Source organism: Phyllobacterium sp. OV277, from assembly GCF_900104355.1.
GTDB lineage: Bacteria > Pseudomonadota > Alphaproteobacteria > Rhizobiales > Rhizobiaceae > Phyllobacterium.
Window position 1 is genome coordinate 973,664 of the sequence record NZ_FNIY01000001.1, and the last position, 115,343, is coordinate 1,089,006.

At 55.7% G+C, this 115,343-nt stretch carries 110 protein-coding genes, 1 tRNA gene and 1 riboswitch (2 of these 112 running past the window's edge); of the genes, 50 read left to right on the forward strand and 61 right to left on the reverse strand.

Annotated elements, in window-relative coordinates; translation table 11 throughout:
• From leuA to putA, 6 genes are all read right to left on the reverse strand, one after another.
• Positions 1-397: the start of a 2-isopropylmalate synthase gene (gene leuA, locus BLU05_RS04785; protein ID WP_091878035.1), read on the reverse strand. Its footprint begins 1,304 nt before the window's first position; the window shows 397 of its 1,701 coding nt (coding positions 1-397); its start codon is at positions 395-397; its stop codon lies beyond the left edge, outside the window.
• 299 nt (positions 398-696) lie between these two features.
• On the reverse strand, positions 697-1,644 hold the full coding sequence (locus BLU05_RS04790) for an alpha/beta hydrolase (RefSeq protein WP_244518147.1): 948 nt from the start codon (positions 1,642-1,644) through the stop codon (positions 697-699).
• Positions 1,645-1,951: 307 nt separating this feature from the next.
• The gene (locus tag BLU05_RS04795) at positions 1,952-2,860 is read right to left on the reverse strand and encodes a cation diffusion facilitator family transporter (protein ID WP_091878036.1); all 909 of its coding nucleotides are present in this window, start codon (positions 2,858-2,860) and stop codon (positions 1,952-1,954) included.
• Positions 2,860-5,043, reverse strand: a complete 2,184-nt coding sequence (locus tag BLU05_RS04800; RefSeq protein WP_175540531.1) for an anthranilate synthase — start codon at positions 5,041-5,043, stop codon at positions 2,860-2,862. Before BLU05_RS04800 ends, BLU05_RS04795 begins: the two co-directional genes overlap by 1 nt.
• A gap of 239 nt (positions 5,044-5,282) precedes the next feature.
• Positions 5,283-6,962, reverse strand: coding sequence for a formate--tetrahydrofolate ligase (locus BLU05_RS04805; RefSeq protein WP_091878038.1), 1,680 nt, complete (start codon positions 6,960-6,962; stop codon positions 5,283-5,285).
• A 109-nt stretch (positions 6,963-7,071) separates the two neighbouring features.
• Entirely contained in the window at positions 7,072-10,164 is a 3,093-nt protein-coding gene (putA, locus tag BLU05_RS04810) for a bifunctional proline dehydrogenase/L-glutamate gamma-semialdehyde dehydrogenase PutA (RefSeq protein ID WP_091878039.1), read from the reverse strand.
• Positions 10,165-10,274: 110 nt separating this feature from the next.
• Here putA and BLU05_RS04815 point away from each other — a divergent pair, with 110 nt between their 5' ends.
• Positions 10,275-10,736, forward strand: coding sequence for an Lrp/AsnC ligand binding domain-containing protein (locus BLU05_RS04815; protein WP_091878040.1), 462 nt, complete (start codon positions 10,275-10,277; stop codon positions 10,734-10,736).
• 373 nt (positions 10,737-11,109) lie between these two features.
• On the opposite strand, the gene BLU05_RS04820 is transcribed toward BLU05_RS04815, so the two are convergent.
• The 6 genes from BLU05_RS04820 to BLU05_RS04845 form a co-directional block, all read right to left on the reverse strand.
• Positions 11,110-12,234 (reverse strand): DUF2333 family protein, encoded by a 1,125-nt coding sequence (locus BLU05_RS04820; RefSeq protein WP_091878041.1) that lies wholly within the window; start codon positions 12,232-12,234, stop codon positions 11,110-11,112.
• Between the two features lie 12 nt (positions 12,235-12,246).
• Entirely contained in the window at positions 12,247-13,533 is a 1,287-nt protein-coding gene (locus BLU05_RS04825; RefSeq protein ID WP_091878042.1) for a DUF6638 family protein, read from the reverse strand.
• A complete protein-coding gene (locus BLU05_RS04830; RefSeq protein ID WP_091878043.1) occupies positions 13,533-15,443 on the reverse strand; it encodes an ATP-binding protein in 1,911 nt (636 codons plus the stop codon). The genes BLU05_RS04825 and BLU05_RS04830 overlap by 1 nt, the downstream gene beginning before the upstream one ends.
• A gap of 12 nt (positions 15,444-15,455) precedes the next feature.
• Positions 15,456-16,607 carry a hypothetical protein gene (locus tag BLU05_RS04835; protein WP_091878044.1) on the reverse strand — a complete coding sequence of 384 codons (1,152 nt, stop codon included), beginning with the start codon at positions 16,605-16,607 and terminating at the stop codon, positions 15,456-15,458.
• A 3-nt stretch (positions 16,608-16,610) separates the two neighbouring features.
• The gene (locus BLU05_RS04840) at positions 16,611-17,699 is read right to left on the reverse strand and encodes a hypothetical protein (RefSeq protein WP_091878045.1); all 1,089 of its coding nucleotides are present in this window, start codon (positions 17,697-17,699) and stop codon (positions 16,611-16,613) included.
• A 122-nt stretch (positions 17,700-17,821) separates the two neighbouring features.
• Positions 17,822-18,412: a thymidine kinase gene (locus BLU05_RS04845; RefSeq protein WP_091878046.1), complete on the reverse strand. Its 591-nt coding sequence runs from the start codon at positions 18,410-18,412 to the stop codon at positions 17,822-17,824.
• Between the two features lie 190 nt (positions 18,413-18,602).
• Here BLU05_RS04845 and BLU05_RS04850 point away from each other — a divergent pair, with 190 nt between their 5' ends.
• The 3 genes from BLU05_RS04850 (at position 18,603) to choV (ending at position 21,506) form a co-directional block, all read left to right on the forward strand.
• Positions 18,603-19,544 (forward strand): choline ABC transporter substrate-binding protein, encoded by a 942-nt coding sequence (locus BLU05_RS04850; protein ID WP_091878047.1) that lies wholly within the window; start codon positions 18,603-18,605, stop codon positions 19,542-19,544.
• 79 nt (positions 19,545-19,623) lie between these two features.
• Positions 19,624-20,466, forward strand: a complete 843-nt coding sequence (gene choW / locus BLU05_RS04855) for a choline ABC transporter permease subunit (RefSeq protein WP_091878048.1) — start codon at positions 19,624-19,626, stop codon at positions 20,464-20,466.
• Positions 20,463-21,506: a choline ABC transporter ATP-binding protein gene (choV, locus tag BLU05_RS04860; RefSeq protein WP_091878049.1), complete on the forward strand. Its 1,044-nt coding sequence runs from the start codon at positions 20,463-20,465 to the stop codon at positions 21,504-21,506. Before choW ends, choV begins: the two co-directional genes overlap by 4 nt.
• 21 nt (positions 21,507-21,527) lie before the next feature.
• Here choV and BLU05_RS04865 read toward each other — a convergent pair whose 3' ends face one another.
• The 6 genes from BLU05_RS04865 to BLU05_RS04890 form a co-directional block, all read right to left on the reverse strand.
• Positions 21,528-21,797, reverse strand: coding sequence for a hypothetical protein (locus BLU05_RS04865; RefSeq protein WP_091878050.1), 270 nt, complete (start codon positions 21,795-21,797; stop codon positions 21,528-21,530).
• A 185-nt stretch (positions 21,798-21,982) separates the two neighbouring features.
• Positions 21,983-22,816, reverse strand: a complete 834-nt coding sequence (locus BLU05_RS04870) for an ABC transporter ATP-binding protein (RefSeq protein ID WP_091878051.1) — start codon at positions 22,814-22,816, stop codon at positions 21,983-21,985.
• A complete protein-coding gene (locus BLU05_RS04875) occupies positions 22,813-23,667 on the reverse strand; it encodes an ABC transporter ATP-binding protein (RefSeq protein ID WP_091878052.1) in 855 nt (284 codons plus the stop codon). The genes BLU05_RS04870 and BLU05_RS04875 overlap by 4 nt, the downstream gene beginning before the upstream one ends.
• A gap of 4 nt (positions 23,668-23,671) precedes the next feature.
• The gene (locus BLU05_RS04880; RefSeq protein ID WP_091878053.1) at positions 23,672-24,532 is read right to left on the reverse strand and encodes an ABC transporter permease subunit; all 861 of its coding nucleotides are present in this window, start codon (positions 24,530-24,532) and stop codon (positions 23,672-23,674) included.
• Positions 24,533-24,595: 63 nt separating this feature from the next.
• Positions 24,596-25,603: an ABC transporter permease subunit gene (locus BLU05_RS04885; RefSeq protein ID WP_091878054.1), complete on the reverse strand. Its 1,008-nt coding sequence runs from the start codon at positions 25,601-25,603 to the stop codon at positions 24,596-24,598.
• A gap of 52 nt (positions 25,604-25,655) precedes the next feature.
• Positions 25,656-27,260, reverse strand: coding sequence for an ABC transporter substrate-binding protein (locus BLU05_RS04890; protein WP_091878055.1), 1,605 nt, complete (start codon positions 27,258-27,260; stop codon positions 25,656-25,658).
• 333 nt (positions 27,261-27,593) lie between these two features.
• Here BLU05_RS04890 and BLU05_RS04900 point away from each other — a divergent pair, with 333 nt between their 5' ends.
• From BLU05_RS04900 to BLU05_RS04920, 5 genes are all read left to right on the forward strand, one after another.
• A complete protein-coding gene (locus tag BLU05_RS04900) occupies positions 27,594-28,355 on the forward strand; it encodes a 3-hydroxyacyl-CoA dehydrogenase (RefSeq protein WP_091878057.1) in 762 nt (253 codons plus the stop codon).
• A gap of 183 nt (positions 28,356-28,538) precedes the next feature.
• Complete coding sequence (locus BLU05_RS04905; protein WP_091878058.1) at positions 28,539-29,732, forward strand: hypothetical protein; 1,194 nt, start codon at positions 28,539-28,541, stop codon at positions 29,730-29,732.
• On the forward strand, positions 29,729-30,319 hold the full coding sequence (locus BLU05_RS04910) for a protein-S-isoprenylcysteine O-methyltransferase (RefSeq protein WP_091878059.1): 591 nt from the start codon (positions 29,729-29,731) through the stop codon (positions 30,317-30,319). Before BLU05_RS04905 ends, BLU05_RS04910 begins: the two co-directional genes overlap by 4 nt.
• 56 nt (positions 30,320-30,375) lie before the next feature.
• Positions 30,376-31,056, forward strand: coding sequence for a hypothetical protein (locus BLU05_RS04915; protein ID WP_139210398.1), 681 nt, complete (start codon positions 30,376-30,378; stop codon positions 31,054-31,056).
• A 186-nt stretch (positions 31,057-31,242) separates the two neighbouring features.
• A complete protein-coding gene (locus tag BLU05_RS04920; protein WP_175540515.1) occupies positions 31,243-31,632 on the forward strand; it encodes a DUF930 domain-containing protein in 390 nt (129 codons plus the stop codon).
• Between the two features lie 48 nt (positions 31,633-31,680).
• Here BLU05_RS04920 and BLU05_RS04925 read toward each other — a convergent pair whose 3' ends face one another.
• Complete coding sequence (locus BLU05_RS04925; RefSeq protein ID WP_091878061.1) at positions 31,681-32,619, reverse strand: cell wall hydrolase; 939 nt, start codon at positions 32,617-32,619, stop codon at positions 31,681-31,683.
• A 240-nt stretch (positions 32,620-32,859) separates the two neighbouring features.
• On the opposite strand from BLU05_RS04925, the gene BLU05_RS04930 reads away from it, so the two are divergent.
• The 3 genes from BLU05_RS04930 (at position 32,860) to BLU05_RS04940 (ending at position 34,754) form a co-directional block, all read left to right on the forward strand.
• Positions 32,860-33,051, forward strand: a complete 192-nt coding sequence (locus BLU05_RS04930) for a hypothetical protein (protein ID WP_139210400.1) — start codon at positions 32,860-32,862, stop codon at positions 33,049-33,051.
• A gap of 83 nt (positions 33,052-33,134) precedes the next feature.
• Positions 33,135-33,914, forward strand: coding sequence for a HugZ family pyridoxamine 5'-phosphate oxidase (locus BLU05_RS04935; protein WP_091878063.1), 780 nt, complete (start codon positions 33,135-33,137; stop codon positions 33,912-33,914).
• A 3-nt stretch (positions 33,915-33,917) separates the two neighbouring features.
• The gene (locus BLU05_RS04940) at positions 33,918-34,754 is read left to right on the forward strand and encodes a TrmH family RNA methyltransferase (protein ID WP_091878064.1); all 837 of its coding nucleotides are present in this window, start codon (positions 33,918-33,920) and stop codon (positions 34,752-34,754) included.
• Here the strand turns inward: BLU05_RS04940 and BLU05_RS04945 are convergent.
• Together BLU05_RS04945 and BLU05_RS04950 are read right to left on the reverse strand one after the other, a co-directional pair.
• Positions 34,725-35,786: a coiled-coil domain-containing protein gene (locus tag BLU05_RS04945; RefSeq protein WP_091878065.1), complete on the reverse strand. Its 1,062-nt coding sequence runs from the start codon at positions 35,784-35,786 to the stop codon at positions 34,725-34,727. The genes BLU05_RS04940 and BLU05_RS04945 overlap by 30 nt on opposite strands.
• 111 nt (positions 35,787-35,897) lie before the next feature.
• On the reverse strand, positions 35,898-36,428 hold the full coding sequence (locus tag BLU05_RS04950) for a DUF1134 domain-containing protein (RefSeq protein ID WP_244518192.1): 531 nt from the start codon (positions 36,426-36,428) through the stop codon (positions 35,898-35,900).
• A gap of 372 nt (positions 36,429-36,800) precedes the next feature.
• On the opposite strand from BLU05_RS04950, the gene BLU05_RS04955 reads away from it, so the two are divergent.
• Both BLU05_RS04955 and BLU05_RS04960 read left to right on the forward strand, forming a co-directional pair.
• Positions 36,801-37,430, forward strand: coding sequence for a histidine phosphotransferase ChpT (locus tag BLU05_RS04955; protein WP_091878067.1), 630 nt, complete (start codon positions 36,801-36,803; stop codon positions 37,428-37,430).
• A gap of 108 nt (positions 37,431-37,538) precedes the next feature.
• A complete protein-coding gene (locus tag BLU05_RS04960) occupies positions 37,539-37,892 on the forward strand; it encodes a response regulator (protein ID WP_244518149.1) in 354 nt (117 codons plus the stop codon).
• On the opposite strand, the gene BLU05_RS04965 is transcribed toward BLU05_RS04960, so the two are convergent.
• Positions 37,879-38,745 (reverse strand): LysR family transcriptional regulator, encoded by an 867-nt coding sequence (locus tag BLU05_RS04965; RefSeq protein ID WP_091878069.1) that lies wholly within the window; start codon positions 38,743-38,745, stop codon positions 37,879-37,881. The two genes, BLU05_RS04960 and BLU05_RS04965, sit on opposite strands and share 14 nt — an antisense overlap.
• Positions 38,746-38,837: 92 nt before the next feature.
• Between BLU05_RS04965 and BLU05_RS04970 the strand changes: the two genes are divergently transcribed.
• Positions 38,838-39,803: a quinone oxidoreductase family protein gene (locus BLU05_RS04970; protein WP_091878070.1), complete on the forward strand. Its 966-nt coding sequence runs from the start codon at positions 38,838-38,840 to the stop codon at positions 39,801-39,803.
• A gap of 16 nt (positions 39,804-39,819) precedes the next feature.
• On the opposite strand, the gene BLU05_RS04975 is transcribed toward BLU05_RS04970, so the two are convergent.
• The gene (locus BLU05_RS04975; protein WP_091878071.1) at positions 39,820-41,094 is read right to left on the reverse strand and encodes an MFS transporter; all 1,275 of its coding nucleotides are present in this window, start codon (positions 41,092-41,094) and stop codon (positions 39,820-39,822) included.
• 196 nt (positions 41,095-41,290) lie between these two features.
• On the opposite strand from BLU05_RS04975, the gene BLU05_RS04980 reads away from it, so the two are divergent.
• The 3 genes from BLU05_RS04980 (at position 41,291) to BLU05_RS04990 (ending at position 43,597) form a co-directional block, all read left to right on the forward strand.
• On the forward strand, positions 41,291-42,508 hold the full coding sequence (locus BLU05_RS04980) for an aminotransferase-like domain-containing protein (protein ID WP_244518152.1): 1,218 nt from the start codon (positions 41,291-41,293) through the stop codon (positions 42,506-42,508).
• A 15-nt stretch (positions 42,509-42,523) separates the two neighbouring features.
• Positions 42,524-42,886, forward strand: a complete 363-nt coding sequence (locus BLU05_RS04985) for a VOC family protein (RefSeq protein ID WP_091878073.1) — start codon at positions 42,524-42,526, stop codon at positions 42,884-42,886.
• A 132-nt stretch (positions 42,887-43,018) separates the two neighbouring features.
• On the forward strand, positions 43,019-43,597 hold the full coding sequence (locus BLU05_RS04990; RefSeq protein WP_091878074.1) for a tyrosine phosphatase family protein: 579 nt from the start codon (positions 43,019-43,021) through the stop codon (positions 43,595-43,597).
• A gap of 80 nt (positions 43,598-43,677) precedes the next feature.
• Here BLU05_RS04990 and ctrA read toward each other — a convergent pair whose 3' ends face one another.
• Positions 43,678-44,379 carry a response regulator transcription factor CtrA gene (gene ctrA / locus BLU05_RS04995; RefSeq protein ID WP_091878075.1) on the reverse strand — a complete coding sequence of 234 codons (702 nt, stop codon included), beginning with the start codon at positions 44,377-44,379 and terminating at the stop codon, positions 43,678-43,680.
• 470 nt (positions 44,380-44,849) lie between these two features.
• On the opposite strand from ctrA, the gene BLU05_RS05000 reads away from it, so the two are divergent.
• Complete coding sequence (locus BLU05_RS05000; protein WP_091878076.1) at positions 44,850-45,236, forward strand: flagellar export protein FliJ; 387 nt, start codon at positions 44,850-44,852, stop codon at positions 45,234-45,236.
• A gap of 24 nt (positions 45,237-45,260) precedes the next feature.
• Here BLU05_RS05000 and BLU05_RS05005 read toward each other — a convergent pair whose 3' ends face one another.
• On the reverse strand, positions 45,261-45,557 hold the full coding sequence (locus BLU05_RS05005; RefSeq protein ID WP_091878077.1) for a GNAT family N-acetyltransferase: 297 nt from the start codon (positions 45,555-45,557) through the stop codon (positions 45,261-45,263).
• Between the two features lie 80 nt (positions 45,558-45,637).
• Here BLU05_RS05005 and BLU05_RS05010 point away from each other — a divergent pair, with 80 nt between their 5' ends.
• The gene (locus BLU05_RS05010) at positions 45,638-46,108 is read left to right on the forward strand and encodes a paraquat-inducible protein A (protein ID WP_091878078.1); all 471 of its coding nucleotides are present in this window, start codon (positions 45,638-45,640) and stop codon (positions 46,106-46,108) included.
• Between the two features lie 64 nt (positions 46,109-46,172).
• Here the strand turns inward: BLU05_RS05010 and BLU05_RS05015 are convergent, their stop codons facing one another.
• Positions 46,173-46,448, reverse strand: coding sequence for a CtrA inhibitor SciP (locus tag BLU05_RS05015; RefSeq protein WP_091878079.1), 276 nt, complete (start codon positions 46,446-46,448; stop codon positions 46,173-46,175).
• Between the two features lie 304 nt (positions 46,449-46,752).
• Between BLU05_RS05015 and mnmA the strand changes: the two genes are divergently transcribed.
• Positions 46,753-47,943 carry a tRNA 2-thiouridine(34) synthase MnmA gene (gene mnmA, locus BLU05_RS05020; RefSeq protein WP_175540516.1) on the forward strand — a complete coding sequence of 397 codons (1,191 nt, stop codon included), beginning with the start codon at positions 46,753-46,755 and terminating at the stop codon, positions 47,941-47,943.
• Positions 47,944-48,140: 197 nt separating this feature from the next.
• Here the strand turns inward: mnmA and BLU05_RS05025 are convergent, their stop codons facing one another.
• Entirely contained in the window at positions 48,141-49,268 is a 1,128-nt protein-coding gene (locus BLU05_RS05025) for a DegT/DnrJ/EryC1/StrS family aminotransferase (protein WP_091878529.1), read from the reverse strand.
• A gap of 364 nt (positions 49,269-49,632) precedes the next feature.
• Positions 49,633-50,595 (reverse strand): Gfo/Idh/MocA family protein, encoded by a 963-nt coding sequence (locus tag BLU05_RS05030; protein WP_091878530.1) that lies wholly within the window; start codon positions 50,593-50,595, stop codon positions 49,633-49,635.
• A gap of 187 nt (positions 50,596-50,782) precedes the next feature.
• On the opposite strand from BLU05_RS05030, the gene BLU05_RS05035 reads away from it, so the two are divergent.
• Positions 50,783-50,859 (forward strand) — tRNA-Met (locus tag BLU05_RS05035).
• A gap of 91 nt (positions 50,860-50,950) precedes the next feature.
• On the opposite strand, the gene BLU05_RS05040 is transcribed toward BLU05_RS05035, so the two are convergent.
• Complete coding sequence (locus tag BLU05_RS05040; protein ID WP_091878080.1) at positions 50,951-51,442, reverse strand: GNAT family N-acetyltransferase; 492 nt, start codon at positions 51,440-51,442, stop codon at positions 50,951-50,953.
• Between the two features lie 214 nt (positions 51,443-51,656).
• Between BLU05_RS05040 and BLU05_RS05045 the strand changes: the two genes are divergently transcribed.
• Positions 51,657-52,421 (forward strand): glycosyltransferase family 25 protein, encoded by a 765-nt coding sequence (locus BLU05_RS05045; protein WP_091878081.1) that lies wholly within the window; start codon positions 51,657-51,659, stop codon positions 52,419-52,421.
• A 224-nt stretch (positions 52,422-52,645) separates the two neighbouring features.
• The gene (locus BLU05_RS05050; protein WP_091878082.1) at positions 52,646-53,410 is read left to right on the forward strand and encodes a right-handed parallel beta-helix repeat-containing protein; all 765 of its coding nucleotides are present in this window, start codon (positions 52,646-52,648) and stop codon (positions 53,408-53,410) included.
• A gap of 51 nt (positions 53,411-53,461) precedes the next feature.
• Here the strand turns inward: BLU05_RS05050 and BLU05_RS05055 are convergent, their stop codons facing one another.
• From BLU05_RS05055 to BLU05_RS05070, 4 genes are all read right to left on the reverse strand, one after another.
• On the reverse strand, positions 53,462-54,547 hold the full coding sequence (locus tag BLU05_RS05055; protein WP_091878083.1) for an alcohol dehydrogenase family protein: 1,086 nt from the start codon (positions 54,545-54,547) through the stop codon (positions 53,462-53,464).
• A 10-nt stretch (positions 54,548-54,557) separates the two neighbouring features.
• On the reverse strand, positions 54,558-55,937 hold the full coding sequence (locus BLU05_RS05060; RefSeq protein WP_091878532.1) for an aspartate aminotransferase family protein: 1,380 nt from the start codon (positions 55,935-55,937) through the stop codon (positions 54,558-54,560).
• A gap of 22 nt (positions 55,938-55,959) precedes the next feature.
• Entirely contained in the window at positions 55,960-57,453 is a 1,494-nt protein-coding gene (locus BLU05_RS05065; RefSeq protein WP_091878084.1) for an NAD-dependent succinate-semialdehyde dehydrogenase, read from the reverse strand.
• A 127-nt stretch (positions 57,454-57,580) separates the two neighbouring features.
• Positions 57,581-58,072 (reverse strand): Lrp/AsnC family transcriptional regulator, encoded by a 492-nt coding sequence (locus BLU05_RS05070; protein WP_091878085.1) that lies wholly within the window; start codon positions 58,070-58,072, stop codon positions 57,581-57,583.
• Between the two features lie 85 nt (positions 58,073-58,157).
• Between BLU05_RS05070 and BLU05_RS05075 the strand changes: the two genes are divergently transcribed.
• The 10 genes from BLU05_RS05075 to doeB all read left to right on the forward strand — a co-directional run bounded on the left by BLU05_RS05075 (position 58,158) and on the right by doeB (position 67,773).
• Positions 58,158-59,543: a MocR-like ectoine utilization transcription factor EhuR gene (locus tag BLU05_RS05075; RefSeq protein ID WP_091878086.1), complete on the forward strand. Its 1,386-nt coding sequence runs from the start codon at positions 58,158-58,160 to the stop codon at positions 59,541-59,543.
• Positions 59,544-59,667: 124 nt separating this feature from the next.
• Entirely contained in the window at positions 59,668-60,489 is an 822-nt protein-coding gene (gene ehuA, locus BLU05_RS05080; protein WP_091878087.1) for an ectoine/hydroxyectoine ABC transporter ATP-binding protein EhuA, read from the forward strand.
• 50 nt (positions 60,490-60,539) lie between these two features.
• Positions 60,540-61,385 carry an ectoine/hydroxyectoine ABC transporter substrate-binding protein EhuB gene (ehuB, locus tag BLU05_RS05085; RefSeq protein WP_091878088.1) on the forward strand — a complete coding sequence of 282 codons (846 nt, stop codon included), beginning with the start codon at positions 60,540-60,542 and terminating at the stop codon, positions 61,383-61,385.
• Between the two features lie 77 nt (positions 61,386-61,462).
• Positions 61,463-62,122 carry an ectoine/hydroxyectoine ABC transporter permease subunit EhuC gene (ehuC, locus tag BLU05_RS05090; RefSeq protein WP_091878089.1) on the forward strand — a complete coding sequence of 220 codons (660 nt, stop codon included), beginning with the start codon at positions 61,463-61,465 and terminating at the stop codon, positions 62,120-62,122.
• A 1-nt stretch (position 62,123) separates the two neighbouring features.
• Positions 62,124-62,786, forward strand: a complete 663-nt coding sequence (gene ehuD, locus BLU05_RS05095) for an ectoine/hydroxyectoine ABC transporter permease subunit EhuD (protein ID WP_091878090.1) — start codon at positions 62,124-62,126, stop codon at positions 62,784-62,786.
• A gap of 1 nt (position 62,787) precedes the next feature.
• A complete protein-coding gene (gene eutA, locus BLU05_RS05100) occupies positions 62,788-63,567 on the forward strand; it encodes an ectoine utilization protein EutA (RefSeq protein ID WP_091878091.1) in 780 nt (259 codons plus the stop codon).
• Between the two features lie 6 nt (positions 63,568-63,573).
• A complete protein-coding gene (gene eutB, locus BLU05_RS05105) occupies positions 63,574-64,575 on the forward strand; it encodes a hydroxyectoine utilization dehydratase EutB (RefSeq protein WP_091878092.1) in 1,002 nt (333 codons plus the stop codon).
• A complete protein-coding gene (gene eutC, locus BLU05_RS05110) occupies positions 64,563-65,555 on the forward strand; it encodes an ectoine utilization protein EutC (protein ID WP_091878093.1) in 993 nt (330 codons plus the stop codon). The genes eutB and eutC overlap by 13 nt, the downstream gene beginning before the upstream one ends.
• 23 nt (positions 65,556-65,578) lie before the next feature.
• Entirely contained in the window at positions 65,579-66,760 is a 1,182-nt protein-coding gene (gene doeA / locus BLU05_RS05115; protein WP_091878533.1) for an ectoine hydrolase DoeA, read from the forward strand.
• 5 nt (positions 66,761-66,765) lie between these two features.
• Entirely contained in the window at positions 66,766-67,773 is a 1,008-nt protein-coding gene (gene doeB, locus BLU05_RS05120) for a N(2)-acetyl-L-2,4-diaminobutanoate deacetylase DoeB (protein WP_091878094.1), read from the forward strand.
• A gap of 3 nt (positions 67,774-67,776) precedes the next feature.
• Here the strand turns inward: doeB and BLU05_RS05125 are convergent, their stop codons facing one another.
• A complete protein-coding gene (locus BLU05_RS05125; protein WP_091878095.1) occupies positions 67,777-68,661 on the reverse strand; it encodes a LysR family transcriptional regulator in 885 nt (294 codons plus the stop codon).
• 227 nt (positions 68,662-68,888) lie between these two features.
• Between BLU05_RS05125 and BLU05_RS05130 the strand changes: the two genes are divergently transcribed.
• A complete protein-coding gene (locus tag BLU05_RS05130; protein ID WP_091878096.1) occupies positions 68,889-70,427 on the forward strand; it encodes an MFS transporter in 1,539 nt (512 codons plus the stop codon).
• A 36-nt stretch (positions 70,428-70,463) separates the two neighbouring features.
• Here BLU05_RS05130 and BLU05_RS05135 read toward each other — a convergent pair whose 3' ends face one another.
• A complete protein-coding gene (locus tag BLU05_RS05135) occupies positions 70,464-72,083 on the reverse strand; it encodes a GMC family oxidoreductase (RefSeq protein ID WP_091878097.1) in 1,620 nt (539 codons plus the stop codon).
• Positions 72,084-72,224: 141 nt separating this feature from the next.
• Here BLU05_RS05135 and BLU05_RS05140 point away from each other — a divergent pair, with 141 nt between their 5' ends.
• The 5 genes from BLU05_RS05140 (at position 72,225) to BLU05_RS05160 (ending at position 77,973) form a co-directional block, all read left to right on the forward strand.
• A complete protein-coding gene (locus BLU05_RS05140; RefSeq protein WP_091878098.1) occupies positions 72,225-72,794 on the forward strand; it encodes a cytochrome b in 570 nt (189 codons plus the stop codon).
• A 304-nt stretch (positions 72,795-73,098) separates the two neighbouring features.
• Complete coding sequence (locus BLU05_RS05145) at positions 73,099-74,214, forward strand: OmpP1/FadL family transporter (RefSeq protein WP_244518154.1); 1,116 nt, start codon at positions 73,099-73,101, stop codon at positions 74,212-74,214.
• Positions 74,215-74,304: 90 nt separating this feature from the next.
• Positions 74,305-75,495, forward strand: coding sequence for an MFS transporter (locus BLU05_RS05150; protein ID WP_091878099.1), 1,191 nt, complete (start codon positions 74,305-74,307; stop codon positions 75,493-75,495).
• 19 nt (positions 75,496-75,514) lie between these two features.
• Positions 75,515-76,807 (forward strand): D-arabinono-1,4-lactone oxidase, encoded by a 1,293-nt coding sequence (locus tag BLU05_RS05155; protein ID WP_091878100.1) that lies wholly within the window; start codon positions 75,515-75,517, stop codon positions 76,805-76,807.
• A 38-nt stretch (positions 76,808-76,845) separates the two neighbouring features.
• Entirely contained in the window at positions 76,846-77,973 is a 1,128-nt protein-coding gene (locus BLU05_RS05160) for an alanine racemase (RefSeq protein ID WP_091878101.1), read from the forward strand.
• Here BLU05_RS05160 and BLU05_RS05165 read toward each other — a convergent pair.
• Complete coding sequence (locus BLU05_RS05165; protein WP_348271752.1) at positions 77,970-79,460, reverse strand: coniferyl aldehyde dehydrogenase; 1,491 nt, start codon at positions 79,458-79,460, stop codon at positions 77,970-77,972. The genes BLU05_RS05160 and BLU05_RS05165 overlap by 4 nt on opposite strands.
• Positions 79,461-79,614: 154 nt before the next feature.
• On the opposite strand from BLU05_RS05165, the gene BLU05_RS05170 reads away from it, so the two are divergent.
• Positions 79,615-80,697, forward strand: a complete 1,083-nt coding sequence (locus BLU05_RS05170; protein WP_091878102.1) for an AraC family transcriptional regulator — start codon at positions 79,615-79,617, stop codon at positions 80,695-80,697.
• 129 nt (positions 80,698-80,826) lie between these two features.
• Positions 80,827-81,213, forward strand: a complete 387-nt coding sequence (locus tag BLU05_RS05175) for a RidA family protein (protein ID WP_091878103.1) — start codon at positions 80,827-80,829, stop codon at positions 81,211-81,213.
• Between the two features lies 1 nt (position 81,214).
• On the opposite strand, the gene BLU05_RS05180 is transcribed toward BLU05_RS05175, so the two are convergent.
• From BLU05_RS05180 to BLU05_RS05195, 4 genes are all read right to left on the reverse strand, one after another.
• Positions 81,215-81,988 (reverse strand): molybdopterin-binding protein, encoded by a 774-nt coding sequence (locus BLU05_RS05180; RefSeq protein WP_091878104.1) that lies wholly within the window; start codon positions 81,986-81,988, stop codon positions 81,215-81,217.
• Positions 81,985-82,845, reverse strand: coding sequence for a cytochrome b/b6 domain-containing protein (locus BLU05_RS05185; protein WP_091878105.1), 861 nt, complete (start codon positions 82,843-82,845; stop codon positions 81,985-81,987). Before BLU05_RS05185 ends, BLU05_RS05180 begins: the two co-directional genes overlap by 4 nt.
• A gap of 72 nt (positions 82,846-82,917) precedes the next feature.
• The gene (locus BLU05_RS05190) at positions 82,918-83,238 is read right to left on the reverse strand and encodes a pentapeptide MXKDX repeat protein (RefSeq protein WP_091878106.1); all 321 of its coding nucleotides are present in this window, start codon (positions 83,236-83,238) and stop codon (positions 82,918-82,920) included.
• Positions 83,239-83,383: 145 nt separating this feature from the next.
• The gene (locus BLU05_RS05195; protein ID WP_091878107.1) at positions 83,384-84,097 is read right to left on the reverse strand and encodes a DUF1223 domain-containing protein; all 714 of its coding nucleotides are present in this window, start codon (positions 84,095-84,097) and stop codon (positions 83,384-83,386) included.
• Between the two features lie 207 nt (positions 84,098-84,304).
• Between BLU05_RS05195 and BLU05_RS05200 the strand changes: the two genes are divergently transcribed.
• Both BLU05_RS05200 and BLU05_RS05205 read left to right on the forward strand, forming a co-directional pair.
• A complete protein-coding gene (locus BLU05_RS05200; protein WP_091878108.1) occupies positions 84,305-84,862 on the forward strand; it encodes a sigma-70 family RNA polymerase sigma factor in 558 nt (185 codons plus the stop codon).
• Entirely contained in the window at positions 84,849-85,490 is a 642-nt protein-coding gene (locus BLU05_RS05205) for an NrsF family protein (protein ID WP_091878109.1), read from the forward strand. Before BLU05_RS05200 ends, BLU05_RS05205 begins: the two co-directional genes overlap by 14 nt.
• A 216-nt stretch (positions 85,491-85,706) precedes the next feature.
• Here the strand turns inward: BLU05_RS05205 and iolB are convergent, their stop codons facing one another.
• The 6 genes from iolB to BLU05_RS05235 all read right to left on the reverse strand — a co-directional run bounded on the left by iolB (position 85,707) and on the right by BLU05_RS05235 (position 92,782).
• Entirely contained in the window at positions 85,707-86,507 is an 801-nt protein-coding gene (gene iolB, locus BLU05_RS05210; protein ID WP_091878110.1) for a 5-deoxy-glucuronate isomerase, read from the reverse strand.
• 3 nt (positions 86,508-86,510) lie between these two features.
• Entirely contained in the window at positions 86,511-86,732 is a 222-nt protein-coding gene (locus tag BLU05_RS05215) for a hypothetical protein (RefSeq protein WP_091878111.1), read from the reverse strand.
• Complete coding sequence (gene iolE, locus BLU05_RS05220; RefSeq protein ID WP_091878112.1) at positions 86,729-87,613, reverse strand: myo-inosose-2 dehydratase; 885 nt, start codon at positions 87,611-87,613, stop codon at positions 86,729-86,731. Before iolE ends, BLU05_RS05215 begins: the two co-directional genes overlap by 4 nt.
• 180 nt (positions 87,614-87,793) lie before the next feature.
• Entirely contained in the window at positions 87,794-89,644 is a 1,851-nt protein-coding gene (iolD, locus tag BLU05_RS05225) for a 3D-(3,5/4)-trihydroxycyclohexane-1,2-dione acylhydrolase (decyclizing) (protein ID WP_091878113.1), read from the reverse strand.
• Positions 89,645-89,675: 31 nt separating this feature from the next.
• Entirely contained in the window at positions 89,676-91,607 is a 1,932-nt protein-coding gene (gene iolC / locus BLU05_RS05230; RefSeq protein ID WP_091878114.1) for a bifunctional 5-dehydro-2-deoxygluconokinase/5-dehydro-2-deoxyphosphogluconate aldolase, read from the reverse strand.
• Positions 91,608-91,939: 332 nt separating this feature from the next.
• Complete coding sequence (locus BLU05_RS05235; RefSeq protein ID WP_091878115.1) at positions 91,940-92,782, reverse strand: MurR/RpiR family transcriptional regulator; 843 nt, start codon at positions 92,780-92,782, stop codon at positions 91,940-91,942.
• A gap of 159 nt (positions 92,783-92,941) precedes the next feature.
• Here BLU05_RS05235 and BLU05_RS05240 point away from each other — a divergent pair, with 159 nt between their 5' ends.
• Positions 92,942-94,075, forward strand: coding sequence for a Gfo/Idh/MocA family protein (locus BLU05_RS05240; protein WP_091878116.1), 1,134 nt, complete (start codon positions 92,942-92,944; stop codon positions 94,073-94,075).
• A 226-nt stretch (positions 94,076-94,301) separates the two neighbouring features.
• Here BLU05_RS05240 and iolG read toward each other — a convergent pair whose 3' ends face one another.
• The 6 genes from iolG to BLU05_RS05270 all read right to left on the reverse strand — a co-directional run bounded on the left by iolG (position 94,302) and on the right by BLU05_RS05270 (position 101,627).
• Positions 94,302-95,291, reverse strand: a complete 990-nt coding sequence (gene iolG / locus BLU05_RS05245; RefSeq protein ID WP_091878117.1) for an inositol 2-dehydrogenase — start codon at positions 95,289-95,291, stop codon at positions 94,302-94,304.
• Positions 95,292-95,590: 299 nt separating this feature from the next.
• Entirely contained in the window at positions 95,591-96,616 is a 1,026-nt protein-coding gene (locus BLU05_RS05250; RefSeq protein WP_091878118.1) for an ABC transporter permease, read from the reverse strand.
• A gap of 28 nt (positions 96,617-96,644) precedes the next feature.
• Positions 96,645-98,186 (reverse strand): sugar ABC transporter ATP-binding protein, encoded by a 1,542-nt coding sequence (locus tag BLU05_RS05255; protein ID WP_091878119.1) that lies wholly within the window; start codon positions 98,184-98,186, stop codon positions 96,645-96,647.
• 76 nt (positions 98,187-98,262) lie between these two features.
• Positions 98,263-99,192 (reverse strand): sugar ABC transporter substrate-binding protein, encoded by a 930-nt coding sequence (locus BLU05_RS05260; protein WP_091878120.1) that lies wholly within the window; start codon positions 99,190-99,192, stop codon positions 98,263-98,265.
• Positions 99,193-99,644: 452 nt separating this feature from the next.
• Positions 99,645-100,472, reverse strand: a complete 828-nt coding sequence (locus BLU05_RS05265; RefSeq protein WP_091878121.1) for a TIM barrel protein — start codon at positions 100,470-100,472, stop codon at positions 99,645-99,647.
• 123 nt (positions 100,473-100,595) lie between these two features.
• Positions 100,596-101,627, reverse strand: a complete 1,032-nt coding sequence (locus BLU05_RS05270; RefSeq protein ID WP_091878122.1) for a LacI family DNA-binding transcriptional regulator — start codon at positions 101,625-101,627, stop codon at positions 100,596-100,598.
• Positions 101,628-101,792: 165 nt separating this feature from the next.
• On the opposite strand from BLU05_RS05270, the gene BLU05_RS05275 reads away from it, so the two are divergent.
• The 5 genes from BLU05_RS05275 (at position 101,793) to purU (ending at position 106,234) form a co-directional block, all read left to right on the forward strand.
• Positions 101,793-102,887, forward strand: a complete 1,095-nt coding sequence (locus BLU05_RS05275) for a fatty acid desaturase family protein (RefSeq protein WP_091878123.1) — start codon at positions 101,793-101,795, stop codon at positions 102,885-102,887.
• A 71-nt stretch (positions 102,888-102,958) separates the two neighbouring features.
• Positions 102,959-103,276, forward strand: coding sequence for a MocE family 2Fe-2S type ferredoxin (locus BLU05_RS05280; protein WP_091878124.1), 318 nt, complete (start codon positions 102,959-102,961; stop codon positions 103,274-103,276).
• Entirely contained in the window at positions 103,273-104,523 is a 1,251-nt protein-coding gene (locus tag BLU05_RS05285) for an NAD(P)/FAD-dependent oxidoreductase (RefSeq protein WP_244518158.1), read from the forward strand. The genes BLU05_RS05280 and BLU05_RS05285 overlap by 4 nt, the downstream gene beginning before the upstream one ends.
• Before the next feature lie 12 nt (positions 104,524-104,535).
• The gene (locus tag BLU05_RS05290) at positions 104,536-105,333 is read left to right on the forward strand and encodes a 3-methyl-2-oxobutanoate hydroxymethyltransferase (protein WP_091878125.1); all 798 of its coding nucleotides are present in this window, start codon (positions 104,536-104,538) and stop codon (positions 105,331-105,333) included.
• A 4-nt stretch (positions 105,334-105,337) separates the two neighbouring features.
• Positions 105,338-106,234, forward strand: coding sequence for a formyltetrahydrofolate deformylase (gene purU / locus BLU05_RS05295; RefSeq protein ID WP_091878126.1), 897 nt, complete (start codon positions 105,338-105,340; stop codon positions 106,232-106,234).
• Between the two features lie 388 nt (positions 106,235-106,622).
• Here the strand turns inward: purU and BLU05_RS05305 are convergent, their stop codons facing one another.
• From BLU05_RS05305 to BLU05_RS05345, 9 genes are all read right to left on the reverse strand, one after another.
• On the reverse strand, positions 106,623-107,522 hold the full coding sequence (locus tag BLU05_RS05305; RefSeq protein WP_091878128.1) for a LysR family transcriptional regulator: 900 nt from the start codon (positions 107,520-107,522) through the stop codon (positions 106,623-106,625).
• 57 nt (positions 107,523-107,579) lie between these two features.
• Entirely contained in the window at positions 107,580-108,671 is a 1,092-nt protein-coding gene (locus BLU05_RS05310; protein ID WP_175540518.1) for an FAD-binding oxidoreductase, read from the reverse strand.
• A gap of 8 nt (positions 108,672-108,679) precedes the next feature.
• A complete protein-coding gene (locus tag BLU05_RS05315) occupies positions 108,680-109,924 on the reverse strand; it encodes an aromatic ring-hydroxylating oxygenase subunit alpha (protein WP_091878129.1) in 1,245 nt (414 codons plus the stop codon).
• A gap of 123 nt (positions 109,925-110,047) precedes the next feature.
• Positions 110,048-110,249: riboswitch (cobalamin riboswitch) on the reverse strand.
• 112 nt (positions 110,250-110,361) lie between these two features.
• On the reverse strand, positions 110,362-111,072 hold the full coding sequence (locus tag BLU05_RS05320) for a DUF1868 domain-containing protein (RefSeq protein WP_091878130.1): 711 nt from the start codon (positions 111,070-111,072) through the stop codon (positions 110,362-110,364).
• Positions 111,073-111,181: 109 nt separating this feature from the next.
• A complete protein-coding gene (locus tag BLU05_RS05325) occupies positions 111,182-112,459 on the reverse strand; it encodes an L-fuconate dehydratase (RefSeq protein ID WP_091878131.1) in 1,278 nt (425 codons plus the stop codon).
• Positions 112,460-112,498: 39 nt separating this feature from the next.
• Positions 112,499-113,344, reverse strand: coding sequence for a fumarylacetoacetate hydrolase family protein (locus BLU05_RS05330; protein WP_091878132.1), 846 nt, complete (start codon positions 113,342-113,344; stop codon positions 112,499-112,501).
• A 20-nt stretch (positions 113,345-113,364) separates the two neighbouring features.
• A complete protein-coding gene (locus BLU05_RS05335; protein ID WP_091878133.1) occupies positions 113,365-114,099 on the reverse strand; it encodes an SDR family oxidoreductase in 735 nt (244 codons plus the stop codon).
• Between the two features lie 33 nt (positions 114,100-114,132).
• Entirely contained in the window at positions 114,133-114,588 is a 456-nt protein-coding gene (locus tag BLU05_RS05340; RefSeq protein WP_091878134.1) for a MaoC family dehydratase, read from the reverse strand.
• On the reverse strand, positions 114,589-115,343 hold the 3' portion of the coding sequence (locus BLU05_RS05345) for a Gfo/Idh/MocA family protein (RefSeq protein WP_091878136.1). The gene runs 337 nt beyond the window's last position; 755 of the gene's 1,092 nt are visible here — the last part of the coding sequence; its start codon lies off the right edge, out of view; it ends in the stop codon at positions 114,589-114,591.

Below are 115,343 nucleotides of genomic sequence, written 5' to 3' on the forward strand. Positions count from 1 at the left end.
GCTGGGTCGCGCCTTGCAATGATTCGAAAGTGCGCGTGATCAGTTCAGGACGGCACTGCACCAACACCTGCAGGGATACATCATCGGCAACATTGCCTTGCTCGATGCACCAGCGGGCAAAATCAAAATCCGTCTGCGACGCCGATGGAAAGCCGATCTCGATTTCCTTGAAACCCATATCGAGCAACAGGGCGAACATCCGCACCTTGCGGTCATGGCCCATCGGGTCGATCAAGGCCTGATTGCCATCACGCAAATCGACGGAGCACCAGATCGGCGCTTTCTCGATTCGCTTGGACGGCCACTGGCGGTCTTTCAGATCAACGATTGGATAAGGTTCGTACTTTTTATGGGCGTCGGGCATACCCACAATGCGGGGAGTGGTCATATCGGTCATTTGCTTCTCGTTTCCGGCCGTCTGCGCAACTCTGGCGCACGTGCAGCACTTTTTTCAAGCGTTGGAATGGTCTTGTAAAGGGGTAAGGAGCAAAAAGCCTGGCGGCACTTTCGACCGCCGGACGCTCCTCTCAACGAGCCCGGCGATCGCCGATAAGGTCGAGAAGTAGCGGAAGGAGATAGGCGCGGCTGGTCAAACCCGCAAAAGCGGACTTGGCAAAAGACGACTGATGTGTCTGGCGCGTTTTCATGGGCCAGACAATTAAACGACTGTCTGGCCGGATGCAAGGGGCTGTTTTGTTAGTTCTTCTTCAGTTGAGCCGTTGTCCCCGAAAGCCACTCGCTGACGACCTTCACGTCATCACTGCCAAGACCGTGATCTGATTTGATCGACCGTGCTTCAACGAGAGCACCATGCGAGCGCAGCAAAGTCTCCAGCGCCGGAGCAAATGGAGCATAGGTCTGGTCGGAAACACCTGATACCGTGAGAACCCGCGCACCGGCGAGATTGGCATCGGTGTTCTCGGTCAGCACAGGCATGGAGCGCAAAAGCACCGCCTGCTTGACCATATCAGGGTAGAGCATCATCACAGCTCCAACGAGATTGGCTCCGTTGGAATAGCCGAGATATGTCGTGCGCTTCAGATCAATCTTGTACTTGTCCGTTGCCTGTTTCAAAAACCCGGCAAAGGCCTTTGCTTCGACGTGAATATCCTTCTGGTCAAAACTGACAGGTGTCAGGCGACGATACCAGCGGCTGGTCCCGTCCTGAACGATGCGGCCACGAACAGCGAGCAACAGGGCGTTTGGCGCAATCTTTGTGGCCAGCGAGACAAGGCTCGTTTCATCCTGCCCCGAACCGTGCAGAAGAACCATCGTATCGCCATTCGGGTCTTCTGGACGGTAAATGCGATATTTGAATGCGAGATCGTCACGCAGCGTATTTTCGCCTTGTGGAAGAATTTCGCCTTTGACTGCCTTTTTCAAAATGCCTGCACTGCCCGTTGTTGCAACAATATTGATCGGCTTCGCCTTCTCGGGCGCCGCCATCGCAGCCTGCGGCTTCTGCGCACAGACGTCAGTGTTATTTTTACCCATGGCACCAAATGGATCAACCGTATTTGACAGGTCCTGCGCCTTGGCCGCGACGGGCTTGTCGCAATCAATGATGCTCCGCGCGCTTGCCGGATAAACAGCTGCGATCAAAGAAAGTCCTGTTATTGCTGCATAAATATACGGTTTACCCATAAGTTAATCCTGACAGTTAAAGGTTAACTAACTTTGTAAACAGCCGCGGTTGTCCGCTCGGCGCTGCCATGCGTTCTTGGCGCTCATTTCCTTTGGGAATTGATGCTTGCCGCCAAATTTCCTGTCCCCTGACCCCACGCCCCCGGCGTTGCATCATCAATGGAGAATTGCATTGCTGCGCGACCATGTCGTTCAGCAGCTCCCCTATGTCAACATAATTGTAACGAAATCATGACGAGATGAAACATTGCGTGACAAATGTTGCAGCCGCGCATCGATTTCCCCAAATTTTAGTGATGGACTAGTCTCAAGCAAAAGGAACAGCAGCCGTGCCGATCGGTAGTTTTGCCTCATCTTCCGGCTCGACATGGATGACGACACTTGAGTCGGGAATCTGAGCCATCAGCGCATTTTCCATCCGGTCGCAAATAACATGCGCATCACCAACGCTCATGCTGGCGTGAACAACCAGATGAAACTCGATAAAGGTCACACGGCCCGCAATCCGGGTCTTGAGGTCATGCACTTCAAGCGCACCATCTGCATTCGCCGAGATAATGTCACGGATGCGCATGGTTTCTTCGGTCGGCACACCGACATCCATCAGACCCTGCACCGATGATCCGATCACGTTCCAGCCCTGCCAGAGAATGTTAAGGGCAACGATGACGGCAAGCAGGGGATCAAGGATTGTCCAGCCTGTTATGACAGCACCGACAAGGCCGATGAAGACGCCGATAGACGTGACTACATCCGTCATGATGTGTTTGCCGTCTGCGAGCAGCGCCGGTGATTTATATTTGCGTCCCCGGCTGATCAGCAATGTGGCCCAGAAGGCATTAACGAGAGAAGCTGCACCGTTGATAGCCAGACCCAGCCATGGCTGATCCAGAACCCTCGGCGCTTCCCAGGCAGACCAGACTTCCCGCAGGATCAAAAGCGCTGCCACAACGATCAGCACGCCCTCGAGCACCGCCGAAAAATACTCGGCCTTGTGGTGCCCGAAAGGGTGATTCTGGTCGGCTGGCTTATGACTGACACGAATAGCCCACCACGCGGCGAGCGCCGCCACCACATTCACAATCGATTCCAGCGCATCCGAATAGAGCGCGACGGAACCCGTGACGTGATAGGCGGCATATTTCAATGCCAGCACACCGATGCCGATAAAAATCGACCAGAATGCCAGTCGCTGGACGATTTTCTCACCTTCCATCAGGCAGCTCGTTCCTTGGCTTTGCGCGGCAGATGCGCCACGACATTCTCGATCATGCGCATACCCGCATTGTGTCCGAGGGTCATAATCGATTCCGGATGGAATTGCACCGCCGCAATCGGTTCACTCTTGTGCTCGAACGCCATGATGACACCGTCTTCCGTTTCTGCCGTCACGATAAACTCATCCGGCAACCGGACCGGATCGGCAAAAATCGAATGATAACGGCCAACCGTGACTTCCTTCGGCAGGCCGGAAAAAATCTTGCCCTGCTTTGTAATGCGGATACGTGACGGTTTTCCATGCATGGGAACATGCAACTGCCGGAGTGACCCGCCGTAAGCTTCCGCGAGGGCCTGCAAACCGAGACAGACGCCAAAAATCGGCAGATCGCGCTTACGTGCTTTCTTGATTGTCGCCTTGCAGTCGAAATCCTCTGGCGTACCGGGCCCCGGCGAAAGCACGACCAGATCAGGCTTCAATCGATCAAAGACTTCCTCAGGCACAGGCGTGCGAACCGTTGTCACAGTAGCACCGGTCTGGCGGAAATAATTGGCCAGCGTATGCACGAACGAATCCTCATGATCGACAAGCAGGATCGACAGTCCCTCGCCGACCCGGGCAACCGCCCGTTCTTCCGGCAGGACATTGCTCTTGTGCGCATCACGCACCGCCGCAATCATCGCGGAAGCCTTGAGTTCGGTCTCTGCCTCTTCCTCTTCGGGAATAGAATCGAACAGCAGCGTTGCACCGGCGCGAACCTGCGCTATACCATCCTTGATACGGATGGTGCGCAGTGTCAGACCTGTATTCATATCGCCATTGAAATTGACCATGCCAATAGCGCCGCCGTACCACGCACGCGGACTACGCTCGTTCTCTTCAATAAAGCGCATGGCCCAGAGTTTTGGCGCGCCAGTCACCGTCACAGCCCATGCATGGGAGAGGAAACCGTCAAAGGCGTCCATATCCTCGCGCAGACGGCCTTCAATGTGGTCGACCGTATGAATGAGGCGCGAATACATTTCGATCTGGCGACGGCCAATCACGCGCACCGAGCCCGGCTCGCACACGCGGCTCTTATCGTTACGATCGACGTCCGAGCACATGGTCAGCTCGGACTCATCCTTCTTCGAGTTAAGCAGTTTGATGATCTGCTCGGAGTCGGCGATGGCATCCTCACCGCGCTTGATGGTGCCTGATATCGGGCATGTCTCAATACGGCGGCCAACCACGCGCACGAACATTTCAGGCGACGCGCCGACCAGATATTCATTGTCGCCAAGATTGATGTAGAACGAATAGGGCGACGGGTTGATGGCTTTCAGACGACGCGAGATGACCGAGGGCTTGGTCTCGCAGCGCTCATAAAATGTCTGGCCCGGCACCACTTCAAAGAGATCGCCGCGCTTGAAGCTTTCCTTGGCCTTCTTCACCAGTTCCGCATAAACACCGGGATTGTGATCACCGCGTCCGGGAATCTTGTCCGTCGGCTTGAACGCCTTGGCTTCCGTCTCACGCGACAGGCCTTCGGTGGAAGCACCTTCAAACGCATATTCATAGCGGTCGAGCCATGCCTTGGCCGCGTGGTGGTCAACAACAAGAATTTCATCCGGGAGATAGAGCACTATATCGCGCTGATCATCCGGCCGCTTCAGCTTGTACTGGATCGGATCGAACTGGAATGCGAGGTCATAACCAAACGCGCCATAAAGACCCAGATTGGCGTCCTCTTCCGTGAAGAACAGGGCGACGATGCCGCGCAACACTGTAAATACGGAGGGAATACGCGAGCGCTCTTCTTCGGTGAACGGGCGGCTTGGCAAGGCAATTTCGAGTTCGAGCTTGGTTGCGCTCACGGAGCTGACCGAAACTTCGGCAAGCGTTAAAACCGTCTTGTGGATCGGCTTCAGCAACACTTCGCCGCGCTTATTCAACGCCTCGATGGTCATGTGCCGACCATTGGAGGTGATGGCAACCGGTGGATCGATGATGGCGGTATCCCAGCGCGTATAACGGCCCGGATACTCGTAGTTGGAGGAGAAAACCGCGCCGCGTCGTTCATCCAGTGCATCGACATAGCTGTCGATGGCGCTGGCATAGGCCGTCGCAATACGTGACCGGGAAATCGTAACACCACCTGCGGTGTCGAATATTTCCACATCGCCCTCAATTCTATGCATCATCATTTCCACTCCGTTGCATTTGGCCTTGGGGGTTTTGCAGGCGGTCAAACAAAAAGGCCGCCCGGAAAACCCGTTGCGGCCCTGATCCCTTTACGTGCGTGCAAAAGGCTTGTGTGGCCGCTTTCAGCGAGCCCACCACCAACCATTTGAAATAATAACGCACGTGTTCATGGCGGTGATTGTTAGCGTCACGCGGCGGCGCTTGCAACAGCAAAAATCGCGGCCGCGAAAATCGTTCAGAACAGCCCTTCGATCAAACCCTCATCGTTGAGGTGAATGCGCTCGGCCGACGGTGACTTCGGCAGGCCCGGCATGGTCATGATCTCACCGCAGATCGCAACGACGAAACCAGCACCCGCCGACAGTCTGACCTCGCGCACATGCACCACATGATTGACAGGTGCGCCGCGCAAATGCGGATCGGTCGAGAACGAATATTGCGTTTTCGCCATGCAGACAGGCAGATGGCCATAGCCCGCCGCTTCCCACTGCCGAAGCTGCTCACGCACGCTGGCATCAGCATCGGCTTCGGCACCGCGATAGATTCGCTTGACGACCGTTTCTATCTTGTCGAACAGCGAGAGTTCATCCTCGTAAAGCGGTGAAAATTGCGCCGAACCGCTTTCGGCCAGAGACACCACCTTATGCGCCAATTCTTCAATACCGGCTGATCCCTGCGCCCAGTGCTTGCATAAAATGGCTTCCGCACCGTGGGCTGCCACGAAATTCCTGATCGTTTCGATCTCGGCATCTGTATCGGCACTGAAATGATTGATCGCGACGACAACGGGTACACCGAACTGCCGAACATTTTCCATATGGCGACCAAGATTGGCGCAACCAGCCTTTACAGCCGCTGTGTTCTCAAGACCGAGATCATCCTTGGCGACACCGCCATGCATTTTCATCGCGCGAACGGTGGCAACGATAACGGCAGCAGCCGGTTTCAACCCAGCCTTGCGGCATTTGATATTGAAGAATTTTTCCGCTCCAAGGTCTGCACCAAAGCCCGCTTCCGTCACCACATAATCCGCAAGCTTGAGCGCAGTGGTGGTAGCGACAACAGAATTACAGCCATGGGCAATATTGGCGAAGGGTCCACCGTGAACAAAGGCAGGGTTGTTTTCCAGCGTCTGCACCAGATTGGGCTGCATGGCATCTTTCAGGAGAACCGCCATCGCCTTGTCGGCTTTGAGGTCCCGCGCGTAGACGGCGGTTTTGTCGAAACGATAACCGATAATGATATTACCCAGCCGCTGCTCCAGATCGTGCAGATCGGTCGCAAGACAAAGGATCGCCATTACTTCCGAAGCCACGGTGATGTCAAAACCAGACTCGCGCGGAAAACCATTGGCCACGCCGCCAAGTGACGAGGCAATGTCGCGCAGCGCGCGGTCATTCATGTCCATCACCCGCCGCCATGTTACACGGCGCGTATCGAGGTTGAGTTCATTGCCCCAATAGACGTGGTTATCGATCATGGCCGCGAGCAGATTGTGGGCCGAGGTGATGGCGTGAAAATCGCCGGTAAAATGCAGGTTGATGTCTTCCATCGGAATAACCTGCGCGTAGCCGCCACCCGCAGCGCCGCCCTTGATGCCAAAACAGGGACCGAGCGAAGCCTCGCGAATACAGACAATCGCCTTCTTGCCGATGCGGTTAAGACCATCCCCAAGCCCCACCGTGGTTGTCGTCTTGCCTTCGCCTGCAGGTGTCGGGCTGACAGCCGTCACCAGGATGAGCTTGCCGTTCTTGGCATCCTGCTTCGAACGAATGAACTCTGCCGAGAGCTTTGCCTTGTCGTGGCCATAGGGAACGAGGTGTTGGGGATCAATGCCGATCTTCGCGCCAATCTCGAAAACCGGCTTTTTGTTTGCGGCGCGGGCGATCTCAATATCTGATTTGATGGCGGCCATCGGCATTGCTCCCTGTTTTGAATACGCCAAATAGCATCGCAGAAACGAAATGGGGATAGTGAGCAGCTCACTATCCCCAATTGCACGTTTATTTTTGCGGTTTTGCCGCTTATTCACCCATGGCGATGAGGCTGGCATTACCACCGGCAGCAGCTGTGTTGACCGACACCACCTGTTCCAGCGCAAAACGCGAGAGGTAAGACGGTCCGCCGGCTTTGGGGCCTGTGCCTGAAAGGCCCGAACCGCCAAACGGCTGTGTCCCGACAACCGCACCAATCGTGTTGCGGTTGACGTAGACATTGCCCGTATCGAGCCGGTCGATAACTTTGGCCACCGTCGCTTCAATCCGCGTATGCAGACCGAACGTCAGGCCGTAACCTGTTGAGGCAATCTGATCGAGTACCTTGTCGAGATCCTTGGCCTTCCAGCGCACCACGTGCAGAACCGGACCAAACACTTCCTTTTCCAGCGCTTCCGCATGGTTGAGCTCAACAATATGCGGCGCGAAGAACAGGCCCTCATCCGGCGCAGCACCGGCATAGCGCACCTTCTGGCTCTTACGCATCGCGGTGATATGCGCCGAGAGCATATCGCGCTGCGCCTGATCGATGATCGGGCCAACATCAGTGGATGCCAATGACGGATCGCCAAGGGTCAACTCGCGTGCCGCACCCTCGATCATCTCAAGCATATTGTCGGCGATATCTTCCTGCAGATAGAGGATACGCAGCGCCGAGCAACGCTGACCAGCCGAACGGAAGGCTGACATGACGACATCATCGGCAACCTGTTCCGACAAGGCGGTTGCATCGACGATCATGCCATTGAGACCACCGGTTTCAGCAATCAGCGGAACGATCGGGCCTTTCTTTGCCGCAAGAGTCCGGTTGATAGCCCAAGCCGTATCGGTCGAGCCGGTAAAGGCAACGCCCGCAATATCCGCATGGGATGTAAGCGCCGCACCGACAGAGCCGTCACCCGGAACATAGAGCAGGGCATCCTTTGGAACACCCGCTTCATGCAGAATCCGGATTGCCTCATAGGCGATGAGCGGTGTCTGTTCGGCCGGCTTGGCCACCACAGTATTTCCGGCGGCAAGCGCTGCTGTCACTTGTCCCAGGAAAATCGCCAGCGGGAAATTCCATGGGCTGATGCAGACAAATGCCCCGCGTCCACGATGACGCAGTTTGTTGTCTTCACCTGTTGGTCCGGGCATGACCTTGTCAGCGGCAAACTGGCGGCGCGCTTCGGCCGCATAGTAGCGGCAGAAATCCACAGCTTCGCGGATTTCGGCAATGCCGTCATCCAGTGTCTTGCCCGCTTCACGGGAAAGAAGGTCCATCAGCAGGTTACGATTGCTTTCCAGAAGGTCAGCTGCTTTTTCAAGCGCCTTGGCGCGGGTTTCAACCGGGACGCGCGACCATGCGGTAAAACCCTTCTTGGCAAAAACAACAGCTTTTGCGGCTTCATCGGCTGTAGCAAAAACAACTGTACCGACAGTGGAACCATTGACCGGAGAAATCACATTCTGGGCTTTGCCTGACACTTTCACGCCATCGATCAGCGGCACAGCATTAACAGTGCGGGATGCCTTGGCAATTCCACTCAAGAGTCCCGCCAGTTCCTTGCGGTCACCAAGTTCCACGCCAGCCGAATTGGCGCGCTTGCCGTAGATTTTGGCAGGCAACGGGATGTGCGGATGGCGATAACCCTTGCCATCATTGAGCTTTTCCGCCGGGCGCACCAGCAAGTCAGCAATCGGCACATTGCTGTCGCCAACCACTGAAACGAAAGACGAATTGGCACCGTTTTCGAGAAGGCGGCGCACGAGATAGGCCAGAAGATCGCGATAACCACCGACAGGCGCATAGATGCGGCAGGCGATTTTCTCATCCTTTTCCGTAATCTGTTTGTAGAGGCTCTCGCCCATGCCATGCAGGCGCTGGAATTCAAAACCCGTTTTGTCGTCACCGGCCATTTCCAATATCATCGCAACGGTGAGCGCGTTATGCGTGGCAAATTGCGGGAATATGCGTGGGCGTGCATCGAGCATTCGTTTGGCGCAGGCCATGTAAGATGCATCGGTTGCAGGCTTGCGGGTAAAGACTGGATAATCCGGCAGGCCACGTTCCTGCGTGCGTTTTACTTCCGTATCCCAGTAAGCGCCCTTGACCAGCCGCACCATCATCTTGCGGTTATGGCGCGCGGCCAGCCGGTCGATATGCTCGATCACGTCAAGCGCTCGTTTCTGATAAGACTGAATGGCAAGACCAAAACCGTCCCAGCCATCAAGCGACGGATCGGCAAAAACCCGGTCGATCACATCCAGCGACAGCTCCAGACGATCCGCTTCTTCGGCATCAACCGTGAAGTTGAGATCATAGGATTTGGCTTTCTGCGCCAGCGCCAGAAGATCAGGCACCAGTTCAGCCATAACCTGATCATGATGGGTGGCGAGATAACGCGGGTGCAGAGCCGACAGCTTGACCGAAATGCCCATACGATCCGGCAGCTTCTTGTTGCCCGTGGCGCGGCCAATCGCATCGATAGCATCGGAATAGGACTTGAAGTACCCACGCGCATCCTTGCGCGTGCGGGCGCCCTCGCCCAGCATATCGAAGGAATGGCGATAACCCTTGGCTTCGTTCGACGCGGCGCGCTTCAACGCATCCTTAATGGTTTCACCAAGAACAAAGTGATGCCCGAGATAACGCATGGCCTGCTTGGTGGCCGTGCGCACTGTGGGAAGGCCGATGCGCTTGACCAGTGAGGAAATTACGCCTTCCGGGGTCTCACCGGGCTTGATTACTTTGGCGGAAAGGCCCAACGCCCAGGCGGATGCCGATACAAACCATGTATCGCCGCTTGGCTCGTGTTCCGACCATTTACCTTGCTTGAGCTTGTCCTCAATCAGCTTGTCCTGCGTTGCCGCATCCGGCACACGCAACAGCGCTTCGGCAAGCACCATCAGCGCCAGACCTTCGCGGGTGGAAAGCCCGTATTCACGCAGGAAATCCTCGACGCCGCCGATACCACTGGCTTCCTTGCGAATCGTGGCGATATATTTGCTGGCGCGCGCATCAATACGGCGGTTGACCTCTTCCGGAAGCGCGATGGTTTGCAGCAAAGATGCAACCAATTGCTGATCATCGACAGCATATGGCGCAGTAAAATCGTTTGAAGACGGCAATGGTCTGGTCATCAGGCTTCCCCTTATTGATTTTTCCCATATAATCTATTCCACTTGGTTCTTCTCACCAATGAAAGCTGACAAATCAGCGTAAAAAACTAAAAATACGGGGTGTTTTAGAGATGAAAAATTTGGACAGCCTTGACCGGCGCATTTTGCGCGAGCTGCAGAAGGACGGACGGCTCTCCAACACCGAATTATCCGAGCGTATCAGCCTTTCCCAAACGGCGACGACCGAACGGGTCAAGCGCCTGACAAGGGATGGCTATGTTCTTGGCTACACCGCCAGACTGTCGCCGAAAAAGCTCGACCGCGCAATGCTGGTCTTTGTCGAAATCAAGCTCGACCGCACCACGCCGGATGTTTTCGCCACCTTTGCGGCAGCGACACGGCGCAACCCCGATGTTCTGGAATGTCATATGGTCGCCGGTGGATTTGACTATCTCATCAAGGCACGCGTAGCAGACATGGAACACTACCGCCGGTTTCTCTCCGACGCCCTGCTCTCACTGCCGGGTGTTCGCGAAACACACACCTATGCGGTGATGGAAGAAGTTAAGGAAACAACACACCTTCCGGTCTGAACAAGACGCAAGCCACAAGGCGTGCCGCCAGCGATCCACAACCGGACACGTATCCTGATACAACTTCCCGTTCGTTGCAGAACCGGCTCATACACATCATCAATGGAAGAGTTAAGAGCTATAGCAGCGACACCGGGCCAGCGGTGTATCGGAGAAGATCGGCTACTCCGACTGCGGCAACAGCCTTGCTGTTAACCTTGGAGGTGTCGCGATGCGATTTTTTAAATTGCTGAGCATCACCCTGGAAATGAAAAAGATCCGGAGTCACTGGCAATTGACCATCCGGATCCATTTCAGATAACCAGGAAAGAGGGCGGGCGAAAGCTCGCCCTTACTCCGAGACAAACTATAGCATTTTATCCAATCAAGTCCACTATTGTTGCAGCACCTGCTTGATATCGATCAGGTTGGAACGCACACGCAGAATATAAAAACCCATGGTTGTCAAATGGTTGGGCAACAACCAACCGCCCTCGCTGCCATTGGCGATAATCCACGGCCGGATGTTGAGCGCTGAACGCAACTGTCCGTCCATGCCATCCCACAGCGGTGTCAGATGCTTTTCCTGCAGGACCTGCTTGAAATCAACCTGCGCCGCATTCATCAGGCCGTAATAGGCATAAAGCTGGCCATAAGCGAACCAGAACCGGTCATCGGCACGGGTATCGAACCAGCCATAATTGTTGTTCTCGGAGCGATCCTTCAAGATAGCCGAAGTTGCACCGATATCATTGGCGATACGGTCAATGAACTGGATGAGATTGTCGGCACGCGCGTCAAACACGGCATTGCAGGTTTCAAGCTTCGAATTGAAAGTTCTGAGGTCCTTGACTGCCGAACGGTAATAGCTGGGTGTCGGTGTCTTGGGTCCAAACGGACTAAGACCGAAATACCAGGAATCCTCGGTAAACTGCAGATTGCCACGTGCCTTCTGCAGATCGCCGTCAATCTGCGATGTCCCGCGGACACGGCCAAGCGTGTCGACAAGTTCAACTGCGGTACGCCGGACGGCGGAATTAATACCACGCTGGAAGGCGGCCTTGTTATCGAGGAATGGCGTATCATCCCACGACATGCCGAAGAAACCCATCTTGAACAGCAGCATGGACGATATCCAGGCATTCTGGTTCACGTTGAAGTCGGTAAGATCAGCCGTCACCTCGACAACAGCAGACCGGGCGCAGGTCTTGGGTGCCGTTTCAGCCGCTTGAGCGGGCACCGGTTCACCCGCCGCCACTTCGCGCTTTTCAAAATTATAGGCCGCGACGTAATCCGGGTTAAAATTGGTCCAGACCTGAGTGACCCAGAAGAAATAGCCATACAGCCCTATCCAGAGGATCACCAATGCGCCAACAACTGTCTTCAATATCCAGCCGCGCTGCGTGTACCAGCTTCCCAGCCACATGAACGGCCATAGGACGATACCGACCGCATAACCGATGCCGCGTCCGATCAGGTAAAAAATCCGGCTGAAGAAATTAATCACGGGGTCGAGCATTGTGCATCCTTGTTAGGAGGTGAGACCGTAGAGCCGTTTGCGCAGCCCTTCCTTGTCCTTCAAATAGGTTGTTTTGAGTATATCGACAACGTGTTCCTGATAGGTGGGGCTCCATTTGGTGTAATCGGCATAGAACCCCTGCTTGTTGAAGACATAGCGCGAGAGAAAATCCCACGGCACAAAATCGCTGATCAACTGATTGACCAGCCAGGCATCGGAGTGGCGCGGCAATGCCCGCACAACCAGAAAGCGGCGCGCCGGATCAATCTCGGACAGATTGATTTGTCCGGTCTGGGCGATTTCGCGTTTGACCGCATTCAGGAAAGGCCATGTCCCGTCATGATTGATCAGGCTCGCATTGGCGTGAATCCACGTCTGCAACCAGATGCGGTCGATGCCAGTCAGATTGCGCTCTGGCTCAAGTGTCTGGATGAGATGGCGAATGATCATCTCGCCGCGGTTTTCCAGATAGCCTGACTGTTCGACCCACGAGCCACGCGGCAATTCGATACGGCCCGTCGAGGATAGAAACTGGAAGACCTGATCGGCGTCCTTGATGGAGATGTAATTCACCTGCCAGGGGCGTGAGCGCCGAAAGCCCGGCGCAGCTGGATCGCCGATGACCGTGGTCGTATTGTCATCGACAAAGATGTAGATGCCGCCGAAATGGCTGGTCCAGAAGGCCTTGTGGCGAAAGATTACCTTGTCAGGCACCAGCGAATTCTCGCGGATATCACCGGTAACCTTGGCAAGCTCCACCATACGGTTCAGAACATCATTATCGCGCCATGTGTTCGGTTCATTCTGTAGCCGGTCCACCAGCAGGCGCAATTCAGCCGCCTGCCCCATGACATTCTCAGCCGAAAGCACGCGGAATTCGACCTGATTGATCGACAGCAGATCTTCAATATCATTGACAACAGAGACGCTATCTTCGATCTCGCCATAGATCACATCCTTGATCGTCAAGGCATTGATCGCTCGCGCATTGCTGTTGAAGAATTCGTACATCAACTGCGATGTATTGGAGAACTGCGTGTGGACCACCGGCAAGGTGGCCTGGTCAGGCGTGAGAATGATAAATCGCCTGTTAACGCCATTGGGATCAAGATAAGACGCATCTTTCAGCTCGGTGGCAATCTCTGGGGAGAAACCGGTCCGATCGATCTCGAAGGTCTTCAGGTTCGTTGCCTTGAACCCGAACGCCGTCAGCGCGCGGTTGTAGCGCTCGATCAAATGCGGCTGATCAACAGTCAGAAGACGCCCGTAAATCAGCTCGTTTTCGTAGAGAAGGTCCATCAGGCGTCCCACTGCCCCTTGGCTTTCAAGTCTTCCACTTGCTTGATTGCCCGTTCGCGCAGACGCGCATCGCGGACAATCTTCTCAACAGCGGCATCGTCTGACTTATCGGCATAGCGGAATTCCGAATCCGCATAGCGGTTGGTTTCCTGCAGCACCATTTCCATCGTGAAAGGCTTGCGCAACTCTTCGACCATCGCCTTCTTCTCATCATAAGGCTTATGCATGAAGCTTTCGGGTTTTTCGAACCATTCATCCGGCAGCTCTATATCCATCGCCCGCATCTTGATGGCATCCGTGACGTTCTTGATGGCGCGGCCGGTAAAACGAGGCTCGCGCTCCTTGATCATGTGCAGATAGGTACCGATATCAGCGAGTGTTTCCGGCTCACCATTTTCGGCAATGAAGCGCTCATAGACAAGCTTCAACCCATCTTCCTGCGGCTTCGACAATTGATCATAGGCGGTTTCAACGGCCCGCTCGATCTGCTGATCCTCGAACAGCTTGTGCTCGCCAAGCGGAATCTTGTGGTTCTTGCCTGCGAGCAATGCGAAAATATCGATATAATCGTTGCGCGTCTGCGGGCCATCAACCAGCCAGCGGGCACCGGCGCGCTGGCGCAGCGCGTCATCGACATTTTCAGGATAGTTGGAAAACATGCCGAAAGAACAATTGCCGCGCACCACGGTCGAGGCCCCGGCAAAGGCTTCCATCAGCACGCCGGTGATTTCCTGCTGTCCGGCGGAGGCTCGGTCGTCGGATCGCCGCGCTGCTACCTGATCAATATCATCGATGGTGCCGAAGCCGATGATGCGCGGATTGAGCACGTTATTGACGAACTGACGGCAGTTCTGTCCGGATTTGCCCTGATAGGATGAAATCTGGTCGACACCGAAATTCTCATAGTGGAAGGCATAGCCTGCCACCTGACAATAATCATTGACGAGACCGGCAATCATCTGGATCAGCGTCGTCTTGCCAGTGCCCGGCGCGCCATCGCCAATGAAGGTGAACAGAAACCCGCCCAGTTCCACAAAAGGATTGAGCTGCCGGTCAAAATCATAGGCCATCAGCATTTTGGACAGCTTCAGGGCCTGATATTTGGCAATGTGGTTGCCGACGACTTCTTCGGGTTTGCGGAAGGTCATAACAAGCGGCGCGCGTTTCTTGCCCGGCGCTACATCAAAACCATCAAGCGTGAAATCATCGCTGTCGAGCCGCAGATGTGTGTCTTCGAAACTGCCCAAGCCATCAAAACGGCCCTTGCGTTGCAGCAGCCCTTCGATGGCCGCAGCGGCATAGGCTTTTGCCCGTGCCAGCATGGTCTGTTCGTCGGCAGCCCCGGCAATCGCCCGATCAAGTCCGCCAATGACGGATTTCAGCGCATCCTGCGCCGTATCGAAATTAAACTCCGGTGCTTTGATATCATTGGTGGCCTGCGTATCCGCTTCGATCAATTGTGACAGATAGGCGGCAAGCGCAAAGGCCGATACATAGGCGGCGGCCGACAGCAGCTTCTTGAAATGCGCAGCCTCTTCCCCTTGCAGCGGGGCGGAGGCATTGCGTGCCATCAGGTTCTCGAGGTCGCTCTGACGTGCGAAAACATCGGCCACCGCAAGCGCAACAGCAACGCCGCGGCGGGCGCGAAAGAGCAGTGTGTGCTGGGCAATGGACAGCATCTGATCATCCGGGCGCACGGCCTGAATTGTCTTGGTCAGATCCACTTCGCGCGTGGAACGCAAACCTCCGGTTGAAACCGTCGACACGAACCGGCGCCCCGTGCCGGCAATTTCTGTCCCGGATTTGGCATCGCCTGTTTCAAGCACGACAAAGCGTGTCACCATGGCCTGCGCCACCGGCAGATGCTTGGTGATGTCCTTCTCGTCAATGGTGGTCAAACCGACATCCATGATCGTACTCCCCTAAATGTCGCTGATGACCTGCCCATTGGACAGGATATGGGTTTTGAACCCGCTGAAAATACGGGTCGCCTCACCCGAAGCATAAAGCGCCTGATAGGCTTCATGCGGCACAAGCGCGTGCTGCTCATAGCTGCTGACACCCTGCCGCGCCGCTTCGAGATCATCCGTATTGATATAGAATTCCTCACGTGAAGGCTCCGAGGACCAGAGGCCACGCTTTCCCGGCCGCTCAGCCTTGGAGAAAACTTCCTGCATGGTCCAGGTCAGAAGCCAGGCATCTTCAGGCTTGCGCACGCGTTCAAGCACGTCCGCCACCTTCTGATTATGCTCGGTGATACCAGTTGTGTAGAACGGGCCGAGCACCACACGCCGCAATTGCTTGGGGTGAAGTTCAGGAAAATCAGTATCGAGACTTGTCGCGATGGTTATTGGCGACAGTGAATAGGCCGAATTCTTGGCGGCGAAATCATCAAAACGGCGCGCCAGCTCCGGATTGAGCAACCCGCCAACCGGCAATGGAATCCTGACCTTTGGATTGAGCTTGCCATCCTCGCCAACGAGGGTCTTCACGAGATCATCAGACGAGTCCTCGATGATTGCCATATAAATCAGCGGCAGGTTGGACGCGCCGTCAAACGCCCCCCAATGCACCACGTAGAGCGGTCGCATGGTTTTTGGATTGACCGAAACACGAATGGTAACCGGGAGGATGAAGGGAGAAAACACCTCGCCCTGCTCAACGGTTTCCAGATAAATCCGCTCAGCCATGGATTTTTGCAGGTCACGCGGGAATTCACGATGCCGCAGAATGAAATCCGCCATCTCGCTGCGCAAAGCCGTCGCAGGCGGAATGGCAGCAAGCCGGGCTTTCGTGTCCTTCTTGTCGTTTTCCAGTTCCAGCACGTTCTGGAAAACCGGAAAACCGCTTTCCGCACGCGAAATCTGAAACCGGTCGGTGAAGCCGATCCGGTTCCGCCAGCATTCAAAGGAGGCCTCCAGCCGCCGCAGATATTCCGATACGGTCTGTGCAACGAGATCGTGCTTATAGAGCGGCGACTGCTGGTTATTCAGAAATATATCCAGCCCGTCCAGTGCAGCACGTATCGCACCGAAATAGCGTTCGGCGGCTGTCAGGTCAGCATTCTCGGTCATGCATTAGCTCTGCACGTAATCAGCAGCGTTATGCTTCTTCAGGACTTCCGAGAACCGGCGTGAGAACGCATCATCGGCCAGCTTCTTGCGGCGCTGGATATCCTGCGTGCTGACCATGTTCTTCTCATGCATTTCGAGAAGGTCGCCAATATGCTTCTGTGCAGCAGCACCAACACCGGCCATGGTTTCTTCCGCTGCCGTATCGACCCGGCTGCCAAGTGTGTTGATCTTGTGCGCAACATCCTGCTGTGCCGCAGTTTTCAACGAATCTTCCAGCGCCTTGTAAAGCACGATGCGCTGTTCCGTATCGATGGAGAGCTTGTTGATCAGTGTGCTCTGCGCCGCGATCTGGTTGTTGAGCGAGTCGACAAAAGTCTGGAACATGGACGTGTAACGTTCCAGTGTCTGGCTTTCGGCCAAAAGCTCCTGCTCCTTCGCCTGACGCTCATTATACTCGGTTGCGAGTTTCGAGCGCTCACCTTCCAGTCCAGCACGGGTGCCCTGATCAGTGGAGGCGGCAATGCGGTTTTCGATGTCGAGCAACAACGGATTGAGTTCTTCAATACGCTTCTGTGTGGCTTCGAGCGATGCGACTGTCGTCTTGCGACGTTCGATCACATTGGCAAGGCTGGCTTCCGAGGTTTTGTACCGCGCATCGAGAACAGTCTTCTGTTCCTTCAGGATACCGACAATACGATCAGACTTGGAAAGCAGTTCCTGCAGATTGCCAGCCAGCGACATGTTGCGCACGCGGTCCGTGCGCAGGCGCTGCATCTTGTCTTTGGAGAAAACGCCAACCAGCTTTTCCCAGCCGGAATAGCTTTTCATGCTTTCAAATTCGGAACCGAAAACATTGGTCGCATCTTCAAGCCCAATGATCAGGTCGGCAATATTGCCTTCCATCACCTTCTGTTGACGCAAGACATCGTCAATCCGGGCATTTTCGATATCGAAATCGGGATTGCCAATCTTGGCGTCCGCCTTGGCGAATTTGTCGAGAACGACGCTGGACTGGTCAATTTTCGTCCGCATCTCATTGACCATGTTGCGGGTCTTTTCGATCTCGGTATCAAAACTCTGCAAACTCGCCATTCGTGTCTCCCCTGAATGCCCAGAACAAATTTATGTGTTATCTGCCGTCTGAATATAGACACGGCATTTAACGAAAAAAAGCCTGTAGAAAAATGACAGGCAATATTAAGCTGAAATATCGCTTAGTGGTCCGAAGTGATCCGCCCGGTTTCCTCTTCCCAATGCTTGCGGCAGAGCGAAACATAAACGGATTTCTCGATGGAGACCTGATCGCCCTCGACAATCGCCTTCCCCGCCGCGTCGTGGCGGACGACCATCGTCGCTTTCGAACCGCAATGACAGATGGTCCTGATTTCGCGCAACGTATCGGCAATCGCCAGAAGTTCTGCCGAACCCGGAAAAAGCTTGCCCTGAAAGTCAGTGCGCAAGCCGAAGCACATGACAGGCAGATGCAGCCGGTCGGCAACACGGGCCAGTTGCCAGACCTGTTCTCTGGTGAGGAACTGGGCTTCGTCGACAAAAACACAGCTCAAAGGGTTTTCCCCGTGTGCTGCGGCAATACGCGCGAAAAGATTGTCTTCATCACGATAGAGCTCGGCAGCAGCGGTGACGCCAAGACGCGAAGAAATCACGCCGACGCCGTTTTCCGCATAGTGCGCAGCCGTGAACATCATCGTTCGCATGCCGCGTTCCTGATAATTGTAGGACGCCTGCAACAGCAGGGTGGACTTGCCGGCGTTCATCGTCGAGTAGCTGAAATAGAGTTTTGCCATATCCGGGTTTAATCAGACTTGCGCCTGCGCTTGAAGCCTCTTGCCCGATGAAGGCGTAACTTTTACCGGAATATCAACAACTGTCGCGAATTGACCGGATTTATGCGCGGCTATGCTTGAACCCCTTCGAAATTGGTGATTGGTTCATGCTCTTAACAGCCGGTAGAAAACCGGAGAGGGAGAACAATCGATGAAAATGTTGACCAAACTCACTGTTTCACTGGCTCTCACACTCGCTGCGGGCACCGCTTTTGCCGCCGAGCCCGAGAGTTGCAAGTCCGTTCGATTCGCTGACGTCGGCTGGACAGACATTACCTCCACCACCGCAGCGGCAAGCGCCGTGCTCAAGGGATTGGGCTATTCCACGGATACAAAAGTCCTCTCAGTTCCGGTGACCTACGCTTCGCTTGGCAAGAAGGACATTGATGTATTTCTCGGCAATTGGACACCCAGCATGGCGGCGGACCTTAAGCCCTATCTGGACAACAAGACCGTCGAAGATCTCGGCCCCAACCTGACTGGCGCAAAGTACACTCTGGCCGTACCACAGTACCTCTATGATAAGGGCCTGAAAGACTTCAAGGATATCGTCAAATTCAAGGATGATCTTGGCGGCAAGATTTACGGCATCGAGCCGGGTAATGATGGTAATCGCTTGATCCTCGACATGATTTCCAAGGACGCCTTTGGTCTCAAGAGCTTTGAAGTTGCTGAATCATCCGAGCAGGGAATGCTTGCGCAGGTGGCCAAGCAGTCGAAAACCAAGGGGCCGATCGTTTTCCTTGGCTGGGCGCCTCACCCGATGAACACCAATTTCAAAATCCAGTATCTCTCCGGTGGTGATGATTTTTTTGGACCTGATTTTGGCGGCGCGACTGTTCACACCAATGTTCGCTCCGGCTACATGACCGAGTGCCCGAATGTTGGCAAACTTCTGACCAATCTCAAATTCGACCTGAAAATGGAAAATGAGATCATGGGCAAGATTCTTGACGATGGCGAAGATGGTCCGAAGGCGGCTTCCGAATGGCTGAAAGCCAATCCTGCTGTTCTCGATACCTGGCTTGCTGGTGTTACGACAGTTGACGGTAAAGACGGTCTGCCAGCTGTCAAAAAATCTCTCGGTCTCTAAGACCTGCCAATCATACCGTCCGGCGCATCCGCCGGGCGGTTCTTTCGCTTGATGCTGCAACCGACAGAGGAATTTTCGCTTGGACTGGCTAACACAAGACAAGATTCCGGTAGGCAAGACGGCAAAAGCCGTCGTCGACTGGCTCACGAACAATTTCGCCGGGTTTTTCGATGGGCTCGCCTATGTCATGCAGTCGTTCATCGACGGGCTCATGTTCGTTCTGAAATATCCGCATCCGCTGATCATGGTCGCCATTTTTTCCGCGATCGCCTATGCACTCAGGCGCTCGATTGCCGTGACACTGCTCACACTGTTCGGCTTTCTCTTCATTCTCAATCAGGGCTACTGGAAGGAAACGATGGAGACCCTGACGCTGGTTCTCTCCTCCTGCATCCTGTGTATGGGCATCGGTGTGCCCGTTGGCATCATTGCGGCGCATAGGCCGAAATTCTATTCGGCCATCCGCCCCGTGCTTGATCTCATGCAGACGCTGCCAACCTTCGTCTATCTGATTCCGGCTATTGTCTTCTTCGGTATCGGCATGGTGCCCGGCCTGATCGCAACGGCAATCTTTGTTCTCCCCGCCCCGATCCGGCTGACGCATCTTGGCGTTTCCTCGACACCTCAACATCTGGTCGAGGCAGGCGAGGCCTTTGGCGCGTCATCAAGCCAGCTTCTTTGGAAGATCGAGCTTCCCTACGCCATGCCGCAGATTCTGGCCGGCCTGACGCAGACCATCATGCTGTCGCTTTCCATGGTGGTTATTGCGGCGCTTGTTGGTGCTGATGGCCTCGGCGTTCCCGTTGTTCGCGCGCTCAACTCCGTCAATACGGCGCTGGGTTTTGAAGCGGGCCTTGTCATCGTGGTCGTCGCCATCGTGCTCGACCGTATTTTCCGTCCCGGCAAGGAGCCAGGTGAATGACCGCGATCACACTCGAAAACGTTTGCATCATTTTCGGCAAAAAGACCGAGGGCGCGCTGTCACTGGCCGATCAGGGCAAAAGCCGCTCGGATATTCAGGCGGAAACCGGCCATGTGCTTGGTGTCCACAATTGCTCGATCACCATTGCCGAAGGTGAAATCCTCGTATTGATGGGCCTGTCAGGCTCGGGAAAATCCACGCTTCTGCGCGCCATCAATCGCCTTAATCCGATTTCGCGCGGTTCGGTCGTCGTGCATCACGGCGGACGCTCGGTCGATGTCGGCAAGGCCGACAAGAACACACTGCGCGATCTGCGCAAACACCTTGTTTCCATGGTGTTCCAGCAGTTCGGTTTGCTGCCCTGGCGCACGGTGGAAGAGAATGTCGGTTTCGGCCTCGAACTGTCAGGTGTTTCCAAGGAAGAGCGTGCGGAAGCGGTCGAACAGCAACTGGCTCTCGTCAATCTCAAGGACTGGGCCAAGCGCAAGGTCGGTGAACTCTCCGGCGGCATGCAACAGCGCGTTGGCCTCGCTCGTGCCTTCGCGACAGGCGCACCGATCCTGCTCATGGATGAGCCCTTCTCGGCGCTTGATCCGCTCATTCGTACCCGCCTTCAGGATGAACTATTGAGTCTGCAGGAACGGCTGAAGAAAACCATTGTCTTCGTCAGTCACGATCTCGATGAAGCCATGAAGATCGGCAACCGCATTGCCATCATGGAAGGCGGGCGCATCATCCAGTGCGGTACGGCGCAGGACATCCTGCTCAATCCTGCCAATGAGTATGTTGCGGATTTCGTTTCCAACATGAACCCGCTCGGTGTGCTCCGAGCCGAAGACATCATGGTTCCGCTCGACCGCAGCAGGCCCGCCAACCGTCCCTTCGCAGCAACGGCACGGCGGGATACCCCGGTGCGTCAGGTCATGCAGGCGGTATCAAAGAATGGCGGCGATGTTGGCATTGTCGAGAATGGTTCCATCCTCGGCATGATATCCGCCGATGATATTGTGCGGGGACTGCTCAAACACCAGCGAAATTAGGCCAACACCGCGGCACACCAGTTATTTATCGTCGCTGTCTTCATCCTCATCATCGCCGGCCTTGTTGGCTGGTTGCCACGCGTGCGGCGTCACCTTCTTCTGCGTGTTTGAATCGGTGAATATCCACCAGCCGGCGTCAGTCTCGTCCCACTGACCGCCGGTCGCCTTCAGGCGATCAAGCGAACGGTATTGCGCGAGGGATTCGTTTTCCTGTCCGTCTTCATCTTTCCAGAAGACCTGAACCTTGCTGCCGTCTTTCGGGGCAGTTGCGATTGGCTGACGTCCGGTCATGATACCTTCCTCCCTGCAAATCTGTTGTGCGTGATTTGTGGTCCGTGGTTCGACAAGCTCACCATGAGGGAGAGGGGTGATGCAACGCTAATCGCAAAGATTGCAAAATTAGCCCCCCCTCACCCTGAGCCTGTCGAAGGGCGAACCAGAAACCCACGCAACGCACAATTCTGCCACCAGCAAAATCAGGCAGCTGCTTTTTTCTTCTCCAACCGCGCCCGGATACTGGCGACATCAGACTTTGGCGTGGCGGCAAACAGTGTCTTGGTATAGCTGTGCTGCGGGTTTGAGAACACTTCCTCGCGCGTGCCGTACTCAACCACTTCACCATAATACATCACCATCACCTCATCGGCGATGTAGCGCACCACAGACAGGTCATGGCTGATGAACACATAGGTCAGGTTGAACTCGTCCTGCAGATCCGCCAGCAGGTTGAGCACCTGCGCCTGAACCGAAAGATCAAGCGCCGAAACCGGCTCGTCCAGTACCAGCAGGCTTGGGCTCATCATCAGAGCCCTGGCAATGGCAATACGCTGGCGCTGACCACCGGAGAACATATGCGGATAGCGGTTGTAGTGCTCGGGACCAAGCCCGACCTTGACCAGCATCTGCATGGCAAGCTCGCGCCGTTCAGCAGTGGTCTTGTTGGTGTTGAGCAACAGCGGCTCACCCAGGACTTCACCGATCTTCTGGCGCGGGTTGAGCGATCCATAGGGATTCTGGAAAATGATCTGCACCTTGCGGCGCATTTCCGGTGTTACCCGGTCCTTGGCGATGTTGATGGGCTTGCCATCAATCAGCAATTCGCCTTCAGACTGCGGATCAATCAGCGTCAGAATGCGGCCAAGCGTCGACTTACCGCAACCGCTCTCACCGACAATAGCAAGGGTCTTGCCCTTTTCCAGCGTAAAGCTGACGCCCTTAACCGCACGCACGGTCTTGGGCTTGCCGAACAGGCCCCCACCGACATGATAGTCGCGGACAATATTGCGCCCTTCAAGAACGATCTCGCTCATGATGCTGCTCCTGCATTGGCGGCTTCGTTCTTCATAAAGTCTGCAACGGTTGACAGGCGGTCGCCCGTCGCGTTTTCCGGCAAGGCAGACAGAAGGGCACGCGTGTAAGGACTCTTGGGTGATTCAAACAGAGAGAGCACATCAGCCTCCTCCATTTTGCGCCCCTTGTACTGAACGATCACGCGATCAGCGGTTTCAGCAACAACGCCCATGTCGTGGGTGATCATGATCAGACCCATGCCGTGCTTGGCTTGCAGGCTGACCAGCAGGTCGAGAATCTGCTTCTGGATCGTCACGTCAAGCGCTGTGGTCGGCTCGTCGGCAATCAGCAACTTTGGATTGCAGGCAATCGCAATGGCGATCATGACGCGTTGGCATTGACCACCAGACATCTGGTGCGGGAACGAATTCAGCCGTTCCTCCGGCGTGGGAATACCAACCTGCTGCAACAGCTCGATGGCACGCTTGCGCCGGGCCTTGCCATCCATTTTCATATGGAAACGCAAAACTTCTTCCAGCTGGAAACCAACCGTAAAGCATGGATTGAGGCTTGCCATCGGCTCCTGAAAAATCATCGCCACGTCGCGGCCAACGATTTCCCGGCGTTGTTTGGTGCTCATGGTCAGCATGTCATGACCGTTGAAAGCCATTTTGTCAGCGGTCACAGTTGCGGTCTTCGGCAACAGGCCCATGACGGCAAGCATGGCCACTGATTTACCCGAGCCGGATTCGCCAACAATGGCCAATACTTCGCGAGCTTCGACGTGAAGGTCGATCCCCTGCACCGCCATGAACTGGCCGGAACTCGTGTCGAACCCAACCGAAAGATTCTTGATTTCAAGCAGAGCCATGATCTTAGCTCCTCTTCAGTTTGGGATCGAGGGCGTCGCGCAAACCGTCACCAACGAGGTTGATTGCAAGCACAGTAATCAGGATTGCGAGACCGGGGAATGTAACAACCCACCAGGCGCGCAGGATGAATTCGCGTGCTTCCGCCAACATCGTACCCCATTCTGGTGTGGGCGGTTGTGCGCCCATGCCAAGAAAGCCAAGCGCAGCCGCTTCAAGAATGGCATTGGAGAAGGACAGTGTTCCCTGCACGATCAACGGTGCCAGACAGTTCGGCAGGATCGTCTTGAACATCAGGCGTATATGACCAGCACCGGCAAGCTTTGCGGCGACTACATATTCGCGGTTCTTTTCGCTCATCACGGCAGCACGCGTAAGGCGCGCAAAGTGTGGTTGCAGAACCAGCGCAATGGCAATCATCGCGTTAAACAATCCCGGTCCAAGAATTGCCACCAGCACGAGTGCCAGAAGCAGCGGCGGGAAAGCGAGAATGATGTCCATGATGCGCATGATCAGCGCATCAACCCAGCCACGGAAATAGCCGGCAAGCACGCCAAGGATCACGCCCGTGACCATGGAAAGCGTTACGACGATCAGACCGATGAACAACGAGAAGCGCGCGCCATAAATCAGACGTGACAGCAGATCGCGGCCAACGGCGTCTGTACCCAGCAGAAATGTCGAATTACCGCCTTCCTGCCATGCGGGTGGTGTCAGCAGCGATTCGCGAAACTGTTCATATGGCGCATGCGGAGCGATGAACGGCCCGAGGATTGCGACAAGTACCAGAAAAATCAGAGTGACAAGCCCGATAACAGCGCCCTTGTTAACGCTGAAATAGAACCAGAATTCCGTGAACTGGCTCATGCGGCCCGATGAAGGGGCGGCGGTGAGCGTTACGGGAGGGGAAACTTCGTTAGTCACGGTTCCTCACTTTACGCGGATACGCGGGTTGACGACCGCATAGAGCAGATCGACAATCAAATTGACGGTCATGACGATGAGCGCGACCAGCATAAGGCCACCCTGAACGACGACGTAATCACGCTTGGCGATCGCATCGATCATCCATTTGCCGATGCCTGGCCAGGAGAAGATCGTCTCGGTCAGGATGGCACCGGCCATGAGCAGACCCATTTGCAGACCAATCGTCGTGATGACGGGGATCATGGCGTTACGCAGCGCATGAATGCCGATGACACGCTTCGGGGCAAGGCCCTTGGCGCGCGCTGTACGCACATAATCCTCACCCAGCACTTCCAGCATGGCAGAACGTGTCTGGCGGGCGATAACCGCAAGCGGAATCGTCCCAAGCACGATCGTCGGCAGGATAAGGTGCGAGAATGCCGACTTGAATGCGCCCTTCGGCCCCGAAATCAGGCTGTCGATCAGCATAAAGCCAGTTGTCGGCTTGAAGAAATAGACCAGATCCATCCGGCCCGAAACTGGCGTCCAGTGCAGAATACCCGCGAACAGGATAATGAGCAGAATACCCCACCAGAAAATCGGCATGGAATAACCAACCAGTGCAATACCCATGCTGAGCTGGTCGAAGATCGAACCACGCTTGACGGCGGCAAAGATGCCAGCGGGAATGCCGATGATGACGGCAAACAGCATGGCGCAGATGCTCAGTTCAAGCGTTGCCGGAAAGAGTGATAGAAAGTCGGCCAGGACCGCGCGTTTGCTGGCGATCGACGTGCCGAAGTCCCCGTGAAAGATATTCCACAGAAACGAGAAATATTGCTCCCAGATCGGTCTGTTGAAGCCAAACTGCTCCATCAGCATCTGGTGGCGCTCTGGCGTCATGCCGCGTTCGCCTGCAAGCGCAATGATGGGATCGCCGGGAAGCAGGCGGATGAAGATAAAGGCCACAAAGCTGATACCAATAAATGTCGGGATCAGCAGCAGCACTCGTGAAGCGATATATCGGAACATGGTAACCTAATAAAAAGCGGTACCGGCCGAAGCCGGTACCGCGAGGAGTGATTTACTCGGTGATGTCAACATCGGCGAAGTTGTGAACGCCGAACGCGCTTTGCACGTAACCGGTCACATTCTTCGTCGTAACATCGGTTACCAACGAGTGCGCCAAGGTAGCCCATGGTGCTTCACGCTTGAAGATAACCTGAGCCTGTTCGTAAAGCTTGGTGCGTTCAGCCTGATCGGCAGTCACAGCAGCCTTGTCGATGAGCGCGGTGAACTCCTTGTTGCACCATGCGGTACGGTTGGCCTGACCAACAGCCTGGCACGAAAGCAACACGGCCAGGAAGTTGTCCGGATCACCATTGTCACCGGTCCAACCGAGAATGACGGCACCGTCATGCTTTGGATCGGACGCGCGCTTCAGGTATTCCTGCCAATCGTAGCTGACGATTTCGACCTTCACACCAACCTTGGCAAAATCGGACTGCAGAAGTTCTGCGGTACGACGGCCATTTGGCATGTAAGGGCGTGCAACCGGCATTGCCCAGATCTTCATCGACAGATTCTTGACGCCAGCCTTTTCGAGAGCCTTCTTGGCCGCTTCAGGATTGTATTCGTCATCCTTGATGGCCTTGTCATAGGACCACATTGTCGGCGGGATCGGATTAACAGCCGGTGTGCCCTGACCGAGATAGACAGCGTCTACAATAGCCTTCTTGTCGATGGCCATGTTGAGCGCCTTGCGCACTTCCGGCTTGTCGAAGGGTGCCTGTGTCGTGTTGTAACCAAGGTAAGCAATATTCAGGCCCGGCTTCTGAATGACCTTCAGATTGGCATCGGCCTTGAGGCCAGCCACATCAGCCGGATCAGGATAGATCGTAATATTGCATTCCCCGGCCTTGATCTTCTGCACGCGCACGGCAGCATCCGTGGTTACAGCAAAAATCAGGTTGTCGACCTTTACCTTGCCCTTGAAATAGCCCGGGTTGGCTTCGTAGCGGATGGCTGTGTTCAGCTGATAATCAACGAACTGGAACGGTCCGGTACCAACAGGCTGCTCATTGAACTTCTGCGGTGTACCGTCAGCCTGTAGCTTGTCGGCATATTCCTTCGATACGATCGAGGAAAAATCCATCGCAAGACCTGCAAGCATAGGGGCGCTTGGCTTGTTCAGCGAAATCTTGACAGTCAGGTCATCGACCTTCTTGACTTCCTTGATCAGCTTGGGGAAGTCCATGCTTTCAAAATATTCGTAGGTGGCGCCATCAACATATTTGGCCCACTTGCTGCCTTCCTTCTGACGCTCGAACGAGAAAACGACGTCATCAGCATTCATATCGCGGGTTGGCGTGAAAAAGCTGGTTGTCTGGAACTTGACGCCCGGACGAAGTTTGAATGTGTATTCAAGACCATCATCGGAAATCGTCCAGCTCGCTGCCAGGCTTGGCTCGACTTCGGATGTACCCAGCTTGAATTCAACGAGCTTGTTGAAGACAGCCTGCCCGGTCGCATCAAGCGTTTCACCGCCGGTATAAAGTGCTGGGTCGAAACCGCCGGGAGCAGCTTCAGAGCAGAACACGAGATTTTTCGCCGAGGCTCCACCTGCCATCAGCCCACCCGTCAACATTGCAAGCGCTGTCGCCGCAAGGAATTTCTTGTAGGTCTTCATTTTTCCACCTTCAGAGGTTTTTTGTGTTGCCGGCCCCCTTGCCCGCAACCGAGGTTGCATGGAAGCCTTTGCAATGTCGCAATGCAAGCAGATTTATTCGCAGTCAACCTTCCAGCGGGCGAAGAATTGAAGATTCTGGGGAAATTTTTTAACAAAGCCACAAAAATAGCGAAATTCACTAAATGTGGCGGCCTGAACTTTTGTTATGCATTGTTTATAAATCAACATATTCTTGCATCGCGGGTGCTGTTCCCTTGCTTGTCGAGCAAATATCGGCTGGATCAAGTCCCAAACTCGTGCCAGAAGACTTGAAAACCAGCGAGGAGACGCATTGTGAATATTCAGGGCCAAACAGCGATTGTAACGGGCGGCGGGTCCGGCCTGGGAGCAGCCACGGCGCGCGCACTGGCGGAAAAAGGCGCGAAAGTTGCACTTTTTGACATTAATCTTGATGCAGCGCAAAAAGTGGCCAGCGAAATTGGTGGCTTGGCAGTCGCCTGCAATGTCTCCAGCGCCGACCACGCGCAGCGAGCTGTCACCGATGTCGCAGACAAGCTGGGCACGACGCGAATCCTCGTTAATTGCGCCGGTATCGCCAATGCCGGACGGATTGTTGGCCGTGATGGTCCGCATGATCTTGAGCTTTACCGCCGTGTCATCGAAGTCAATCTCATTGGCTCGTTCAACATGCTTCGGCTCGTCAGCGATGCAGCCTCCAAACTCGATGCGCTTGAAACGGGCGAACGCGGTGTCATTATTTCAACAGCATCAGTTGCCGCCTTTGACGGCCAGATTGGTCAGGCGGCCTATGCCTCGTCAAAAGCCGGTATCGCAGGCCTGACATTGCCGGCAGCGCGCGAACTCGCCCGCTTCGGTATCCGGGTCATGTCGATAGCACCCGGAATCTTTGGAACACCTATGCTTTTGGCCATGCCGCAGGACGTTCAGGAATCGCTGGCAGCCTCCATTCCCTTCCCTTCCCGTCTTGGCAAACCCGAGGAATATGCAGCGCTGGCACTGCATATCATTGAAAACCCCATGCTCAACGGCGAAACGATTCGTCTTGACGGCGCCATCCGTATGGCGCCTAAATAAGACAGATTAAGCAGGTTCAAGCGAAAAACGGGATACACCTCAGGGTTGTGATGCGACCAAAAGTCCGTGCAACCCTTTGGTATTGGCCACGTTCTGTTAACGTCGGTCATCTAAATTCCTTTTTAGCGAGCGAATGCTGAGGGCGCTGACAACACCGCAATTCAGAACCTGGAAAGGTGGCAGATGTCCGTTATCAATCGTCTGGTCGTTTTGTTGCCGGGCTTTGAACATATGCCGGTAGAGGCCCATCATCGGCGCTTCCTGCGGGAAGCAACCAAGACAGCGCCTGTCTATGACATGGCGCTGCGCGAAGACGGTGCGCTGAAAATTTCGTCCGCGGAAGATACTGTCAGCGTGGGTGAATTTCGGTTGCAAACGGCGGGCCCCAACTGGTCTGCACAGACCGATTTCGTGCTTTATGGACTGGGTGACATCAATCTTTTCTATGCATCCAGAAATCCCATTGCCCGGATCTTGAGCGGGATCATTGCGCTGATCGATTTCATCATCACAGGCACATTCTTCCGCTTCATTGCGACGAGCTGGCGTTACGCGCTGTTCTTCCTCTATCCACTCGTCATCATGGGTGCCATCCTTGGTCTTGCTTTCGGTGCCGGGGGCATTGCCTGGCAGTTTTCCCGTGAGGCGATGGTACCAATGGCGGTTTCGGTGATCATGGCGCTGGCATTGCTGGTGCTTGCAGCCCGCAGAATGCATTTTCTGCTGCTCATGGATGACTGGACATTTGCGCGCGATATGGCGCGCAACCGGCGACCGGACATTACGGCGAAGCTGCGATATGTGATTGCCGACGCGGCAAACCGTATCAGCCGCGCGCCTGCCACAACCGAAGTCGTGGTCGCTGCCCACAGTATGGGCGCCATCTGTGCCCTGCAGATTCTTGATAAAGCCCTGCAAAAGAATAGTTCACGGCGTTATGGCTTGCTCACGGTTGGTTCAAGTCTTCTCAAGATCGCCTTGCACCCGGCAGCAGACGCTTTGCGCTCCAGTGTTGAAAAGGTTGCCCGCAGCCGCACACTTTGGGTTGATGCGCAGTCACTGACAGATCCTATGAATTTCTATAAATCGAATCCGGTACGAGACCTGAATATATCAGATGCGGAATCCCCCGTTCTGGTAAGAGTCCGCTTCCGCAATCAACTTTGCGATGAAACCTACAAAGCCATCAAACATAATTTCTTTCGTGTACACCGGCAGTTTGTCTACGGCGTCGAGAAGCGCTCGGCCTATTCCTGGCATGCAATACTCTGTGGACCTGAGTGCTTTTCGGATATCGCAACAAGCGGCGGTCTGGCGTGCGAGTGTACTGCGCACGTCGCCTCGTCCATCAAAATACCTGAAACTGCCGCCGTATGATTTCGCTTGTCGTTGCCGGAAAGGCCCTGTGGGTCGTTTTTATAGTGACCTGGTATCTGCTGCGCCGCCCGTTTGACCGGCGCGCGCAACGGGCCAAACTGACGGTTGATCGCAGAAAGGGTGCAGATACCGTTCGGCTGGCGGTGTCTCTCATTGGTCTTGGCATCATACCCGCATTCTATGTAGCGACAGGACAACCAAGATTTGCGTCTTACGCCCCAAATCCTGCACTCCTAGCCCTTGGTATTCTGGCCGGTATTGCCGCTTTGATCCTGTTTCGCCTGACGCACAAGGCACTCGGTCAGATGTGGTCCGTGTCGCTGCAATTGAAACAGGACCACAAGCTCATCACCACGGGCATCTACCAACGTTTGCGGCACCCGATGTATTCGGCCTTCTGGCTGATGGCATTGACCCAGGCCCTGCTTTTGCCCAATTATATTGCCGGTCTTTCCGGTCTCGCGGGGTTCGGCTTCCTGTTCTTCCTGAGAATAGGAGCGGAGGAGCGAATGATGGAGGAAGCCTTCGGGGAAGAGTATCGTCAGTACCGTGCCAGAACCTGGCGCGTGCTGCCATTCGTCTATTGAAAGCCGGGCCATTTCGATGGTCTGGTCATCACAGGATTGAAAAGAGAATCGCCTTGGTGAACATTGCCTCAACCAGTTCCGCGCCGTTCAAGGTGCTGCTTGCATCGGTCTTTGCGACATCCCTCGCTGCCTGCCAGTCCGCCCCATCATCCGATGTGTCCGTTAGCCCGTCTGCTTATACGGCCGAAATACCAGAATTGACCTGCGCCGCCCACGGCAGCGTCAAAGGCGCCGCGGCGAAATTGACAGCCAACCGCACCAGACCGGGTGATCCGGCCTATATGGAATTTCGTCAGCGTCTGTCGCCGGGCATTCCAAGCGGCCACATGTATGTGGTCTTCGGCAGGCTTGATGCCAAAGGCAATCCTGTGACCCGCCAATATAATGGCCTCTTTCCCAAAGGCAGCTTGCTTGGCCTTTATGGCGGCGCCATCATTCCCATGCCGTCCGAACTGAAACCGAGCTATTCCGATTGCAATTTCACCACCGGCGCCGCCTATCGCGTTTCCCTGACAGAGGCCCAGTACCAGCGTCTTCTCAGCAAGGTACGCGCCAATCTGGCCAACCCGCCGCTGTGGACCATGTTTGGTTTCAACTGCAACAACTACGCCGCCTCTTTGGGCTCTGTTGCTGGTCTTGTCGAACCATCCAACCGTGCCCTGCCGTCATTTGCCTATATCTACGCTTACATCGAAGCGAACGGCGACAAGAAACCACCGGCGAAAAAGCCGGTGTGACCCGACATCACAACCAGTTTACCGCTGTGGATTATCCAGCCGGCTTCCATAATTTGGTCCCAATCCGGGAGACATCTGACGGCGTTTTGGACTATGGTGCGAATGGTCCCGCATGAAGGCAAGCCGTCCATTGATCCCGACAAATTATACGATCCTTCTGCCCGAAATTCAGAGAGCCCGGCGTAAATGAAATCACTTATAGCCATGCTTTTGTTGACGATCGCAATGACCGGTTCATCCAAGGCCATGGATTCAAAGGAAGCGGAAGAACTGGAAGGATTGAGCCCGGAAACGCGGCTGGAGCAGCGGTGTGACCTTGAGGCAATGGAGCGCATTCACCACGATCCGGTCAAGCTCGTACCCGATGAACTCGTCGCCTACGCCTTTAAGGACCCCAAGGTGACCGGTGATAAAATCCAGTCCACCGGCGCTGCGTTTCGCAGCAAGGGCGAGTGGTACCACCTTTCCTACACATGCACGACGTCACCGGATCACATGACCATCCTGACGTTTCAATATGCAATTGGACAGATGGTTCCACACGACGAATGGTCACAGCACTTCCTCGTACCATAACCACATGCCAATGAGCGCCGCTCTCGCGGCGCCAGATCGTTCATTGCCTTAATTGGCCGGAGCCGGCCGGTCCTGAGCGAGCAGCATCTGGCCGATAGCATCAACCGATTTGCTCTTGGGAGCTTCGAAAGCAAGCACTGCCGGCTCTGCAGCCTGTGGCATAGCAGTTGGCTTGGCCGAGGCTGGTGCAGTGAAGACCATCGCCGGTGCGGGCGGATCAACCGGCACCGCAATATTGGCAAATGCCAGCTGCTGCGGCGCAGCAGCAGGTGCAGTCTGGGCCTGAGCCACCGCAAAAGGCTGGTTTGTCACGCGCCCGGACGTTGTGGTCGTCATCGTCGGCTGCGCACTGGCAACCATGATGTTGTTGACCGATGCCGGGTTGGTATTTCTCATACTGGCGATATAGGCATTGGCAATGGCAACGCTTGCAACCTTGCTACCCAAGTCAGGTGTATTGTAACGGTCCCGCTTCTCGTAAAAGGCATTACCACCGGCAACAACCGTGTAGTGCATGTTCCGGTAAGGGAAGCGCAGTCCAGCCGTATGGAAGAACATAGCTTCCTTGACCTTGGGATGACGCTGGCCCTTGAGCACTGCGTCTGCTGCCTGCTGTACATCAGGAAGTGCTGCCGACTGCATAGGCCGGGAAAGAACACCGGGAGCAAACTGCCCCTTTTCGCCAACGACGCCGCAAATCGTATTCGCATATTTGCCGGAATCGAGACGATTCATAACCACAGTCCCCACCGCGAGCAAACCATCCTGGCTCGAGCGGTTGGACTCAAAGAACATCGCCCGCTCAAGACATTCCTTGTCCTTCGGGGTATAGGCGTAGCTTTTGGAAACGGTTGTATTGTTGCTTGCCAGATTTGCCTTCACCTTACCGGCGTGCTGGGCAGTCTGCGTAGAGCACCCACTTACGAGGCCAATGGCGGCTATAACACCCACAATCCCGGGGGTTTTCCACTTCCTTGCGCCGATCACGAAGCAATTCTCATCGCTGTTTTTCCTGCTGGTGAAGTTGGTCACAGATTGATGTCATTTAGGGCCAAACAATGGCAAAGAGAGTTAACGTGTAATCACTTTCTATCATCTATTTGAAATCATGGCGTTATTTTATTCACAAAAGAAGCAAAAAATTTCTAATAATGGCAAAATTAAGAATTTGTTTACCGTATTTATAGTATGATTTTCGCAGTTGATCCCGGCTTGAGAGGCAGAATCATGCCAAGCTATTCCGCAAGATATGACACGCGTGAAGCATTGATGGAAGCGCTCGTGGAACTGATGGCGCTCGACATTCCTGTTGAAGAATTTGCCCCGGTTTTGTGTACGATTGGCCCTGTCGATCTCGATCTGCTCGCCGATTGCATCCATGATGCCGGCATTAACGACACCAGATCAATCGCTGCTTAACACCTTATCGTCCTTTCGCTGAAATCGCTTGTCCTGTACCGGCCGAGCAACTATCTCTCGCTCAACATAATGAGGGATAGGCCGTGACCGACAAGAAGGATGTATTACGCGAGACCGACGCAGAAGCTGTCCGATTGGCAAAGACACTGGTCCGCAAGGCACGTTACGCTGTCATAGCGACACTTGATCCTGCGACCGGCAGTCCCATTGCCACCCGTGTCGGCCTTTCCACGGATCATGACGGCACGCCTGTTATTCTTGTCTCGGCCCTTTCCGCACACACGCCTGCCCTGATCGCTGACCCGCGTTGTTCGCTGCTGATCGGAGAGGTTGGCAAGGGTGACCCGCTGGCCCATCCACGCATAACCGTGTTTGCCAAGGCACGAGAAATTGCCCGTGAAGGCGCTGAACATGCCCGTATCGAATGGCGCTATCTCGCGCACCAGCCCAAGGCCAAGCTTTATGCCGGGCTTGGCGATTTCCGCTTTTTCCGTCTTGAGCCGACAGGTGCGAGCCTCAACGGCGGGTTTGGTAGGGCTTACCAGTTAACTGCTGATGACCTGCTCAGCCTCAATCCAGTCAATGAAGAATTGGCGGCAGCGGAGAAAAATGCAGCCGAACATATGAATGATGACCACGCGCAGGCTATAGCGCTCTATGCGCGGTTTTACGCCAAGGCACCTGATGGAAGCTGGCGGATAACCGGCATCGACGCGGAGGGTTTTGATATTGCCGATGGTGATGATGTGCAGCGTATCTGGTTTTCCACGCCGCTCGGCTCAGCCAAGGATATGCATATGAGCCTCGTGCGCATGGCTGGCGAGGCGCGGGCAGGCTTGGGCACTGCTGGCGAAACGGCCTGAAACATGGCATCGGATGACCAGATCTGGCTCGACCATCGCACCATTCGCATCGATGATCCAGAAGATGCGCGGCTTGTGCCCTATCGCGATGTTCGCGAGCGCGATCTGGTTGGCCGGGAAGGCCGCTTCATCGCGGAAGGTAAGGTTGTACTCAATGTATTGCTTGCGAACGCTGCTTTCGCCGTAGAGTCGCTTCTGGTCCTGGAAAACCGGCTTGCAGGGCTGTTAGAGCAAATCTGTCTCTGCCCGGATGACGTTCCTGTCTATTGCGTGTCGCGCCATGTCATGGATGCGATTGCCGGTTTTCCCATGCATCGCGGTATCCTCGCAGTTGGGCGGCGCAGTACGCCCTGCTCTACCAGTCAATTGATTGATGCTCTCCCCGAAAAATCACTTGCCGTGGTGCTTTGCGGCATATCCAACCACGACAATATGGGTTCGATCTTTCGCAATGCCGCTGCGTTCGAGGCTGACTGCATTCTGATGGATAAAACCAGCTGTGACCCGCTTTACCGCAAGGCAATCCGCGTCTCCGTAGGTGCAGCGCTCAAAGTGCCATTCGCCCGCGAAGGTTCAATTGAGGAAATTGTCGGCAAGCTGCAACGAGCCGGTTTTGATATCTATGCGTTGAGTCCCTCAGGCACCGAAACCATCTACACGGCACAACCCGGAGCGCGCACGGCCCTGCTGCTCGGAACCGAGGGAGAGGGTCTGCCAAAAGCATTGATGCAAAAGCTGCGGACTGTCAGAATTCCCATGTCGCAGGAATTTGACAGTTTGAATGTCGCAACAGCGTCAGGCATTGCCCTGTCACGATTTAGCCGATTCTCCGCCGCCTGATTCAATGGCCGATGCTGCCTTTTGCAGCGCGCGGATACGATCGGCCAGACTGACAATGACCTCGCCATTGTCGTCATAGGCCACTGCCGCATCTTTCCCCGTGCCATCAAGCAGTTTGTTCACCGGGGACGCTGGTCCCTCGAGCCGGGCAACCATCGCGACGACCTGCGATGCAAGTGTGTTCATTTCCTCGCGCAGCCGTTTGCTTTCCTCGGCCTGCACCAGCGCCTGCTTGCCACGAGGCGTTTCCGTGGCAGCAATGCCCTGTTTACGGCCTTCAGCAATCACGTTGCGCAACCGCTCATTAAGCCGTCCAACTTCTTTTTCCCGCCGCAAAAGCTTGGCCTCACTGTCTGAAAGCTGTGTCACAAGGGTTGTCGCCTGTGTCTGGGCATCGCTACCACCCTTTTTTTCCTGTTCGAATGAATGCTGCAAGGCTTTGATCTCGGTCTCCAGCTTGCGCTTCTGCTCCTCGGCATCGCGTCGGCCCTGACGCGCTTCCTTCAACTCATCCGAAAGATTCTCGATGCGCGTGCCCTGCGCTGCAACATCGATCTGCAAGCTGTCAGCCTTCGTTGCCGTGCTGGTCAAACGCCTGTTTAAAAGCTCCAGCTCCGCCGAACGTTGTTCGAGGGTCTGTGCTGTATTGCTCAGGTCTTTCCCCGTCTTTTCCAGCGTCTGCCCCCGTTCGGCAAGCGTAGCCTGCAACTCGGCAATTGTGGTGTCACGCGCAGAAACATCACTGGAAAGTGTGCGAATCTGCCGTTCCTTGTCACTGAATTCGGCCAATTGTTTCGCAGACTTTTCCTTCACGCCCGCAAGGGTCATTTCGAGCTTGCGTTCACTGACCGCGTGTTCGGCACGCAAGCCATCGCGCTGGGCCTGTATTTCATTGAGCGTCAGCGGCGTTTCGGCCTCGACACGCCTGCGCGTAAGCAGCATCGCGCGGCGCCAGACAGGCGGTGCAAAAATCAGCGCCAGCAGCACGGCGCTCAAAAATCCAAGAGCAAAATAAAGCGCGGTCTGGATCACGATAAAAGTCCTATTGGTAGCTCAATCTGGCACAATGACAGTCTGGCATCAAACGGCAAAGACGCGGGAACAGTTTCCGCGTCTTTGCTATAGGTTAGCAGTATGGAGGGATCAAAACGGATTCCAGGTTGGTGACTGGGTGATCTTGAGATAGCCGACATTCACACCAAGCCGCGCGCCAACGCCTGTGCGGATCGGCACGAGCAGGACCTGATTGCGCTTGAGCACGTTGAAGCCAACGCCAGCGAAGAGATAGGCCGAACCGGCCACACCGACAAAACGGCCATAGAGGTTCTGTACATCGTCAAGATTGTAGACGAGCATCATGACACGGGAGCCTTGGCCACCAAAATCCCATCCGATGGATGGTCCCTGCCAGAATGTTTTGTGATCGCCCGCATTCTTTGTGTAGAGCGAGCCTTCGCCATAGGTGAGACCGCCGATGATGGCGCCCGAACCTTCTTCACCGAGGATGTACCCGTTCGGCAAACCATAGCTCTGGAAAATCTTCTCGACAGCGGACGCTAGTCCCCCGGAGGTCGATCCAAAGAACCTCTGCCCCGAATTGACGATCTCGTTCATCGAGTACTGGTCCTGAGCAGCACTGGCCATTCGCGGCTGTGCGACAACCAGCGACACCATCGTCAGGATCAGAAGAAAAAAACGGTTCATAGACAAGAATAGAGACGCCATCATAATTCCTTTTGGCTGTTCGCTTCTTTGTCCGACGCCAGTTGCGAATCTTGTGTTCGCTTTATAATTGAAGCACCATTTAAGGGTCTAAACCTTGTATAAAAGTTTATGAATCGATCTTGGCATTTCAATGGCTTGCCTGGGACGAGAAAAAGATAGCGATTTCAGCAGCTACCGGCATTTTCGACGTCGTTCTTGCCCATGCGGACTGAGCTATGTATCCAAATGCAGCAGCAATCAGAGTGATTCGCATGAACATCTGATTCGGCTTGAGCCCAATGTGCAGACCAAACCGCTAGCCAATCTTCAGGAGACTCTCTTATGACATTGCCCGTAATTCTTTCGGCAACGGACCTCGGAGCCCTGCTGAGCAGCCGTATCTGCCATGACATCATTTCGCCAGTCGGCGCGATCAACAACGGTCTGGAGCTTCTGGAAGAAGGTGGCGCTGACGAAGACGCCATGAACCTTATCAAGTCGAGTGCGCGCAGCGCCTCCGCCCGGCTTCAGTTTGCCCGCATTGCTTTCGGTGCGGCGGGTTCCGCGGGCGTTCAGATTGACACCGGCGATGCCCAGAACGTTGCCAATGAATATATGAAGGGCGAGAAGGCCGAATTCACCTGGACTGGCAATCGTGTCCTGCTGCCGAAGAACAAGGTAAAACTGCTTCTCAACCTCGTTCTGATCGCCAATGCGGCCCTGCCGCGTGGCGGCACGTTGAATGTGGCACTGGAAACACCGGAGACCGAACCGCGCTTTGTTCTGACCTCGCGTGGCCCGATGCTGCGCGTCCCACCAAAATTCCTCGAATTGCACAGCGGCAAGACCCCGGAAGAGCCTATCGATGCCCATGCCGTCCAGCCTTATTACACCCTGCTTCTGGCGCAGGAAGCGGGCATGACGATTTCCATCCACGCCACCCCCGAAGAGATCATCTTTTCCGCCGTTTAAAAATTTACCATTCGCCTTGGGCATTTCTTCACGGAGTGCCTGTTACTCTCCCCTGACGCGGCTGCAATCTCGCAGCAATTCCGGGGGGAGTTCGCATTGTTACGGTGCATGATTGTCGATGGGGCACCGGTTGTCCGCAAAGTTGCAACGCGCCTGCTCGCCAGCGACACTGTCGTCGTGACAACTGCCGACACGGGCTTCCAGACGGTTTCCGCCTGCAGCGTGGAAATGCCTGACATTATCATTCTGGATTGCGCCCTGCCGGATATGCCATCTGTTGATATTATCACCCAGATCCGCGCACTTCCCGGTGGCACAGCGGCCAGGATTTATCTCTGCCTTGCTGAAATCGATGTCACGAGGATCATGCGGGCAAAGCGGGCTGGAGCGGCTGGCTATCTCCTGAAACCATTCAACCGGGAATCCATTTCCGGAATTCTCCCCGCAGCTACGGTGCTTTAATCGGGCATTCCCTGCCAATAATATCGGCAAGGAACGTCATAACCGTACGCATGGCCGGTGAACGGCTGACATCCGGATAGGCAGTCAACCATATATCGCGGACAGGCGGCGGTTCCTGTACATCCAGCTTGACCAGCATCGGATCATTGTCGCCCATGAAACAAGGAAGCGCCGCCGCCCCCAAGCCTGCACGGGCCGCCTCCTGCTGGCCGAAGAGATCACTGGCCTGAAAGATAATCGGACGACCCGCAAGGATCGCACGTAACCACACCTGTTGGGTCAGGTGATCGAGTGTTGAATCATATGCAATGAAAGCCAGCGTTTCGGGTGGCAGGGCCGCCTGTTCGCGGGTGGCATAGAGTGCGAAGTGGAGGGCACCGATCCGCCGGATCAGCAGGTCCTGTTCCGTTGGCCTCGTCATACGCACAGCCACATCCGCCTCGCTGCGATCAAGCGCAGCATTATGCGACGCACCCGCCAGCGCCAGGGTTATATCGGGGTGCTCGCGATGAAACTCCACCACATGCGGCGCAATCAGTCTTGCCGCAACTGCGGGCGGTGCGCTGATGCGCACCGTTGCTGTCGCCGATTCGGTCAGGCCACGCGCACGCCTGTTGATGGCTTGGGACAGGCGCGCCATTTCTTCTGCAAGCTCAGCAAGCGCGCTTCCTTCCGCTGTAAGCGGCGAGCGGCGTGGCAGACGATCCACGAGACGCAACGAAAGTGATTGCTCCAGCGCTGCCACACGGCGTCCGACCGTCGCATGATCAACGCCAAGTTCACGCGCGGCAGCCGACAAGGAACCTGTCCGCGCCAGAACGGAAAAATAATGCAAATCCTGCCAATCAAACATAGGTGCATTATTGCACAGATAGAGGGATAAAACACAGAATTTCCACACATAGTCTGATGTGGTCGAATGCCTCCATTCCAAAGGAGAACATTATGTCATTGATTGTGGAAATGAGCGGCCATGGCGGCCCTGAAGTGTTGCATACACGCGATATCAAGGTCGCTGACCCCGGTCCAAACGAGGTTCGCATCCGCCAGACAGCCATTGGCGTCAATTTTGTCGATATTTACTTCCGCACGGGGCTCTATTCACCACCGAGCCTGCCCGCGGTGCTTGGGTTTGAAGGCGCAGGCACTATTGATGCCGTGGGAGACGATGTCACCGACCTTAAACCCGGCGATCGCGTCGGCTATACCGGCATGCCGCTGGGTGGTTACGCGGAAGTGCGGCTGCTCCCACAATCACGCCTGATCAAACTGCCGGATGCCGTTTCGGATCGCGTCGCCGCAAGCACGTTCCTGCGCGGTTTAACCGCCTATATGCTTTTGCATGAGGTCCGTGCGATCAAACGGGGCGAGTGGATACTGGTCCACGCGGCCGCGGGCGGCGTTGGCCAATTGGTTGCCCGCTGGGCAAAACGTCTTGGCGTCAATGTGATTGGCACGGTTGGCTCGGAAGGCAAGGTTGCACTGGCAAAAGCAGCCGGTGCAGATGAAGTCCTGTTTCATAAATCACCCGATTGGGCCGAGCGCGTTCGCCAGATTGCTGACGGTAAAGGTGTACACCTTGCCATTGATGGCATCGGTGGCTCCACCTTCACCCAGACACTGAAGACAATTCGTCCTTTCGGAATTCTCGGATCAATCGGACAGCCCGCGGGCCCAATTCCTCCAATACGCATCGAAGATTTGGGCAATATCGCCGTAATGCGCCCCAGTATCATTGCTTCCGTCAACGACCCGGAATTCTATCAGCGTGCCTCCAAGTCCCTTTTATCGGTCCTGCAGGATGGTCTGGAGAGTTCCATTGGCGCCGAATACGCGCTTCACGACGCGGCAAAAGCCCAAGCCGACCTTGAAGCTGGCAAAACAACGGGAAGTGTGATTCTCACCATCTGAATTTGATGCGCAATCGCTACAGAGCCGTCACCCCCCTGCGAAAAACGGTCATTGTGACGATCATATTTACCACCACGATAGCCATCAACAGCAACAGTGTCATGTCGATACCGTGACTGCGAATAATGCCGCCGGCTATATAGGGAAAGCCAAAGGCGCCAATGAAATAGCCGATCGTGAACACTTGCGATGCGACGGGAATCGAGAGCCCTCTTTCATCCGCAAGGTTCACGATCATGGCGTTGAGTGTTGAATAGGTTAGGCCGTATCCGACCGCAAACAGCAGTGTGGCCATAATATAGAGCGTCATGCTTTTCTCATTCACGGCTAGCAGGACAAGCGCCGACAGAGTGAGTGCGAACATTGTAAATACCAGCTTTCCCAACGGCAATTTGCCAATGTGTGATGCAATCGAAAAGCGCAACGCCACCGTCGTTGCCGTAAATGTCAGAAAAAACGTCCCAGAACTAAGATTTCGCGATTCTGCATAGAGCGTTTGAAACGTCGAAAGACCGGAAAAAACGCAAGCAGATAGTCCGATCATAATGACGGGAAAGACCGTCCTTGCACCTACGATGCCCGATGCAAGCGGGATTGTGAGAGCAACCGCTGCCATCGGCAACTGATCGATCGTTTTCAATGCACGCCGCGCCCACACCATCAAGCCAGCGGCTATCAGACAGAACAACCCGTAGCAGACGTAAATCATTGCGGGCGAGCCGAGCCCCCGAACGAGCAGATGTCCCAGCGGAGCAGAAAGTCCGATACCCAGCATTTGCGAGCCGGATAGTAACGTCAAGGCTTCAATCCGACCGGCGGGCTTCAGGCAATGGATAAGCTGTATCGGTGCCAAAATGTAAAAGACAGACCAGCCAAGTCCCAGCAGCAAGCCTCCCGCATAAGCGATGCCAATGCCAAGAATTCCCAAACCTGCAAAGCAAGCCATAGCGCATGCCATCATCACGGCGGAGCAGATGATCAAAGGCAGGATGCCTATGCGTTCGGCGAACCGGCCCGCGCCAACGCAACCTGCCAAGGTGGCAATGGTACCAATACTGATGATATTTCCCGCCTCGGCAGCATTTCGGCCAGCTGCGCGCAACACGTCGACCAGCAAAAAACTGGAGCCGTAGGCGATGGCCAATATCATTGCACCAATGAGGAACGGAACGAACGCGCCAGCCGGCATTCTGTCCGCAAGAGAACCAATGGGCATTTCAGGACTGGCTTCTATCTCCGGGAGAAAAAGCGTTTCCGTATTGTGATGAGTATCGTTATCATATGTTTTCATGAAAAGAGATAACAGCCTTCATATCGTTACTCAAGCTTTACGTGATCTGATTGCATCTTCCGCGCCCGGCTCTCAATTGCCATCGGTACGTGAGTTGATAGAAAAATTCCGAGTCAGCCCTGCCACGGTGCAAAATGCCTTTGCCCGATTAACCGGTGAGGGTCTGATTGATCCAAGACCAGGACAGGGAACGTTCGTGCGCCAACGTCCGTTGAATGTCGCGACACCGGACCTTTCCTGGCAGGCAGTAGCGCTCGGTGCCGCACGCGACACAAGCGAATCGATGCAGGACCTGCTGGCGTTGCCGTCCCCCCGCAGCATGCCGCTAAGCATGGGTTATCTGCCCCCTGACCTGCAGGCGACCGAGCTTCTTTCAACCGCTTTGAAACAGGTCGCCAAACAACCTGCGCTTTGGGATCGCCTGCCATTGGAAGGCATGGAGCCGCTCAGAAGCTGGTTCGCGCGTGAAATAGGTCAGGGAAATATATTTACCCCGCATGAGGTCATCATCTGTCCCGGTGGGCAAGCAGCCATAGCAAGTACCTTACGTGCATTGCTTGCACCGGGCAGCACCCTGCTTGTCGAAGCGCCCACCTATATTGGCGTTATCTCGGCTGCACGGGCTGCAGGCATAACGCTCGTGCCCGTACCGACGGATGGAGATGGCGTCCGGCCCGATTTGCTGGAGGCCACATTGCGCGAAACCGGCGCGCGCGTGTTTTACTGCCAACCGACCTTTGCCAATCCGTCCGGCACGCTACTTTCGCAAAAGCGCCGCAACGACGTGCTCGGAGTGATCTCCGATGCGAGAGCATTTCTGATCGAGGATGACTGGGCACGCGACCTGTATCTTGGAACTCCACCTCCAGCGCCGCTTGCCGCGCAAGATTCGGATGGCCACGTCATTTACATCCGCTCTCTGGCAAAATCCGCTGCTCCCGGCCTACGCATAGCGGCGATTATGGCGCGGGGTGCGGCATTGGCACGATTGCGGGCAACACGCGGTGGAGAAGATTTTTTTGTTTCAGGACCATTACAGGCGGTGGCATTGAACATCGTCACATCTTCGGGTTGGAAACGACATCTGAACAATGCGCGCAATGCACTGACTGAGAGGCGCGATACACTGATGGCCGCGCTTCGCAGTGAGTTGGGGCATGATATACGCATAAACGCACCCCAAGGCGGCATGCATTTATGGGTGCAACTGGAAGATCATGTGTCCGACGTCGCTATCGCCTCGGACCTCGCACGCCAAGGCGTTCTGGTCAGCCCGGGTAAGGTATGGTTCCCAGCTGATCCCCCCGGTTCTTATCTCAGGCTGACATTCGCAGCTGCACCGTCCATATTGCGCGAGGGCGCGCGGATCATTGCGACCACATTAAAACAAAAGAGCGGCCCACAAAGCGGCTGATTACGAGAGACAACAATGGCAATAACCGGAATCGATCACATTCAGCTGGCTATGCCTGAGGGCGAAGAACAGGCTGCCCGCGCGTTCTATGACGGCCTTCTCGGCATTCCTGAAGTCGCCAAGCCCGCGGCGCTCGCCGGCAGAGGCGGATGCTGGTTCGAAATCGGCAGCGTTCGCATTCATCTGGGCATCGAACAGAATTTTTCGCCTGCAAAGAAAGCGCATCCGGCCCTTTTGACTGATGATCTGTTTGCGCTGGCCCGCACTCTGGAGACGGCGGGTTATGCCGTCACAGAAGACCAGCCACTGGAGAAATACGACAGGCGCTTCGTCAATGACCCTTTCGGCAACCGCATCGAACTGATGCAGCTCAAATGAAACAATGATAACAGCCGTTGACGATCAAACGTCGTAAATATGTCGGAAAGCCTCTGATAATCTTTGCTATCGCCCCGGAACGCTTTCACAATGCGATTGGCCCCACAAACCCATCAGGATGATCGATTCCCCATGAAACCTCTGTCCATCTCGACGCTTACCATTTGCGGCATTGACGAATTGCCAGACCAAAGCAGCCGCACCGTCACCCACGTTCTTTCGATTCTCGATCCGAACTGGCCGGAACTGGAAGCATTTCAGGCATACGGCACCCATCACCGCACGACACTGAATTTTCACGACATCATCAATGCGGAGGAAGGCAAGATATTGCCTGAGCCTGAGCACGTGTCTGAAATCCTGAAGTTCGGCAAAAGCCTTGCCGAATCAAAGGTTGAAGGCGCTGAAGGACACCTGCTGATCCATTGTCACATGGGCATATCCCGTTCGACGGCCGCCATGCTCTCGCTGCTTGCCCAGACCTATCCGGATGAGCCCGAAACCCGTCTGTTCGAGCGTCTGCGCGAGATACGCCCGCAAGCCTGGCCAAATTCCCTGATGATACAATATGCGGATGATCTTCTTGACCGGAAAGGCAAGCTCGTTGATGAGCTGCGTCGCCATTACAGCTGGCAGATCAAGCGCGAGCCGAACTATCTTGAATGGATGGCCCGTATTGGCCGCAGCCGCGAAATTGAAATGGCCGCCTGATCCAAATCAAACTTTTCCGCCCGAATGCAAAAGGCTCCGTCAATGACGGAGCCTTTTGATTTGAGCACCTGAAATATCGATCAGGCGATTTCGCGCATATCCGACGCATCCGGCTCACGCAGCACATAGCCACGGCCCCAGACGGTCTCGATATAATTGATACCGCCTGATGCATTGTCGAGCTTCTTGCGCAGTTTGCAGATGAAAACGTCGATGATCTTGAGTTCCGGCTCATCCATACCGCCATAAAGGTGGTTGAGGAACATTTCCTTGGTAAGCGTCGTGCCCTTGCGGAGCGAAAGCAGCTCCAGCATCTGGTATTCCTTGCCTGTCAGGTGAACGCGCTGGCCAGTGACTTCAACAGTCTTGGCATCGAGGTTCACGATCAGGTCGCCAGTGGTGATAACAGACTGTGCATGGCCCTTCGAGCGGCGAACGATTGCATGAATGCGTGCAACCAGTTCGTCCTTATGGAAAGGCTTGGTCATGTAGTCATCAGCGCCAAAACCAAGGCCGCGCACCTTATCCTCGATACCGGCCATGCCAGAGAGGATGAGGATAGGCGTCTTCACCTTGGAGAGACGCAGGGTCCTCAGGACTTCATAACCGGACATATCCGGCAGGTTGAGGTCGAGGAGGATGATATCATAGTCGTAGAGCTTGCCGAGATCGACACCCTCTTCGCCCAGATCCGTCGTATAAACATTGAAGCTTTCCGACTTGAGCATCAATTCGATGCTCTGGGCCGTCGCACTATCGTCTTCGATTAAAAGAACCCGCATATCATTCCCCTTTTCCCGCCGCTGAAATGGGTTGCCCAAGAAACCTCGATCAGGGCAATCCCGAAGTCAGGTCGCGAAACAAGCCGTTTCCATAACGTTAAGATTGCCACCGAATGGTTAACAAAATCTAATTCCGCTTTGCAAGTGTCTTTGACTCATAAGTTAAAAATCTTAGACACTGCATTGATTCATAAGGTGAGTCACCCGGTCAAAAACCATCAGCCAAAGCTTCAGGTTCTGCGCCTAAGCGATTCATTCGACTCAATAAATTTTTTGCCAGACACAACTGACATCGGTTTACCGAGCTTTAAGTCTTAAGGCGTATGATTAATGCTGAACGTAAAGGAAAGGTTACCAGACGCGGCAACCTTTAAGTTTTTGTTTCATTTTCCCGAAGTGATTCGGGTGAAACGCCAGCCGGATGACTCCTGTTTGAGGGTCTGTGTACCGGCTTTGTGGGGGTACAGAGTATGAAGTCGCATGAAGGTTTGGTTCGATTGAAACTGTTTCAGGTCAAGGAAAAGCGCCGTCAACTCGGCCAGCTTGATCTCATGATGGGTGAATTCGAACGCATGGCTGCCGAATTGGACGCGCAGATTATGTCCGAGGAAAAAAAGGCGGGCATTACCGACACGTCGCATTTTGCCTACCCGACATTCGCCAAGGCTGCACGCCAGCGCCGTGACAATCTTTTTGATTCGATCCGTGATTTGAAGACTCAGAAAGACGATGCCGAGGCAGCGCTCTCCGAATCAGAAGCCGAATTGGCAAAAGCCGAGGCGCTGGAACAGCGCGACGGCAAGGTTCGCGACATGGATGAAATGCCTGTTGCCGACAAACGCGCCATGATCGGCTGAATTTAAAAAGAGGCAGCCGCCTCTTTAGTTCTGCTGCACCACATCCGCCCAATCCTTATGACGAAGGGATTGGGCGCGCATGAACGGGCATAGGGGAATGATCTTCCATCCCCCTGCCCTTGCGTCTTCCACCGCATGCAGCGCCAGTGCTTGCCCTACGCCCTGACCGCGCAGTTCATCCGGCACACCCGTATGATCGACAATGATCAACTCGGGATTCACCCGCGAAAACGTCATTTCCGCCTCATGCCCCGAAACGACGGCCGCATAGCGCCCGCCCTTCGCCGTTTCTTCTTTGGTGATGGTGATATCATTTGCCATTGAACTTCTCCTTGACGCCGAAAGTGCCTTGCCGTCATTCATGACCCGTTAGATCAGCTTTTAAGGCTAAGCGGAACACCATGGCAGCGACGAGATTATTGATTCCCCTGTTTCTTTTCATCGCGACTTTCTCGCTGGCATTGGGTCTCACCATGCCGTTGATGAATGTCAGCAAGCTCTATTTTTTTGATGAGAACCCGTCTTTGGTCGGACTCATTGCGGCTTTATGGACCGGCGGCGATTGGCTTCTGGCCGTTATCGTCGCGCTTTTTTCGGTGATTCTTCCGATTGGCAAATTGGCGGTCGCGCAATTGGCTGCTGCGCACGAACCAATCGCCGCGCGGCTTCTGCATCGCTGGATCGGCATCCTGTCAAAATGGTCGATGCTGGATGTCTTGCTTGTGGCACTGGTGATTTTTGCCGCCAAGACCAGCGGACTTGCGACAGCAATTGCTCAGCCGGGCCTTTGGTTTTTCGCAGCCTCAGCCATTCTTTCCGCCATCGCCACGCATTTCATCGTGCAGCAGGAAAAAGCAGACGCCCAATCGTGAGGGCCAAAAACGGAAAAGGCTGGTCTCAACGACCAGCCTAAGCCTAACTCAAAGGCGACATCATCTAATGACGATATTGCTGTATCCGGGTCGTTCTTAATCCAGCCAGGCCATGATCAGAGATCGAGGACTGCCAGGACAGGAACTCTTCCACCGTCAAAGTATAGCGATGGCAAGCCTCCTCAAGACTAAGAAGACCACCGCGAACAGCGGCAACCACCTCAGCCTTGCGGCGAATAACCCAACGCCGCGTGTTTGCGGGTGGAAGATCGGCGATGGTCAGCGGGCTGCCATCCGGGCCGATTACGTATTTTACTCTCGGTCGAACAAGATCGGTCATTGTACTCTCTACACTAAACTTCAAGACCTATCGCACCTGACATTACATGCAGGGCTTTAATAATTGCCTAAACCTTCGGTCATTCTCTGGTAACTTCTGTAAATTCCTGAAGATTATTCAAAACCCAGATTTTGCGGGCTTTCACGGCTGCTATCCGCCGTTGCCATCACGACACGTCCCTCACCTTTGCGTGAGAAAAATGCGTCGCACACCACTTCCTGTTGGCAAGATCGAGTCAATTGACCTATATAGGGGCCTTGAATATCCCTGCGCCGTTATGCCGCTGCAAGAACCGGATCTGCTTATGACACTGAATAATCTCGATCTGCCGGGCAAGCCGGAAGACACCCGTATCGTCGTCGCCATGTCTGGCGGCGTGGATTCTTCTGTTGTGGCGGGCATTCTCAAACGTCAGGGTTATGATGTCGTTGGCGTTACCTTGCAGCTCTATGATCACGGCGCATCGAGCCATCGTGCCGGCTCCTGTTGCGCCGGTCAGGACATTGAAGATGCACGCCGTGTGTCCGAGCGTCTTGGCATTCCGCATTATGTTCTGGATTATGAAGCGCGTTTCCGCGAAGCCGTGATCGATCCCTTTGCCAACAGCTATGTCAGCGGCGAAACACCGATTCCGTGTGTATCCTGCAATCAGACCGTCAAATTTGCGGATCTGTTGCAGACCGCGCGCGATCTTGGCGCCGATGCGCTGGCGACCGGTCATTATATCCGCAGTCAGGCCAATGGCGCGCACCGTTCCCTGTACCGCCCTGTCGATTCGGACAAGGACCAGAGCTACTTCCTGTTTGCCACCACGCAGGAGCAGATCGACTATCTGCGCTTCCCGCTCGGCGGCCTGACCAAGCCGGAAACCCGCGCCATTGCCGAGGAACTTGGCCTGACAGTCGCCAACAAGCAGGACAGTCAGGACATCTGCTTTGTGCCGCAGGGCAAATATTCAGACATTATTTCGAAGCTGAAGCCTGAAGCTGCCAATCCCGGTGATATCGTCCACATCGATGGCCGTGTCCTTGGCCGCCATGAAGGCATCGTTCATTATACGATTGGCCAGCGCCGCGGTATCGGCGTTGCCACAGGCGATCCGCTCTATGTGGTGCATCTTGATGCCGCTAATGCGCGTGTTGTTGTCGGCCCGCGCGAAGCGCTGGAAACCCGCAAAGTCTTCCTGCGCAATGTCAATTGGCTTGGTGATGATGCGCTTTCCGGCATTCCGGAAGGCGGCGTTGAGGTTTATGCCAAGGTCCGCTCCACCCGCCCGCCACGCCCGGCGGTTCTGCATCACCGCGATGGCGAGACATGGGTGGAACTGATTGATGGTGAAAGCGGTATCGCGCCCGGTCAGGCCTGTGTGCTTTATTCTGATGACAGCAATACCGCCCGCGTTTACGGCGGCGGCTTCATCGGCCGCTCAGAACGCGCCCCGCAGGCGGAAGCCATGCTCAAGCGCCTCGCACAGCAGGGTCAGGCTGTCGCCTGACCTCTAGCTATTTTATTTACGCTGCAATTTGGTGGTTCGTGGTTCGACAAGCTCACCATGAGGGGCTTGGGTGGATACAACGCTAATCGCAAGCGTTGCGGATCACTAAGGTTGCAGAACTTGCCCCCCTACATCACCCCTCTCCCTCATGGTGAGCTTGTCGAACCACGCACCAATCCCATCGAGCTTAAAAACGCTTATGCAGCGTTTTTCTGCTGGAATTCACGAATAGTCCCGATAATCCGGTCCTGATCCGCTTCACTCAGATAAGCATGCATTGGCAGGCACAGGATATTCTTCGGCAGGGTTTCCGACACAGCCAAACCACCCGGCGCTTGCATGTAATGCGCATAGGCCTCCTGCAGATGCAGCGGCTTCACATAATAAATGACCGACGGAATGCCATTGGCCTGCAAATGGGCCTTCAGCGCATCACGGTTGGCAGTCTCGATCGCATACTGCGCCCAGGCAGAGCGTGAACCCTCAGGCATATACGCAACCTTGACCACATCCTTCAGACCATTGGCATAGCGCTTGGCAACAACCTGCCGCGCTTCCATCTCATCTTCGAGAATAGCCAGCTTTTCGATGAGGATCGCCGCCTGAATCGTATCAAGGCGCGAATTCATGCCGACACGCACATTGTCATACTGCGTCTCGCCCTTGCCGTGGAACAGGATGGAACGCAGCAAATCAGCCAGTGCCCCATCATTGGTGAACATGGCACCACCATCACCATAGCAGCCCAAAGGCTTGGCCGGGTAGAAGCTGGTCGCGCCGACATGGCCGAATGCGCCGCACATGGCATTGTCGCGCTTGCCACCGACAGACTGCGCCGCATCTTCAATTACAAACAGACCGTATTTGTCAGCAATCGCCGAGACTGACGTATAGTTGGCGGCAAGACCGAACAGATCAACAGGAATGATGGCCTTCGGCTGCAGACGGCCTTCGGCAAGCACGGCCTTGATGGCGGCTTCAAGCTGCTCGACATTGATATTGTACGTATCAGCATCCACATCGATGAATACAGGCTCGGCACCAACAAGCGCTACAACTTCCGCCGTGGCAGCAAAAGTGAAGCTTGGGCAGAACACCGCATCGCCGGGGCCGATGCCGCGCGCCATCAATGGAATCTGCAGTGCATCCGTACCGTTGGCACAGGCGACCACATGCTCAACGCCAAGATATTCGCCAAGGCGCTTTTCAAACTCGGCAACCTCAGGTCCAAGGATATATTTGCCTTCACGCACCACTTTGGCGATTGCCGCATCAAGCTTGTCGCTAATCCGTTCACGCTGTGCGCCGAGATCGATGAACTGCATCATTGCTCCAATATAAAATGTCTCCGCGAATCCGTCGCGGAAAACGGTCAAGACAACTCTTTAGTGGGGCCGTGGGAGGTCTGCCAGACGTTGTCGTTCAAAGTTTGTCCGGTCTTGTAACAACGCTTTACGTTGAGAGCAATGATACGTTGCTTTTTGGACGTGTGATGGGGCGTGGTTCGTGGTTCGACAAGCTCACCATGAGGGAGAGTGAGGAGGCAACGATAATCGCCAACTTTGTGTATCACAAAGATTGCAGAATAAGGCTCCTCTCATCCTGAGCCTGTCGAAGGGCCTCATGGTGAGCTTGTCGAACCACGAACCACGAACCACCTACTGCTTACCACTTACTGCCAACAGACAATCAGCCGACCTTGCCATGTGCAACAGTACCGGCAGTCAGAATTCGCAAAACGCGAATCGCTTCTTCACCATCGGTCAGCGGCTCGCTGCGGGTATTGATGCTGTCGATGAAATTCTGGCATTCGCGCGTCAGTGGCATGCCTTGCGCAATCTTCACATATGTGGGCTCTTCCGTTGTCGATGCCCATTGGCCGTTGTCCTGCCAGATCGAATGCTTGTAGACCGCAAGCTTCTTGTCCCACTGTTCCATGTCATCAAAGACAGCCATGGCCTTGGTTCCGACAACCGTAAGGCGGCGCTCGCGATAGGGATTGAGGCGCGAGGCAAAAAGGTGCCCGCGAATATTGTTGGGAAAGCGCATATGCAGATGTGCGAAATCGCTCAAGTGATCGAGCACCGCAGCGCCCTCGCCGCGCACTTCCAGCGGCTCCGTGCCGGTGATCGCCAGAATCATCGACAGGTCATGCGGAGCCAGATCCCACAGCGCATCATTTTCCGTGTGGAACTTTCCAAGCCCCAGACGATGGGAATGGATATAGCGCACATCACCGAGATCACCGGCCTTGATCAGTTCAAGAAGCTTTTCAAACGCCGGGTGAAAGCGCAGCACATGGCCAACCATGAAAATGCGTCCATTATCACGCGCGGCTTGCACAGCAGCCACTGCATCAGGAACGGTCAGAGCAATCGGCTTTTCGACAAGCACATCCTTGCCATTGGTAACGGCACGAATCGCGGCAGCCGCATGGAACTGCGGCGGCAGGGCCATAACGATGGCATCAACGTCGGGATGGGTGAAAAGATCCTCGACTTCAATATGCAGAACATTCTGCTCCGCGGCGAAGCCGGCGGCGCGATCAGTGTTCTGGTCGGAGACCGCAAACAGCGCCCCGAGACTCTTCAATGTCCGGATATGATTGCTGCCCCAATAGCCGCAACCCAGCACTGCAATCCGTGGAGCCATCTTTTCAGCCTTTTTCATCACGGCATCCAATATCCGCAGGAAGAAACGAACACAAGTCTTGGATAAGGAGAAGATTGCTTGACAGGTCGTTGCTCCCCACATATATCCGCCCCGTCCCTGTCAATTGACAGCGCGTCCCCCGGTCCTCATTTGCAGGCTAACCGTTCACGGGTCGCATGACATATGGGGCGAAGTAGCTCAGTAGGTTAGAGCAGAGGAATCATAATCCTTGTGTCGGGGGTTCGAATCCCTCCTTCGCTACCATTTCCTTCCCAAAGAAGGCGGTTTTCAGATCAGATTGTTGCAAATTATGGCTGAAACCGCGATTCTGATTTTTTACAGCATTTTTACAGCCTTATGTCTTCCCGGCCTCCCACTCGGTCCGAAGAATAGCCATCACGAGTTCATCCCTGTAGATTCCGCCAAAATACGCACTCCCCCGCGCAATCCCCTCGGGTATGAAGCCTGCGGCTATGTAAGCACGGCGTGCGCGTATGTTTTCGGGGAAAACTCCAAGCCAAACGCGATGGGTATCAGTTTCAATGAAAATACGGTCTAGAACGGATTGCAGAAATCGTCTGCCATATCCTTGTCCCGGTTTTAGCATTGCGATGCGCTTTATCAGTGAAACCCGATCCGGTGAGGACCAATCCCGTACGATAGCAAATCCGACAATTTCGTCCGCGTCTTTGGCAATGAAATATCTGTGTTTTTCGTCGGCAAGAGCAAGTCTATGCCGCTCTTCGTCCCATCGGCCGACAACAGCGTCGTATCCATCAAGACGTTCAGCCCTCAAAATCACAGGCAAATCCGACTCGGTCGCTCTAACCACTTGAATATCAGCCATCTTCTGTATCCGCCAGTAATCGCATCGACATCGATGACCGCAGGGCGTTTGGCAACCAACCCATCAGCGCAGTCATGTTACCCCGAAATTTGAAACTTGTGGTTGGTGGACAACCCTTCTGATTATCTCCACAAATCAAACATTAAACAAGCGTTGCCGGCATTGGCTTGCAGCAATTCATATTTGATTTTTAAAGCTGTTTTCGGGTCTGAGAATGAAATGTTATTTGATCAATATGGATCGCTCGACCGAACGGTTGGCGAGAATGGAAAAACTATTTACAGAACTGGGAATAGCGTTTGAGCGGGTCGCAGCAGTTGACGGTCGTTTGATCACGGATGCTGAGATGGCCGAATTAGTGTGGCAGCGACCGGACGAACCTGCCATGACACGTTCAGAAGTTGGGTGTTATCTCAGCCACAGAAAATGCTTCGAGTTGATAGCCGAAGGCGAGACAGACTACGCGGCAATTTTCGAAGACGATGCAACACTGTCCCCTGCTATCGCAGACTGGCTCCAGAATTCAGCGTGGCTTCCAAGGGACGCGGATATCATCAAACTGGAAACAACCGGCTGCAAGGTTCTGACTGACAAACCAATTCATCGTTCATCAGATGGACGTGTAGTCGCTCGCCTCTTGAGCACCCATAACTGCACCGCTGGATATATCATATCGAAACGATGTGCGACGCGCCTCTGGCACGAGACAGCCTATGTCACCACGGGAATTGATGAACTGCTTTTCAATCCTGACTATGGGCTTTTTGCCGAACTGATCGTCTATCAAATCAGTCCTGCCCTGTGCAAACAGGTAATGATCCAATCTACAATTGATCGATATGAAGTGCCCCGGGCAAGACCATTTGCAAGAATAATGCGAGAAGGAATAAGGCCGTTCAGGCAAGCAGCTGAACAAATGTGGCGAGCGTGGATTAAAATGCGTTATACCCAGTCCTGGAACCGTATACCATTTGTCTGATCATTCCATAAATCAGCTATACGGAACCTGACAATCTTTATTATTCAGCGTTTTAACAATTAGAACTCTACGAATAAATACTGTCTATCTGGTTTTACGGAATATCTATTTCGTTTTCCGTATATTACGCCAATGAACAACTATATATACTTCCGCCTCCGATGAGTTTTCTCATGTAAACGGATTTTTCTGAATTATCAGAATCAGAAAACGGGGGACTGAAGATGTTACGGGCAATTATACAAATCTGCACAGCTACCATCATCGCGTTACTCTTTCTGACAACAGCATCAAATGCGCAGGCAACGAGGACCTGGGTGTCGGGCGTTGGCGACGATGCCAATCCTTGCAGCCGGACGGCGCCTTGCAAGACGTTTGCCGGGGCAATCTCGAAAACTGCGATCAGCGGCGAAATCAACATTATTGATCCGGGTGGCTTTGGCGCAGTCACCATTACCAAATCAATCAGCATCGTCGGCGAAGGCGGGACCGCCGGAATTCTGGCCGCTGGCACCAACGGCATCATTGTTAATGTAGCGGCGGCGGACAGGGTCGTTCTGGATGGGCTTGATATTGAAGGAGCTGGCACGGGTCAGAACGGCATTCGCATGGTTGGCGCAGGGACATTGCTGATCCGCAACTCTTCCATCAGGAACTTTCGCAGTGGCACAGGCTTCGGCGTTGATGTTCAAGCGGCCACGTCAACACGCGTGGTTATCGATAATACGTTGATTTTCGGGAATACCGGAGGGATCAATATCAAAGCTCTGGCTGGCAACAATGTTGTCATCTTGCAACGCAGTACAGTGGAATCCAATAATGTGTTTGCAGGGAAAGTTGACGGTGCAAGCTCGCTGATTTTGAACGGAACAACGTTAACCGGAAATGCGACAAGCCTCAGTATTGTCAATGGCGGCGCGGTCATCTCCTATGGGAATAATGTGATCCGTGGCGTTGGGTTGCCGACACAGACGGTGCCTTTGCAGTGACATCAAACTCCTGCGGCGACCCCATTGCCGCAGGAATTACTCAGTATTCGTTCAGCATCGGTATTTTGCATCGGGAACAACAACCAGCTTGCCGACAAAACCCTTTGCCATGAAGTCGCTTTGGGCCCGGTGGAATTCCGAGAGTGGATAAACGCCGCCAACCAGTGGTTTCAGCTTGCCGTCCTCAATATACCTGATGATACGGCGAAAATCACCGCGCGTGCCCTGCGATGATCCGTGCAACTGCAATTGCTTCAGATACATGGTTCGAAGGTCAAGCTGCACCACAGGTCCGGCAATTGCACCGGCGGTGGTGTAGCGGCCTTCCGGGCGCAGGATTCGTAAAAGATCATTGAACATCCGCCCGCCAACAAGATCGGCAACGACATCGATGGGTTTGCCGCCAAGAACATGCTCCACAGCGCTGATGAGACCGACTTCCCCGCGGGTGATGACGGCCTCGGCACCAATATCGAGCAAGGCCTGCTCCTTGCCAGCACCGACAATCGCATAGGGAATGGCCCCGCGCGCCCGTGCCAGCTGGACTATGCCGGAACCCACGCCGCCCGAAGCGCCCGTCACCAGAACTCTCTCCCCGGACTTCAGTCCGGCGCGTTCAAGCATCTGTTCACCGGTCAGATAGGCACAGCAAAACGTTGCCAGCTCGATATCGCTCATATCCGTGTTCACGACATGGGCATTCTCGGCTGGCACCGCTACATATTCTGCATATCCGCCATCGCGGCCATGCCCGATGTAGTCGATATCGGCAAGGCTATCGTCATCGCGGTTGTAAATGGAGAAATCCACCATCACCCGTTCGCCGAGACGGCTGTCGGACACGCCTGCCCCGACTGCCGCGACATGGCCAACAATATCCGTGCCCTGAATACGCGGGAATGTCAGCGTCGGCTCCTGTCGCCGCCAGGTGGAAACCGCATTCACATCATCTTCTGTGCCGTAAGCGCCCTGGCGCACCCACACATCCGTATTGTTCATCCCGCAGGCGGAGATTTCGATCAGGACTTCCCCGGCTGCCGGTTGTGCAACCGGCACATCGGTCCGGTAAACAAGCTTGTCGAGATCACCATGGCCTGTCAGCAGGACGGCTGACATCGTGCGAGAAACCATATCCATGCTCCTGCACTCAAAGTGTCTTTGCGACGGCGTCTACGGCGGCAGCCGCTGCCTTCACAATGATATCAGCTTCATCTTTTGTCAGGCACAGCGGCGGTGCAAAGCCAAGAATATCGCCCTGTGGCATCGCCCGCCCGATTACGCCGCGTTCCGCCAGCGCAGCCGATATTTGCGGACCGACTTTCTGCGAGGCGTCAAAAAACACCCGGTCATCTCTATCTTTCACAAATTCGACCGCCGCCAGCATGCCGTCACCGCGCACATCTCCAACGATTGGATGGCTTCCCAGCGCCTCCGCCAGCGCTTTGCGGAAATAGGCTCCCGTCTCACCCGCATTGGTTACAAGATCAAGCTTATCAATGAGTTCCAGATTGGCAACGCCCGCAGCGGCACAGATCGGATGGGCCGAATAGGTCCAGCCGTGACCGAGTGAACCGAGCTTATCCGAGCCTTCTACCAGGACCTGCCAGACTTTGTCACCGACGATAACACCTGATAGCGGCGCATAGGCGGAAGTCAGCCCCTTGGCGATGGTGATCAGATCCGGCTTGATGCCATAATGGTCAGAGCCAAACATCGTGCCCAGACGGCCAAAGCCGGTCACGACTTCATCGGCCACCAGCAGCACATCGTACTTGTTAAGGACGGCCTGTATTTTCGCCCAGTAACCGGCGGGCGGCGGCACGATACCGCCAGTGCCAAGAATCGGCTCGCCAATGAAGGCTGCCACGGTCTCCGGCCCTTCTGCAAGGATCATTTCCTCCAGCTTGTCCGCACAATGCTGGGAAAACTGCTCTTCGCTCATGGAGCGGTCTTCCCTGCGGAAGTAATACGGCGCTTCCGTATGGAGAATTGGCGCACGCGGCAGATCGAAGGCATTGTGGAAGAGGTCGAGACCGGTCAAGCTTCCCGTCATGACACCTGAGCCATGATAGCCGCGCCAGCGGGAAATGATCTTCTTCTTTTCCGGCCGTCCGAGCACATTGTTGTAGTACCAGATCAGCTTGATATTGGTCTCGTTCGCATCGGACCCCGAAAGGCCGAAATAGACGCGGCTCATCCCCTCGGGTGCCCGGTCGATGATCATCTTGGCCAACGTAATCGACACCTCTGTCCCGTGACCGACATAGGCATGATAATAGGCAAGCTCTTTGGCCTGTTTGGCAATCGCGTCGGCAATTTCCTGCCGCCCATAGCCAACATTGACGCAATAGAGCCCGGCAAACGCGTCGAGACTCTTTTTGCCGTTCACATCGAAAATATGCACGCCTTCGCCGCCCTTGATCACCCGTGTCGGGCTTTCGCCGCGCGCATGGGTGCCCATATGGGTCGACGGATGGAAAAAGTGATCGCGGTCCCAGGCGTTCAGTTCGTTTGAACGGTCCAACATGTCCATTGCTCCTGCGTTTTGCTCAGCCCGCTTCGAGGCAGAGATATTTAAGTTCGGTGAAAGCTTCGATGCCGTGGCGCGATCCCTCCCGCCCGAGGCCCGATTGCTTGACGCCGCCAAAGGGGATGGGCGCACCGGTGATCTTCACCCGGTTGATCGCGATCATGCCATATTCAAGCGCCCGGCCCATGCGCAGCATGCGCTGGCCATCACGAGTGACGACATAGGCGACAAGGCCATATTCCGTGTCGTTCGCCCGGCGGATGACATCATCCTCGTCATCAAACACGGTAACAGCGGCAACGGGTCCAAAGGTCTCTTCCCGCATGATCAGCGCATCATCGGGCACATCAACCAGCAGCGTCGGCTGATAGAACAACGGCCCGGCCCCATGACGTTTGCCACCCGTAACGCACCGCGCACCGCGACCGAGTGCGTCCTGCACCTGCTCTTCGACCTTCTGCACGGCGCGTTCATGCATCAATGGCCCAATTTCCGCGCCTTGCGTCAGCCCAGATGCTACTTTCAGCGCGGCAATCTTGCGGGCAAAGGCTTCGACAAAAACGTCGTAGATCGGCCGCTCCACATAGATGCGATTGGCCGCCAGACAATCCTGACCTGACGTTGCGAACTTGGCGCCAATCGCAATATCCACGGCACGCTCAATCTCACTGTCAGCAAAGATGATCAGGGGCGCATGACCACCCAGCTCCATGATGAGGTTTTTCATCGTCGGCGCACATTGCGCGGCAATCAGACGTCCGATTTCTGTCGAACCGGTAAAACTCAACGCCCGCACACGCGGATCAGCGCAGAGCGCCCCGACAATAGGCGCTGCCTTGCCAGTAATGATGTTGAAAACACCTGATGGTATCCCTGCCCGCTCTGCCAGTTCCGCAAGCGCAAGGGCAGAAAGCGGCGTCTCAGATGATGGGTGCGCAACAATCGTGCAGCCCGCCGCAAGTGCCGCCGCCGCTTTGCGTGTCAGCATGGCCGATGGAAAGTTCCATGGCGTGACAATGCCGACAACGCCAACAGCTTCACGGCTCACCATCATCTGGGCACCGGGCAAATGGCTGGTAACACTCTCCGCGTTCAGTCGTTTGCCTTCCTCCGCATAGAATTCGATGAAGGACGCGGCATATTCGATCTCGCCGCGCGATTCATCCAGCGGCTTGCCCTGCTCAAGCGTCATGATCAGCGCCAGATCATCCTTGGCGGCAAGGATCAGTTCGTACCATTTACGCAAAATTCCGGCGCGCTGTTGCGGCAGAAGTGAGCGCCAAGGACCGAATGCACGCGACGCGGCATCTATGGCCAGAGCTGTCTCTTCCGCACCGAGGGTCGCAACCCAAGCCACTGGCATTCCCGAGGCCGGATCGCGCACCTCGAATGTTTGCCCGCCTCTACCGGCAGTCCAGTGCCCATCCACATAGGCAAGGTCGCGCAACATCCTGCGATCCTGCAGACGGTCAAGTCCATCGTGGCGTTCGGGTCGTGCAAAATGGGCGGACATCGGGCTCTCCCTTGGAATACCCGGTAACGCTCGCCGATCCCGGCAGGAGAGAGTGACTGTATTTTATGATCTGGAGAGAGAGATTGTCCGAATTACTGCGCCGATTTGGAGAGATGGACTGCAGGTTTCAGTCTTGCGACTGGATCAGAGCATGTACGGGGAGTGCCGTTTCCTCTTTCACCGTCTTGGTGATGATATAGGAAAAATAGCGGTCAATGCCGAGTTCGCGCTGCAACAGATCGTCAATCAGACGTTGATAGGCATCAATGTCCCGCGCGACAATTTTCAGGATGTAATCGACCCCGCCGCCAACCGACCAGCATGAGGTTACCTCGGGCAAAAGCTTGATCGCTCGCTCGAACCGCTCGAAATCCGTCTGCTTGTGCGATCCGAGTGTGACCTCCACCAGAATGCTGGCAACCGGGGCCACCAGCCGCAGGGCCAGACGCGCATGATAACCGGTGATAACTCCCGCTTTTTCCAGCCTGCGAAGCCGTATCCAGCATGGCGTCGGTGAAATACCCGCCCGCTCGGCAAGCGCGAGTTTGGTGATCCGCCCATCCTGTTGGATGGCGTCGAGAATACGGATATCGATTGCGTCAAGTCTTGGTGCGCCCATCACTGTTCCAGTTCAAAGAGTGGATAGATCATGGCCTTGTGTTTTTCTCATTGTCAATTGACCTGATTTCAATCAATCTCAAATCATGACATTATGGCGACCCGATATCCGTTCACTAACCCGCCCTGCCTATCTTTCTCTGGCGGACCAGATTGCGCGCGCTGTGGGTGACGGCACGCTGGAAGCGGGCGCACGTCTGCCGACGCACCGGAAGATGGCCGAAGACCTGAACCTGTCAGTACAGACTGTCAGCCGGGCCTATGAGGAACTCATCCGCCGAGGCTTGCTGTCAGGTGAAACCGGGCGCGGCAGTTTCGTCAAGGCGCAGCGGCGCGAGATCGACCAGCCCTATTTGCCGGAGCGCCTCGGCGAAGTGATCGATCTGTCGATCCTTAAGCCAGTCTGCGAGAAAATGCATCATGAGCGGCTGAAGAAAGCGCTCGGCTGGCTTTCCGAGACATTGCCCGCAAGTTCTGCCCTGTCCTTCCGCCCGAACGTCGTCTTTCCGCGCCACCGCGCTACGGCTGTCAAATGGCTGCGTGAGTGCGGCCTTGATGTTCCCGCCTCGAATATCAGCATCACCAATGGCGCGACGGCTGCGATGACCGTTGCCATCATGAGCGTTGCGCCAGTTGGTTCGACCATTGCAACCGAGGCCACCGGGCATCACACCCTTGTTCCGCTCGCCTCCTATCTGGGTCTGACCCTCAAAGGCATTGCCATTGATGATCAGGGGATTATCCCCGAAGCACTTGATGCCGCGTGTAAAGAATCCAGTATTCGCGCGCTGTTTGTGCAACCCGCTGCCATCAATCCGTGCGCAACGGTGATGGGCTCCATCCGCCGCGCACAGATTGTCGAAGTCGCCCGCAAGCGCGATATCGCCATCGTTGAAAGCGACATTCTTGGACCCCTCGTCGAGGACCGCCCGCCACCCATTGCAGCACTGGCACCGGAGCGAACCCTCTATTTCACCAGCTTCACCAAAACAGTCGTACCGGGCTTGCGGATTGGCTATCTCGCCGCGCCCGACCGTTATGTCGCTGCCGTTGCCAACCGGCATCTTGTCTCCAACTGGATGGCAACGCCCATGGTTGCGGAGATCGCCACCCGCTGGGTCGAAGACGGCACGGCTATGGAATTGGTGCAGTGGCAGCGGGAGGCGCTGCGGCGCAGACACGAGATTGCCTCGCAGGTGCTTGCGGGCACATTCTTTCGCTCCCACCCGCAAAGCCTGCATATCTGGTTGCCATTGACCGACGGGCGAACGGAAGAAACCTTTGTTGCCCAGGCACGATTGCAAAATGTCGCCATTGCTCCCGGCGCGTCGTTCCGCATTTCGCAGGAAGACTGGAAGCCCGCCGTGCGCATATCGCTCGGCTCGACCACTGAAGCGGAATTGCTGCGCGGCCTGACCGTGGTGGGAAGTCTGCTGCAGGGCGACCCCGAGCACCTGCTGCTCGCGATTTAGCCACAACACGCAATTTCATGGCAATAAAACTTATATTGTCATGATTTAATTTTTACAATTGACATGATTTGATAAGTCTCTCATCGTTTAGGGCATAGCCGGTCTCAACCAGAGGGAGAGACGCATGCCGCCAATCAAAGAGACCAGAACAAAAGCAGCGGGCCAGCCGCCGATCATCGAGATCGACGGCATCAGCAAGAGCTTCGGCGCGTTCAAAGTTCTTGATCAGTTGTCATTCAATGTGGCGCCGGGCGAGAAGCTCGCACTCATTGGTCCGTCTGGCTCCGGCAAGACCACAATCCTGCGCATTCTCATGACGCTGGAAGGCATTGATAGCGGCGACATCCGGATTTCTGGCGAACATCTCTATCAAATGCCGGGAAATGGCGGCCTTCGACCAGCCGACGAGAACCATCTGCACAAAATGCGTGCGCAGATCGGCATGGTGTTCCAGCTGTTCAACCTGTTTCCACATAAATGCGTTCTCGACAACGTGACGCTTGCGCCGATGCTCACAAAAAACACGCCGCGCAAGCAGGCCGAAGAACAGGCCATGCAATTGCTTGAAATGGTGGGCCTCGCCGACAAGGCCAAGTCGATGCCATCCCAGCTTTCGGGCGGGCAGAAACAGCGCGTCGCCATTGCCCGTGCCTTGGCGTTGCAACCCAAGATCATGCTTTTTGACGAGGTAACATCCGCGCTCGATCCGGAATTGGTGGAAGAGGTGCTGAACGTCCTTTGGCGCCTGTCCGAAGAGACTGACATGACCATGTTGCTCGTCACGCACGAGATGGGTTTTGCCCATGAGTTTGCTGACCGGGTCCTGTTCTTTGATCGAGGCAAGATCGTTGAGGACGGCAAGCCCGAAGAAATCTTCCGTAATCCCAAACAGGAACGCACACAGACATTCCTGAAAAAGATCATCGCTGCCGGTCACAGGGTCTGATCGCAGCACCTGCACACCTTAAAACACAAGAAAACTGAGGAGTTGGGAACATGTTGAATTTGAAAACAATCACTGCATCGATTGGAGCGATGGCACTCACCGCACTGGCGCTTTCCACGCCCGTCAAGGCAGACGAAGCGCTCGACAAACTGAAAGCGCAGGGCTTTGCCCGCATCGCCATCGCCAATGAACCGCCATTCACCGCTGTTAAACCAGACGGCACTGTTTCCGGTGCAGGACCTGATGTTGCGCGCGCCGTATTCAAGAAGCTTGGTGTTGCCGATGTCGTCGCGTCGATTTCAGAATATGGCGCGATGATTCCGGGTCTGCAGGCCGGGCGGCATGATGTGGTGACAGCTGGACTTTTCATGAAGCCGGAGCGCTGCCGCGCCGTTGCCTATTCCGAGCCGATCCTGTGCGATGCCGAAGCGTTTCTGGTGAAGAAGGGCAATCCCAAGGGCTTCAAGAGCTACAAGGATATTGCGGTCGACGCAAAAGCAACCATCGGCGCTCCCGGTGGCGGCACGGAAGAGCGACTGGCACTGGAAGCCGGCGTGCCGCGTGACCGCGTCATCGTCGTTCCCGATGGCCAGAGCGGTATCAAAATGCTGCAGGACGGGCGTATTGATGTTTATTCCCTGCCGGTTCTCTCGATCAATGATCTGGTCAAGAAGGCCAACGACCCAAGCGTCGAAGTTTTCGCGCCCGTGGTGAATGCGCCTGTCTATTGTGACGGCGCCGCCTTCCGCAAGGATCAGACCGCCCTGCGCGACGAATTCGACAAGGTGCTCGCCGAAATGAAGGCTTCAGGCGAATTTACCAAGATTGTCGAGCCTTATGGCTTCTCAGCCAAGGCAGCCATGTCGACCACGCGCGACAAGCTTTGCGCTGGCTGACAAAAGCCCAGTCACAGTCACTCCTGTCCTGAAACAGGAGTGACCAATCATTGTCGCCAAGAACGAGAGCATGACCGATGGGCCAGTGGGCCGGATATTTACAGCTGATTCTGGAAGGGGCGCTTGTGACAATCAAGCTGACCCTGCTGGGGTCCGTGCTTGCGCTGATCATGGCTTTTGTTGCTGGCCTTGGCAGGATATCGCGATTTTGGGCCGTTCGCGCGCTGGCCACGGCCTATATCGAATTCTTTCGCGGCACATCCATCTTCGTCCAGCTCTTCTGGGCTTATTTCGTCCTGCCGCTGTTCGGCTTTTCGCTGACGCCGCTACAGGCTGGCGTTCTGGCGCTGGGTCTCAATGTCGGGGCCTATGGCGCCGAAGTCGTGCGCGGGGCAATCAGATCCATCGGCAAGGAACAGTATGAGGCCTGCATTGCACTGAACTTCAACCGATGGCAGAGCCTGCGCCATATCATCCTGCCGCAGGCTTTCGTGCTGATGCTGCCAACCTTCGGCAACAACGCGATAGAGCTGTTGAAAGCCTCCGCCGTCGTCTCGCTGATTTCCCTTTCGGATATGACCTTTCAGGCGCAGGTCGTGCGCGCCCAGACGGGCAGCACGCTTATGCCGTTCCTGACCATACTCGTTCTCTATTTCCTCATGTCGTCGGTCATTTCGTACTCAATTCGTGGGTTGGAACGCTATCTGACACGCGGCCTTGATGGTGTGAGGTCGTAAGATGGAATGGGATTGGGCCTTTGTTGTTGAAATCCTACCGACCCTCATCGAGGGCGTGAAGATCACCATTCTGGCAACCCTTCTGGGTTCCGTTCTTGCTGCGATCCTTGGCCTTGGCCTCGCGATCCTGCGGCGCTCAAAAAACACCCTCGTGTCGAAGCCGGTGGGTTTTCTCGCCGACTTCATTCGCGGCACACCATTGCTGGTGCAGCTTTATTTCATCTTCTATGTCCTGCCCGATGCGGGCATCACTCTTTCGCCGCTTGTGGCCGGTGTGATCGGCCTTGGCCTGCACTACGGCACATACACGGCAGAGGTCTATCGTGGCGGCATCGACAATGTCGCGCGCGGCCAGTGGGAAGCCGCCCGCGCCTGTAATCTTTCTGTATTTCAGACCTGGACACGGATCATTCTTCCCCAGGCATTGCCACCAATGATCCCGGCGCTCGCCAACTACTTCATCGCCATGTTCAAGGAAACGCCGCTGCTGTCGGCCATCACCGTGCTTGAGCTGATGAATCAGGCGCGCAGCATCGCCAATTACAACTACCGCTACATTGAACCGATTACTCTGGTGGGCGCTTTCTTCCTGGTGATCAGTCTTGTGTCCGTCATTGCCCTGCGCTGGCTCGAACGCCGCTATGGCAAGATTGAGGAGAGGTAAAATGGGTATTCCGATCAAGGTCACCCAAACCATGACACCGCTTGGCTTTGATGACCGCCCTATTGCCAAGCGCGTTGGTCTCGTGATCCTCGCCACCGACCATACGACCGAGCCGGATTTCCAGCGGATGGTCGCGAGCGACAGCATCGGTCTCTACACAGCCCGCATTCCCTACGCCAACCCGACAACGCCGGAAAATCTGCGCCTGATGCAGCCGGAGCTAACCATCGGTGCCGGGCTGATCCTGCCCGACGAAGATCTCGACGCGATCTGCTATTCCTGCACATCCGCCTCGGTGGTTATTGGCGATGATGAAATCGAGGCGGCAATCAAAGCTGCCAAGCCCGGTGTGCCTGTCATTACGCCACCACTTGCGGCAGTTCGCGGCCTGCATGCCTTTGGTGCCCGGCGCATCAGCGTCCTCACGCCCTACACCGTCGAAACAAGCACGCCGATGCTCGCCTATTTCGCGGCCAAAGGTTTTGATATCGCTCGTTTCACCTGCTTCGGCCTTGAAGACGACCGGGAGATGGCCCGGATCACCCCTGCATCGCTGGTGGCTGCTGCGAGCGAAGCAATGGCCCCGGACTGCGATGCCCTGTTCATATCCTGTACCGCATTGCGTGCCGCAATCGCTGCACCGCAGATCGAGGCAGCCATTGGCAAACCCGTTATCACCAGCAATCTTGCCACGGCATGGGCAACGTTGCGTCTGTGTGGCGAGGATCAGCCGCGACCGGAATTGGGTCAATTGATGACCCGGCCCATGGCCGCCTGGTAGAACAATATGGCCGGAACATTTGTCACCCTGACCGAAATCGAGGCCGCACGCGCAGTGATTGCGCCGCATATTTTGCGCACTCCGATGGTTTCCTCGCCAAGCCTGACTGAGAAAACAGGTATGCCTGTTCATCTCAAACTCGAACACCGGCAGATCACAGGAGCGTTCAAGCTGCGCGGCGCACTCAACGCCTTGAGCAGATTGTCGCCAGATGAAAGGCAGCGCGGCGTTGTCACCGCATCAACAGGCAATCATGGCCGCGCCCTCGCCTATGCCGCCGGGCTGCAGGGTGTTCGCTCAATCATCTGTATGTCCAATCTCGTGCCCGGCAACAAGCTGGATGAAATCCGCAAGCTCGGCGCGGAAATCCGCATTGGCGGCCAATCGCAGGACGACGCCCAGCAAGAGGTAGAGAAGATCGTCGCGCAGGATGGTCTGATCATGATTCCGCCCTTTGATAGCCCTGCCATTATCGCCGGTCAGGGGACGCTCGGGCTCGAAATCATCGAAGACGTGCCAGACGTGGAAACCGTTCTCGTCCCGCTTTCCGGCGGGGGGCTTATTTCCGGAATTGCAGCTGCAGTTAAAGCCTTAAAGCCAAAGACAAGGGTCCTCGGCATTTCAATGCAGAATGGCGCGGCCATGCATGCCAGTCTGAAGGCGGGACATCCGATAAAGGTTGCCGAATATGCCAGTCTGGCAGACTCGCTCGGCGGCGGCATCGGTCTCGACAATCATGTGACGTTTCACATGGTGCGTGATCTGGTCGATGACGTTGTCCTGCTTACTGAAGATGAAATCGCTGCGGGCATCGTCCACGCCTACACGCACGAGCGGGAGATCATCGAAGGCGCTGCCGCCGTCGGTATCGGCGCCCTGCTCGCGGGCAAGATCAGGTTGCAGGGACCGGTGGTCGCACTGCTTTCCGGCCGCAATATCGACATGGACCAGCATCGCCGGATCGTTGCCGAACATTATGCAACGGGGAGCGTGCCATGCCCCGCATGACCATTCTGACTGAAGCTGATCTGCGCCGCATCATCTCTCTCGACCTTGATGCGGTCGCATGTGTCGAAGCCGCTTTCGAGGCGCTCGCGACCAAGGCTGTCGCCATGCCGCCGATCCTGCGGCTGGACATCCCCGAACATCGCGGCGAAGTCGATGTCAAAACCGCCTATGTCCCCGGTATTGATGCCTTCGCGATCAAGATCAGCCCCGGTTTCTTCAACAATCCGCAGATCGGCCTTCCCAGCGTCAATGGCATGATGGTGCTGTTCTCCAGCAAAACAGGGCTGGTGGAAGCTCTGCTCCTCGATAACGGATATCTCACCGACGTCCGCACCGCGGCGGCCGGTGCCGTGGCGGCGAAATATCTCGCCCGTAAGGACGCAAGCGTGGCGACGATTTTCGGTGCGGGTGTTCAGGCACAGTTGCAGCTGAAAGCGTTGACACTGGTGCGCCCCATTCGCGAGGCGCGTTTATGGGCGCGCGATCAGCAAAGGGCTGATGCCACCGCCGGGCGTATGCGGGCAGAGCTTGGCATTGAAATACAGGTTGAAAGCGATCCCGCAAAGGCGGTGGCGGGAAGCCATATTATCGTGACGACAACCCCATCCGAGGAGCCATTGCTGCGAGCCGAATGGCTGGAACCCGGTCAGCATGTGACTGCGATGGGGTCTGATGCCGAACACAAGAACGAGCTTGATCCGGCCATTATCCGCTTCGCCGATTTCTACGTTGCCGACAGCCTTAAACAGACACGGCGGCTGGGCGAATTGCACCACGCCATAGCGGCTGGGCTGATCCCGGAAGATCAGGCCTTTCCGGAACTCGGTGCCATCATCGCAGGTGCCAGTCCCGGTCGCCAGTCAGGCAATGCGATCACGATTGCCGATCTGACCGGAACAGGCGTTCAGGACACCGCCATTGCCACGCTTGCCCGCGACCGCGCCAAAGATGCAGGCGCCGGAACAGCGTTTGAAAGTTGATATTCGAAAGTGAGGAAACAGATATGACCGAGCCCAATCTGAAGTTCAGCCGCGAGGAATTCGCGCAAAGGCTGGCAAAAACCCGCAAGGCGATGGAAAAGAAGGGCATAGATGTTCTCATCTGCAGTGATCCATCCAATATGGCGTGGCTCACAGGCTATGATGGCTGGTCGTTCTACGTGCATCAGGCAGTGATTGTGCCACCTGAAGGCGAACCCATCTGGTATGGTCGCGGTCAGGATGCCAACGGCGCCAAGCGCACCGCCTATCTCCATCACGACAATATTGTCGGCTATCCCGATCATTATGTTCAGTCCACCGAGCGTCATCCGATGGATTTTCTGTCGAAGCTGCTGGAAGAACGCGGCTGGCGTAAAAAAACAATCGGCGTCGAAATGGACAATTACTGGTTCTCGGCAGCCGCCTTTGCGTCCCTGCAAAAGCATCTGCCCAATGCCCGGTTTGTCGATGGCACAGCGCTCGTCAACTGGCAGCGCGCCGTCAAGAGCAAGACCGAGCTAGATTATATGCGCAAGGCCGCACGCATCGTCGAACTCATGCATCAGCGCATTGTCGACAAGGTCGAAGTCGGGATGCGCAAATGTGATCTCGTTGCGGAGATTTATGACGCCGGCATTCGCGGCACCAACGAGTTTGGCGGTGATTATCCCGCCATCGTTCCGCTGCTTCCCTCCGGCGCGGATGCATCTGCGCCACATCTGACATGGGATGATCAACCCATGAAAAGCGGTGAAGGCACATTCTTCGAGATCGCCGGCTGCTTTAACCGTTACCACGTTCCCCTGTCCCGCACGGTTTTTCTCGGCAAACCAACTCAGGAATTTCTGGATGCGGAGAAGGCAACGCTTGAAGGAATGGAAGCGGGGCTTGCCGCCGCCAAACCCGGCAATAGCTGTGAAGACATTGCCAATGCGTTTTTCGGCGTCCTGAAAAAGTATGGCATCGTCAAGGACAACCGTACCGGCTACCCCATCGGCATTTCCTATCCGCCGGATTGGGGCGAACGCACCATGAGCCTGCGCCCCGGTGACAAAACAGTGCTGGAACCGGGGATGACTTTCCATTTCATGACCGGCCTCTGGCTCGAAACCATGGGCCTTGAGATCACCGAAAGCATCCTGATCACCGACACAGGCGTTGAATGCCTTGCCAATGTGCCCCGGCAGCTCTTTGTGAAGAATTGACATCCATGACATCAGCCAATCTTCTCCCGCCATCGCCCATCACGCCGACTGTGGATTTCGACAAGGACGGTGTGCAGCATGGTTTCCTGCGCCTGCCCCATAGCAGGGATGATTCCGCATGGGGTTCGGTCATGATCCCCATTGCGGTCATCCGCAACGGCGATGGTCCAACCGCCCTTTTGACGGGCGGGAACCATGGCGACGAGTATGAGGGTCCGGTCGCGCTATTTGATCTCGCCCGCACACTCGACTCCAAAGACGTTAATGGCACTGTGATCATCGTCCCGGCCATGAACTATCCGGCCTTTCGCGCCGGGACGCGCACATCACCCATCGACAAGGGCAATATGAACCGCAGCTTTCCGGGACGGCCCGACGGAACGGTCACGCAGAAGATTGCTGATTATTTCACACGGGAACTGCTGCCCCGTGCCGATGTGGTTCTGGATTTTCATTCGGGCGGCAAGACGCTTGATTTTCTACCCTTCGCCGCCGCCCACATACTCGCTGACAAGGCTCAGGAAGCGCGCGGGTTCGATGCCGTCAAAGCTTTCTCGGCTCCATGGTCCATGCGTATGCTTGAGATCGATGCGGTCGGCATGTACGACACGACGGTCGAGGAACTGGGCAAGACGTTCGTGACAACGGAACTTGGCGGCGGTGGTAGTGCCAGCGCCGAAACGATCCGTATTGCCAAGCGGGGCGTGTCTAACTTTCTCCGCCACACGGGCATTCTACACGGCAAGGTCGAACAGCACGAAACGCGCTGGATCGACATGCCTTCCGGTGAATGCTTCTCGTTTGCTGAGGATGCCGGCATGATCGAAACCATGGTCGATCTGGGCGATCCCGTCGAAGCGGGGCAGATCATCGCCCGAATCTATCCCGTTGGCCGAACTGGTACAGCACCGGCGGAGATCAAAGCCAAGCTTTCAGGCATTCTTGCCGCCCGTCATTTTCCGGGTCTGGTCAATGCGGGGGATTGTGTGGCCGTGGTCGCTGTTCCTGAATAGCAATCAGGAGGCAACTTTCAGTATCTTCCTTACCGCTGCGGCCTGATCAGGCATATCCAGAACCAGTCGCCCGAATTCACGGGTGGCCGGGGTCTGTTCTTCGTCACTCCAGATGAGAGTGAAAACCGCTTTGGGCAATGGCGGCAAACCATATTGACCATCTAAGATTTTCATTCCGGGCTCTACATCATCAACCGTCATGACGGTCATGGCGAGCCCGGAGAGAACCGCCGCACTCATCCCCTTCATGCTCGCCGATGTGAAAACCACGTGCCAGTCAATGGATGTGCGATCGAGGGCTTCGACCCCGACCTTGCGGTTGAGACATGGTGCCGGAATAAACGCCAACGGCAGAGGCGAACCGGGTTTGACTTCGAAAGTATCCGCAGCCACCCAAACGAACCGGGTTTCTTTCAAGACTTTGCCATTCGCGGCCTCTGGCAATGTCAGCACCACCGCAAGATCAAGATCACAAGCCTTGACCATCATACCGAGATCCATACTCATGCTGACATTCACATCCAGCTGAACAGCAGGATAAGCACGGGCAAACTGACACAGAAGCGTCGGCAGCCGGTCGCCGATGAAATTTTCAGGAACGCCAAAACGCACAACGCCCGCAACCGGTGACGCCTGAAAACGGCGGTTCAACGCATCGAGCGATAACAGAATCTGCTCGGCGCAACGGAAAAAGTCCGAACCATCCTCAGTCAGCGTCACGCTGCGCGTCGTCCGGTAAAGCAAAGGACGTCCCACCTGCTCTTCCAGCCGCCGGATTTGATGGCTGACAGCAGATTGTGTCAGATTGAGCCGCCGCGCAGCACGGGTAAAGCTCCCGGCTTCTTTGACGGCAACAAACGCGCGCAGGAGTGTAGGTTCGAAGTCCATCCTGTCAGATTAATGATTTCTGCTAATTTGTTCTAGTAAATTAAATCATTTCTATCATGAACGGGACTACCTTAAACTGAGTCTCATTATCCGCCACGGCGGACGCCTGTACAACCACCTATCGTGCAGGCGCATTCTTCGATCTGACTTGGCCCAAAGCTCTCCGGCACTGCGTGTTCCGGCGTGGGTAGAGGCTGTTGCCAAGCCCAACTTGGAAAGAACCATTGATGAGTCTCTCCCCCTCCCGCAAGAACATGGTGGCGCTGGCCGCCATATGTCTGTCGTCCCTGATGTTCGGCCTCGAAATTTCCAGCGTACCGGTGATTCTGCCGACACTGGAAAAGGTTATGCATGGCACGCTGAAAGACATGCAATGGATCATGAACGCCTATACCATTGCCTGCACCACGGTTCTGATGGCCGTCGGAACGCTGGCGGACCGCTACGGGCGCAAGCGTATCTACGTGATCAGCCTTGTCCTGTTTGCCATCACATCCTTCATTTGCGGTCTGGCTCAGGACGCGCCCATTCTGATCGTCAGCCGGTTTCTGCAAGGCGTCGCTGGTGGTGCAATGCTGATCTGTCAGATCGCCATTCTCTCCCACCAGTTTCAGGCAGGCCACGAACGCAGCAAGGCCTTCGGCATATGGGGCATTGTCTTCGGCATCGGCCTCGGATTTGGACCAATCATCGGCGGCATCATTGTTGCCCTGACGAGCTGGGAATGGGTATTCCTCGTTCATGTACCGCTCACTGTCGTGACACTGGTTCTGGTTTTGAGCAGCGTCGAGGAATCCAGCGATCCGGAAGCCAAGAAACTGGACATTCTGGGGATCGCCACCCTGTCGCTGGCAGTTTTCGGGCTGACCTATTTCATTACGCAGGGCCCCGATCTCGGCTTTACCAGCCCGGCAGCCCTTGCCATCGTCGGGGCGTCGGTCGCTAGCTTCATCGTGTTCCTGTTTGCGGAAAAACTCAGCCCGCATCCGATGTTCGACTTCTCGGTATTCAAAATTCGCAACTTCTCCGGGGCAATTCTCGGTTCCATCGGTATGAATTTCAGTTTCTGGCCGTTGATGATCTATCTGCCCATCTATTTTCAGAGCGGTCTTGGCTATGACATCGTTGCGGCAGGTCTGGCATTGCTGGCTTATACGCTTCCCACCTTGGTCATCCCGCCATTGGCGGAGCGTCTGTCACTGCGTTATCGCCCCGGTATCATCATTCCGGCAGGTCTGTTTGCGATTGGCCTCGGCTTCATGCTGATGTGGTTTGGTAGCGGCGTCGAACATGCGAGCTGGCTGACCATGCTTCCCGGTTGCCTGCTCGCCGGAATGGGTCTCGGTTTGACCAACACGCCTGTCACCAACACCACGACAGGTTCGGTTTCCAGCGCACGCGCCGGAATGGCCTCCGGCATCGATATGAGCGCCCGGTTGATCACTCTGGCGATCAACATCGCCCTGATGGGTTTCATTCTGCTGGAAGGTACCCTGTCCTATCTCAGGGGTGTATTTGACGGATCGTTCGATCCGTCCCGCTTGCGGCTGCTTGCCGAGAAAATCGCTGCCGGAAACTTTGCAGGTCTTCAGCAGAGTTTCCCGGAACTCGCCACGCTCGACGCCTCCGGAACGATCGTCCATACGGCGCTGATTCACGGCTTCGGCAATATCATGCTGTATGGCGGCATCGGCGTCTGGGTTCTGGCCGTGATCAGTTTCATCATCTTCGGCCCCGGCAAACGCCTGAGAGCGGCAGCAGCCTGAAGAAAACGGTGCGGGAAGGCTGGTTCTTCCCGCTCACTATTTACGAAGAATAAGATCGGCGGCCTTTTCGCCGATCATCGCAGATGGAGCCTGTGTATTACCGCTGATCAGGTTTGGCATGATCGATGCGTCCGCTACACGCAAAGCATCAACACCGCGCACCCTGAGCTCCGGGTCGACAACGGAAAGTCTGTCTGCGCCCATGCGGCAAGTCCCCACCGGATGGTAGATCGTGTCCGAGTGCTGACGGATCAGCGCAACCAGACCCTCCTCATCTTCCGCGCCAGTGCCATAGAGCGGACGCGTATTCAACGCGGCAAGCGCCGGGGCCGACAGTATCTTTTGCGTCAACCGGGCACCGCGCACCAGCGTTTGCAAATCATCGGGATGCGACAGAAAATTCGGATCAATCAGCGGTGCCTGCGCAATATTCGGGCTGGCAAGGCGCACGCTGCCCCGGCTTTTCGGCCGCAGGACACAGACGTGCAGGGCCAAGCCCGTACCGAGATGCAGCTTGCGATTATGATCATCAACAAACCCGATGCAGAAATGCAGTTGCAAATCTGGCCGCTTCACATCCGGGCTGCTGCGGATAAAGCCGCCAGCCTCAGCCGCATTGGAAGTGAGCATCCCTTTTCCCTTGGTAAGATAAGTCGCGAAGGCCCCGGCACCCCGAACCAGAACCGGAAGTGTCATACCAAACAGACCCGGCGCCTTCGACCACATATTGTGGATATAATCGAGATGATCCTGAAGACTGGCACCCACATCAGGCGCGTCGAAGACGACATCAATACCCAGCTGGCGCAGATGATCGGCAGGACCAATGCCCGACACCATCAGCAATTGCGGTGACCCGAATGCTCCGCCGGAAATGATGATTTCGCGATCGGCATACAAAATTTCTTCGCGATCCGGCAAACCATAGGCAACACCAACGGCACGGCGCCCGTCAAACACGATGCGGCGAACTCGCTGACCCGCCAGCACCTGCAGATTATTCATGGCAGGTGCCTCAAGGTAGGCCCGTCCCGCATTGTAACGCGCGCCGTCTTTCTGGAACACCTGATAGAGGCCGACGCCTTCCTGATTTTCGCCATTGAAATCATCGTTGCGCGGATAGCCCGCCTGCACCGCAGCTTCAACAAATGCAGCTGTTGCCGGACTGTCATTGGACAATTCGCTGACACGAAGCGGCCCGCCTGCCCCGTGCCAAGCATCTTCGCCGCGCACATTATCCTCGGAGCGTTTGAAGTAAGGCAAAACATCCTGCCAGCCCCAGCCCGTGCAGCCGAGCTCCGCCCAGGCATCGTAATCTTCCGGCTGCCCGCGAATATAGATCATTGCATTGATAAGACTGCTGCCGCCCACCCCACGTCCGCGCGGCTGATATCCGCGCCGTCCGTTCAGTGCTGCTTGCGGTGTGGTCTCATAGCCATAGTTGAACCGAGACTTGAGCGGAACCAGCCCAGCGATGCCGAGCGGTATGTTGGAAAGGAGCGGTGCGCGCCTTGGCCCTGTCTCGAATAGGGCCACATTGCCGTTGCCGGGCGCTCGGGCAAGACGCGATGCGACCGCACAGCCAGCCGGTCCAGCGCCCACGACGATGTAATCGACAACCCTCATGATAACGCCCCTCCCAAGGCTTTGTGCCATCAAGTCATCTCCCCGCCGGAAACACAACAACAGGCTATCGTGCCATTGATGGCGACCATCGTCATATTTTCGCTATTCACCTGAATAATATCTGGACCTCAGTTGTTCATGCGACTTCAGAGGCAATGGAGTTTTCACCTGATGGCAAATCCTGATACCAGCATCACATCACGACCGCGCATGCACTACGATCATGCGACGATCGCATTCCACTGGCTAACTGCCCTTCTCGTCGTCGGGCTCTTTGCCAGCGCGCAAATCTGGAACCAGCTGGAACGTGGGACCTGGCTGCGAAAGGACCTGCAATCGATCCATATTTCCTTTGGCATATTGCTGGCAGTCACTATCGTCCTGCGCATCGTCTGGAGAATAGCCAATAGGGGCGATCTTCCTCCGGCTACATCGGGGCTTCAGGAAATCGCTGCCAAACTCGTCCACATGGTGCTCTATATCCTGCTCTGCCTACAGGTTGTTCTGGGATTTCTGTTCCGCTGGGCGCAGGGTGAGCCGCTCACATTTTTTGGCCTGTTTTCAATACCGCATTTTTTCACCGTCGATCCGGCAATGCGGTCCACCTTCGGCGAAATGCACAATCTGGTTGCTTGGACGATCATCGTTCTGGCGGGACTGCACGCCGTCGCGGCGCTCATGCATCACTATGTCTTGAAAGACCGCGTTCTTGTCCGGATGCGGCCAGCAGCACGACGCTAGAGCTGATCTCAAACCACTTTATTGCGGTCATCAACAGTTTTGGCCGGAATTAACCTCCCCCTGACCGTCGTGAACCTTTGAAGCCGGCGCACATTCCGGCACTCTAGGCTCACCATGATTGTTGATGGCGCTGAAGCGTGATCAGAACAACCCGTTTGGCAGACCGTGAGGGCGTGTCCTGCACCAGAGGTTGATGATCCCGCGACCCAAACCGGAGACCGCGTTCGCACCCGTGCGGACAGGCAAGGCATAACGGCATCGGGCAGCGTCTTCAGGATCATACACGCATCTATGAGGGGAGCGTATGCATCAGATGAATCTCAAGACATTGTTTTTGACCATAGTGGTCGCTGGGGCCGCAACGTCTGCCCATGCGGGCGGGTTTTCCCGCGGAACTGCCGATACCGAAATCCTCTATGAGGACGGCAATTTCAACATGCGATCCAGCGTAACGTTCGTGCGCCCCAGTCAGAAATATTCCAAGAACGGCAACCCGGATCTGGTCGGTACCGATCCTTATGACACCTATGTCATCCCGTCCTTTGCAACCAAGTTCAAACTGACCGACAGTGTCAGCTGTGCCGGCACCTACACGCAGCCCTATGGCGGCAGCAAGAAATATGATGCGCCGACCTATGACGGCAAGCTGACGGAAAAATTCCACATCGATGAATTTGGCGCGACCTGCGCCGTCAAATTCTCCGTAGGCAAGGGCAATTTCTATCTTCTCGGCGGCATGTTCCTCGAACAGCTCGACTATGAGCGCGAGGATTTCGGTGGCATCAATCTCAATCTCACAGGACAGGACACCGGCTATCGCCTTGGCGTTGCCTATGACATTCCTGACATTGCCTTCCGCGCCCAGCTGAAATACCGCTCGGCAACATCCTACGGTGCCGATGGCACATTGTCCGTTCCCGGTGAATTGGTAGGTGTTCCCCTGCCCAAGGTGGATTTTGCCGCCAAGGGCTATGGCAACTTGCCCCAGAATGTTGAGCTTGATCTGCAAAGCGGTATTGCGCCCGGCTGGTTGGCCTTTGCATCGGTCCAATGGATGGACTGGAGTGTGACCAAGACACTCATCGTGCGCTCCGATATTTCCGAGACCATCGACCAATATAACTGGCGCGATGGATGGACGATTACAGGCGGTATCGCGCACGAATTCACCAAGGATCTTGCAGGCAGTGTCAGCCTGAGCTGGGATCAGGCTGTTGCCACCGGCTGGGACGTGACAGGCGAGACGTGGACACTTGCGGTCGGCGGCGCGTGGAAAGACAAGCGAGGCGGCGAACTGCGTGGTGGCATTGGCGTGACCTACATGGCCGCAGTCGAGGAAACCAAATATGGCTTCAACAATTCGGCACTTGATGCCGGTTGGGCCGTATCCGGAAATCTTGGCTATGCGATTAAGTGGTAGGCTATCTGTATAGCCTCACCCCAAGCTGGGCTGGCAAACCTGAAACCAGCTGTCACGATCATGAATCTCAGCGTGAAGGGAAGCCATAGCATGGCACCTGTCCAGTCTTCGTCGTCCCATTCTCCCGACTGGCTTGTCGGAAACCCCACGCGCGTCCAGCAATGGGCGGCCCTGTGGATTGGATCTGCCGGATTGCAGATTTTGGGACTGCAACCCATTCTCCTCGGGGCGCTCTATTCGGAGAAGCGCGTCAATTTTGACGAGCTGGCTCTCATTGCTACAGCCGAATTTATTACCATAGCGCTGGGCTCCGTCATTGCGGGCATGCTGATTTCAACCCGGCATCTCCGGGTAAAATCTGCCGTGTTGCTCGCAGCACTGGCAGTGCTTGATTTCACCGTCTCCTATGCCACAACGCCCAATGAATTGCTGCTCGTCCGCTCCCTCGCCGGTCTTGTTGAAGGTGGTACCGTTGCCATTTCCATCGAGCTGATTGCACGTTCGCGCCATGCGGAGCGTCTCGGCGGCTTTTTCATCTCCCTGCAGACACTCGCCCAATGCATTCTTGCCGCCATTCTGGCCCTATGGGTGGTGCCAGCTATGGGCTCCAGCGGCGGATTTCATGTGCTCGCCATTGTCTGTCTTGCCTCGCTCGCAATATCAGCACTCGTTCCTGGCGAGTATGGCGAACTGCCAAAACAGCCAAGCAATATGGACGGCGTTTTCTCGGTCCGTGCCATACTGGCGCTGCTGGTAATCTTCACCTTCTTCCTGTTCATCGGCTCACTCTGGGCATTCCTTGAGCCTTTGGGCGCACTTTACGCCATTGATGCACAAACGGTCGGACTACTGGTGTCTGCCAGCCTTGCATTTCAGGTGCTCGGCGCGGTCTGCGCCACATGGATCGACCGCCACCTCGACTACCGCCTGTCAATTATCCTGTGCATCCTCGCCGCCATTGCTGCTTCGGCTGTCCTTGCCGACCATCCATCCGTATCGATGTTCTGGGCAGCGGCGCTGGTGATTGCGTTCCTCTGGATGTTCATTACACCCTATCAGATTGGCCTCGCCGTCGCGGCTGACTCATCACGCAGCACGGCGCTGCTCATTCCAGCGGCTCAGATTCTCGGCGCTGCGCTCGGGCCACTCGCTGCATCCATTTTCATCACCAATGACAATGTGGGTATCGTTCCATGGTTCGGCATGAGCGCGCTGCTGTGCAGTCTGGCCCTGTTCGGCGTGTTCCTCATGTTTTCGCGCCGCCGCGCCATCACCGTTTGATTGAAGAGGCTTATTGTCCATGAACATCGCAATTGGCAATGACTGGCAAAACTGGTCGGGTTCCGTCACCGCACAGCCGCAATTGATGTCACATCCCAAACATCTCGAGCAATTGAGCACCACGATCAAAACCGCCCCGGGGCCCATCCGCATTGCTGGGACAGGTCATTCCTTTACGCCTTTGGTGAAGAGCCAAGGCACCATTCTCTCGCTCGACTATTTCAGTGGCCTCATTTCGCACGACAACGATAAATTACAGGCCCGCATTGGTGCCGGAACCAAGATCGGCGCGCTGACAAAACTGCTGCACGAAGTTGGTCAGGCACTGCCCAATATGGGCGATATCGACAAGCAGGCGTTTGGCGGCGGGCTGGGCACCGCAACACATGGTTCCGGCGTCACCCTTGGCGCCTATCATACCCAGCTTACCGCCATGCAACTCGTCGACGGTCGCGGCAATATCCGCGAATTTGATCGCGCTGTACATTCCGATGTGATGGATGCCATGGGTGCCTCGCTCGGCGCATTCGGTGCGGTCACGGAAGTGACGATCCAGAACATGGCGAATTATCGCCTGCGCCGCCGCCGCTGGACCGAGCCGGTTGATGGCGTACTCGACCAGTTTGAAAAGCGCATGTCCGCCCATCGCTCATCCGAGTTTTACTACATTCCATTTTCGGGACAGGCGCTGTTTCTCGCAAGTGACATCACCGAGGCTCCAGCAGGCACGCGTCCGCCAACGGAAGATGACGACGCGCTGGGCACCTTGCGAAAACTGCGCACCTATCTCCAGCGCTTTCCGTGGCTGCGCCGCAAACTGATCGGCACAGCCATCGCCCGCCTGCCCAAGGAAGATTATGTGGGTGAATGGCTTAACGTCTATGCCTCCGAACGCAATGTGAAATTCAACGAGATGGAATATCACCTGCCATTCGAAGAAGGCGCGACCGTCTTGCGCCAGATCATCTTGCTATTGGAAGAGAGGTTCCCACACGTCTATTTCCCTATCGAGGTACGTGTTGTCGCGCCTGACAATGTCTGGCTTAGCCCGTTCTACAAACGTGCCAGCTGTTCAATCGCCATTCACCACGATGCCCGCGAGGACCCACACCCCTATTTCAAGGCGGCAGAAGCCATTTTCCGCGCCCATGGTGGCCGTCCGCATTGGGGCAAGATGCATAATCTCAAGGCAAAGGATCTGAGCGCACTCTATCCGCGCTGGGCCGATGCCATGGCCGTGCGCCGCGACATGGACCCCGACAACCGCTTTGTCTCGCCCTATCTGGCTGATCTTCTGGGAATTGATCTGTGAGCGCTCCTTATTTCACCGCGGTCTCAAAGGCGCTCCATATGGCTGATATCCATCAGCCCTGCCTCGTGCTTGATCTCGACCGTCTGAACCAGAATATCGCCACGATCAAACATGGCCTTGCGCCCAATTTGACGCTGCGGCTTGTCGATAAATCACTGCCGTGCCTGCCCTTGCTGGCTCATATCGGCAAGACATTTCCCGATCGCCATTTCATGACGTTCCATTTGCCTGTGACGGCGGCAGTATTGAGTGAATTTGCTGATGCCATCGCCATTCTCGGCAAACCCATGCCGGTTGCAGGCGTGCGCCTTGCTCTCAAAAAGGGCGGGATTCTCGCCAAGGCAAAGAACGCGCCGCAGCGTATTGCATGGCTGATCGACACGGATGACCGGCTGGCTGCCTATGGCGCGCTAACCAATGAACTCGGCATTGATCTGCGATTCTGCTTCGAAGTGGATGTAGGCCTGCATCGCGGCGGTTATCGCAATGGCGAAGCTTTGACCCGCGCATTGCAATTGCTCAAACAATATCCCCGGCTGCATTGTCAGGGCATCATGGCCTATGAGGCCCACATCAATCATATCCCAGCCATCTTTGGCGGTCCGAAAAAAGCGCTGGCCAAAACAAAAGCGCTGTTTCAGGAATTTGCCGCGTGCCTTGGCCCGGATCAGCGCGCAATCCTCAATCTCGGTGGCAGTTCAACCGCCCTGCTCTATGATTCCGCCATTGCAGCCAACGATGTTTCCATGGGTTCCGCCTTCGTCCTGCCGACTGATTTCGACGTACCGAGCCTTGCCAAACTGGCACCCGCCATTTTCATCGCCACCCCGGTTCTGAAGGTTGTCGACCCGCTGGTGCCGGGTCTCGATGACAAGACGTGGATCATGCAAAAGCTTGGCCTGTTCCCCAAGCGCGGCTGCTTTCTCTATGGCGGCAAGTGGATGGCTGAAGCGGTCTATCCCTTCGGGATGAAACCAGACAAAACCATGGGTTTTTCAACCAACCAGCAGTTCATGCGCCTGCCCGCAAGTGCCACGATCAAGCCGGATGATTTTGCCTTCCTGCGGCCAACGCAAAGTGAATTTGTGTTACAGCAATTCAGCACGATTGCCGTCTATGCCGACGGCAAGATCATCGATCGCTGGCAGACTCTGCCCTTCTCTTAACGGGCAAAGAGCTTTACCACCGTGTTTGCCAATCCCTTATAGGGCGGCTTGACCCGGTCGGTCAGTGGCATCTTGGCCTGATACAAAACAGGCATGATCTTGCTGAAGGTCAGAAAACCCTCATGGCCGTGATAGTGCCCCATGCCACTGGCACCGACGCCGCCGAATGGCAGATCATTGCAGACATTGTGGAAAAGGGTCTCGTTCACGCAGACACCACCAGCCACGATACTCGATAGCATCTTTTCCGTTTCCGCCTTGTCATTGCTGAAGCAATAGAATGCCAGCGGCCGGTCGTGTGCATTGATATAGGCAATGGCTTCATCGGCGGTGTTATAGGTCTTGATCGGCAGGATCGGACCAAAGATTTCCTCCTGCATGATCTTGCTGTCATCATCAGGGTCCAGCACCAACGTCGGCGGCAATAGCCGCTCGGATTCTGCCTTCGCGGCGTCCTTCGGCTCGACCAGCGTCATCACATCAAGGCCACGCCCGCGCGCATCCTCCAGCAGACCGCGCAAGCGGCGATACTGCCCTTCATTGACGATGTGGGTATAGTCAGGATTGGCATCTAGCTGGGCATAGCGCGATTTGACCTCGCTGCGCACCGCCTCAACAAATTCATCGCGCCGCGCCAGAGGCACCAGCGCATAGTCAGGCGCAATGCAGGTCTGGCCCGCATTGTAGAGTTTGCCGGTGACAACGCGCGTGACAGCCTTGGCGAAAGGCGCTTCTTGGCCAATGAATACCGGCGACTTACCCCCAAGCTCAAGCGTCACCGGTGTCAGGTTTGGTGCCGCCGAAGCCATGACCTTGCGGCCAACAGCCGTGGAGCCGGTGAACAGCAGGTGATCGAACGGCAAACCGGCAAACGCACCCCCAACATCAGCACCCCCAAGCGCCACGGCAACACGATCCTCCGGAAAGACATCGGCGAGCAATTCCCGCAGGAATTCACTGGTGCGCGGCGTATGTTCGGAAGGTTTAAGAAAAACATGGTTTCCAGCAGCAATAGCCGTAGCAAGCGGCGTCAGCGCCAGATTGACCGGATAGTTCCACGGGGCAATGACACCAACGACGCCGAGCGGCACGTAGCGCACTTCTGCCTTGGCTGGCCACATGCGCCAACCAGCCGAACGGCGCTGCGGTTTCATCCAGGATTTCAGGTGCGAAAGCATATGGTCGATCTCACCAAAGACGGTCATGCCCTCGCCGAGCATGCTTTCGTGGCGGGAACGATGGCCAAAATCAGCGCTGATTGCCTTGACCATTGGCTCAAGCCGATCTTTCAACGCAGCGCGCAGGCGCTTCAGATCATCATGGCGCTGGGCATAATCGGGCCGGTGGGCCAGCCAGGAGGCGCGCAACCGGTTGAGAACCGGCACCAATGCATCAGCAGGTGTGGCGTTCATATCCATTTGCTTTCCTCCGGTCTTCTCTTCCATACGTTCTATCACGGATCTTGTGCTGCCCGTCAGCGCTTTCATGGATCATTGCCGCAGACCACCACGTCCTTCAAGGTTCAGGGCGGTCAATGGCCGGTGAATAACGGCCAGTTGCAGAAACAATGGATTTCCGTGCCGCTATGACCGTGCTAATTTCGCTAAAAAATGGGGTAACAAAAGCCGGGAGAATTGGGTTTTGATCCATAGCGCCAGCGATAGGATTCATTCCGCGTCGGAGTTACTGGCGCTGGTTGACCTGTTGACCGGCGACGGCATTCCAGCAGTGCTTGCCCTGAATGGAACCGGCCTCAGTGAACGGGAGCTTTCATCCCCCGATACGCTGATTTCCATCAACCAGATGCTGACGGCGATCCGCAATGCATTCACCCTGTCTGACGATCCGCATGTGGGATTGCGGCTGGGCCTGAGCATGCAGATCACCATGTACGGCATTTATGGCTTTGCACTCTTGAGCAGCGCCACCTGCCGAAGCGCCTGTCATTTCGCCGAAAAATACCATGCGCTGACGGTTCCCATGGGAAAGCAGACTTTTCGCGAGACCAGCAAACACGGCATATGGTCCACCGAACCCGACTTAAACAGAATAACCGATCCCAAACTCTATATTTTTAAAGTCGAGCATGTGCTCGGGACAATCATATCCTTTGCCAAGGACATCGCTGATCCGGATTTCAGTCCGGCGGCGATCCGGTTGAGTTTTCCCAAACCGGCTGATGCCTCTGTCTACGAAAAAGTATTCAACTGTCCGATCCATTACGACCAGCCCGACAATGAACTGCTTGTCGACGTGGCATGGCTCGAGCGAACCCCGCGCCGCGCCCATGAGATGACCTTCTCCATGGTGCGCCAGCTTTGTGATGAAATGGTCGACCGCATGGCATCATCAGCCGGTGTGGCCGGGCGTTTGCGACAACTCTTTGTGCAGAGTGCCGGGCGTTTCCCTCCTATCGATCTTGCCTGCGAGCAATTGGGGATCAGCGCCCGCACCCTCAGGCGCAAACTGACCGGCGAAGGCACGTCTTATCAATCGCTGCTCGACGAGACCCGGCTTGGCCTTGCCAAAAAATATCTGCGCGAAACCGAACTGACGATGGATGAAATTGCCAGCCGTCTTGATTACAGCGACGCCTCGAACTTTCGCCATGCTTTCCGCCGCTGGACCGATATGACGCCCATGGAGTTCAGGTCTGGTCCTTCCCGCGGGCAAGACAGCGAATTACCTCTCAGCGTTATGCGCATTACAAGCGACAGCTATTGATCTTCAACCCATACATTTGAACTCATCAGCCATACATTGCCGGATTGTCTGCAAGTTTGTTTAAGTATGCCTACAAATACCCCACAATGGGGACTTCTATCCGAACAATTTCAGGAAGGAACATCCATCATGAAACTGATCCCGCGCAATCCCGACAAAGGTGTCTACGCAGCGACGCCAGACTATCTCCACGCGCTGGAGGTGCATCAGCCGGAACGTTTTCTCTATATCAGCGGCACCATGGGGCTTGATCCTAATGGCGCGCCCGGCACGACTTTGGCTGGCCAGCTTGATCTCGTCTGGAATAACATCCGGGCAATTCTTGCCAGCGCCGGAATGACAGTCGACAATGTTGTCAGAACGACAAGCTACCTGCGTGATCCGGGCTTTGCCGAGGCCAACCAGAATGCCCGGGTTGCGGCGCTCAATGGCCGCATAATCCCGACAACGACTATCGTCGCGCAGACGCTACTGGAGGTATGGCTGGTCGAGATCGAGGTAATAGCCGCAGCCTGAATCAGATGCCCGCATACCACTCATAGCCGCGATCTTCCCAGAAGCCGCCTTTCCCGCCCCACACGCCTTTAAAGCTGTCGACCAGCTCAATGCGCATGACATATTTGGCGTGCTTGTAGCCGAGCTGGCGTTCAACGCGCAGGCGCAAGGGAGCGCCGTGCGCGACTTCCAGGTCTTTGCCATTCATGCTGTAGGACAGAATGGTTTGCGGGTGGAAAGCGTCGACAAGATCGATGCTCTCGTAATATTGACCGCTGCCATCCAGTGTCTTCTCGTATTCATCGGCACAATAGAACACCGCATAACGTGCGCCCGGCGCAATCCCGGCCTTTTGCAACACCAGCCCCAGCGGAACGCCAGTCCATTTGCCGATAGCACTCCAGCCTTCGACACAATCGTGCCGTGTGATCTGCGTGCGTGATGGAAGCGCCTTGAGGTCTGCCAGTGACAGGCTAAGCGGCGTGCGCACCATGCCGTTGACCACCAGCCGCCAGTCGGCAAAATTGCCTTCCATCAGCCGGGCATAATCCTCGCTGTCAGGCATTTGTGTACCGTTAGCTTTGAACGTGGGCGAAAGATCCGCCTCGGTGAATTCGCGGGCCAATGGTTCATGTGCCTGCAAAAGCCGCTGCGAACCCATGGTCAAAGCTTCGGCCTTCTGCAGAATATCATTGACGCTGGTGTTGGTGACCAAAGCGTCACATCCGGTCAAAAGGCCCGTGGCGGCAACACTTGAGCCAACAAGGAAACGGCGGCGTGTGACTTCGAATTTCATTTGGCTGTTTCCTTGTCCGTATCGACTGACAGGCCGTAATACCCCGTGATCATCGAGCGCAGATTGTTCCAGACGCCTGAGACCAGAACCATCACGAGATGGACCACAACGAAGGCGACGAGCAGCGATGCGGTGATGAAATGAATGGTGCGGGCTGACTGGCGGCCACCGAAAACATCAACCAGCCATGGAACGATGGAGTCAAAACCGGGCGACATGGTAAGACCCGTCAGAACCATCAGCGGCAGAAGTATGAAAATAACCGCCATATAGCTCAGCTTCTGCAGGCTGTTGTAGCGCCTTGCCTCTTCGCCCTTGGGAAAGCGCAGGCGGGCATGTTCGCCAATTTCATGGGCCAGATGTTGCGGCGTCAGCTGATCTTTGCTTGGCACAAGATCGCGCCTGAAGTGGCCGGCAATCAGGCCATAGAGCAGATAGACAAAACCATTGATGACGAAAAACCAGGCGAAGAAGAAATGCCAGCGGCGGCCCGTGGCCAGATCCTGAAAGCTTGGAATGGTAATCCAGCTGGGAAAGGCCCGCGGCGTCAACTCGCCATCGACAGTCGAAGCGCCGAGAACACCCGTCGTGGGTATGGAAATCGACCCGATGCGCGTGACACCCTTGATCGTGTCACCATCCTGAAAAGCACCGATCGAGATAAAGGAATGGTCGGCATCCGCACCATATTGGCCCCAGTAAAGCTCGGGATGCGCATTGAAGATTTGCAACCCGCTCATCAGCAGGAAACTGAGGCACAGGACATTGAGCCAGTGGGTCAGACGCACAGCAAACGAATGGCGATAGAACAGGATTTTCTTTGGCCGTACCGTTTCATGATCAGTCACGCTCGTCATGATTGTTTCCTTGGCTCTTGGGCGGTAGCCCGGCGCCGCCTCGTTCGCGAGACAGCACCGGTATGATGATTCTTAGTTCTTCTTCGGAGCCATGGCATCCGCTGGCTTCATGGCATCTTTTTTCATTGCGTCGGGCTTCATTGCGTCCTTTTTCATGGCATCCGGCTTCATCGCATCGGTCGCCATAGCCTGCTTGTCGCAATCCTTGGTCATGGCATCCTTCTTCATGGAATCCTTTTCCATGCCGGCCTTTTTCATGCAGTCGGCCTTCATGGCCTCCGTCTTCATAGGGTCTGCCTTCATGGCGTCTTCCGCAAGAGCGCTGTTGATACCGGCAAAGCCGGAAGCGAGAACAAAAGCCGACAGGGCGATGCGGCGTGCAATAATGTTCATGGTAGTCTCCTCGATTTGATTAAGACACGTATCTGCGTGCCGTTGAGTTTCGGACAACCATGCGGTCATCCACACTTCCTGGGCATCGCGCTGCGTGTCTCACAGCTTTTCATGCCAGGAATTCTTATGTCCGCTGTCGCGGAATTCAGTTGGTCGCAGCGGCCAGAATCGGCCCGCCATGCGGGGTCTGGATCAGAACAGCCGTGCGCAGGCCCGCTTTGGTGGGAGGAATGTCCAGCGTGACCGCCTTGCCATCCCAGTTTCCAAGATTGGAAAGGCTGTGAACGACATTCTTGTGCGGCAGGGTGTGGCCGGTGTTTTCACCACGACTGACGGGAACGTTGACTGTCTTGTCGTCGTAGGTCACAAGCCAGATATCGGCGCCATTCTCAGGGGCTTTGCCGGCACCGATGGCCAGCGAATTCTTGTTGATCGCAACCGACAGCGCATCGGGCTTGGCTTCCTTCGCAATCAGATCGTCGATCTCACCGATTCGGTTGCCGACCACATCGGCGCGGCCATTAACAACCACTTGCGGGGTGAACGGGCCATCGCGACCAAGCGAAGGTTCATACGTAACCTGCCGGTCCGTATATTCAGGGGCAGCAAATATGTCCTTCCAGCCAAGCCGGTCCCAATAGGTCACACCGAAGCTCAAGGCCAGAACGCCGGGGCGCTTGCTGATTTCGATCAGATTGGCATTGGCAGGTGGACAGGATGAGCAACCCTGACTTGTGAAAAGCTCGACAACAGTCAGCGGCTTTGCACTGTCCGCAAAGGCACCGCTTGCGCCAAAGCTAAACAAGCCAGCGATGACTGACACTGTACCCAAATATCCGATCTTTCCGAGCAAACCCATTGCGGCCTCCTGATTTCTTTGTGTGAACTGGCGTTGGCAGCCGGTCACATCAGGCAATTCGTCGGGTCGGAGGATTTGGTTACAGCGATCACGGATTGGTGATCAAAAAGTTGGACCGCGAGCTACTGGCATGCTGTAACTGCTGTCGATATGATCTTTCCATCTGTAACCTTTTCGCCGCTGCTGCGAATAAAGGAATGAACCAGAGTGCATTCGGTCGAAGCGCGATTGAGGGAACTGATGCTCGCCAGCCTTGCAGGCGACGCGCAGAGTTATCGCGTGCTGCTTGATGATGTCGCCAAACATCTGCGCGGCTATTTTCTGCGGCGTCTGGCTGATGCCTATCGCGGCGATGCGGATGATCTGGTGCAGGAAACATTGCTGGCCTTGCACACGCGGCGCCAGACCTATGAGCCGGACCGGCCGTTCACCGCGTGGCTGCATGCCATTGCGCGCTATAAGCTGATCGACCATTTCCGGCGCAACCGCATCCGGGCGACAGTACCGCTGGATGATGCGGAAGACCTGTTTGCGCAGGACAGTTCAGACGCGGCCGCAGACCGTATGGATGTGGATCGTCTGTTGAAGACCATACCGGAGAAATCGAGAGACCTGATTTACCGGACGAAGATAGAAGGGCAATCGATTGCGGAAGTCGCCCAAAGCACGGGCCTTTCAGAATCGCTTGTAAAGGTCAGCATTCACAGAGGACTGAAGGCCATAGCCGCGAAGTTAAGAGGACAGGCAGCCGATGACGACAAATGATCTGATCGAGCGTCTCGCCAGCGAGTTGAAGCCGGTATCGCGCAAGGCTGTCATCAGGCGGATCGGCATTGGCCTTGGTATCAGCGCTGTTGCCTCGGCCATTCTCATGTGGTCATGGCTCGGCATGCGTCCTGATCTGATGACTGCCGCTGGCACAATGGCTTTCTGGACGAAGTTTGCCTACACGCTGGCCCTTGCCGTGGGCGGCGCATGGGCGATCAAACGCATCGCCTATCCGCTTGGCAGTATCCGAATCAGCCTCGTTGTCATGGGTACAGCCGTGGCCATCATCGCCGCGCTGGCCTTCGCGCAGCTCGCCATGTCCCCGCGTGACCATTACATGCCAATGATGAAAGGGCACACGATCACCGTCTGCACTTTCAATATTGTGGTGCTGTCGCTGCCATTGCTGTTCGGCTGCTTCTGGATCTTGCGCGGACTGGCACCGACACGGCTGACCGTGGCCGGAACCGCTGCGGGTCTCGCAGCTGGATCAATTGCTGCACTGATCTATTCATTCCACTGCGATGAAAGCGCCATGCCCTTCATCGCCATCTGGTATACGCTGGGCGTGCTTTCTTCCGCGCTGATTGGCGCGATTGCCGGGCGTTTCGTTCTGCGGTGGTAGAGGGTAACTGATTGGCAAATCTGTTTTGTGTGGTTCGTGGTTCGTGGTTCGTGGTTCGACAAGCTCACCATGAGGGAGAGGGGTGATGAAAGGGAGTCAAGTTCTGCAACCTTTGTGATCAGCAATATTGGCGATTATCGTTGCATCCACCCAAGTCCCTCATGGTGAGCTTGTCGAACCACGAACCACGCTCTACACACCATCCAATTGCAGCGCTTAAACCTGTTTCATCAGCCACTCATGCTCAACTGCATTGTGGAATTTCCAGGTGCGCTTGGGACCAGCCATCACGTTGAGATAATAGAGATCATAACCATGGCAGGCGGCGCAGGGATGATAACCCTTGGGCACCATGACCACATCGCCATCCTCGATCGCCATTGCTTCATCCAGTGACCGGTCATCCGTATAGACCCGCTGGAAAGCAAAGCCCTGCGGCGGGTTGAGCCGGTGGTAATAGGTTTCTTCCAGATAGGATTCAGCGGGTAGATTATCCTGATCATGCTTGTGCGGCGGATAGCTTGATGTGTGTCCGCCCGGCGTGATCACTTCCACCACGAGCAGTGAATCCGCCGGTTCGCCTTCCGGCAGGATATTGGTGACATAACGCGTATTGGTGCCCTTGCCGCGCGTTTCCTGGCCAAGATCATCGGGGGCAATTACCCGAACCGGCAAATCACCGCCAAAGCTTGGCGCCGAGCAGACAGCAAGCTCAACAGCCGTATCGGCAACCACGGACCAGTCACAATTGGAAGGCATATAGACCGACCACGGCTTGCCCTCGAAGGGCGACATGCGCTCGCCGAGCAAACCAAGATCATGACCATTGACCTGCGCAAAGCCCTTGCCCGTCACGAAAACAAGGCAAACTTCCTTGTCACCGCTGCGGCCCGCAATGGTCTGCCCCGGCGTGGCACGATGCAGATCGAATCCGACATAGGACCACCCGGCGCTCTCCGGCGTTACCTCCGCCACATGGCCGGTGCCAGCTTTTGCCTTGAGCAATAATTTGGACATGATCTATTCCTCTTTTTCATCCGCATCGACAGGCTTGACCGGCTCGGATGGGTCAAAGGCTATGAAAAACTGCCAGATGCCATAACCGGCAAAACCAAGCGCTATCGTCCCCCAGAATGGCGTGCCCGTGACGAATTCGAAGATGGCCCATGCGAGGCAAAAGACCACCACGGCAACACGGCGCCACAGGGGACGAAAAAACGGATGCTTGGAATCACTGGTCAAACTAACCCTGCCTCTTTGATGAAGCGGCTGAGATTTGCGTGGCCGAGCTTGGAATAGACGGCTGGATCAGCCTTCTTGGGGTCCTGCTCAGCTTCAACGACAACCCAGCCGCTATAGCCCTTGAGTTCTTTCAGAACACGAACATAGTCGATCAGGCCGTCGCCCGGAACCGTATAAACGCCCGCCAGCACGGAATCGAGGAAAGACCAGTCTTCACGGTTCGACTGCCACATGACAGCCTCGCGAATATCCTTGCAATGCACGTGGCTGATGCGTGCCTTGTGGTGACGGGCAAGACGCGCGGGATCGCCGCCACCCCATGTGGCATGGCCTGTATCGAGCAGCAGATGCACCGCATCGCCAGTGACTTCCATGAACCGGTCAATTTCGGATTCGGTCTGGATAATGGTTCCCATGTGGTGATGATAGACCAGTTGCAGCCCGTAGGTTTGTTTGATCGCTTCGGCAAAAGCCGTGTAGCGCTCGCCGAAGGATGTCCATGCGGACTTTTCCAGAACGGGACGCGCTGACAGCGGCAGGTCCTTGTTGGAATGGATGGCATTGGAGGTTTCGGCGGCAATCAGAACCGTGCAGCCCATGTCCTTGAGCAAAGTGGCATGGCCGACAACTGCCTTCAGCTCGGCTTCCACATCACGCACCAGAAGCTCGGTCGAATACCAGCCGCTGACCAGAGTGTGGCCGAATGCATCGAGGATCGGGCGCAGCTTGTCAGCCGTGCGCGGAAACTTGTTGCCCAGCTCCATGCCGGTAAACCCGGCAGCCTTTGCCTGTTCCAGACAGGTTTCCAGCGGAATATCCCCGCCGATTTCCAGCATGTCATCATTGGACCAGCCGATTGGGTTCGCCCCGATACGGATCATTCTTGTCTTCCTTCAGTTGTTGTGTGCGTGGTGCGTGGTTCGACAAGCTCACCATGAGGGAGATTGGTGGCTGCAATGATAATCGCAAAGGGTGCAGAACTTGACTCCCTTGCATCATCCCTCTCCCTCATGGTGAGCTTGTCGAACCACGCACCACGCTCCGCTTATCTAAAAATTAAATCAATCACCCACACGCTGCGACTTCAGTTTCTCTTCATAAGCCTTGCGCGCGGCATTGACCTGTGGGCGCTGGCTGACCTCGGGCACCGCCACATCCCACCATGTCCCACCGGCATCGGTGGAAATCAGCGGATCGGTATCGATAACGATCACCGTCGTCCGCTCATTCTGCTTGGCACGCATCAAAGCCGCTTCAAGTTCTGCAATCGATGCGACTTTTTCAGCAATCGCTCCGAGACTTTTCGCATGGCCGACGAAATCAACATCCGGCAAAACCTCATGGCGCGAGTCCTTCAGGAGATTGTTGAAGTTCGCGCCGCCTGTGCCCATCTGCAGCCGGTTGATGCAGCCAAAGCCACGATTGTCGAGAAGCACGATATTGATCTTCTTGCCCAGCATCACCGAGGTCGCGATTTCGGAATTCAGCATCAGATATGAACCATCGCCGATCATGACGACCACTTCGTCATCGGGCTTAGCCATTTTGGCGCCAAGTCCACCGGCGATCTCATAACCCATGCAGGAAAAACCATATTCCGCATGATAGGAACCCGGCGCTCCCGCCTGCCAGAGCTTGTGCATTTCACCCGGCAATCCACCTGCCGCATGCAGAACAGTGGCTTCACTGCCCATCGTCCGCTGCACGGCGCCGATCACCTGCGCGTCCGATGGCAGCACCGCATTGGTTGGACCGGTAACCTCGGCGGCAGCCTTCTGCCACTCTGCCTTGCCCTGCTTGGCGTTCTCGGTCCAGCTCGCAGGTGCCTTATATCCGGCAGTCGCTGCCGCCAGTTCCAGCAGCCCTTCTCGCGCATCGGCAACTAGAGGCGCAGCGCGGTGCTTGCCCGCATCGAAGGCCTGCACGTTGAGGCCTATGAATTTCTTGGCTCCATTGCGAAACAGCGCCCACGAGCCTGTCGTGAAATCCTGCAGGCGGGTTCCCACCGCCAGAATGACGTCAGCTTCTTCCGCAAGGCGATTGGCAGCGGATGTGCCGGTTACGCCGATGGCAGCCATGTTCAGCGGATGATTGTCTGGCAGCGAAGACTTGCCACCCTGCGTCTCGCAAACGGGAATACCCGCTGCTTCGACAAAGGCCTTCAATTCATTCGAAGCCTGCGAATAGATGACGCCGCCGCCAGCAATTACCAGCGGCTTTTTGGCGGATTTGAGCAATTCGACAGCGGCAGCCAGTTCCCCGCGATCAGGACGCGGGCGGCGCGTTGTCCATACACGCTCATCGAAAAAGCTTTCTGGATAGTCATAGGCTTCCGCCTGCACATCCTGACACAGCGCCAGCGTCACCGGACCGCATTCCGCCGGATCAGTCAGCACGGCCATGGTGCGGGCGAGTGCCGGAATGATCTGTTCAGGCCGGGTGATCCGGTCGAAATAGCGTGAAACCGGGCGGAAGCAATCATTGGCCGAAACCGTGCCGTCACCAAAGCTTTCCACCTGCTGCAAGACCGGATCTGGAATGCGGTTGGCAAAGACATCACCGGGCAATAGCAGCAGCGGCAGACGATTGACGTGGGCGAGCGCGGCGGCGGTTACCATATTGGTGGCGCCCGGCCCGACCGAGCTTGTCACCGCCATCATGCGGCGACGGAAACTTGCCTTGGCAAAGGCAATGGCGGCATGGGCCATCGCCTGTTCATTGTGGGCGCGGTAGGTCGGCAATTCCTCGCGCACCTGATAAAGCGCTTCGCCGATACCGGCGACATTGCCGTGGCCAAAAATCGCCCAGACACCGGCAAAAATTGGAACCTTCTTGCCGTCAACCACCGTCATCTGATTGGCAAGGAAACGCGTCAATGCCTGCGCCATGGTCAGGCGTATCGTCTTGGTCATATCAATCTCCTCCCGGCCTTGATGCTATAGCCTATGCCGCTTGTTGCTTGCGGCTGGCAAGCCAGGCTCTGGTCAATTTTTCGAAACGATCCGCCATATCGGCAATCGCAGTCTCATCGGATATGCGCCCCGCCAGCCATTGTTCAGCGGCATCCATGAAAATGGTCCGCCCCACTGCAAAACCTTTGACGACAGGCGCATTGGCGGTGGCCGCAAATGCTGCCTCCAGCTCGTCCTGCGGTGCCTCCAGTCCAAGCAGCACCACGCCCCGGCACCACGGATCGTTCTTTTCGATGACGGCCTCAATGTTCTTCCATGCGGCGCTTGAGGCCTGTGGCTCCAGCTTCCACCAATCAGGCTTGATACCGAGCGCATAGAGCTCTTCCAGCGCCCGGGGAATGGTGTTGTCATCAAGCGCGCCGTGCTTTCCGGCGATAATTTCGATTAGCAATTCGCGGCCAACCTTGCGCGCCGCCTCAAACAGCGTGCGCAGCTTGGCTTGCTGTTCCGCCTTCAACTCCGCTGGATCATCAGGATGATAGAAGCACAGGCATTTGATGCAATGATCAACCGGCCATTCCGCTAGTTGTGAGCCGATATCCTGCGAAAATTCAAAGCGCAGCGGGCGCGAGCCGGGCAGTTCCACCGGACGTCCCAGCCAGTCAAACTTGTGCCGGGCAAACTCGAACATGGCCTCGCGGCCGAATTTTTCATCAAGCAGCATACCGTAACCGCTTCGACCATCCGCAACCTTCGCCGCTGCTTTTACGGCCAGTTCCTTGAACGCCTGAACCTTGCCGATATCGACGTTGAATTTCCGGGAAAGCTCTTCAAGCTGCACGCGATGATCAATGGCAAAGGCCATCATCGAAGGAATATCGTGACGGCGCGTCGTTGCCCAATGCACATGGTTGATCGCTTCATCCTTGCGCAGGGCATGTTGCGGGCTGCCATGTTCAAGGAAGAATTGCAGTTCTTCGAAGGTCGGAATTTCCGGCGAGCACAACAAGCGCGATACGGCAAAGGCACCACAAGCATTCGCCCAGGTTGCCGCCGTGGCAAGGCTTTCGCCACCCAGCCAACCGCGCAGAAAGCCGGACATGAAAGCATCGCCCGCCCCAAGCACATTGAACACTTCAATCGGGAAGCCCTTGCCGACAATGCCGTCTTCCAGATTGTCTGAAATAGCCCCCTCATAGACAATACAGCCCATGGGTCCACGCTTGAGAACAATGGTGGCATTGGCGGAAAGCGCGCGAATGGTTTTCAGGGCGGCGAGCAGATCCGCTTCACCCGAAGCAATCAGCACTTCCTCTTCGGTACCGACAATCAGATCACAATCGGCAAGCACCGTTTTCAAATGGCTAGACACCGCATCGGAGGCGATATAGCGGCTGTCGCCAGCGCCATGCCCGGCAAGGCCCCAAAGATTCGGCCGGTAGTCGATATCAAATACAACCTTGCCGTCCGCTTCCTTGATCAGGCGGATCGCCTTGCGCTGGGCGGCGTCCGTATTGGGCTTGGAGAAATGCGTGCCTGTGACAACCACGGCGCGGGCCGAACGGATGAAATCCGGGTCGACATCATCCGCATTAAGAGCCATATCGGCGCAGTTCTCACGGTAGAAAATCAGGGGAAAACTCTTGTCGTTTTCAACCGAGAGGATCACCAGCGCCGAAAGCCGCTCCGCATCGGTGATGACACCATCGACAGCAACCCCTTCGCGCAGCATCTGCTCGCGAATGAAACGCCCCATCTGCTCATCGCCGACACGGCTTAAAAGCGCCGAACGCAGCCCGAGCCGCGCCGTGCCGATGGCGATATTGGCCGGGCAACCGCCAACGGATTTTGCAAAAGATGCGATATCCTCAAGACGGGAGCCGATCTGCTGGCCATAAAGATCAACCGATGAGCGGCCAATGGTAATGACATCAAGCTTTTTGCCTGTTTCAGCGCTGCCCATGATGTTCCTCCCGATATGCTGATCCAGCCCGCTGAAAACAGGCCGGGAATTTTCTTATATGAAATAATAATTCTATCAAATCGTCAATATGGAATGTACGTTCTTTTTATAATTCTACCTGATTGACCAATGGAAAATTGCAAAAAGTGGCTGCGTGGTTCGTGGTTCGTGGTTCGACAAGCTCACCATGAGGGAGAGTAAGGATGCAACGCTAATCGCCAGCATTGCAGATTACAGAGAGTACAGAGCTTGACTCCCTTTCATCACCACTCTCCCTCATGGTGAGCTTGTCGAACCACGAACCACGAACCACATCCCTGCAATTGCTTTTACTATAGACCGCGGCGTCTTTCAGCCACGCTGACAGTTAAAGCCATCGCCAGCGCCATGGTCCCCGACAGCGACCGAAACCCGGAGAAATCCCCCTCCGCCGCCTCGAACCAAACACTGGCTGATTGCGCCAACGGCGAAAAAGCGCTGTCGGTGATGGCAACGACAGGCACACCCCGCGCTGCAAGAGCTGCTGCATGCTCAACCGTCGCTGAGGCATAGGGTGAAAAACTAATGGCAATAGCCGCATCATTTGGTGTGGCAAAAGATAGAATTTCCGGATCAATACCGGCTGTTGATTCAATCAGCTGGTTGCGGATTTTCAGCTTGCCAAAGGCATAGGCCATATAAGCGGAGATCGGATAGGAACGGCGCCGGGCGATGAGATAAATCGTTTCCGCCTGCGCCAGCACTTCCACTGCGCGCTCCAGCACATCGTCTTCCACACTGCGGGATATGGTCTGGATTGACTGGCTGGCAGCATTGAGAAAACCATTGAGAATAACGCGATTTTTCGAAAGCCCCGACGTATCGCCACGCAACCCGGAAAGCCGCTCTTCATAGGAGCCCTGCCGTTCGCGCAGGCGCTCGCGGAACACCGATTGCAGGCTGGTAAAGCCATCAAATCCCAGATGCTGGGCAAAGCGAATAAGCGTCGAGGGCTGCACACCTGCCGATTGGGCAATGCTCGCCGCCGTACCAAAAGCAATTTCATCCGGATTGCCAAGGGCATAGGCGGCAATCTGCGCCAGCCGCTTGGGCAGAAGCTGGCGGCGGTCCAGGATCAGCGTGCGCAGAGCATCAAAGTCCTGCGGCAAAGGTGCTTGGGTGGCCGTGCTGCCCATTGCGAATCGTTCCCTCTGGTTTGGCGTAACTGATCTGGAGATTACCAAAATAATCCGCCACACAAAACGGATCAGTTATTCCATTTTCATTCGTTATAGATTACTTCAATCAGTATCTGCAAGAGATGCAGACATCCTCAATGTCGTGGGAGTGAAGACATGTCGGGTCATGGGAATGCGCGCGCGCTTGGTGTCGGGCTGATTGGTACGGGGTTCATGGGCAAATGCCATGCGTTGGCCTGGAATTCTGTCCGTGCGGTTTTTGGCGACGTGCCTGCCGTCAGTCTCGTGCATCTGGGCGAAGCCAATGCCGACCTTGCCAATCAGCGTGCAGCCGAGTTTGGCTTCCGCAAAGCCTCCGGCGACTGGCGCGCCGTGATCAACGACCCTGAAGTCGATATCGTCTCCATTACCACCCCCAACCAGTTTCATCCCGAGATGGCGCTGGCCGCGCTTCAGGCCGGAAAGCATGTCTGGTGTGAAAAGCCTATGGCACCGGCATTCAACGATGCCAAGGCGATGACTGAAGCAGCGAAGAAGTCAGGCAAGGTTGCGGCCCTTGGCTATAACTATATTCAAGGCCCTGCCATTCGTCACATCCGCCAGCTGCTGGCGGAAAAGATCATTGGTGATGTCAACCATCTGCGTATCGAGATGGATGAGGATTTCATGGCCGACCCTGAGGCGCTGTTCTACTGGAAGCATGCCGCCACCTCCGGATATGGCGCACTCGATGATTTCGCCGTCCATCCGCTTTCGCTGCTCTGGGCGCTGTTCGGTCGCGTTGGCAGGGTCATGTGCGACATGTCAAAACCCTATGCGGAGCGCAAAACTGAAGGCGGCGGTACCAAGGCCGTTGAAACCTATGACAGCGCGAGTGTACTCCTGCATATGGAAAACGGCGTTGCCGGAACGCTTCAGGTCAATCGTTCGGCCTGGGGCCGCAAGGGACGCATCGCCCTGCAAATCTTCGGCTCAAAGGGATCGATCCTGTTTGATCAGGAACGTGCCAACGAATTTCAGCTTTATGTGACGGCAGACCGCCCGACGGAACAGGGCTATCGCACCATCCTCACCGCCCCGCATCATGATCCCTATGGCCGGTTCATCCCTGCCCCCGGCCATGGCCTTGGATTCAACGATCTCAAGATCATCGAGTGTCACGAGTTGATCAAGCGTATCAACGGTCAGGACGCTCATCTGATCGGCTTTGAAGAGGGGCTGGAAATCGAGCGCACAGTTCACGCCATGGCTCGTTCGTTTCATGAGCAGCGCTGGGTTGATGTGAGGTAAGAGGGGATTTCCCCATATCATACTGATAGCAGGCTCATGGTTCGTGGTTCGACAAGCTCACCATGAGGAAGATGGGTGATGAAAGGGAGTTAAATTCTGCAATTTTGGAGAGTTTAGCTCCCCTCATCCTGAGCTTGTCGAAGGGCCTCATGGTTGTTATGTCGAACCACGAACCACACAATCACTCTGCCAGTTATTCCACCGGCAGAGCGCTCATCACCAAAACTCAAAGATTAATCGTCTTGCCTTCCTTGACAGAGCGCAATGCGGCATCGGCCAGTGCCAGTGCAATCAGCCCGTCCTTGCCACTTGGCGCGGCCTTGGTACCCGTTGCAATCGCATTGATGAAAGCAGCGATCTCGTTGGCATAGGCTTCCGTGTAGCGGGTCATGAAGAAATCGTGCAGCGGCGGACGCGTATAACCATTGCTGTTTGCAACTTCGATCGAGACCGGACGCTGGTTCTCTGCCGCAACCATACCCTTGGAGCCATGCACTTCAATGCGCTGATCATAACCGTAGGTTGCGCGGCGCGAGTTGGAAATAACACATTGTTTGCCTGATGCGGTGGAGAGGATCACGCTCACGCTGTCATAGTCGCCAAGCTCACCGATCTTCTTGTCAACAAGAACCGAGGCATGGGCGGTGACGGCAACCGGGTCTTCACCCAGCAGAAAACGTGCCATGTCAAAATCATGGATCGTCATATCCCGGAATATACCGCCGGAACGGGTGATGTATTCGGCTGGCGGAGCACCCGGATCACGCGAGGTAATCGTGACCATTTCAACCGTGCCGATGGAACCGTCATCAATGGCCTTGCGCACGGCAGCAAAATGCGGATCAAAGCGGCGATTGAAACCAACCATCAGGGTTGCCTTGGTCTCATCAACCACAGCAAGGCATTCCTCAACGCGCTTTACGTTGAGATCAATTGGCTTTTCACAGAAGATCGCCTTACCGGCACGGGCAAAGCGTTCGATCAGATCCGCATGGGTGTCGGTCGGCGTGCAGATGATCACCGCATCGATATCCCCAGCCTTTTCGATCTCATCAATGGTGCGGATTTCGCAGCCATAGGCAGCCGAAAGGTCTTTTGCAGCCTGTTCGAACGCATCCGCCACAGCCACGAGTTTCGCCTGGCTGTTGGAAATCACGGCTTTCGCGTGAACCTTGCCGATACGGCCCGCACCGAGCAGACCAAAGCGTAGAGTCATTTCATTACCTCTTGGAAAGAAGCCCGGATGGGTTCCGGGCGTTACAGATTGATTTTCAAAGCCTGCGGTTTCGTTGTGTTGCGAGTGGTTGGTTCGTGGTTCGACAAGCTCACCATGAGGGAGAGGGGTGAGGCAACGCTAATCGCATAGATTGCAGATCAAAAAGGTTGCAGATGAAAAGGTTCTGATCGCAACAGGTGCAGAACTTGGCTCCCTTTCATCACCCCTCGCCCTCATGGTGAGCTTGTCGAACCACGAACCACTTCACTACTCACTACCACTACCCACAACTCACCACCTTAAACTTTTCTCTTTTTCTGGCGATAAACGTCTACCACGACGGCTGCAACGATAATCACGCCCTTGATGATTTCCTGATAATAGGCATCGACGCGCAGGAAGGTGAAACCGGAAATCATCACGCCAAGAATGATGGCGCCGATTACAGTCCCGGTGATGCGTCCCACACCGCCGGTCAGCGATGTTCCGCCAATGACCGCAGCGGCAATCGCATCAAGCTCATAGGTTACGCCCATGCCCGATTGTGCGGTCTGGGCGCGGGCCGCAGTGACGATACCGGCAAGACCAGCCAGCACACCAGCAATGGCATAGACTTTGATCAGGTGCCGCTCGACATTGATGCCGGAGACGCGCGCTGCCTGCACATTGGCACCGATGGCATAGGTGAATTTGCCATAACGGGTGTAGCGCAGGGCAATATGGAAAATGAAAGCGACGACCAGAAACACCACCACTGGCCAGATACCCGTGCCGATGAAATTGAACTGGTCTGTCAATCCCGAAACCGGCGAACCCTTGGTGTACCATTTGGCCACGCCGCGCGCCGAAACCATCATGCCAAGTGTCGCAATGAATGGGGGAATTTTGGTCTGTGCGATGAGCGCACCATTGACGATGCCCGCAAGAAGACCAATGCCAAGGCCGACAATCAGGGGAATGATGAACGGCAGGTCCGTCAGGCTGGGATAGACAGGCCTTGCCCATGTCGACGCCTGCGCAAAACTCGCCGCAATCATGGCGGTCATGCCCACAACCGAGCCAGACGAAAGATCAATACCGCCTGTAATAATGACCTGCGTCACACCGACAGCAATAATACCGATAACCGAAACCTGCAGAATGATGATCGTCAGGCGTTGCTGGTTCATCAGAAAGCTCTGGCCAACGAAAATCCAGCCGAGCACCTCATAGATCAGCGCGATGCCGATGAGCACCAGCAGGATGCTGACTTCAGGTGGTAGCCGTCGCCCCTGCTTCGAAGGCGTTTGACCTGCTGTCTTTGCGGTTGCTTGTTCGCTTGTCATTGTTGTTCCTCCCCGTCAGGCAGCGGCTTCACTTGGAAGCCAGCTCCATAACTTTTACCTGGGTTGCTTCATCCCGATCCAGAAAGCCGGTGACGCGGCCCTCATGCATCACCATGATCCGGTCACTCATGCCGAGAACCTCAGGCATTTCAGACGAGATCATGATGACGGCGACGCCCTGCTTGGCGAGTTCGGAGACAAGGCGGTGGATTTCCGCCTTGGCGCCGACATCGATGCCACGCGTCGGTTCATCGAGAATGAGAATTTTCGGATTTGTCAGCAGCCAGCGGCCGATCAACACCTTTTGCTGATTGCCACCGGAAAGATTTTCCACCCGCTCCTGCAGATTCGGCGTCTTGACCCTGAGCTTGTCACTCATGACCTTGCAGGCTGCCGAAATTTCCTTCTCCGCGACAAAGCCGAATTTGACAAAGCGGTCCTGCAACACCGCAATCTGCATATTTTCAAGAACATCGAGAATGAGCAGGCAGCCGGTTTCCTTGCGGTCTTCCGTAATAAACGCCATGCCGTGCTGGATCGCCTGATTGGGTGAAGACATGGCAACTGATTTGCCGTTGATGGTAATTGAACCTGATGTCGCTGGCGTCACGCCAAAAATGGTTTCGGCCACATTGGACCGGCCTGAACCAACAAGACCGGCAATGCCAAGAATCTCGCCTGCCCGCACATCAAAGGAAACACCGGAGAACACACCCTTCAGCACAAGGTCTTTCACCGAAAGAACAACGTCGCCAATGGGCACGATCTCCTTCGGAAACATCTGGGTAATCTCGCGCCCGACCATCATTTTGATAATGTCATCGCGCGTCACATCCGTAGACGCGTGCGTGCCGATATAACGGCCATCGCGAAACACCGAAAATTCATCGGCGATCTCGAACAGCTCATTCATCTTATGGGTGATGTAGACAATGCCGATCCCCTGACTGCGCAGGTTACGAATAATCTCGAACAGATGCGCAACCTCGCGCTCGGTCAGCGCCGAGGTCGGTTCATCCATGATCAGCACATCGGATTCGTAGGAGACCGCCTTGGCAATCTCGACCATCTGCCGGTTGGCCACGCTGAGATCACGCACCTGCGATTCCGGATCAAGCGCGATGTTCAGCCGCGTGAAGAGATCGGCCGTCATTTCGAACATCTTGCCGTGATCGACAAAGCCGAACATGTTTTTCGGCTCGCGCCGAATCCAGATATTTTCGGCCACCGTCATAAACGGCATCAGGTTCAATTCCTGATGGATCATGGCAATGCCGTTCTCTAGCGCATCCAGTGGAGATTTCAAACGGATCGGCAGGCCCTTCAGAAAGACTTCGCCCTGATCCGGAACATATATTCCGGCAAGGATTTTCATCAGTGTGGATTTACCGGCGCCGTTCTCGCCCATCAGCGCATGCACAGTGCCGCGCTTCAAACGGAACGACACATCATCCAGCGCCAGAACGCCGGGAAATTCCTTGCGGATATTTTCAACATTGAGCAGATATTCGGCCTTCGGCACCGCACCACTGGCGCGCACCGCAGCCATAGTCGTTGGGCTGACTGCCATAATCGTCTCCTCCCCGAGACATTGATCAGAGGCCGGACCGCGCCCCAAGGCGCGATCCGTTGCAAGGCGCTATGCCTTAGTTCTTGGACTGGTATTTCGACAGATTGTCCGGGGTGACGAGTTCGAACGGGATGTAGACTTTCGCCTCAACCTTGTCGCCCTTCGACAACTTCAATGCTGCGTCAACCGCACCCTTGCCCTGACCAGCGGCATTCTGGAACACCGTCACATCGAGATCGCCAGCGGCCATGGCTGCAAGCGCATCCTGCGTTGCGTCAACACCGGCAACAACAACCGTATCCATCTTGCGACCGGCAGCCTTGAGCGCTTGAATTGCACCAATCGCCATTTCATCATTGTTGGAGATAACCGCATCGAATTCCAGACCGGCGGAGAGCCAGTTGGTCATCAGGTCGGCGCCCTGCGTACGGGACCAGTTGGCAGTCTGCTCTTCAACGATCTTGAGGCCCTTGCATTCGTCGGTAGCGATAACGTCGTGAATGTCCTTTGTGCGCTGGCGCGCGGCCTGATTGGACAATTCGCCCATCATGACGACGATCTTGCCCTTGCCCTTCAGAAGCTTGCAGACTTCCTTGGTTTCAAGCGTACCGGACTCCACTTCATTCGAAGCAACAAAAGCCTGCTTGGCAGGAAGTTCGTTCACGTTGACAGGTTCGCGATTGACATAAACAAGCGGAATACCGGCCGCTGTTGCCAGCTTCGACATGGCGGCAGTCGCATCCGTGTCCACCGCATTGATGATGATGGCATCGACCTTGGAAGCAATAAAGTTCTGGATCTGGCTCTGCTGCTTGGCAACGTCGTTCTGCGCGTCCTCCACTTGCAGCGTCACGCCATCCAGCGTCTTGGCATAGTCCTGCATGCCATTGCGCAGAACCGTCAGGAAGTTATCGTCAAACTGCGCCATCGACACGCCAATATTGGCGGCAAGTGCCGATGTGCTCATCAAGGCTGAAACAGCCATAGTCAAAATCAGCTTCTTCATTTCTTCTCCTCCACATGGTGCCCGGCCACACCGTCCTGATCCGGAAGCTCCGCGAACGTCGGCATCGTAGCCATGCAACCCCTGCTGCCAGCGATACCTCTGCCCCTAGAGTGCGCGAAACGCCGCGCAAACTTTTTCTGGACTTGTCATACGGAATATAAAAACCGTTGCATCCAGTTTCTGAAATATTTATTCCATTTTCCGAAGAAGGCGTCAAGCGCGATTCCAACAGCCCAGATCACAAAAACGGGTTGTTCGGGCAAGTTCCTCACCAACCCGGCTGGGACAACGGCACTTTGTTCGATGGGGAATTATTTTGCACTGCTGTGCAGTTTCTGGATGACGCCCGAGACGCGCAGCAGGAGCGCGGGAGGTCACCAGAAACCAAAAAAGAATCACGGAACGATCCGGATATTCGTCCGGATCGTTCCTGTAAGGATAAGACCGGGCGATCAAGCCAGGTGGTGCCGGATCAGGGCAATGCTCTCGGACAAGGCAGCGGCAGGTTTCTCAAGCGCCTGCACTTCCTCGGCAAATGGTTCGAATGAGAACAGACCTGTGTACCCCGCATCCAGAAGCGCCCGGATTTGTGCGACATTGCCAAGACGATCCTGTGCATCGACAAGCACCCGGTGCGAATCGCGCATATCGCTGACCGATACGGAGGCGTCCGTCACCCCGGATATGTGGACAAGACCAGTCCATTCGGGGAAAAGTGCCGGTTCTCCGGCAAGATGGTGGTGAAATGTATCATGAACGACGCGGAAAGTGCCCTGCCCGTCTACGTCCTTGATGGCTTCCACAGCCTCCCGCTTTGAGCGCAGCGAGCAGATTTCAAAGCCAAGCGGTTCAACAAATCCTTTCAAACCGCGCTCGTTCAGAATAGGCAACAAAGCTTTCAACGCGACCCGCAGATTGGCCTGCCGTTCACCGTCCTTCTGGCCGCTGCCATCATTGACAGGCACCAGAACCAGAGCAGCAGCGCCAGCTTCGCGGGCGTAATCGGCAAGTGTAATGGCTTCCTGTTCGCGCTCAGGCGTCCATTCGTTGAAGCGCTGCAAGGCATTGATTGTTGCAATCTTCACACCGACCTCTGCGGCTTGCGCACGAATCTCCGCTGCCGGCGTTCCATCAATAATGGCATTGCCTGACAGATCGTTGCGGATTTCGACATCCTGCAAATCGAGAGAGCGCGCCAGTTGGAAAAACGCCTGCGGCCGCAAATTGGGCGTGACCATATGATTGATTGCAAAAACCGGTGCGGAACGTGTCGCGCTCATCCGAAAATCTCCTGGGAATGAAATGTCAGCGCATTGTAGGCGCCGCGCGAAACATCTGTTCCATTGCCCGGCCAGTCAATTGCCCGCAAACCAAAAACTATCATTTCTGATAGATTCAGTGAATTAGATGTTCTCCGGCAGGTAAATATCGAACGGCAGGAAGGTTTGCCCGGGCGCGTTGGCCGCGCCCGATTCAATGGCGTGACCCATCAACTCCACCAATTCGCGGCAGAGACGCGGCAGGGGTGTCGCAATTGCCATCGTCGCTACATTATCCGCCAATGCAGCGCGGGATTCCGGCGTAATTTCATTGCAGATCATGACAGGCGGCTCAGGCAAATCACTCTGGCGTAGCGCTGCAATCGCCCCTTCCATGCCACCACCGGCAACATAACAACCCACCAAATCCGGGTGATGCTCCAAGAGATTGAGCATTGCTTCATGGGTGATCTGGCGCGTCTCCAGATTGATCAGTGTATCAAGCACGGTAAAATCTGGCGCTTCCTCCCGGAAGAACGAGCGGAAACCAATTTCCCGAAGTTCGTGCCCTTGAAAACGATGGCTCCCGACGAAGATGGCGACTTTGCCCGGACGGCGCGCTGCCTTGGCGATCATCCATGCCGCCGTGCGCCCGACCTTGCGATTGTTCAGACCGACATATCCTTCCCGCACCCCGGCCGCAAAATCAGAAAGCAGCGAGAACACGGCTATCCCCTTGGCTTTCAACGCGTCAATCGCCATGGTGATCGCCGGATGATCTGGGGCGACAAGCGCAATTGACTGCGTGCGTCCGGCCAGTGATTTCAGCTTGGCGATAATATCCTCAGGCGCCAGCGAGGGACAGAAATCGACCACCGGTACCCCGCGAAAATGCGGCGCCGCATTCACCGCCACATCAATTTCCCTTGCAAATTCCTGATAGAAATATTGGCCTGATTTTTGCAGGAGAAAACCCAGCCTATATTCCGGCAATTCCTGCCGCATCCGCTGACGGATTAGCCCGGCCGCATGATAACCAATGCTGTTTGCCGCCTCGTAAACGCGGCGCGCCGTTTCCTCACGTACCGGCAGGCGATTGTTGAGCACGCGATCCACTGTCGCAACACTGACACCGGAAACCCGGGCTAGATCAGCAATTGTCGGTCTGTTTGCCATATGCGCCTCAAATGATAGATTCTATCATCAATTGATAGCATCAGATGATGGCTGATGATAGAATGTTATCATCTGCCATTGAGCCAGAGCTGCCGCATCGGTACCCTTCCCTTGGAAATACGGAGGTCTTTAAACCTTCAGGCCAGAGGATTGGGAGGTCCTGTAATGGACGCAATATTACCCGCAGCACGCGACTACAGCCTGATTGGGCGCGATTCACAACGTGCCGTTGAAACTGGCCTTGCCGCGGCGGAATGGTATCACACGGACGTTTCCCGCAAAGAAATGAAAGAGCTGATGAGGCGCGATGACGGCCCAGCCATTCGCGACACGGCGATCTGGCTCAGCAGCATGGTTGTTCTGGCGGTACTTGGTGTTGTCCTGTGGGGCAGTATCTGGTGTGTCCCGTTCTTCCTCGCTTACGGTGTGCTTTATGGCTCGGCTTCCGATTCCCGCTGGCATGAATGCGGCCACGGCACAGCCTTCAAAACCCGCTGGATGAATGATGCGGTCTATCAGATCGCCTGTTTCATGATCATGCGCAATCCCGTGACATGGCGCTGGAGCCATGCCCGCCACCATACCGATACGGTTATCGTCGGCCGCGATCCGGAAATTGCGGTCATGCGCCCGCCCGATCTTTTGCGGCTCGTTCTGAACTTCTTTGGCATTCTCGATGCATGGCATGCGGTTGTCGATATGCTGCGCAATGCTGCCGGTTTCGTCAGCGCCGAGGAAAAGACATTCATCCCCGAACAGGAGCAACCCAAGGCTGTCCGCATTGCCCGGATATGGCTGGCCATCTATATCGCGACCATTGCTTTGGCTCTTTATATGGGCTCGATCCTGCCCCTCGTGCTGATTGGCTTGCCCCGCCTTTATGGTGCATGGCATCACGTCCTGACCGGCCTGCTGCAGCATGGCGGCCTTGCCGATAATGTCGTGGACCACCGGCTCAACAGCCGCACAGTCCTCATGAATCCGGTCAGCCGGTTCATCTACTGGAACATGAATTATCACGTGGAGCACCACATGTTTCCCATGGTGCCCTACCATGCATTGCCACGCCTGCACGCCATGATCAGGCACGACCTTCCTGCGCCCAATCCCGGCATTCTGGACGGCTACCGGGAAATGCTGCCGGCCTTCCTGCGCCAGTTGCGCAACGAAGACTATTATCTGCGCCGTGAACTGCCGCTGACCGCCAAGCCCTATCGCGACGAGTTTCATGGGGAAGCAGCGCGCGCCGCAACGCAATAAGGTAAGTAAATACTTACATATAAGACCGATAGGCGGTGCTTTCTCAAGCTCTTACCAAAGGGAGGAAAACCATGAGTGACTGGATAGAGGCCTGTACGGCTGACGATATCGACGAGGAGGATGTCATGCGATTTGATCACGAAGGCCGCACCTTTGCCATCTATCGCAGCCCAGATGACGAGTTCTTCGCCACCGATGGACTTTGCACGCATGAGCATATTCATCTGGCCGACGGGCTTGTCATGGATGACATCATCGAGTGCCCCAAACACAATGGCCGTTTCAATTACAAGACCGGACAGGCCAAAGGCGCGCCGGTCTGCGTTAATCTGAGAACCTATCCGGTAAAGGTGGAAGCGGGCAAAGTCCTCATCCAGTTGAGTCAATGACATCGGGGACATCGGGGACATCGGGCATGGTCATCATCGGCGCTGGCGAATGCGGTGTCCGTGCCGCCTTTGCTTTACGTGAAAATGGCTATGGAGGTTCGATCACTTTGGTTGGCGCTGAAAAGCATCTTCCCTATGAGCGCCCGCCTTTGTCCAAGGACGCAATGATCTCTGAGGAACATCCCGCGCCGCGAACCATCGCAAGCGAACACCAATTCCTGGAGCGGAATATCAGCTTTTTGGCTGATACAGCAGTGACAGGAATTGACCGGAAGGCGAAGAAAGTCATCTTCGCAAACGGAAATAGTCTTGCCTATGACAAGGTCCTGCTCGCAACCGGAGCTATTCCCCGAATCCTGCCGCTGGCGGTGGAAAGCAAACATTGCACCTATCTGCGCAGCTATGACGATGCGCTTGCTATTCGCGCGCGCTTTCAACCGGGGGCAAACATTGCCATCATCGGTGGCGGCTTTATCGGGTTGGAACTTGCCGCCAGTGCGCGCAAACGCGGTGCTTCCGTGACCGTGCTTGAAACGCAGGCGCGGGTGCTGATGCGCGGCGTGCCGGAGGAAATCGCCAAAATTATTGCAGCCCGCCATGCCCAGGAGGGCGTGCATCTTCGCTGCGGGATCGAACTATCAGGAATTTCAGACAATGATGCGCGCGCCACGATCACCCTTGCCGACGGTGAGAGTCTGGAGGCGGATCTTGTCGTCATCGGCATTGGCGCTACACCGGTCACAGCACTTGCCGAAGCGGCAGGGCTTGAAATCGGCAATGGCATTATCGTCAATGAACACTTGCAGACTGATGACCCGGCAATCTTTGCCGCTGGTGATTGCTGTGCTTTCCCGCTCTCCATCTATGGTGGCCGGCGCGTGCGGCTCGAAGCATGGCGTAACGCACAGGAACAGGGAACTCTGGCCGCGCGCAATATGCTGGGTCTTGCCGAGCCGCATCTGTCGGTTCCATGGTTCTGGTCTGATCAATATGATCTGGGGCTACAGGTGTCAGGGCTTGCCGACGAAGGCAGCACCATAATCCGTCGCGATCTCGGCGATGACGCTTTCATTCTCTTCCATCTCGCATCGGACGGACGCCTTGTCGCCGCCAGCGGTATTGGTCCCGGCAATGCTGTTGCCCGGGATATCCGCCTCGCGGAAATGCTGATTGCGCGGCGCGCCTATCCTGATCCGGCACATCTTGCCGCGTCAGATATCAAACTCAAATCCTTACTCGCAGCTTGAAAGATAACCGATATGGCCAATAAACGCCCCACGGTGGCAGACATTCTATCCATGAAGGGTCGCCGCCAGCTGACCATGCTGCGGGTTGAAACATTGGAGGAAGCCGAAGCCGCCGAGCGCGCACGCATTGACATCCTTTCGGTGCCACCCGCGCTTTTGACCCCTGTTTTTCGCGATGCGGCACCCAGTTGCTTCACCATCCCCGGTCTGGAGTACGGAGATTTCGTCACGGCTGAAGATTATATGCGTGCAGCCTTTACCGCCTTGCGCGCTGGCGGTGACGCTGTCTATTGCGCTGCCAGCCTTTCCACTATCCGGCGAATGCGCGATGAAGGCATTCCCGTTTGTGGCCATGTCGGCCTGATCCCCTCGAAAGCAACATGGACAGGCGGGTTCAAGGCAGTTGGCAAGACAGCCCAGAGCGCCCTCGATATCTGGCGCCAGACCAAGGCGCTGGAGGAGGCAGGTGCATTTGCCGCCGAGATTGAGGTCGTGCCTGTTGATGTCGCGACAGCCATCAGCGAGCGCACATCCATGTTCATGATTTCCATGGGTGCAGGCGCAGGCTGCGACGCCCAATATCTTTTCGCCGAGGATATTCTCGGATCAAACCGCGGCCACTATCCCCGCCATGCCAAGGTCTATCGCAATTTTTCCGCAGAATATGACCGCCTCCAGCAGGAAAGGGTCGCAGCCTTTTCCGAGTTTGTCGCAGACGTGCACGCAAAAACCTATCCGGGAGCCGAACATGTAGTTGGAATTCCGCATGACGAACTGGACCGTTTTCTGAAAGAGCTTCCTGGAGTTTGAACCAATGGATCATCAGTCCCCCACCCTGCCGGCAGCCCGTCAGTCCTCCGATTACACGCACAGCTTTGTCCTCACCCTATCGTGCGAAGACAAGCCGGGGATTGTGGCATCGGTGACGACGGAACTTGCGGCGCTCGATGCCAACATCGCCGAAAGCAACCAGTTCTGGGATCGCCAGACCAACCGCTTCTTCATGCGCATTGCTTTTGCCGCTTCGGAAGGAACCTCCAAGGATGATCTTGAGCGGGCATTGAAACCTGCCGTCGAGCGTTTCGGCATGAAGACAACCCTCATCGATCAGGCGAAGAAGCCGAAGATCGTCATCATGGTGTCGAAATTCGACCATGCACTGCTGCACCTGATTTACCAGATCAAGGTCGGCTGGCTCGATGCGGAGGTGGCGGCCATTGTCTCCAACCACGAGGACAGCCGCCGTTTTGCCGAGCATGAGGGTATCCCCTACCATGTGCTGCCTGTGTCCAAGGACAACAAGAAGGAGCAGGAAGACGCATTGCTCAAGATCGTCAAGGACACTGGTGCTGATCTGGTCATCCTTGCCCGCTACATGCAGGTGCTCTCAGACAACATCTCCAAGCGGCTGTTCGGCAAGGTCATCAACATCCACCACTCGTTCCTGCCAAGCTTCAAGGGGGCAAAGCCCTATCATCAGGCCTTCGAACGCGGCGTGAAGCTGATCGGTGCGACAGCGCATTATGTCACCCCTGATCTGGATGAAGGCCCGATCATCGAGCAGGAGACCGAGCGGGTCAGCCATGCCATGAGCGCCGAGGATTTTGTTGCCACCGGCCGCGATATTGAAAGCCGGGTACTCGCACGGGCGGTCAAGAAACACCTTGAATCCCGCGTCATGCTCAATGGGCATAAGACGGTGGTGTTTTAGCCAATAAGCTCTCAACTCATATCATTGCAAAAATAGTGGTTCGTGGTTCGACAGGCTCACCATGAGGGGCTTGGGTGGATGCAATGCTAATCGCCAACGTCGCAGAACTTGGCTCCCCCCATCCCACCCAACTCCGTCATCCTCGGGCTTGACCCGAGGACCCACAATTTAAAAGCGTCAAGTTTCAGATTCGTTGGATTTCCTTTGCCGTGGGTCCTCGGGTCAAGCCCGAGGATGACGGGGATGGTGGCGATGAGGGAGTTAAATTCTGCACCCTCTCTGCGATTAACATTGCATCCACCCAAGCCCCTCATGGTGAGCCTGTCGAACCACGAACCACGCACCATGTTCACGCAAAGTGATCACCAGCAAACACAACCCAGAAATCTCATACCGAACTCTGCAGCAACTCCCTGATAATACCACCCACATGCTGAACGGCACGATCCTCGTCGCGCCTGACATGCCATGCCAGATGCAGCGTAAAGCCCTCGACCGGAATAGGCGGTTCGAACAGTGCGAAACCGCTCGCATCCGCCGGAACACATAAACTCGGCGTCATCGCAATCATGTCGGAATTTTCAACCAGCGGCGGGACCATTAGAAAGCTCGGGACAACAATGCCCACCCGGCGCTCGCGGCCAATTCTGGCCAGTTCCTCATCCAGTGGGCTGTGCCGATGCCCCTGCCCCGATACGATCACATGCGGAAATTCCAGCCAGCGGTCGAGCGTAAAATCCTTTGCCGCCGGATGGTCTTTGCGCATCATCACCACATAGTGCTCGTGCAGCAAATCCACACGCCGGAACGAAACATCCGTTTTCGGGAAGACCGCGACGGCAAGGTCAACCGCCCCTTTCGCAAGCTTGTCCAGCGAATCCTCAGTGCCATGCCAGGGCTGGATCACCAGATCAATACCGGGCGCCGATTGTGCAAGCCTCTCGCGTAAAGGCCCGATGATCGCCACAGCCGGAAGATCGGCAGTGAGTATGCGCACCGTCTGGTGAATGGTGACAAGATCAATGTCGGGTGGATCAAGAACGAGAGTAATCTGCGCCAAGAGGTTCTTGATGGGTACGCGCAGCGATTCCGCCTTTGGCGTCAGCCGCATCATCCCCTTGCCACGTTCCAGCAATGCATCTTCGAACAGATGGCGGCAACGGTCGAGCGCGCTTGAGGTGGCAGGCTGCGAGAGGCCAAGCCGGTCGGCAGCACGCGACACATGCGCTTCATCGAGAAGCGCATCGAGCACCACAAGCAGGTTGAGATCAACAGAACGCAAATTCATGTGCTGAATACTAGCACATATATTTTATCGGGATGAAGAATACCCAAGCAGAAATAATCAGGCCTCGATCTCTACATTACCAAGCGGCTTCGTGCAGCAGGCAAGCACAAATCCTTCATCGATCTCCTCATCGAGAATACCGCCATTGTGATCCATCTCGGATTTGCCCGAGAGCTTCATCACCTTGCAGGTGCCACACAATCCTGACTCGCACGCAGCGGCAATGCGTATACCTGCGCCGCGCGCGGCTTTCAGGATCGTATCACCCGGCATACAGGGCACCTCCATACCAGACATGGAGAAGGTGATTGTCGCAGCCGCTTCCAATGCTTCCGTGGAAAGCACATCGAGCATGGGCAATACAGGCTCGGCGGCGGGGCCAAAGCTTTCCTGATGATAATGCGCCATATCGAACCCATTGGCTTCAAGCATGGTGCGCACATCGCGCATGAAACCTTCCGGGCCACAGCAGAAAATTGTCCGGTCCTTGAAATCAGGCGAAAGCAGCGGCAGTTTGGGCGCTTCGAGCCTGCCGCGAATGCCAGTCCAAAGCTGCCCCATCTCGTGCTCCTTGATCAGGAAGGACAGTTTCAGATTGGGCATGCAACTGGTGAGATATTCCAGCTCCCGGCGGAAAATAATATCGCTGGGGCGGCGGGCGCATGTAACGAAGCTGATATCGCTTTGCGGCGCACAATCATGCATCCAGCGGGTCATCGACATCATCGGCGTAATGCCCGATCCCGCCGAGATAAACAGATATTTTTCGCCCGGATGCTTGCGCATGGAGAAATCGCCCAGCGGCCCGAACGCCTTCAGCCGGACACCCGGCGTCAGATGATCCAGCATCCATCGTGTACCGATGCTGTCTTCCTGCGCCTTCACCGTCACGGCAATGGTAAATGGCCGAGACGGGCTGGATGACAGCGTATAGGTGCGCAATACGGCTTCGGGCTGCGTCGGCAGTTCGAAGGTCATGAACTGGCCCGGCTCGTAGCGGAACCAGTTCTGATTGTCGGAACGGAATGTGAAAGTCTTCACATTCGGCGCTTCCTCAATGATCGACAGGCACTCCAATAAATGCAGCCGATCATTCCACGGCTGCATCTGGTCGAGGTGCGGGTAAGACTGAGGAACGCCCATGTTCATTGTGTACCTTATGCTACCTTGCTGAGCCGCGTGTCACCGCCGGTGAGACGCTCTTCCATGAACCTGCAATACCATTCGAGGAACTGCAGCACGCCGCCTTCATGCTCGGTCGAATAGGGACCGGGTTCATAAGCAGGCGAGCGGATGCCGAAAGCGTTTTCCTCAACGATACGGCGGTCCTGATCGTTGGTTTCCGTCCACACATGCGTCAGCTCTTCGAGATTGTAGTCGACGCCCTCGACGGCATCCTTATGTACCAGCCACTTGGTCGTGACCTGCGTTTCATCCGGGCCAAGCGGCAGCACGCGGAACGAAATGGCATGATCGCCAAGGATATGATTCCAGGTGGTCGGGTAGTGGAACAGCAGCAACGAGCCGATCTGCTTTTCGTTGACGATATCGCTGAGCTGTTTGCCGACGGCGCGGCGACCACTCATCGTATAGCTTTCCGCATCACGCAGCAGCGGAACACGGGTGGCGCGATACTGACCGTCATCGGACATGCGGAAAGTGCTTGGGAGGCCTGCCGCTTCACAACGCTGCCAATGGGCAGCAATCTCCGGATCATCTCCGGCACCCTGTACACCGCTCACGGTCGGCGCTTCCGGGAAGGTTTTGCACAGTTCGGGATGGTTGGCCACGCAATGATAGCACTCGCGGTTGTTTTCCCAGACCAGCTTCCAATTGCCCTTCTCGACTATAGTGCTCTGATAGGCAACCTTAGTTTCAGTCAACTTATGCGGTGCAAGATAAGGCTCGATCAGTGCACGAGTGGTGCTGAAATCAGCCGGGTTCTGCGCCAGACAAATAAAGATGTAACCACCGACACTTTCGCAATGAACAGGCTTGAGGCTGTGCTGGCTGGGGTCGAAATCATCGCCCATCTGGCGCGCGAACAGCAGGCGGCCGTCAAGCTCATAGGTCCACTGGTGGTAAGGGCAGACGAGCTTCGCCGATGTGCCGCGCTCGGCCGCACAGACGCGCGAGCCGCGATGACGACAGGAATTGTGAAAGGCGCGGATCAGGCCCTGGCGGTCACGCACAATAACGACTGGATAGTCGCCGACCTGCACGGTGAAGAAATTGCCGGGCTTGGCGACTTCACAATCATGGCCAATGAACAGCCAATCGCGATAAAAAATGTTCTCCATATCCAGACGATAATAGTCCGGATCGGAATAGAAGGCCTGTTCGAGGCCGTAGCCGGGTTTCCGGTTTTTCAGGTTCCGGAGCAGTTCGTTGCGCATATCCATGTCGTGTCCTCGCCTCAGTGTTGCGAAAGAACTGACTGGTGGTGACGGAGGAAGAACGCCTACACGGTCAGCACAAGCCGATACCCGCATAAAATCATGCTCCTTGATCGCCCACCGCGATCAGTCGGTTTTCAGTCCCGAGGCTGGTTTCCGGGCTCTGGAGTTGCCATCTCGGCTGTCACGACGCCTTCCCGGGTTGTGGCCCAGTGGCTGTTATGCCGTGTTTCACTCCACTACCGTTGCGGGGGCAGCGCCGGGTTTCCGACCGGCTTCCCAATTCTCCGCTTCCCTAGAAAAAAGCGGCACCTCAAGTGCCCCGATAAAAGCATTCGGCATAAAAAAAGAATAGGTGCGGAAACGACATCCCATTTACGTAAGACGACACCCGCAGGCGATGTACACTATGTCGCAGACAGGCGCTCAAATCAGCTGTTCTCTCAGTCGAGAGTAACCAGTTCCTTAAAGTGATTCATATCAACGAAACTGCAAAAGGCTGGAGGATTGAGCGCAATAACAGGCGCATCGCGCTTTATCGTAGCAAGACAATCATCGAGAAGCGTCTGCCATGCACCAAGCCGTTCATCGGGAAAACGCTCGATCACATAGGCCAGTGTAATATGGAAAACATAGGTGTCGTGATCAGGATGCCGATATCCGAAGGGAACAGCCAATGCGTCGCGCCAAGCCCGCAGGATTCGCTCATCATATTCGCTCGCTCCGGCAACTGTCAGGCCTGCAGGCGTGACATCGATCACTTTGACATTAAACGGTCCACACCCTTCAAAATCCTGCAGACGATCCACATAAAGCCGCGTCATATCGTCAATACTGGTCTCAAGTGCAACATCATCAGGCCAAAACGATACCCGACGGCGATATTCGATAATGCCCTGAAACAATGTCATGTGCAGGCTGGAAATCGGTGTGAACGCCAATTGCCCGGCGTCGGGCATAGCCAGCATACGCTCGCGCACGGCAATAACAGCCGCTTCCGATTCGGAACCCTTCACCAGATGCGACACCACCGTATTGCCCGGCTCAAACTGAAACTCGCTCTTGGTATTATAGCGCCTGCCGAGATGAACGGGCGGCTCCGGGTGAAGGCTGGCAGCAAAGCGGGCAAGTGAAGGCTTGATCAGGTCGAGCATGGGAACCCCGTGACGCGTAAATGAGAGTATCGCATGCCCGTAAGTTTACCGGCATGCGAATGACCCTCTCGCCATAGGACAGCTCTTTGTCAGGCAGATGAAACCCGCCCTATGGCCGGTAAAGATATTCTTCGATTGAGGCCTGTTTCATTTCAATCGAGAAACCCGGCAGCGACGGCGGCATATAGGCCGCGTCCTGAATATTGCAAGGATCAATAAAATGCTCGTGCAGATGGTCGACATATTCGATCACCCGGCCCTCTTTCGTGCCTGACACAGCAATATAGTCGATCATCGACAAATGCTGCACATATTCGCACAGACCAACACCGCCCGCATGCGGCCAGACAGGCAGCTCGTACTTCGCAGCGATCAGCAGCACGGCCAGTACCTCATTCAGTCCGCCCATACGGCACGAATCGATCTGCACCACATCGATGGCGCCCTCGGCGATGAACTGCTTGAACATGATGCGGTTCTGGCACATCTCGCCGGTGGCAACCTTCACCGGCTTGATCGCCTGCCGGATCTTGCGATGACCAGCCACATCATCAGGGCTGGTCGGCTCTTCGATGAAGAATGGTTTGACGAAGGCGAGCTTCTTCACCCAATCAATGGCCTCGTTGACTTCCCACACCTGATTGGCATCGATCATCAGGATACGATCAGGCCCGATCACCTCGCGTGCAATGGTCAGGCGGCGGATATCGTCCTCAAGATCGCGGCCAACTTTCATCTTGATATGGTCGAACCCTGAATCAACAGCTTCCTGACAGAGACGACGCAGCTTTTCATCGGAATAGCCAAGCCAACCCGCCGACGTTGTATAGCAGGGATAACCCTCCGCTTTCAGCGTCGCTATCCGCTCCCGCTTGCCGGACTCAGCCTTGCGCAGAATGTCCAGCGCCTCCTCGCGTGTCAGCACATCGGTCAGGTAGCGGAAATCAACGATGTTGACGATCTCCTCAGGCGTCATCTCGCCGACCAACTGCCAGATTGGCTTGCCCGCTTCTTTCGCCAAAAGATCCCACACCGCATTGACCACGGCACCGGTTGCCAAATGCATCGCGCCCTTATCCGGCCCGATCCAGCGCAACTGGCTGTCGCCAGTGATGAAATGCCAGAAACGGCCCGGATTTTCCTTCACCCAGTCCAGTTCAAGACCGACAACAAGATGCTTCATCGCTTCAATCGCGAGGCAGCAGATTTCGTTGCCGCGACCGATAGTGAAGGTCAGACCATGGCCGGAGAGTGCCTTGTTGTCCGTATCGAGGATGACATAGGCGGCGGAATAATCCGGGTCCGGGTTCATGGCATCCGATCCATCCAGACTCTGCGAGGTGGGAAAGCGGACGTCGAAGACGCGAAGATCGGTAATACGGGTCACAATATGCCTCTTGAATAATGTTGCAGGATAGGCGCTGAACTAAACGTCGGCGCGAGCCACCTGTTTCTGGGTGCCAAGACCTTCAATGCCAAGCTCGATCACATCACCGGCTTTGAGGTAGCGCGGTGGCTTCATACCCATGCCGACGCCGGGTGGTGTTCCCGTCGAGATGATGTCACCAGGATGCAGCGACATGAACTGGCTGAGATAGGAGACGAGGAAAGCGGCACCATAGACCATGGTCTTGGTAGAGCCGTTCTGCATGGTCTCGCCATTGACCTTCAGCCACATGCCGAGATTCTGCGGATCGGTGATTTCATCTTTTGTCACCAGCCACGGGCCGGTCGGACCGAACGTGTCGCAGGATTTGCCCTTGGTCCACTGGCCCGCACGCTCAATCTGGAAGGCGCGCTCGCTGACATCATGCACGGTGCAGTACCCCGCGACATAATCCAGCGCCTCGGCTTCACTGACATATTTTGCCGTGCGGCCAATGACGATGCCAAGCTCAACTTCCCAGTCGGTCTTCTGCGAACCGCGCGGAATAACGAGATCATCATTCGGGCCGACAATGGCCGATGTCGCTTTCATGAAAATGACAGGCTCCGGCGGCACCGCCATGCCGGATTCCGCCGCGTGATCAGCATAATTCAAGCCGATACAGATGAACTTTCCCGTTCCGGCAACGCAAGGGCCAAGGCGCGGATCGCCACTGACGAGAGGCAGGCTTTCCACATCCGCCGTGGAAAGTTTTGCCAGCGCAGCGGGATCAAGCGCAGCGCCGGAAAGATCGTTCACCTTACCCGAGAGATCACGGATTTGCCCCTTGGCATCGAGAACACCGGGCGTTTCCTGCCCTGCTTCGCCGTAACGGAGAAATTTCATCATTTATTCCTTTGATTCACTTAAACGGTCCAGCCGCCATCAATGTTGTACGCCTGTCCTGTCGTGTAGGTTGCACCGGCGAGATAGACGGCAAGATCGGCAATTTCTTCTGGAAGGCCGAGACGGCCCATGGGTTGGCGGGAGATGAAAGCAGCGCGCGCTGTTTCATAATCGCCACCGGCACGCATGCGCTGTTCCAGCGATGGGCTTTCCACGGTGCCGGGGCAGATCGCATTGCAGCGAATGCCCTGCGTGATGTATTCGGCAGCCACGGATTTCGTCAGGCCCAGAACTGCAGCCTTGGTGACACCATAGGCGAAGCGGTTCGGCACGCCCTTCACGCTGCTGGCGACGGAGGACATATTGATAATCGCGCCATCTTTGCGCTCGATCATACCGGGCAGAACGGCCCGGATCGTACGCACCATCGCCCGTACATTGAGATCAAGAGCAAACTCCAGATCCGCATCGGGCATTTCCAGTATGGAACCACTGTGAACAAAACCGGCGCAGTTGAAGAGCACGTCAACCGGGCCAATCTCGCCGACAACCCTCGTCACTTCATCCGTGTTCAAAACATCGAGCTTGCGTGGTTTGAGGCCAGCTTCCTTTGGCAGTGCATCAAGCAATTGCTGGTTGATATCAGTGGCGTGAACAATCGCGCCTTCCTGCAGAAAAGCCAATGCCGATGCACGGCCAATGCCCTGCCCTGCCGCTGTGATCAAAACCCGCTTGCCTTCAAGCTTACCTGTCATTTCAAACCTCCATTTGGCACATTGATGTGCCCGTCATATCACTTTTGTTTTGCGCTCGGCGATGAGGATGTGGTCGGCAGCCAGCACAACTTCACCGCGTTGATTGAGAACCTCGCAGCGCTCGACCACACGCCCGCTTTCCGGCCGTTTCGGATCATCCTCCTTGGCGCTGATCGTCACGCGTGTGCGGATCGTATCGCCAATGAAAACCGGGCGCACAAACCGCAGCCGATCATAACCATAGGAAAACGCCACCGGATTGATGAGGCTCGCCGTCAAGCCAACGCCAATGGAAAAGATCATCGTGCCATGGGCCACACGCTGGCCAAATGGCGTGGTCTTGGCAAATTCGGCATCCATATGGTGCGGAAAGAAATCGCCCGTATGGCCCGCATGCACAACGAAATCCGTTTCAGTGATTGTCCGCCCCGTCGTGGTGCGCACATGGCCGAGTTCGTAGTCCTCGAAATAAACCGTTTGTTCTGCCATTCAGGCCTCCGGCTTTTGGGCGAGCGGTGTCGCGGGCGCTGCACTCGATTGATAGGCCGCTTCGACCAGCGCCATGGTGTGCCACGCATCTTCAACGGAACTCACCAGAACCTTGTCCTCGCCGCTGGCAAAACGTTGCAGATTGGCCATGCGCCCGACAAAGGCGTCGGGGAACCATGCGCCCTGCAACGGCACATTGATCCACTCAGAGCCACCCTTGGGGTAAATCATCAACTCATCAGGCTCACCGCGCGGGTAGTCGAGATTAACCCCGAGCTTCACATAGGCGGCACCCTCGGTGCCGCTGACGCGGAACTCACAGGCCTGAAATTTGCGCCCGAATTTATGGTCGTGATTGATCGAGAGCGAACAGCGCACCCGATTGCCGTAATCAAGAATCGCGCTCGTTCTGGTCTGCGCGACCTTGTGCGCCGGATGACCAAGCGTCTTTGCATGTACGCCCAGCGGATTGCCAAGAATCTGGCGGATCAGATCAATATAATGGATTGAGTGCATGGCAATCTCGACACGCGGCAGATCAGCCAGAAATGGCCATAGCGACCACGGTGTATCCAGCGCAAGCCATGCGTCGAAATCGATGACGTCGCCAAGCCATCCCTTAGCAATCGCATCCTTCAGCGCCAGCATCATCGGCGCAAACCGCAGCTGGAAATTGACCGCAGCGGTGATGTTGCGCTCACGACAAATGCGAAGGATTTCCGAGGCTTCTTCAAGGTCACTACCCATCGGCTTCT

Coding starts and splice junctions, on each gene's coding strand:
- ehuA (WP_091878087.1), top strand. CDS start 59,668: ATGCCGCCAATCAAAGAGACCAGAACAAAAGCAGCGGGCCAGCCGCCG.
- BLU05_RS04795 (WP_091878036.1), bottom strand. CDS start 2,860: ATGGAAGGTGAGAAAATCGTCCAGCGACTGGCATTCTGGTCGATTTTT.
- BLU05_RS05305 (WP_091878128.1), bottom strand. CDS start 107,522: ATGAATTTGCGTTCTGTTGATCTCAACCTGCTTGTGGTGCTCGATGCG.
- BLU05_RS04970 (WP_091878070.1), top strand. CDS start 38,838: ATGTCATTGATTGTGGAAATGAGCGGCCATGGCGGCCCTGAAGTGTTG.
- BLU05_RS05060 (WP_091878532.1), bottom strand. CDS start 55,937: ATGTTGGACCGTTCAAACGAACTGAACGCCTGGGACCGCGATCACTTT.
- BLU05_RS05000 (WP_091878076.1), top strand. CDS start 44,850: ATGAAGTCGCATGAAGGTTTGGTTCGATTGAAACTGTTTCAGGTCAAG.
- BLU05_RS05195 (WP_091878107.1), bottom strand. CDS start 84,097: ATGGGTTTGCTCGGAAAGATCGGATATTTGGGTACAGTGTCAGTCATC.
- BLU05_RS05330 (WP_091878132.1), bottom strand. CDS start 113,344: ATGAAATTTCTCCGTTACGGCGAAGCAGGGCAGGAAACGCCCGGTGTT.
- BLU05_RS04865 (WP_091878050.1), bottom strand. CDS start 21,797: ATGACCGGACGTCAGCCAATCGCAACTGCCCCGAAAGACGGCAGCAAG.
- BLU05_RS04840 (WP_091878045.1), bottom strand. CDS start 17,699: ATGGCGAGTTTGCAGAGTTTTGATACCGAGATCGAAAAGACCCGCAAC.
- BLU05_RS04835 (WP_091878044.1), bottom strand. CDS start 16,607: ATGACCGAGAATGCTGACCTGACAGCCGCCGAACGCTATTTCGGTGCG.
- BLU05_RS05250 (WP_091878118.1), bottom strand. CDS start 96,616: ATGACAAGCGAACAAGCAACCGCAAAGACAGCAGGTCAAACGCCTTCG.
- BLU05_RS05255 (WP_091878119.1), bottom strand. CDS start 98,186: ATGGCAGTCAGCCCAACGACTATGGCTGCGGTGCGCGCCAGTGGTGCG.
- ehuD (WP_091878090.1), top strand. CDS start 62,124: ATGGAATGGGATTGGGCCTTTGTTGTTGAAATCCTACCGACCCTCATC.
- ctrA (WP_091878075.1), bottom strand. CDS start 44,379: ATGCGGGTTCTTTTAATCGAAGACGATAGTGCGACGGCCCAGAGCATC.
- iolE (WP_091878112.1), bottom strand. CDS start 87,613: ATGATCCGTATCGGGGCGAACCCAATCGGCTGGTCCAATGATGACATG.
- BLU05_RS04805 (WP_091878038.1), bottom strand. CDS start 6,962: ATGGCCGCCATCAAATCAGATATTGAGATCGCCCGCGCCGCAAACAAA.
- BLU05_RS05150 (WP_091878099.1), top strand. CDS start 74,305: ATGGCACCTGTCCAGTCTTCGTCGTCCCATTCTCCCGACTGGCTTGTC.
- BLU05_RS04830 (WP_091878043.1), bottom strand. CDS start 15,443: ATGGATGTCGGTTTGACCACCATTGACGAGAAGGACATCACCAAGCAT.
- iolG (WP_091878117.1), bottom strand. CDS start 95,291: ATGACTCTACGCTTTGGTCTGCTCGGTGCGGGCCGTATCGGCAAGGTT.
- BLU05_RS05010 (WP_091878078.1), top strand. CDS start 45,638: ATGGCAGCGACGAGATTATTGATTCCCCTGTTTCTTTTCATCGCGACT.
- BLU05_RS04825 (WP_091878042.1), bottom strand. CDS start 13,533: ATGGACCTTCTCTACGAAAACGAGCTGATTTACGGGCGTCTTCTGACT.
- iolC (WP_091878114.1), bottom strand. CDS start 91,607: ATGGGCAGCGCTGAAACAGGCAAAAAGCTTGATGTCATTACCATTGGC.
- BLU05_RS04920 (WP_175540515.1), top strand. CDS start 31,243: ATGAAATCACTTATAGCCATGCTTTTGTTGACGATCGCAATGACCGGT.
- BLU05_RS04875 (WP_091878052.1), bottom strand. CDS start 23,667: ATGGCTCTGCTTGAAATCAAGAATCTTTCGGTTGGGTTCGACACGAGT.
- BLU05_RS05205 (WP_091878109.1), top strand. CDS start 84,849: ATGACGACAAATGATCTGATCGAGCGTCTCGCCAGCGAGTTGAAGCCG.
- putA (WP_091878039.1), bottom strand. CDS start 10,164: ATGACCAGACCATTGCCGTCTTCAAACGATTTTACTGCGCCATATGCT.
- BLU05_RS05070 (WP_091878085.1), bottom strand. CDS start 58,072: ATGGGCGCACCAAGACTTGACGCAATCGATATCCGTATTCTCGACGCC.
- BLU05_RS05140 (WP_091878098.1), top strand. CDS start 72,225: ATGGCAAATCCTGATACCAGCATCACATCACGACCGCGCATGCACTAC.
- BLU05_RS05260 (WP_091878120.1), bottom strand. CDS start 99,192: ATGAAGAAGCTGATTTTGACTATGGCTGTTTCAGCCTTGATGAGCACA.
- BLU05_RS04960 (WP_244518149.1), top strand. CDS start 37,539: ATGATTGTCGATGGGGCACCGGTTGTCCGCAAAGTTGCAACGCGCCTG.
- BLU05_RS04880 (WP_091878053.1), bottom strand. CDS start 24,532: ATGAGCCAGTTCACGGAATTCTGGTTCTATTTCAGCGTTAACAAGGGC.
- BLU05_RS05155 (WP_091878100.1), top strand. CDS start 75,515: ATGAACATCGCAATTGGCAATGACTGGCAAAACTGGTCGGGTTCCGTC.
- BLU05_RS05310 (WP_175540518.1), bottom strand. CDS start 108,671: ATGAACATGGGCGTTCCTCAGTCTTACCCGCACCTCGACCAGATGCAG.
- BLU05_RS05125 (WP_091878095.1), bottom strand. CDS start 68,661: ATGGACTTCGAACCTACACTCCTGCGCGCGTTTGTTGCCGTCAAAGAA.
- BLU05_RS05270 (WP_091878122.1), bottom strand. CDS start 101,627: ATGGCAAACAGACCGACAATTGCTGATCTAGCCCGGGTTTCCGGTGTC.
- BLU05_RS05340 (WP_091878134.1), bottom strand. CDS start 114,588: ATGGCAGAACAAACGGTTTATTTCGAGGACTACGAACTCGGCCATGTG.
- BLU05_RS05045 (WP_091878081.1), top strand. CDS start 51,657: ATGAAATGTTATTTGATCAATATGGATCGCTCGACCGAACGGTTGGCG.
- doeB (WP_091878094.1), top strand. CDS start 66,766: ATGACATCAGCCAATCTTCTCCCGCCATCGCCCATCACGCCGACTGTG.
- BLU05_RS05055 (WP_091878083.1), bottom strand. CDS start 54,547: ATGGATATGGTTTCTCGCACGATGTCAGCCGTCCTGCTGACAGGCCAT.
- ehuB (WP_091878088.1), top strand. CDS start 60,540: ATGTTGAATTTGAAAACAATCACTGCATCGATTGGAGCGATGGCACTC.
- BLU05_RS05130 (WP_091878096.1), top strand. CDS start 68,889: ATGAGTCTCTCCCCCTCCCGCAAGAACATGGTGGCGCTGGCCGCCATA.
- BLU05_RS05065 (WP_091878084.1), bottom strand. CDS start 57,453: ATGTCCGCCCATTTTGCACGACCCGAACGCCACGATGGACTTGACCGT.
- BLU05_RS05280 (WP_091878124.1), top strand. CDS start 102,959: ATGAGTGACTGGATAGAGGCCTGTACGGCTGACGATATCGACGAGGAG.
- BLU05_RS04905 (WP_091878058.1), top strand. CDS start 28,539: ATGTCCGTTATCAATCGTCTGGTCGTTTTGTTGCCGGGCTTTGAACAT.
- BLU05_RS05040 (WP_091878080.1), bottom strand. CDS start 51,442: ATGGCTGATATTCAAGTGGTTAGAGCGACCGAGTCGGATTTGCCTGTG.
- BLU05_RS04975 (WP_091878071.1), bottom strand. CDS start 41,094: ATGAAAACATATGATAACGATACTCATCACAATACGGAAACGCTTTTT.
- BLU05_RS04870 (WP_091878051.1), bottom strand. CDS start 22,816: ATGAGCGAGATCGTTCTTGAAGGGCGCAATATTGTCCGCGACTATCAT.
- BLU05_RS04820 (WP_091878041.1), bottom strand. CDS start 12,234: ATGCTCGACCCCGTGATTAATTTCTTCAGCCGGATTTTTTACCTGATC.
- eutB (WP_091878092.1), top strand. CDS start 63,574: ATGGCCGGAACATTTGTCACCCTGACCGAAATCGAGGCCGCACGCGCA.
- BLU05_RS05030 (WP_091878530.1), bottom strand. CDS start 50,595: ATGGCTCCACGGATTGCAGTGCTGGGTTGCGGCTATTGGGGCAGCAAT.
- BLU05_RS04985 (WP_091878073.1), top strand. CDS start 42,524: ATGGCAATAACCGGAATCGATCACATTCAGCTGGCTATGCCTGAGGGC.
- BLU05_RS05165 (WP_348271752.1), bottom strand. CDS start 79,460: ATGAAAGCGCTGACGGGCAGCACAAGATCCGTGATAGAACGTATGGAA.
- BLU05_RS05285 (WP_244518158.1), top strand. CDS start 103,273: ATGACATCGGGGACATCGGGGACATCGGGCATGGTCATCATCGGCGCT.
- BLU05_RS05335 (WP_091878133.1), bottom strand. CDS start 114,099: ATGACAGGTAAGCTTGAAGGCAAGCGGGTTTTGATCACAGCGGCAGGG.
- choV (WP_091878049.1), top strand. CDS start 20,463: ATGACCGCGATCACACTCGAAAACGTTTGCATCATTTTCGGCAAAAAG.
- BLU05_RS05175 (WP_091878103.1), top strand. CDS start 80,827: ATGAAACTGATCCCGCGCAATCCCGACAAAGGTGTCTACGCAGCGACG.
- BLU05_RS04965 (WP_091878069.1), bottom strand. CDS start 38,745: ATGTTTGATTGGCAGGATTTGCATTATTTTTCCGTTCTGGCGCGGACA.
- BLU05_RS05015 (WP_091878079.1), bottom strand. CDS start 46,448: ATGACCGATCTTGTTCGACCGAGAGTAAAATACGTAATCGGCCCGGAT.
- BLU05_RS05275 (WP_091878123.1), top strand. CDS start 101,793: ATGGACGCAATATTACCCGCAGCACGCGACTACAGCCTGATTGGGCGC.
- BLU05_RS05160 (WP_091878101.1), top strand. CDS start 76,846: ATGGCTGATATCCATCAGCCCTGCCTCGTGCTTGATCTCGACCGTCTG.
- BLU05_RS04885 (WP_091878054.1), bottom strand. CDS start 25,603: ATGTTCCGATATATCGCTTCACGAGTGCTGCTGCTGATCCCGACATTT.
- BLU05_RS04815 (WP_091878040.1), top strand. CDS start 10,275: ATGAAAAATTTGGACAGCCTTGACCGGCGCATTTTGCGCGAGCTGCAG.
- BLU05_RS05265 (WP_091878121.1), bottom strand. CDS start 100,472: ATGAGCGCGACACGTTCCGCACCGGTTTTTGCAATCAATCATATGGTC.
- BLU05_RS04990 (WP_091878074.1), top strand. CDS start 43,019: ATGAAACCTCTGTCCATCTCGACGCTTACCATTTGCGGCATTGACGAA.
- iolB (WP_091878110.1), bottom strand. CDS start 86,507: ATGTCCAAATTATTGCTCAAGGCAAAAGCTGGCACCGGCCATGTGGCG.
- BLU05_RS05050 (WP_091878082.1), top strand. CDS start 52,646: ATGTTACGGGCAATTATACAAATCTGCACAGCTACCATCATCGCGTTA.
- BLU05_RS04950 (WP_244518192.1), bottom strand. CDS start 36,428: ATGGTGTCGCTGGTTGTCGCACAGCCGCGAATGGCCAGTGCTGCTCAG.
- eutA (WP_091878091.1), top strand. CDS start 62,788: ATGGGTATTCCGATCAAGGTCACCCAAACCATGACACCGCTTGGCTTT.
- BLU05_RS05005 (WP_091878077.1), bottom strand. CDS start 45,557: ATGGCAAATGATATCACCATCACCAAAGAAGAAACGGCGAAGGGCGGG.
- BLU05_RS04955 (WP_091878067.1), top strand. CDS start 36,801: ATGACATTGCCCGTAATTCTTTCGGCAACGGACCTCGGAGCCCTGCTG.
- BLU05_RS04940 (WP_091878064.1), top strand. CDS start 33,918: ATGGCATCGGATGACCAGATCTGGCTCGACCATCGCACCATTCGCATC.
- iolD (WP_091878113.1), bottom strand. CDS start 89,644: ATGACCAAGACGATACGCCTGACCATGGCGCAGGCATTGACGCGTTTC.
- BLU05_RS05290 (WP_091878125.1), top strand. CDS start 104,536: ATGGCCAATAAACGCCCCACGGTGGCAGACATTCTATCCATGAAGGGT.
- BLU05_RS04910 (WP_091878059.1), top strand. CDS start 29,729: ATGATTTCGCTTGTCGTTGCCGGAAAGGCCCTGTGGGTCGTTTTTATA.
- BLU05_RS05145 (WP_244518154.1), top strand. CDS start 73,099: ATGCATCAGATGAATCTCAAGACATTGTTTTTGACCATAGTGGTCGCT.
- BLU05_RS05185 (WP_091878105.1), bottom strand. CDS start 82,845: ATGACGAGCGTGACTGATCATGAAACGGTACGGCCAAAGAAAATCCTG.
- BLU05_RS05315 (WP_091878129.1), bottom strand. CDS start 109,924: ATGGATATGCGCAACGAACTGCTCCGGAACCTGAAAAACCGGAAACCC.
- BLU05_RS05235 (WP_091878115.1), bottom strand. CDS start 92,782: ATGGGCAGCACGGCCACCCAAGCACCTTTGCCGCAGGACTTTGATGCT.
- BLU05_RS05025 (WP_091878529.1), bottom strand. CDS start 49,268: ATGCAGTTCATCGATCTCGGCGCACAGCGTGAACGGATTAGCGACAAG.
- BLU05_RS04790 (WP_244518147.1), bottom strand. CDS start 1,644: ATGGGTAAACCGTATATTTATGCAGCAATAACAGGACTTTCTTTGATC.
- doeA (WP_091878533.1), top strand. CDS start 65,579: ATGACCGAGCCCAATCTGAAGTTCAGCCGCGAGGAATTCGCGCAAAGG.
- ehuC (WP_091878089.1), top strand. CDS start 61,463: ATGGGCCAGTGGGCCGGATATTTACAGCTGATTCTGGAAGGGGCGCTT.
- BLU05_RS05075 (WP_091878086.1), top strand. CDS start 58,158: ATGACATTATGGCGACCCGATATCCGTTCACTAACCCGCCCTGCCTAT.
- BLU05_RS04930 (WP_139210400.1), top strand. CDS start 32,860: ATGCCAAGCTATTCCGCAAGATATGACACGCGTGAAGCATTGATGGAA.
- mnmA (WP_175540516.1), top strand. CDS start 46,753: ATGACACTGAATAATCTCGATCTGCCGGGCAAGCCGGAAGACACCCGT.
- BLU05_RS04850 (WP_091878047.1), top strand. CDS start 18,603: ATGAAAATGTTGACCAAACTCACTGTTTCACTGGCTCTCACACTCGCT.
- purU (WP_091878126.1), top strand. CDS start 105,338: ATGGATCATCAGTCCCCCACCCTGCCGGCAGCCCGTCAGTCCTCCGAT.
- BLU05_RS05320 (WP_091878130.1), bottom strand. CDS start 111,072: ATGCTCGACCTGATCAAGCCTTCACTTGCCCGCTTTGCTGCCAGCCTT.
- BLU05_RS05190 (WP_091878106.1), bottom strand. CDS start 83,238: ATGAACATTATTGCACGCCGCATCGCCCTGTCGGCTTTTGTTCTCGCT.
- BLU05_RS04845 (WP_091878046.1), bottom strand. CDS start 18,412: ATGGCAAAACTCTATTTCAGCTACTCGACGATGAACGCCGGCAAGTCC.
- BLU05_RS05240 (WP_091878116.1), top strand. CDS start 92,942: ATGTCGGGTCATGGGAATGCGCGCGCGCTTGGTGTCGGGCTGATTGGT.
- BLU05_RS05135 (WP_091878097.1), bottom strand. CDS start 72,083: ATGGCACAAAGCCTTGGGAGGGGCGTTATCATGAGGGTTGTCGATTAC.
- BLU05_RS04890 (WP_091878055.1), bottom strand. CDS start 27,260: ATGAAGACCTACAAGAAATTCCTTGCGGCGACAGCGCTTGCAATGTTG.
- BLU05_RS05180 (WP_091878104.1), bottom strand. CDS start 81,988: ATGAAATTCGAAGTCACACGCCGCCGTTTCCTTGTTGGCTCAAGTGTT.
- BLU05_RS04800 (WP_175540531.1), bottom strand. CDS start 5,043: ATGCATAGAATTGAGGGCGATGTGGAAATATTCGACACCGCAGGTGGT.
- eutC (WP_091878093.1), top strand. CDS start 64,563: ATGCCCCGCATGACCATTCTGACTGAAGCTGATCTGCGCCGCATCATC.